This is a genomic window from Roseofilum sp. Guam (genome assembly GCF_017746735.1).
Lineage (GTDB): Bacteria > Cyanobacteriota > Cyanobacteriia > Cyanobacteriales > Desertifilaceae > Roseofilum > Roseofilum reptotaenium.
On the sequence record NZ_JAGHZN010000030.1, the window covers coordinates 1 to 113,470 of the forward strand.

Annotated in this window: 96 protein-coding genes and 3 pseudogenes; 39 read left to right on the forward strand and 60 right to left on the reverse strand. The window is 44.5% G+C overall.

Annotation, left to right across the window (positions count from 1 at the left end; genetic code table 11):
- Positions 1–142: 142 nt before the first annotated feature.
- The 4 genes and pseudogenes from J7529_RS13140 to J7529_RS13155 form a co-directional block, all read right to left on the reverse strand.
- Positions 143–523 (reverse strand): annotated as a pseudogene (locus J7529_RS13140) (ISAs1 family transposase); the annotation flags it as partial.
- Positions 524–716: 193 nt separating this feature from the next.
- Positions 717–2,108 carry a hypothetical protein gene (locus tag J7529_RS13145; RefSeq protein WP_318729326.1) on the reverse strand — a complete coding sequence of 464 codons (1,392 nt, stop codon included), beginning with the start codon at positions 2,106–2,108 and terminating at the stop codon, positions 717–719.
- Between the two features lie 129 nt (positions 2,109–2,237).
- Entirely contained in the window at positions 2,238–3,533 is a 1,296-nt protein-coding gene (locus J7529_RS13150) for a DMT family transporter (RefSeq protein WP_318729327.1), read from the reverse strand.
- Between the two features lie 209 nt (positions 3,534–3,742).
- Complete coding sequence (locus tag J7529_RS13155; protein WP_318729328.1) at positions 3,743–4,957, reverse strand: inorganic phosphate transporter; 1,215 nt, start codon at positions 4,955–4,957, stop codon at positions 3,743–3,745.
- 48 nt (positions 4,958–5,005) lie between these two features.
- On the opposite strand from J7529_RS13155, the gene ruvC reads away from it, so the two are divergent.
- The 3 genes from ruvC to J7529_RS13170 are packed head-to-tail and all read left to right on the forward strand — an operon-like array spanning position 5,006 to position 8,175.
- A complete protein-coding gene (ruvC, locus tag J7529_RS13160) occupies positions 5,006–5,500 on the forward strand; it encodes a crossover junction endodeoxyribonuclease RuvC (protein WP_413038883.1) in 495 nt (164 codons plus the stop codon).
- A gap of 19 nt (positions 5,501–5,519) precedes the next feature.
- Positions 5,520–6,248: a C40 family peptidase gene (locus tag J7529_RS13165; protein ID WP_318729330.1), complete on the forward strand. Its 729-nt coding sequence runs from the start codon at positions 5,520–5,522 to the stop codon at positions 6,246–6,248.
- Positions 6,249–6,252: 4 nt separating this feature from the next.
- Entirely contained in the window at positions 6,253–8,175 is a 1,923-nt protein-coding gene (locus J7529_RS13170) for a mechanosensitive ion channel family protein (protein WP_318729331.1), read from the forward strand.
- Between the two features lie 3 nt (positions 8,176–8,178).
- On the opposite strand, the gene J7529_RS13175 is transcribed toward J7529_RS13170, so the two are convergent.
- From J7529_RS13175 to J7529_RS13200, 6 genes are all read right to left on the reverse strand, one after another.
- Positions 8,179–8,817 carry a GDYXXLXY domain-containing protein gene (locus J7529_RS13175; protein WP_318729332.1) on the reverse strand — a complete coding sequence of 213 codons (639 nt, stop codon included), beginning with the start codon at positions 8,815–8,817 and terminating at the stop codon, positions 8,179–8,181.
- A gap of 84 nt (positions 8,818–8,901) precedes the next feature.
- Entirely contained in the window at positions 8,902–9,921 is a 1,020-nt protein-coding gene (locus J7529_RS13180; protein ID WP_318729333.1) for a hypothetical protein, read from the reverse strand.
- An 89-nt stretch (positions 9,922–10,010) separates the two neighbouring features.
- Positions 10,011–11,375 (reverse strand): DUF2157 domain-containing protein, encoded by a 1,365-nt coding sequence (locus J7529_RS13185; RefSeq protein ID WP_318729334.1) that lies wholly within the window; start codon positions 11,373–11,375, stop codon positions 10,011–10,013.
- Positions 11,376–11,407: 32 nt separating this feature from the next.
- Positions 11,408–12,052, reverse strand: coding sequence for a DivIVA domain-containing protein (locus J7529_RS13190; protein ID WP_271938118.1), 645 nt, complete (start codon positions 12,050–12,052; stop codon positions 11,408–11,410).
- The gene (gene coaD, locus J7529_RS13195; RefSeq protein WP_318729335.1) at positions 12,025–12,525 is read right to left on the reverse strand and encodes a pantetheine-phosphate adenylyltransferase; all 501 of its coding nucleotides are present in this window, start codon (positions 12,523–12,525) and stop codon (positions 12,025–12,027) included. The genes J7529_RS13190 and coaD overlap by 28 nt, the downstream gene beginning before the upstream one ends.
- An 84-nt stretch (positions 12,526–12,609) precedes the next feature.
- Entirely contained in the window at positions 12,610–13,119 is a 510-nt protein-coding gene (locus J7529_RS13200; RefSeq protein WP_318729336.1) for a phycobiliprotein lyase, read from the reverse strand.
- A gap of 274 nt (positions 13,120–13,393) precedes the next feature.
- Here J7529_RS13200 and hemE point away from each other — a divergent pair, with 274 nt between their 5' ends.
- From hemE to J7529_RS13215, 3 genes are all read left to right on the forward strand, one after another.
- Entirely contained in the window at positions 13,394–14,470 is a 1,077-nt protein-coding gene (hemE, locus tag J7529_RS13205) for a uroporphyrinogen decarboxylase (protein WP_271938112.1), read from the forward strand.
- A gap of 6 nt (positions 14,471–14,476) precedes the next feature.
- Complete coding sequence (locus J7529_RS13210; RefSeq protein ID WP_271938110.1) at positions 14,477–15,499, forward strand: NAD-dependent epimerase/dehydratase family protein; 1,023 nt, start codon at positions 14,477–14,479, stop codon at positions 15,497–15,499.
- Between the two features lie 84 nt (positions 15,500–15,583).
- Positions 15,584–16,471: a 4-hydroxybenzoate solanesyltransferase gene (locus J7529_RS13215; RefSeq protein ID WP_318729337.1), complete on the forward strand. Its 888-nt coding sequence runs from the start codon at positions 15,584–15,586 to the stop codon at positions 16,469–16,471.
- Between the two features lie 19 nt (positions 16,472–16,490).
- Here the strand turns inward: J7529_RS13215 and J7529_RS13220 are convergent, their stop codons facing one another.
- Positions 16,491–16,832 (reverse strand): 2Fe-2S iron-sulfur cluster-binding protein, encoded by a 342-nt coding sequence (locus tag J7529_RS13220; RefSeq protein ID WP_318729338.1) that lies wholly within the window; start codon positions 16,830–16,832, stop codon positions 16,491–16,493.
- A 78-nt stretch (positions 16,833–16,910) separates the two neighbouring features.
- On the opposite strand from J7529_RS13220, the gene cimA reads away from it, so the two are divergent.
- Positions 16,911–18,572: a citramalate synthase gene (gene cimA, locus J7529_RS13225; protein ID WP_318729339.1), complete on the forward strand. Its 1,662-nt coding sequence runs from the start codon at positions 16,911–16,913 to the stop codon at positions 18,570–18,572.
- A 110-nt stretch (positions 18,573–18,682) separates the two neighbouring features.
- Here the strand turns inward: cimA and J7529_RS13230 are convergent, their stop codons facing one another.
- Positions 18,683–21,394, reverse strand: coding sequence for a hybrid sensor histidine kinase/response regulator (locus J7529_RS13230; RefSeq protein ID WP_318729340.1), 2,712 nt, complete (start codon positions 21,392–21,394; stop codon positions 18,683–18,685).
- A gap of 40 nt (positions 21,395–21,434) precedes the next feature.
- Positions 21,435–22,595 carry an extracellular solute-binding protein gene (locus J7529_RS13235; protein ID WP_318729341.1) on the reverse strand — a complete coding sequence of 387 codons (1,161 nt, stop codon included), beginning with the start codon at positions 22,593–22,595 and terminating at the stop codon, positions 21,435–21,437.
- 134 nt (positions 22,596–22,729) lie between these two features.
- Here J7529_RS13235 and J7529_RS13240 point away from each other — a divergent pair, with 134 nt between their 5' ends.
- Positions 22,730–23,116 carry a hypothetical protein gene (locus J7529_RS13240; protein WP_318729342.1) on the forward strand — a complete coding sequence of 129 codons (387 nt, stop codon included), beginning with the start codon at positions 22,730–22,732 and terminating at the stop codon, positions 23,114–23,116.
- 66 nt (positions 23,117–23,182) lie between these two features.
- Here J7529_RS13240 and cobT read toward each other — a convergent pair whose 3' ends face one another.
- The 3 genes from cobT to J7529_RS13255 are packed head-to-tail and all read right to left on the reverse strand — an operon-like array spanning position 23,183 to position 25,689.
- Positions 23,183–24,274 (reverse strand): nicotinate mononucleotide-dependent phosphoribosyltransferase CobT, encoded by a 1,092-nt coding sequence (cobT, locus tag J7529_RS13245; protein WP_413038884.1) that lies wholly within the window; start codon positions 24,272–24,274, stop codon positions 23,183–23,185.
- 31 nt (positions 24,275–24,305) lie between these two features.
- Positions 24,306–24,950 (reverse strand): DUF2232 domain-containing protein, encoded by a 645-nt coding sequence (locus J7529_RS13250; RefSeq protein WP_271938099.1) that lies wholly within the window; start codon positions 24,948–24,950, stop codon positions 24,306–24,308.
- A gap of 31 nt (positions 24,951–24,981) precedes the next feature.
- Positions 24,982–25,689 (reverse strand): Crp/Fnr family transcriptional regulator, encoded by a 708-nt coding sequence (locus J7529_RS13255; protein WP_271938098.1) that lies wholly within the window; start codon positions 25,687–25,689, stop codon positions 24,982–24,984.
- A 289-nt stretch (positions 25,690–25,978) separates the two neighbouring features.
- On the opposite strand from J7529_RS13255, the gene J7529_RS13260 reads away from it, so the two are divergent.
- The 3 genes from J7529_RS13260 to J7529_RS13270 all read left to right on the forward strand — a co-directional run bounded on the left by J7529_RS13260 (position 25,979) and on the right by J7529_RS13270 (position 30,903).
- Complete coding sequence (locus tag J7529_RS13260; RefSeq protein WP_318729344.1) at positions 25,979–28,624, forward strand: hypothetical protein; 2,646 nt, start codon at positions 25,979–25,981, stop codon at positions 28,622–28,624.
- 26 nt (positions 28,625–28,650) lie between these two features.
- The gene (locus tag J7529_RS13265; RefSeq protein WP_318729345.1) at positions 28,651–30,141 is read left to right on the forward strand and encodes a hypothetical protein; all 1,491 of its coding nucleotides are present in this window, start codon (positions 28,651–28,653) and stop codon (positions 30,139–30,141) included.
- A 147-nt stretch (positions 30,142–30,288) separates the two neighbouring features.
- Positions 30,289–30,903, forward strand: a complete 615-nt coding sequence (locus J7529_RS13270) for a Uma2 family endonuclease (protein WP_271938091.1) — start codon at positions 30,289–30,291, stop codon at positions 30,901–30,903.
- 155 nt (positions 30,904–31,058) lie between these two features.
- Here the strand turns inward: J7529_RS13270 and J7529_RS13275 are convergent, their stop codons facing one another.
- The 4 genes and pseudogenes from J7529_RS13275 to J7529_RS13285 form a co-directional block, all read right to left on the reverse strand.
- Positions 31,059–31,766 (reverse strand): PHP domain-containing protein, encoded by a 708-nt coding sequence (locus J7529_RS13275; RefSeq protein WP_271938088.1) that lies wholly within the window; start codon positions 31,764–31,766, stop codon positions 31,059–31,061.
- Positions 31,767–31,870: 104 nt separating this feature from the next.
- Positions 31,871–32,327, reverse strand: a pseudogene (locus tag J7529_RS24725) (SAM-dependent methyltransferase); the annotation flags it as partial.
- Positions 32,328–32,478: 151 nt separating this feature from the next.
- Positions 32,479–32,580: a HepT-like ribonuclease domain-containing protein gene (locus J7529_RS24730; protein ID WP_413038885.1), complete on the reverse strand. Its 102-nt coding sequence runs from the start codon at positions 32,578–32,580 to the stop codon at positions 32,479–32,481.
- A 159-nt stretch (positions 32,581–32,739) separates the two neighbouring features.
- Positions 32,740–34,290, reverse strand: a complete 1,551-nt coding sequence (locus tag J7529_RS13285; protein ID WP_318729347.1) for a DUF4419 domain-containing protein — start codon at positions 34,288–34,290, stop codon at positions 32,740–32,742.
- A gap of 125 nt (positions 34,291–34,415) precedes the next feature.
- On the opposite strand from J7529_RS13285, the gene J7529_RS13290 reads away from it, so the two are divergent.
- Both J7529_RS13290 and J7529_RS13295 read left to right on the forward strand, forming a co-directional pair.
- A complete protein-coding gene (locus J7529_RS13290) occupies positions 34,416–34,661 on the forward strand; it encodes a UPF0175 family protein (RefSeq protein WP_271938085.1) in 246 nt (81 codons plus the stop codon).
- Positions 34,658–35,146 carry a DUF3368 domain-containing protein gene (locus J7529_RS13295; protein ID WP_318729348.1) on the forward strand — a complete coding sequence of 163 codons (489 nt, stop codon included), beginning with the start codon at positions 34,658–34,660 and terminating at the stop codon, positions 35,144–35,146. Before J7529_RS13290 ends, J7529_RS13295 begins: the two co-directional genes overlap by 4 nt.
- Before the next feature lie 8 nt (positions 35,147–35,154).
- On the opposite strand, the gene J7529_RS13300 is transcribed toward J7529_RS13295, so the two are convergent.
- From J7529_RS13300 to J7529_RS13310, 3 genes are all read right to left on the reverse strand, one after another.
- Positions 35,155–36,588 (reverse strand): hypothetical protein, encoded by a 1,434-nt coding sequence (locus J7529_RS13300; protein ID WP_318729349.1) that lies wholly within the window; start codon positions 36,586–36,588, stop codon positions 35,155–35,157.
- A complete protein-coding gene (locus J7529_RS13305; RefSeq protein WP_318729350.1) occupies positions 36,589–37,917 on the reverse strand; it encodes an SGNH/GDSL hydrolase family protein in 1,329 nt (442 codons plus the stop codon).
- Between the two features lie 103 nt (positions 37,918–38,020).
- Positions 38,021–38,320 (reverse strand): hypothetical protein, encoded by a 300-nt coding sequence (locus tag J7529_RS13310; protein WP_318729351.1) that lies wholly within the window; start codon positions 38,318–38,320, stop codon positions 38,021–38,023.
- A gap of 123 nt (positions 38,321–38,443) precedes the next feature.
- On the opposite strand from J7529_RS13310, the gene J7529_RS13315 reads away from it, so the two are divergent.
- The 6 genes from J7529_RS13315 (at position 38,444) to J7529_RS13340 (ending at position 43,792) form a co-directional block, all read left to right on the forward strand.
- The gene (locus tag J7529_RS13315) at positions 38,444–38,584 is read left to right on the forward strand and encodes a hypothetical protein (RefSeq protein WP_318729352.1); all 141 of its coding nucleotides are present in this window, start codon (positions 38,444–38,446) and stop codon (positions 38,582–38,584) included.
- Between the two features lie 68 nt (positions 38,585–38,652).
- Positions 38,653–40,371 (forward strand): ABC-F family ATP-binding cassette domain-containing protein, encoded by a 1,719-nt coding sequence (locus J7529_RS13320; protein ID WP_318729353.1) that lies wholly within the window; start codon positions 38,653–38,655, stop codon positions 40,369–40,371.
- Positions 40,372–40,386: 15 nt separating this feature from the next.
- The gene (locus J7529_RS13325) at positions 40,387–41,400 is read left to right on the forward strand and encodes a M23 family metallopeptidase (RefSeq protein ID WP_318729354.1); all 1,014 of its coding nucleotides are present in this window, start codon (positions 40,387–40,389) and stop codon (positions 41,398–41,400) included.
- A 15-nt stretch (positions 41,401–41,415) separates the two neighbouring features.
- Positions 41,416–42,291 (forward strand): DNA adenine methylase, encoded by an 876-nt coding sequence (locus tag J7529_RS13330; RefSeq protein ID WP_318729355.1) that lies wholly within the window; start codon positions 41,416–41,418, stop codon positions 42,289–42,291.
- Complete coding sequence (locus tag J7529_RS13335) at positions 42,234–43,364, forward strand: restriction endonuclease, SacI family (protein WP_318729356.1); 1,131 nt, start codon at positions 42,234–42,236, stop codon at positions 43,362–43,364. Before J7529_RS13330 ends, J7529_RS13335 begins: the two co-directional genes overlap by 58 nt.
- A gap of 119 nt (positions 43,365–43,483) precedes the next feature.
- A complete protein-coding gene (locus J7529_RS13340) occupies positions 43,484–43,792 on the forward strand; it encodes a hypothetical protein (protein WP_318729357.1) in 309 nt (102 codons plus the stop codon).
- Positions 43,793–43,851: 59 nt separating this feature from the next.
- Here the strand turns inward: J7529_RS13340 and J7529_RS13345 are convergent, their stop codons facing one another.
- From J7529_RS13345 to J7529_RS13370, 6 genes are all read right to left on the reverse strand, one after another.
- Positions 43,852–45,000, reverse strand: a complete 1,149-nt coding sequence (locus J7529_RS13345; RefSeq protein ID WP_318729358.1) for a hypothetical protein — start codon at positions 44,998–45,000, stop codon at positions 43,852–43,854.
- A 101-nt stretch (positions 45,001–45,101) separates the two neighbouring features.
- Entirely contained in the window at positions 45,102–45,998 is an 897-nt protein-coding gene (gene rarD, locus J7529_RS13350; protein ID WP_271941359.1) for an EamA family transporter RarD, read from the reverse strand.
- Positions 45,999–48,236 carry a Na-K-Cl cotransporter gene (locus J7529_RS13355; protein ID WP_318729359.1) on the reverse strand — a complete coding sequence of 746 codons (2,238 nt, stop codon included), beginning with the start codon at positions 48,234–48,236 and terminating at the stop codon, positions 45,999–46,001.
- A 93-nt stretch (positions 48,237–48,329) separates the two neighbouring features.
- Positions 48,330–49,505, reverse strand: a complete 1,176-nt coding sequence (locus tag J7529_RS13360; protein WP_318729360.1) for a homocysteine biosynthesis protein — start codon at positions 49,503–49,505, stop codon at positions 48,330–48,332.
- 3 nt (positions 49,506–49,508) lie between these two features.
- Positions 49,509–49,868, reverse strand: coding sequence for a hypothetical protein (locus tag J7529_RS13365; RefSeq protein WP_318729361.1), 360 nt, complete (start codon positions 49,866–49,868; stop codon positions 49,509–49,511).
- A 40-nt stretch (positions 49,869–49,908) separates the two neighbouring features.
- Positions 49,909–56,043, reverse strand: coding sequence for a CHAT domain-containing protein (locus J7529_RS13370; RefSeq protein WP_318729362.1), 6,135 nt, complete (start codon positions 56,041–56,043; stop codon positions 49,909–49,911).
- Positions 56,044–56,294: 251 nt separating this feature from the next.
- On the opposite strand from J7529_RS13370, the gene J7529_RS13375 reads away from it, so the two are divergent.
- The 3 genes from J7529_RS13375 to argH are packed head-to-tail and all read left to right on the forward strand — an operon-like array spanning position 56,295 to position 59,381.
- Positions 56,295–57,737 carry a PP2C family protein-serine/threonine phosphatase gene (locus J7529_RS13375; protein WP_271941373.1) on the forward strand — a complete coding sequence of 481 codons (1,443 nt, stop codon included), beginning with the start codon at positions 56,295–56,297 and terminating at the stop codon, positions 57,735–57,737.
- A 26-nt stretch (positions 57,738–57,763) separates the two neighbouring features.
- On the forward strand, positions 57,764–57,964 hold the full coding sequence (locus J7529_RS13380) for a hypothetical protein (protein WP_271941376.1): 201 nt from the start codon (positions 57,764–57,766) through the stop codon (positions 57,962–57,964).
- A gap of 25 nt (positions 57,965–57,989) precedes the next feature.
- Positions 57,990–59,381 carry an argininosuccinate lyase gene (argH, locus tag J7529_RS13385; RefSeq protein WP_318729363.1) on the forward strand — a complete coding sequence of 464 codons (1,392 nt, stop codon included), beginning with the start codon at positions 57,990–57,992 and terminating at the stop codon, positions 59,379–59,381.
- A 103-nt stretch (positions 59,382–59,484) separates the two neighbouring features.
- On the opposite strand, the gene J7529_RS13390 is transcribed toward argH, so the two are convergent.
- Positions 59,485–59,670: a hypothetical protein gene (locus tag J7529_RS13390; protein WP_271941479.1), complete on the reverse strand. Its 186-nt coding sequence runs from the start codon at positions 59,668–59,670 to the stop codon at positions 59,485–59,487.
- Positions 59,671–59,904: 234 nt separating this feature from the next.
- Here J7529_RS13390 and J7529_RS13395 point away from each other — a divergent pair, with 234 nt between their 5' ends.
- Together J7529_RS13395 and J7529_RS13400 are read left to right on the forward strand one after the other, a co-directional pair.
- Positions 59,905–60,360 (forward strand): NUDIX hydrolase, encoded by a 456-nt coding sequence (locus J7529_RS13395; RefSeq protein ID WP_318729365.1) that lies wholly within the window; start codon positions 59,905–59,907, stop codon positions 60,358–60,360.
- A 236-nt stretch (positions 60,361–60,596) separates the two neighbouring features.
- A complete protein-coding gene (locus tag J7529_RS13400) occupies positions 60,597–61,844 on the forward strand; it encodes a DNA repair exonuclease (RefSeq protein ID WP_318729366.1) in 1,248 nt (415 codons plus the stop codon).
- A 29-nt stretch (positions 61,845–61,873) separates the two neighbouring features.
- Here J7529_RS13400 and J7529_RS13405 read toward each other — a convergent pair whose 3' ends face one another.
- The 10 genes from J7529_RS13405 to J7529_RS13450 all read right to left on the reverse strand — a co-directional run bounded on the left by J7529_RS13405 (position 61,874) and on the right by J7529_RS13450 (position 71,072).
- On the reverse strand, positions 61,874–63,628 hold the full coding sequence (locus J7529_RS13405) for an ATP-binding protein (protein ID WP_318729367.1): 1,755 nt from the start codon (positions 63,626–63,628) through the stop codon (positions 61,874–61,876).
- A gap of 48 nt (positions 63,629–63,676) precedes the next feature.
- Positions 63,677–64,582: a PhnD/SsuA/transferrin family substrate-binding protein gene (locus J7529_RS13410; protein WP_318729368.1), complete on the reverse strand. Its 906-nt coding sequence runs from the start codon at positions 64,580–64,582 to the stop codon at positions 63,677–63,679.
- 87 nt (positions 64,583–64,669) lie between these two features.
- The gene (gene bioD, locus J7529_RS13415; protein ID WP_318729369.1) at positions 64,670–65,350 is read right to left on the reverse strand and encodes a dethiobiotin synthase; all 681 of its coding nucleotides are present in this window, start codon (positions 65,348–65,350) and stop codon (positions 64,670–64,672) included.
- A 479-nt stretch (positions 65,351–65,829) separates the two neighbouring features.
- Positions 65,830–67,356, reverse strand: a complete 1,527-nt coding sequence (locus J7529_RS13420) for a site-2 protease family protein (protein WP_413038886.1) — start codon at positions 67,354–67,356, stop codon at positions 65,830–65,832.
- A 143-nt stretch (positions 67,357–67,499) separates the two neighbouring features.
- A complete protein-coding gene (locus J7529_RS13425; RefSeq protein WP_271941397.1) occupies positions 67,500–67,922 on the reverse strand; it encodes a hypothetical protein in 423 nt (140 codons plus the stop codon).
- A 9-nt stretch (positions 67,923–67,931) separates the two neighbouring features.
- Entirely contained in the window at positions 67,932–68,240 is a 309-nt protein-coding gene (locus J7529_RS13430; RefSeq protein ID WP_318729371.1) for a hypothetical protein, read from the reverse strand.
- Positions 68,241–68,326: 86 nt separating this feature from the next.
- Entirely contained in the window at positions 68,327–68,995 is a 669-nt protein-coding gene (gene rnc / locus J7529_RS13435; protein ID WP_278003125.1) for a ribonuclease III, read from the reverse strand.
- Between the two features lie 196 nt (positions 68,996–69,191).
- Entirely contained in the window at positions 69,192–69,428 is a 237-nt protein-coding gene (locus tag J7529_RS13440) for an HNH endonuclease (RefSeq protein ID WP_271941404.1), read from the reverse strand.
- A 326-nt stretch (positions 69,429–69,754) separates the two neighbouring features.
- Positions 69,755–70,666 carry an N-acetylmuramic acid 6-phosphate etherase gene (gene murQ / locus J7529_RS13445; RefSeq protein WP_318729372.1) on the reverse strand — a complete coding sequence of 304 codons (912 nt, stop codon included), beginning with the start codon at positions 70,664–70,666 and terminating at the stop codon, positions 69,755–69,757.
- A 4-nt stretch (positions 70,667–70,670) separates the two neighbouring features.
- Complete coding sequence (locus tag J7529_RS13450) at positions 70,671–71,072, reverse strand: DUF3110 domain-containing protein (protein ID WP_271941408.1); 402 nt, start codon at positions 71,070–71,072, stop codon at positions 70,671–70,673.
- A gap of 203 nt (positions 71,073–71,275) precedes the next feature.
- Here J7529_RS13450 and J7529_RS13455 point away from each other — a divergent pair, with 203 nt between their 5' ends.
- Together J7529_RS13455 and J7529_RS13460 are read left to right on the forward strand one after the other, a co-directional pair.
- Positions 71,276–77,515, forward strand: coding sequence for a translocation/assembly module TamB domain-containing protein (locus J7529_RS13455; protein ID WP_318729373.1), 6,240 nt, complete (start codon positions 71,276–71,278; stop codon positions 77,513–77,515).
- Positions 77,516–77,573: 58 nt separating this feature from the next.
- Complete coding sequence (locus J7529_RS13460) at positions 77,574–78,425, forward strand: Uma2 family endonuclease (protein WP_318729374.1); 852 nt, start codon at positions 77,574–77,576, stop codon at positions 78,423–78,425.
- Positions 78,426–78,515: 90 nt separating this feature from the next.
- Here J7529_RS13460 and J7529_RS13465 read toward each other — a convergent pair whose 3' ends face one another.
- A complete protein-coding gene (locus tag J7529_RS13465; RefSeq protein ID WP_318729375.1) occupies positions 78,516–79,334 on the reverse strand; it encodes an SDR family NAD(P)-dependent oxidoreductase in 819 nt (272 codons plus the stop codon).
- A gap of 293 nt (positions 79,335–79,627) precedes the next feature.
- On the opposite strand from J7529_RS13465, the gene J7529_RS13470 reads away from it, so the two are divergent.
- Positions 79,628–80,203, forward strand: a complete 576-nt coding sequence (locus J7529_RS13470) for an EF-hand domain-containing protein (RefSeq protein ID WP_318729376.1) — start codon at positions 79,628–79,630, stop codon at positions 80,201–80,203.
- 181 nt (positions 80,204–80,384) lie between these two features.
- Here the strand turns inward: J7529_RS13470 and J7529_RS13475 are convergent, their stop codons facing one another.
- Entirely contained in the window at positions 80,385–81,092 is a 708-nt protein-coding gene (locus tag J7529_RS13475; RefSeq protein WP_318729377.1) for a 4'-phosphopantetheinyl transferase family protein, read from the reverse strand.
- 328 nt (positions 81,093–81,420) lie between these two features.
- Between J7529_RS13475 and J7529_RS13480 the strand changes: the two genes are divergently transcribed.
- Positions 81,421–82,095, forward strand: a complete 675-nt coding sequence (locus J7529_RS13480; RefSeq protein ID WP_318729378.1) for a TIGR04283 family arsenosugar biosynthesis glycosyltransferase — start codon at positions 81,421–81,423, stop codon at positions 82,093–82,095.
- Here the strand turns inward: J7529_RS13480 and J7529_RS13485 are convergent.
- Both J7529_RS13485 and J7529_RS13490 read right to left on the reverse strand, forming a co-directional pair.
- On the reverse strand, positions 82,092–82,610 hold the full coding sequence (locus J7529_RS13485) for a methylmalonic aciduria and homocystinuria type D protein (RefSeq protein WP_318729379.1): 519 nt from the start codon (positions 82,608–82,610) through the stop codon (positions 82,092–82,094). The genes J7529_RS13480 and J7529_RS13485 overlap by 4 nt on opposite strands.
- A gap of 276 nt (positions 82,611–82,886) precedes the next feature.
- Positions 82,887–84,260, reverse strand: a complete 1,374-nt coding sequence (locus J7529_RS13490) for a dolichyl-phosphate-mannose--protein mannosyltransferase (RefSeq protein ID WP_318729380.1) — start codon at positions 84,258–84,260, stop codon at positions 82,887–82,889.
- A gap of 208 nt (positions 84,261–84,468) precedes the next feature.
- Between J7529_RS13490 and J7529_RS13495 the strand changes: the two genes are divergently transcribed.
- The 4 genes from J7529_RS13495 to J7529_RS13510 all read left to right on the forward strand — a co-directional run bounded on the left by J7529_RS13495 (position 84,469) and on the right by J7529_RS13510 (position 89,339).
- Positions 84,469–84,714, forward strand: a complete 246-nt coding sequence (locus J7529_RS13495) for a hypothetical protein (RefSeq protein ID WP_318729381.1) — start codon at positions 84,469–84,471, stop codon at positions 84,712–84,714.
- Between the two features lie 312 nt (positions 84,715–85,026).
- A complete protein-coding gene (locus J7529_RS13500; RefSeq protein ID WP_413038887.1) occupies positions 85,027–87,681 on the forward strand; it encodes a DUF3536 domain-containing protein in 2,655 nt (884 codons plus the stop codon).
- Between the two features lie 38 nt (positions 87,682–87,719).
- Positions 87,720–88,742 carry a hypothetical protein gene (locus J7529_RS13505; RefSeq protein WP_318729383.1) on the forward strand — a complete coding sequence of 341 codons (1,023 nt, stop codon included), beginning with the start codon at positions 87,720–87,722 and terminating at the stop codon, positions 88,740–88,742.
- A 9-nt stretch (positions 88,743–88,751) separates the two neighbouring features.
- Positions 88,752–89,339: a Uma2 family endonuclease gene (locus J7529_RS13510; protein ID WP_318729384.1), complete on the forward strand. Its 588-nt coding sequence runs from the start codon at positions 88,752–88,754 to the stop codon at positions 89,337–89,339.
- Positions 89,340–89,557: 218 nt separating this feature from the next.
- Here the strand turns inward: J7529_RS13510 and ftsY are convergent, their stop codons facing one another.
- Positions 89,558–91,129 carry a signal recognition particle-docking protein FtsY gene (ftsY, locus tag J7529_RS13515; protein ID WP_318729385.1) on the reverse strand — a complete coding sequence of 524 codons (1,572 nt, stop codon included), beginning with the start codon at positions 91,127–91,129 and terminating at the stop codon, positions 89,558–89,560.
- A gap of 204 nt (positions 91,130–91,333) precedes the next feature.
- Between ftsY and J7529_RS13520 the strand changes: the two genes are divergently transcribed.
- Genes J7529_RS13520 through J7529_RS13530 form a run of 3 tightly spaced genes read left to right on the forward strand, consistent with a single transcriptional unit; the run spans position 91,334 to position 94,905 of the window.
- Positions 91,334–93,469, forward strand: coding sequence for a GNAT family N-acetyltransferase (locus J7529_RS13520; RefSeq protein ID WP_318729386.1), 2,136 nt, complete (start codon positions 91,334–91,336; stop codon positions 93,467–93,469).
- Positions 93,466–93,954: an ASCH domain-containing protein gene (locus tag J7529_RS13525; protein WP_318729387.1), complete on the forward strand. Its 489-nt coding sequence runs from the start codon at positions 93,466–93,468 to the stop codon at positions 93,952–93,954. The genes J7529_RS13520 and J7529_RS13525 overlap by 4 nt, the downstream gene beginning before the upstream one ends.
- Positions 93,955–93,960: 6 nt before the next feature.
- Entirely contained in the window at positions 93,961–94,905 is a 945-nt protein-coding gene (locus J7529_RS13530) for a restriction endonuclease (RefSeq protein WP_318729388.1), read from the forward strand.
- 61 nt (positions 94,906–94,966) lie between these two features.
- Here the strand turns inward: J7529_RS13530 and hemN are convergent, their stop codons facing one another.
- The 6 genes from hemN to J7529_RS13560 form a co-directional block, all read right to left on the reverse strand.
- On the reverse strand, positions 94,967–96,367 hold the full coding sequence (gene hemN / locus J7529_RS13535; RefSeq protein WP_318729389.1) for an oxygen-independent coproporphyrinogen III oxidase: 1,401 nt from the start codon (positions 96,365–96,367) through the stop codon (positions 94,967–94,969).
- Positions 96,368–96,450: 83 nt separating this feature from the next.
- On the reverse strand, positions 96,451–97,206 hold the full coding sequence (locus tag J7529_RS13540) for a heme oxygenase (biliverdin-producing) (RefSeq protein ID WP_318729390.1): 756 nt from the start codon (positions 97,204–97,206) through the stop codon (positions 96,451–96,453).
- Positions 97,207–97,542: 336 nt separating this feature from the next.
- A complete protein-coding gene (gene nusB / locus J7529_RS13545; RefSeq protein ID WP_271941445.1) occupies positions 97,543–98,163 on the reverse strand; it encodes a transcription antitermination factor NusB in 621 nt (206 codons plus the stop codon).
- 33 nt (positions 98,164–98,196) lie between these two features.
- Positions 98,197–98,961, reverse strand: a complete 765-nt coding sequence (locus tag J7529_RS13550; protein ID WP_271941448.1) for a DUF502 domain-containing protein — start codon at positions 98,959–98,961, stop codon at positions 98,197–98,199.
- A gap of 260 nt (positions 98,962–99,221) precedes the next feature.
- On the reverse strand, positions 99,222–100,121 hold the full coding sequence (locus J7529_RS13555) for a glycosyltransferase family 2 protein (RefSeq protein ID WP_318729391.1): 900 nt from the start codon (positions 100,119–100,121) through the stop codon (positions 99,222–99,224).
- A gap of 233 nt (positions 100,122–100,354) precedes the next feature.
- Positions 100,355–101,152 carry an HpsJ family protein gene (locus J7529_RS13560; protein WP_318729392.1) on the reverse strand — a complete coding sequence of 266 codons (798 nt, stop codon included), beginning with the start codon at positions 101,150–101,152 and terminating at the stop codon, positions 100,355–100,357.
- A gap of 275 nt (positions 101,153–101,427) precedes the next feature.
- Here J7529_RS13560 and J7529_RS13565 point away from each other — a divergent pair, with 275 nt between their 5' ends.
- Entirely contained in the window at positions 101,428–102,081 is a 654-nt protein-coding gene (locus J7529_RS13565) for a tetratricopeptide repeat protein (RefSeq protein ID WP_271941453.1), read from the forward strand.
- Positions 102,082–102,139: 58 nt separating this feature from the next.
- On the opposite strand, the gene J7529_RS13570 is transcribed toward J7529_RS13565, so the two are convergent.
- Positions 102,140–103,726, reverse strand: a complete 1,587-nt coding sequence (locus tag J7529_RS13570) for a sodium:proton antiporter (RefSeq protein WP_318729393.1) — start codon at positions 103,724–103,726, stop codon at positions 102,140–102,142.
- Between the two features lie 236 nt (positions 103,727–103,962).
- Between J7529_RS13570 and J7529_RS13575 the strand changes: the two are divergent.
- A pseudogene (locus tag J7529_RS13575) lies at positions 103,963–105,380 on the forward strand (PIN-like domain-containing protein).
- A gap of 77 nt (positions 105,381–105,457) precedes the next feature.
- Here the strand turns inward: J7529_RS13575 and J7529_RS13580 are convergent.
- From J7529_RS13580 to J7529_RS13595, 4 genes are read right to left on the reverse strand one after another with little or no spacing between them, the layout of a single operon-like run.
- On the reverse strand, positions 105,458–106,072 hold the full coding sequence (locus J7529_RS13580; protein ID WP_318729394.1) for a CP12 domain-containing protein: 615 nt from the start codon (positions 106,070–106,072) through the stop codon (positions 105,458–105,460).
- 52 nt (positions 106,073–106,124) lie between these two features.
- On the reverse strand, positions 106,125–106,919 hold the full coding sequence (gene hypB, locus J7529_RS13585; RefSeq protein ID WP_318729395.1) for a hydrogenase nickel incorporation protein HypB: 795 nt from the start codon (positions 106,917–106,919) through the stop codon (positions 106,125–106,127).
- A gap of 4 nt (positions 106,920–106,923) precedes the next feature.
- Positions 106,924–107,265: a hydrogenase maturation nickel metallochaperone HypA gene (gene hypA, locus J7529_RS13590; RefSeq protein ID WP_271941469.1), complete on the reverse strand. Its 342-nt coding sequence runs from the start codon at positions 107,263–107,265 to the stop codon at positions 106,924–106,926.
- A 27-nt stretch (positions 107,266–107,292) separates the two neighbouring features.
- Positions 107,293–107,784 (reverse strand): hydrogenase maturation protease, encoded by a 492-nt coding sequence (locus tag J7529_RS13595; RefSeq protein WP_318729396.1) that lies wholly within the window; start codon positions 107,782–107,784, stop codon positions 107,293–107,295.
- On the opposite strand from J7529_RS13595, the gene J7529_RS13600 reads away from it, so the two are divergent.
- Positions 107,783–107,926, forward strand: a complete 144-nt coding sequence (locus tag J7529_RS13600; protein ID WP_318729397.1) for a hypothetical protein — start codon at positions 107,783–107,785, stop codon at positions 107,924–107,926. The genes J7529_RS13595 and J7529_RS13600 overlap by 2 nt on opposite strands.
- A gap of 104 nt (positions 107,927–108,030) precedes the next feature.
- On the opposite strand, the gene J7529_RS13605 is transcribed toward J7529_RS13600, so the two are convergent.
- Positions 108,031–109,176, reverse strand: coding sequence for a beta-ketoacyl-ACP synthase (locus J7529_RS13605; RefSeq protein ID WP_318729398.1), 1,146 nt, complete (start codon positions 109,174–109,176; stop codon positions 108,031–108,033).
- 108 nt (positions 109,177–109,284) lie between these two features.
- On the opposite strand from J7529_RS13605, the gene J7529_RS13610 reads away from it, so the two are divergent.
- Complete coding sequence (locus tag J7529_RS13610; RefSeq protein ID WP_413038888.1) at positions 109,285–109,872, forward strand: Uma2 family endonuclease; 588 nt, start codon at positions 109,285–109,287, stop codon at positions 109,870–109,872.
- A 74-nt stretch (positions 109,873–109,946) separates the two neighbouring features.
- On the opposite strand, the gene J7529_RS13615 is transcribed toward J7529_RS13610, so the two are convergent.
- From J7529_RS13615 to J7529_RS13625, 3 genes are read right to left on the reverse strand one after another with little or no spacing between them, the layout of a single operon-like run.
- On the reverse strand, positions 109,947–111,554 hold the full coding sequence (locus tag J7529_RS13615; RefSeq protein ID WP_318729400.1) for an NAD(P)/FAD-dependent oxidoreductase: 1,608 nt from the start codon (positions 111,552–111,554) through the stop codon (positions 109,947–109,949).
- A 9-nt stretch (positions 111,555–111,563) separates the two neighbouring features.
- Positions 111,564–112,295 carry a peptidylprolyl isomerase gene (locus J7529_RS13620; RefSeq protein WP_318729401.1) on the reverse strand — a complete coding sequence of 244 codons (732 nt, stop codon included), beginning with the start codon at positions 112,293–112,295 and terminating at the stop codon, positions 111,564–111,566.
- Positions 112,296–112,352: 57 nt separating this feature from the next.
- Positions 112,353–112,925 (reverse strand): photosystem I assembly protein Ycf4, encoded by a 573-nt coding sequence (locus J7529_RS13625; protein ID WP_318729402.1) that lies wholly within the window; start codon positions 112,923–112,925, stop codon positions 112,353–112,355.
- Between the last annotated feature and the right edge of the window lie 545 nt (positions 112,926–113,470).

Sequence of the window (113,470 nt, forward strand, 5' to 3'; positions counted from 1 at the left end):
TTTAAGAAATAAATTGTCTAAAATTTTATCAGCCTTGACAGAGGAAGAGATAGCATCGATCGCCGGATGGGAGTTTATACAGCGCGAAGCGCTGTAACTGTAAGATTAAGTAAGCAATCAACACAAAGAGAGGCAAATTCAGTTATTGGAATCGCCCAAACTTTTCTTTTTTCTCGGTGGTGATGTCCCGCTTCCACTCGTTGGTCATGGTCAAATTTCCTGATTGAACTCCGTTATTTTTGAGGGGATTAAACTTCTGTTCAACTTCAGCGTAAAGAGTAGGATGATTTCTTTTTAAGGACAGAACATAATCGGCTTTTTTCTCTTGAATACTTCGGACAATTTTGGTCTGAGTCCCCATAGCATCAATGGTGATAATCGCTCCGGTAATATCTAATAACTTCAGCAGGGCAGGGATTGCCGTGATTTCATTCGATTTGTCGTCAACGGGAATTTGTCCTAAAATTAGTTGCTGTTGACTGGCCCAAGCGGTGACTAGGTTTAAGGCTTTAATTTCTTTATCGTGATCGTAACCATTTCCCCATCAAGCTGCGCTCCCTCATAACAGCGCAAAGCGCTGTAACTGTCAAGCTAATACCCTTTCCCATGAAGCGCTTCATAGGGAAAGGGTATCACCTAGAACAATTTAAAAATGAGGGAGAGCGGTTACTTCGACTGCACTTAGTGACCGCTCTCCATTGCTGACCTTCTGCCTTTTAGCCCACGGGTAAAACTTCTGTTTCTGGAAGTGCGGCTCTCAGGGCACTTTTCCGTGCTTCAAACAACTCCAAAAGTTTTTCAATTACAATTTGCAGAACATCTGAAGGGAACAGTGCTAAAAAGTCAGAGGCTTTGAGTTCTCCTTTGAAAAAGGCTTTAGCCTGAAGGGTGAGTTCTCGAATCTGATCGAATCCCATGGATTTGACCATAAAGGTACTCAAGGGGGAATTTTTCAGGTCATAGGATGAATCTTTTAAACGTCCTTTTTCCAGGAGGGTAAGAACCTCTTTTTCTAGTCCATTTCCGGGTTGATGGGGATTGGTGACTGGGGGAAGTAATTCCTCTAAGACGACTCCAACACTGCCTTCGGTACGCATTTCGCCCATCATGGTGGAGATGGGGATGTTTTTACCAAATTGCAAGGAGAGGGCTTCCAGGAAGGCAATGGAGAGCAGCTTGGTGCCTAAATAGAGACGACCAACATCCATGTTCCGTTGCGATCGCTCAATCAAAAGCTGATACTCTGTTGATTCAGGTACATTCCGAAACTCATGGAAAATAATTTCCGGTTTCAAGAAATTCATGAAGCCTTCCATTTTCTGCAATGCTGTGCGATATTGGCTCACCGTATAGGAATTGGAATTTTTCAGGTGATGGTTGGTTTCTGGTAATAAATTCCAGGTTCCATCTAGGAAGCGAGCCGCACTTTCATAAGCAAAGCTACCGACATCACGATTTGACATTCGTACCGAACTGTACACGGTTTCGAGCATAGTTTCTTCCGTGAGTTCAGTTTGATATTTTTCGTTAACTGCCCTTAGTCTTTTGTATAATACTTCGCTACTACTTAATCCTTCTGGTGTTTTAGAGCGAAAGGGAATCGTGGCTTCAATACAAGCGATAATTTGCAGAATTAGACCCGGACTCAAGAAATCTTCATACACCTTAGCGGCAACTAAGGCGCTGAGGAATTCATTTTGTCCTGTCATGGGGGAAAGTTTTTGTCCAGCCTGGAAGTTAAACAAATCCAAGACCATTTCAAACATGCCATCTTTGGGCAATTTATCCCGGTCTAGGATCAGCAGATCCTCTCCAACTTGACTAATAAAGGGACTAATATAGTAACTTAAGTTAAAATTTACACTTTTATCAACTTGTACATAGACCACATCGTGAAATAAAGCCGCCAGGACTTCGATCGCATCGTCTTTCCCACCAACTTCAAAAATATGCTCTGGCGTATGGAAATACCGCCAAGGCCCCGTCATGGTTTGCACAATCAGGTCAGCAATATCGGAAAGCGTACTTGGCTCAACCTTTACCTCTAACTGATCGATCGCCCAAACCAGCTTTTCTAAACATTGTTTTTGGTCATTTTCAAGACTCATGGAGACCTCTGCACCTTTCGTCGATCCAATTAATAATTATCATTATGCACATAAGATAGGAGAGGTGGGAGTGAGCTAGCCAAAATTCACCGCTTCTCCCATCCGTATATTCTCCTGGATTTTTCTATTTTAGGCTTTTTTGGAGGCTAACATGCGTTCTAAGCTCATGCCCAACACTCCTAGAGTTACCAAGCCTAAACCTACCCATTGCTGCATTTTTAGGGCTTCAGCAATCAAGAATAAGCCAAACAGAGCCGTCAGAGCCGGACCACTCGCTCCCACAATAGAGGCTAAAGCAGGGCCAGCAAAGCGAATAGCAAAGTTATTGAGCAAGTAACTTCCGAGGGTGAGAAGTCCCAAAATGCTTCCCCCAATCAACAGACCCGTTTGAGTATTTGGTTCAATGACTACACCCAACTCAGGGGGTAAGGGAAACATCAGGGAAATCCCGGAAAAGACAAAAATAGCGGCAAACGACACTAGAGAAAACGGAATTGGGTGTAATTTCTTGGTTCCCATGCCCACTAGTAGCACGTAACCCGCAAAGGTGATTCCAGCGCCGATCGCCGCCGAGATACCGAGTTGGGTATTTCCTTCGACACCACCTTGAGGCAGGGCCATGATGCCCCCAGCGAGGATAACGGCCATGGCAATAATTCGAGCCAGGTTGGGGCGATCGCCAAATAGGGCCCAAGAAGCAAACACGGTTACAATCGGATAGATAAAGAAAATCGTAATCGCAATCCCTGTGGGAATATTACCAATGGCGATATAAATACAGACTTGGGACAAAAACAGGAAGAATCCACTGCCAACCACCTTGAGCATGTGGTCATAATCATTGGACTCGATGAAGCGCTTCAGGTCTGACCAAACGGAAGGATAGAGAAATGTAGCCAAGATCGGAAAGACCAACATCACCACGATCATCCGCAAAAACAGAATCAGCAAAGAATTGCCTAACCCCGGAGTAATCAACCCATCGACAGGAAACATATCTAATACCAGTCGGGGTTCAGGGGAGAGTTTTAATAAGATTTTCAGGGTGACGTTGAATAAAGAAAGGACGCAAGCGGATAAGAAGGCTAAGAGTAAACCCGTCACCACTTGACCTTCTTTGGGCTTCGGCTTGGGTGTTGGAGGTGGGGTTGGGGGCTGATTAACCGGTTTTTCCCGAGTAGCAGAAGGGGGTATCGGCTCTACTGTGAGTTGTGGTTTTTCAATTTGCGATCGCAAGCGATGGGCCAAACCCTCTAGAGTTCTGATTTCCTCCAGAAGTCTAGCCCCTTTGTCACCGAGGGGCTGGCCATCTTGATTCAATTGATGGGCCAGCTCCTCTTGTAGCCGTTCCAGGTCTTGATTAACTTTCCTTAAAGTCTCTTCGGCGCTTCTTGCCTTAGAGTTGTCTAAGTCCGTATTGTCCATTGATGTTCACTTGAAAGACGACGGGTAGGGGGCGAAAGCCCTTTCCAGAAGTAATAAGGCCTTTGTTGCTTTAAGCATAGCGATCCAAGGGAGAGAACGGAGGATTTTTGCTAGGAATTTAACAATCTTAATGAAGAACCAGCAAGGAGGATAGCCGTCACTGCACCCAGGAGCTTTTAACCCACAGAGCGAGTTGATCTGTGCCGTGTTTATGCCCAAAACAGGCGAACTATTGCCAAGATAGTAGCACTTATACTAGCAGTCAGGGGAAGGGTGATTGCCCAAACTAGGCCAATTTCTTTGAGGGTCTTGAATTTGAGGGGGGAAGAAGGCGATCGCTGTATTATACCAATGCCAACGACAGCACCCACGAGAGCATGGGAGGTGGAGACGGGAAACCCAAACCGGGAGGCGAGTAAAATGGTGGTAGCCGTAGCCACTTCGGCGCAAAACCCACCACTGGGTTTGAGGGGGGTAATGTTTTCGCCGACGGTAGAAATTACGTTTTTACCCCAAATGGCTAATCCGAAAACAATGCCGATCGCTCCAACGATTAAACTCCAAAGGGGGACTTGAAAGTTTCCCGCTATCAGCATATTCCCCTGTCTAATTTGGCTAATCACGGCTAAGGGGGCGATCGCATTGCCCACATCGTTGGAGCCATGGGCAAAGGCGACAAAACAGGCGCTAATGACTTGAAATTGGGCAAAGAGTCCTTCTAGGGGTTTTTCTGAGCTAAACTGATGCCAACTGAGGGCTGTCAGACCGAGAGTGCCCAAGGCGGCTGTACCAATCATGGCAGTATGATTGGGAAGATGGGGAATGGAACAATTGGCAAATAGGGTGGGCAAGACAATTGCCCCAAAGATACTGAATAAACCCGTACAGATCCAGGGAATCCATTCTTGCAGCCTGAGCTGGGATTGAGGATGGTCTAAAATCCAGGCTTTGAGGCGATGATAAAAGACCATGGCCAGGCTACCACTGACCACTGGGGTAATGACCCAAACGAGGGAAATGCGCCCCAGGGTAGACCAATCCATGGCTTCTGGGCCGATCGCCACCCCGCTAAACCCGGCGATCGCTCCGACAATGGCATGGGAAGAAGCCACAGGTAATCCAAAGCTCGTAGCGATTTGTAACCACAGTCCGCAGGTGAGCAGTACAGAAACCATCCCCAGAAAAAGAAGTTGCAGATCGGGGGCAAATTCTTCTAGATGAATCAAGTCGGTGGCTAAGGTTTCGGAGACTCGAGAGCCAAACCAAACCGCTCCGGTAAATTCTAAGATGCCTGCAATCAAGACCGCTTGGGTGAGGGTAATGGCCTTCGATCCGACAGATGTTCCCATGGAATTGGCCACATCATTCGCGCCCAAATTGCAGGCGACGTAGAAGGCCAGTAGAACAGGTAAGAGTAAATCCATCCAGTAATACCTAATTTAAGCTTGATGGGAGAGAGAGTCACAATTATGATTCAAAAACGGATTTTAGGGTTAGATCCAGGATTAGCCCGTTTGGGGTTTGGTATTCTGGACTGCGAGCAATGCGAGGATACCCAAGAGGAGCGCTTGAATCCCTTGGATTTTGGAGTAATTACCACTCCGAGTTCCCAAGCTGTGGGAGATCGCCTCTGTACCCTTTATGATGACCTGCAAGCGATTGTCACCCAGTGGAAACCGGATCTAGCGGCGATCGAAAAATTGTTTTTCTATCGTATGGGTAATACGATTCTGGTGGCTCAAGCGCGAGGGGTGCTGCTCCTGGTTTTAGCTCAACACCAGATCCCTATGGTTGAATATACGCCTGCCCAAGTCAAGCAAACTCTGACCGGATATGGCAAGGCTGATAAGGAGGAAGTCCAAGAATCGGTGATGCTAGAGTTAGCTCTAGAAGAGATGCCCAAACCAGATGATGCGGCTGATGCGTTGGCGATCGCTTTAACGGCCTGGTTTTGCCAATTTGATTAACCCTTAACAAGTAACCCTTATGATCGCTCTTGAAAAACTGACCACGACCCAAGCTTATCAATTTTGTGGCAATGTAGATTTATATAATTCCTGTGCAACGGAAGAGTTAGCAACCCAGGCGGCTGGCGATCGGCAATTTCACCTCATTGGATCTCCCCAAAATAATGCCGTTCCCATCCTCTTATCTGAAGACGATTATCCCTGCTGGTTATCCTTAAACGACTTAGACAAAATCGACTTTGCCTTAGCACCCTATCAACCACGTCCTGTCTCCCGTGCTGAAATAGAAAAAAGGATCGATCGCATCATTGCCTACACCCAATACGCCATGGATCAACCCAATCACTATCTGTGGGGAGGAACAGTTCCCCCTAATTATGATTGTTCTGGATTAATGCAAACTGCTTTCGCCTCGGTCGGGATCTGGATACCCAGAGATGCCTATCAACAACATAATTTTACCCAATCCATTGCTATTGAAGAAGCCGAACCTGGAGATCTACTATTTTTCTCTTCTAAACAACGAGTTACCCATGTCGCTTTATATTTAGGCGATCAGAAATATATTCATAGCTCTGGAAAAGATAACGGTCGCAATGGCATTGGTATAGACACTTTATCCCCTGAAGGAGATTCCTTCAGTCGATATTACCATCAACTTTACTGCGGTGTGGGTCGAGTCACTACAGGCTATATCAGTACCGGCAATCCCAACGCTCAATTTGAATGTCCTATCACCGATCCATGAATTCATGAAAATCGTTCATTTTATTGGTATAGCAGTCTGTGTTGCGTACTGGGTTATAGCGGTTCAACCTTTGGCGATCGCTCAATTTTCTTTCATAGGACAACCGCCTATTTCTAGCCCACCCTATAATACACCTTGGTGGGATCTCAACAAAGCGCAACCCTGTGGGCAAGATTGGTGCAGTGAAGTACATCTTTATAGCCATAGAATCTTAGAACCAGAATTAAAGCTTGCGGTTCCCTCAAATTTTCAATCAGAAAATCCAGAGCAGGCCATTATAGAAGTTGAACAAAGAGCAAAATTAGTTCAATCTTTACTGAATACAGGAATCAACAAAACTCTAAACAATCACCAATTTCCCCACAACTCTGAGCCTAAAAGCTGGAATTTTTGGTCTTTCTGGAATCACGATAAACCCCAACATCCCCTGACTCTACGATTAGCTATTGGAAAGATAAAAAATCAAACGGTTATCTATGCACCTCCTCAGCCTGAATTAGGACTTCTAATCTCCGGTACCATCGTCACAGTTACTGAAATAGATTCCAGAGCCAATTTTACCTCTATTGAAGAATTAGCTAAAACCTGGCAGACTAATTTAGAACTGGCTTTTAGTGAAATTTTATGGGGCAGAGAATTTGATGCTCGATATCTTTGGATTCGATTAAAAATGAGCATCCTAACTCTTCTATTGACCCTTATTATTTTCATGATTCTTCATGTGGCAAGAGAGAAGGTAACGGTCTGGAGAAGAGAGTTCAAAAAAAAGACCCAAACCCTAGTTAAATTACTCGAGAGTGACTCCCAGGAAAATTCTGGAGAAAGTATAGACTCCAAAAATATAGATAAGTTTCTAGAACTCTCTGACTGGAAGTTGATCGCAAGATTAGATTCAGTAAAAGATAATAATGAAGATATTTTTTCTCAAATCTTTTTCATTCATCAAATCAATAATTCGATTGAATTATTGAGAAGGATATTGTTGATTTTACAGCCCTCAGCTTTGTTTTTTTGTCTGGCTGTGATTTTCGGATTATTTAGAACGACTCGATTTTTAACCATTACCTTTAGTGTTCAAGCAGTTTTACTGCCCGCGATTTGGATGCTTATTACTCTAATTGATAAAATATTCGACTTTATCATCGATCATGCATTAAATGAATGGGCTAAAGAAATGCAAGAAGTTGATACTTTATCGAATCGTTATACATTACGTGTAACCACTTATTCCCCAGCTATAAAAGGGGGGAAACATGCTTTATTTCTTGCCTTGGGAATTTATATCACGATTAATCTGTTAGGGGTCAGTATTAAAATTTTAGCTAGCATGGGGGTGTTAACCGTTGTCCTAGCATTTATTTCGCGAAATTTATTGGAAGATATGCTTAATGGGATTCTAATTCTCTGGACCGATCGCTATGCTAGGGGGGATTTTGTTGAGATTAACAACTTTTCAGGTACAGTCGAAATTATTAATCTTTACGTTACCCATCTCAGAAATTTAGATGGTCAACTGATTATTATCCCCAATGGTCAAGTTTCCACTGTGATTAACAGTACTAAAGATTGGTCAAGAAGTAATTTAACGATCAAAATTGCTTTAGGGGCAGATTTAAAAAAAGCTATGGAAACCATTAAGCAGGTATCGAATGAACTTCAAAAAGATGAAGAATGGAAAGATAAAATTTTAGAGCCTGTCAATATTTTAGGAGTGGATGATATTTCCCATGAAGGAAGCATTATTCGGTTTCTGATTAAAACTGTACCGGGGGAACAATGGGCGGTTTCTCGGACGTTTCGTTTACGGATTAAGAAGGCTTTGGATGAAGCGGGTATTTCTCTAGGAATTCCTCAGCAAATTTGGTACACTTATCGATCGGATGAGAAACTGCACCTGCCTATTTCAATTGATCCGGATGATTCCTGATTTTTAAAACTGATAGCATTGGTCATTAATACAGAGTTGAATCAGAACTGATCGCCCTCGCTCGTCAACTTTAATTTCTACAACAAAGGGTTGACTTTCTTGTTGTTGCGCTAAGTTGATTTCCTCATTAATTTTCTGCCGTTGATCTTCTGGCATATAATAGGTTTCTAATCCATAAACCAATTGTCCTTGATTTACTCGTCCCCGTAAGGCAATTTGATTAGAGGGTAAGTTTTGTGGTAAACGAGGACTAACAGCGATCGCACTCCAAGGTTGTGGGAGTTCTCCCTGTTGCTGCTCTTGCGGTTGTTCCAAAATTAGATAAAACTCTCGACTGAACTGGTTTGGCGTACTCGATAATTCATCCCATCCGGGAAGATTCTGCAAGGTTTCCCAGCGAGAAATATCATAACTTAAGGTTTGGGAATAGCCCCGTAACCAATCGTAGGGGTCAACCGGTTGGGTTTGTAAAATCACGGTTTGGCCTGTGATTCTAGTATAGAATGCTTGACCCGGAATGGCTACGACTAAGCCTACCTGAATAGCCAAGGGCACAATTAAGCGCCACCACGGAATCTGAGAGCGTTTTAGGGAAGTTGGTAGAGGTTGAGAAAGGACAGACGGGGGAATAGAATTAGACATAAACCGATCGATTATGCAATGTTCTTAAATGTTCTTAAGTGATGTTTCAAATTTGCTCATCCACTCCAACATCCTGAGCTGCTCTTAAAGCGATCCAGGTTTAGCAAAACTGATTTCAGAGACTTGTCCATCTGATGTTAAGACGAGTGTAATTAAATTACGAGGGCCTTCTCCTGGGGCAGCATAACTTTCAATTGGCCCGTCATAGTTGTAGAGTTTCCGATTGCGATCGCTTAAATCAATGGTATTTTCAGTATCGAGAATCCTAGCATACTCTAGAGCTTGTGCCCGGGAAACGGGTCTACGGGGAAACATAACGGCTCGATTCCCCCCCTCTAAATAAGCACGAGCCAGAATCACCACATCTTGAAATGCATATTGTGATTGAGTTTGATACAACTCAGAGTAAGCTTGATACAACTCAGAGGGTGAAAATAAGTCTGGGCAAGTGCCTATCGCACCACAGAATCGTTTATCCTGTTGAATTTCTGCAAACAAAGCACCATCTAAAGAGCGATTTTGATACTCTGTATTAACACCATAAGCATCGGGATTCATACCAGCAAAATAGGGATCGGGATTCGGACCACTCGCTACTGTGGCAATGACAGCCAACACTGGACCATTATCTAAAGCCCGATCTTCATAGACAAACTCAAACCGGCAGGGGGCCAAACCTGTACCCGCACAATCAACAACTTCCTCATACCCTAAGTCATACATTGTTTTTAACAACCCCCCAGGATTGTAGTGGCGCACGGGGCCGGTCGTTTCTATAGTATGGGGAATCCATCCCTGTGCCATTAATCGCCTCCGTACTTCTCCATAGCGCAGACCCGTTTCAGCCTTCCATTGCTCATTTAATGCGGGGATACTTGCTGGGCCTAGTGCGTGAGTAGCAGAGGTTCGTGAGGGAGCCAAGTCTGTAGGGTTGGCTTTTCCCCCATTCGAGGACTCGATTTCAGGAACTGAAGAAGAGCGAGTCGAGTTTTCAGTCACCTCAGAGGAAACAGAGGTGCAGCCTAGAAGACCTAAGCTGGTCGTCAAGAGTAGGGTTGCCAGGCGAGCAGAGCATTTCCAAGCCAATGTTTGAGTTTTGATCATTTTTAGAAGTTAGGAAATAGAGAGTAGTGAATAGGGCATAGAGAATATTTCTTTTCCTGCCCACCCGACTCCGGTAAGATCGACTATTCTTAATTTTTTTTTTCAAACCAGAATCCGGCTGCCATTACACCTAAGCCGCAGAGAATGAAGACAATAGATTTCAATAATAATCCTGTCTCATATTCTAACATGCGGCTAATAATTTGACCGGTTAATAATATTAATCCACTCCAAAATCTTAAGCGAGTTCCTTGTTTTAATCCGACACGAATCAAGTTAACTGCTAAGAGAAAGATCTCGATATTGATGATTAAGGGGGCGAAAATGGGTAATGGATAGATTAGACTGTGCCAGAGGAACAGAGCGCTAGTTATGGTTAAAAGATTGATGACTAGAAAGCTAGAACTATCGAAACGCCAGCGATCCGGCGATCGCCGAGATTTAGCCAGTTGAAACCACTGCCATACCGTTAACCCCACTAAGGCAAAAATATCGAGACTTAATTCCCATCCGCCTAGGGTATCGTCAATATTACCCCAGCCGCCCCAGCCATTCCACCATCCATGGAAGGACAAGAGGTATAACTGTAGAGCAATCAGCAATAGAGCTAATCTACGAGCAAGGGGCTGAAACAGTTGGTGATCGAAGTTGCCAAAGGCGATCGTGCGATCGTTGTAACTCCACAAAAATGCGGGGGGTAATGTTAACCCTAATGTTAGTTTAACTACGGCGGGAACAGTCCACACGCCGATCGCCGCAAGCTGTATCCATACGGTAGGGATAAACGCGATCATCATTAAGGTGAAAATGACCCGTGAATTCCACCAACGAGCTAAAATAATTCCAACTACTCCCGTAATGAAGGGTGCATGTTGCAAAATTCCGGCAATCCCTGGTAATCTCCCAATAGAAAACCAATCATCTAGACTCGATCCATAGGCAAGAGCCAGTAACACAAGAGAAACAAAGCCTAAGAGAGGCATTCGCAAGCTAATGGCTAAACCGGTTACCCCCAATCCCCAAATCAGATAGAGCTGATAAATGGGGCCATCTAAGTGAAACATTTGGGACATTAATCCCAAGTTCGCACCTAGGAGAAGAGTACCCAAGAGCAATAACCCTTGGCCAAATCGATGTTGCCATCGATCGGAGGCAAATCGCCATAAGTAAAATCCAATACTATAAGTTAGGATTAAACTTGATAGTAATATGCCTATTTTGAGCGATCGCGGCCATCCTTGCCAATTGGCTGCCACAAATGTGATCGCTCCCAATCCCAATAATACTGCCCCTAATCCCACCAATACGGCAATAAATCGGTTACTGGCGGCCACTTCCAGGCGATCGAACTGATAGCGATCGGATAATTGAGTATAAATTTCATCAGAAATTAACCCTTCAGATTTCCAAATTTCAGCCTCTTGGCGCAATTGGCGACGAAATTTCTCGGCCATAAAATTACTTAGATCTTCTCAGTTAAGTGAATTCACTGGAGTTGCTCGCGACCGTTACGAACCACCCGCAACATCTCTCCTAGACGACTTTCCAGATCCTGCAATACCTGATCTGCGTAATCATCAGCTCCTTTTTGAATCATCTCACACTCTTCCAGAAGTTTCTGACGCTGGAGTTCTAAATCTTGCGTGGACTGTTTTTCTAACTCCTGTAATTCCAAAACTAAATTTTCCTTCGTCTTTTGGCACTCCTGTAGCGTTTGTTGCCAAATGGCTTGAGCTTCCTGTTCCGCTTGCTGGACTAAGCTCATTTCGTCTAGAATCTCACTGGCCTGTTGTTCTGCGGCACTAATGAGATCCTGAGAATACCGTTTCGCTTTGAGCATAATTTCATCCCGATTACTCACCAAGGTCACAGATTGCTCAAAGACTTTGGGTAAATGAAACTGAATTAACTCAATTTGATCTAATAACTGGTCTTCATCCACAAATGTATAGCGCGTCCAAGGAATGCGAGTACTCATCAAAATCATTTCCTTGAGGCGCTCTAATTCCTCTTGAATATCAACTTCTGGTTTAGTATTGAGTCCACTGGTTCCATTGGCAGAGGATTCGGCCTGGGGTGGTTCGTGGGGTTCACGTTCTGAGTTTATGGGGGAGGGGTCTTGTTGTAGCATTGATAGATATCGAGGGCAACGTGATGGGGAACTAGGTGATTGATGGAAGCACCAAATTTAGCGATTTCTTTAACCAGACTACTACTCAGAAAGCCATATTCTGTAGACGTTGCCAGAAACACCGTTTCGATTTCCTCTAGGAGGGTTTTATTGGTGTGGGCCATTTGGAGTTCTTTTTCAAAGTCTGATACCACTCTCAGACCCCTCAGCAACACTTGGGCCTGCTGCGTTTTAGCATAGTTTACGGTCAGACCATCAAAACTGTCAACTTTGATATTGGTTAAATGTTCGGTGGCTTTTTGGATCTGACTAATCCGCTTGGTGACTGAAAAGAGGGGATTTTTGTTGGGGTTAACCATGACAACCACAATCACCTCGTGGAATAGATTACAACCCCGTTCAATGATATCGAGATGTCCTAGGGTGATTGGGTCAAAGCTTCCTGGGTAAATGGCAGTTAGGGGTGAACCCATAAATTGGCCCATTAGATGAAGTACATGAGGATTATATAATTAAAAATTAATAATTGTTGATTATTAATTTTTAATTTTTAAGCATTACCCATTCCCCAATCGAATTTCAGTACACAGAGAGGCAAAAACGGTTTCACCCGAGACTTGGGTAAGACTGGTTCGGAGGCGAAAGTTGGGGGAAGCAAACCAGATGCGGTCTTCGGAAACTTGCCCTTGGGATTCTATTCTTAAGGTTAAAATTTCGTCTTCATCTAGGCTAAAAGAACCCGGAGGAGAACCTTCAAGGGAGGAGAAAAATTTGCCCCTCTGGGGGTTTTGAACATCACTATCGCCCACCCAAACCAATAGACGCTCTCCCTTGTAGGATTGGGCAGAGGGATCAATGGTGGCTTCCCAGGTTACAAGAGTGCCTCCTAAGACATTGTTTAGACCCTGGCGATCGCTAAGTGCCTTTACTTTGGGGTCATCGCTGGCTAGAAAATCGACATAGAGGGTAGATTTGCCGGTCTGGGTTTGACTGGATTCGACGGGATGGGCAGTGCGCTGGGAAAACCATTTCCCCGCAGTCTGTTGTAAAAATTCCGTAATATTCATTAAAACTCTCGTACTATCTCCACAAGTTGAGCATCAGTATTGGAAAAAAAGCCAAAATTCTATTTTAGAGCTACAGGAGACGATTCAAGCGATCGCATCTTATGAGATGATAGGTAAGGCAATCCGGAACATTATAGCCGGTTGTCTGGATTGGTGAAGTTAACCGGCTTGTCCCCAACTCTTAGCCCAAAGAAGCAACGAAACGAGCTAACAGGCTTCCCTATCCTCAATTTTTGCACTCATCTCCAGCCCTTGGAATAAAAACCCTTAAAGCATGACCGAATCAACTGAGATATCTCCCAAATCAACTGAGATACCCTATCTATTACGCGCTACCCGTGGCGAAGTTCTCTCACGCCCCCCCGTTTGGATGATGCGGCAGGCAGGACGTTATATGAAAGTATACCGCGACCTGCGAGATAAGTATCCGAGCTTTCGGGAACGCTCCGAAAATCCCGAATTATCCCTAGAAATTTCTCTGCAACCCTATCGGGCCTTTCAACCGGATGGGGTGATTCTGTTTTCCGATATTCTCACGCCCCTACCGGGAATGGGGATTCCCTTTGATATTGTCGAGAGTAAAGGGCCAGTCATTGACCCCCCGATTCGCTCTCTACAACAGATAGAAGCAGTAACTCCATTAAACCCAGAAGAATCATTGCCCTTTGTCGGTCAAGTATTGCGAGAGCTACGGACAGAAGTTGGGAATAAGGCGGCTGTGTTGGGTTTTGTGGGTTCTCCTTGGACGTTAGCCGCTTATATGATTGAAGGCAAAACTTCAAAAACCTATAGCAACATTAAGCAAATGGCTTTTAGTGAGCCAGAGATGTTACACCAACTGTTGGGTAAGGTGGCTGATTCGATCGCGACTTATGTCAAATACCAAATTAAAAATGGTGCTCAAGTCGTACAATTATTTGACTCTTGGGCGGGTAACCTCAGTCCCATTGACTATGAAGCTTTAGCTCTACCCTATCAACAACGGGTGGTTGAGCAAGTGAAGGCTGAATATCCCGACACGCCCCTGATTCTATATATTAGTGGTAGTGCTGGTGTTTTTGATTTGATGCCTAAATCGGGAGTCGATATCATTAGTGTAGACTGGACTGTAGATATGAAGGATGCTCGGTCTCGCTTACCAGAAACCATGGGGGTACAAGGCAATGTCGATCCAGGTGCGCTCTTTGGCTCTAAAGACTTTATCCGCGATCGCATGTTAGACACCGTTCGCAAAGCGGGCAACAAGCGTCATATCCTCAACCTCGGTCATGGGATTTTACCAGGAACCCCTGAAGAAAATGCCCAATTTTTCTTTGAAACAGCGAAACAACTGGATCTGGCTACCTGTTAACTGATTATGACTCTAACCCCATCAACCCCGAAAAAAAAACGGATTTTCATAACCGGTGCCAGTGGTTGCATCGGCCACTATATTGCTGAGTCATTAATTCAAAAGACCGGTCATGATTTGTTTTTGCTGGTGAGAAAACCAGAAAAATTACAATTCGACTATCAAGCGCGATCGGGAATTACCATATTAGAAGGCGATTTGCGCGAGATTAGCCAATATAACGATCTGTTAAGTACGGTCGATGGGGCAATTTTAGCCGCTACTGCTTGGGGTGGCCCTAGGGAAGTTTTTGATATTAATGTGGTTAAAACCATTCAATTGATCAAAGCCTTAGATCCGAATGTTTGTAACCAAGTTATCTACTTTTCTACGGCTAGCATTTTGGGTCAAGATAATCAGCTTTTACCCCAAGCAGGACAGTTGGGAACTGATTATATTCGCTCTAAGTACGACTGTTATCAGCAACTGAGTAAACTAACGAGCGCTCCTCCCATTTCCATTGTCTTTCCCACCTTAGTATTTGGAGGAGATGAGAATAAACCCTATTCCCATCTCTCCTCTGGATTATCAGAAATTCCCAAATGGATTAACTTGGCTCGTTTTTTTAGCGCCGATGGTAGTTTCCATTTTCTTCATGCTTATGATATTGCCCAAGTCATTACCCATTTGGTCGATCATACGCTTCCCCCCGATCCCAATGAAAGTTTTGCCTTTGCCCATCATTTAGTTTTAGGAAATCCCGTCCTTAGCGTCGATGAAGGGATTGCCCAAATTTGCCAGTTTTTACAGAAAAAAATCTATTTTCGGATTCCCCTATCTGTCGCTTTAGCCGATACCCTCATTGGTATTTTACGACTAATTGGGGTAAAAATTGAAATGGGAGCTTGGGATCAGTTTTGTATGCGCTATCGCCATTTTCGCTATCAAAATCCAGTGAGTCCAGAGACTCTAGGTTTAACGACTTATTGTCCAACCCTAAGCGATTTACTTAAAATTAGCAGTATTCGGTCAGTCACTCAGACTGAGTGATTTTTCTGGATGGGGAGGACACGGTGACGCGGAAATGGCCCATTGTCTATTCCCTATTCCCTATTCCCTATTCCCTACTTGCCCATGACTAGCCCATCGACACCTCAAAGCGATCCCACCTGGCTGAGTATTATCAAACTCTTGCGCTGGAATAAACCTGCCGGTCGATTTATTCTGATGGTTCCAGCGTTATGGGCGGTATTTCTGGCAGCACGGGGAACTCCGCCCCTTCCCCTAGTGGGGGTCATCATTTTTGGTACATTCGTGACTAGTGCTGCGGGTTGTGTGATTAATGACCTATGGGATCGCAATATTGATCCAGAAGTAGAACGGACTCGTAGCCGTCCCCTCGCTTCTCGCGCCCTCTCGATTCAGGTTGGAGTAGCGATCGCCATTTTAGCTCTGTTGTGCGCTGCTGTCTTAGCCCTCTATCTCAACCGGTTTAGCTTTCTTCTGTGCGTCGCTGCTGTTCCCGTCATTGTCTTTTATCCCACCGCGAAACGCGTATTTCCGGTTCCCCAACTTGTCCTCTCCATTGCCTGGGGATTTGCCGTACTGATTAGCTGGAGCGCCGTTACTGCTAACCTCGAACCTGCCACTTGGGTACTCTGGAGCGCGGTGATCCTCTGGACTCTAGCATTTGATACAGTCTACGCCCTCCCCGATCGCCAAGATGACGAACGGATCGGTGTCAACTCCAGTGCCCTGTTTTTCGGCGATAAAACTCCCATCGCTGTAGGCATTTTTTTTGCCGGAACTGCTGTTTTATTAGCCTTAGAGAGCCAATTCATGGCATTAAACTGGACATTTTGGTTGGGGTGGAGCCTCGCCATTATCTTCTGGGCGAAACAGGTTTACGATCTCCTGCAACCGGAAGTTTCCCCCACCCTCTACGGTCAAATTTTTGGTCAAAACGTGATCATCGGCTTTGTCCTCTTAGCTGCGATGATTTCCGGCACACTCTTGGCTTAATCAAAGGGCTTACTTCTGACTAGCGGATCTCTGGAGTCCAAACCGGTTGCTCTCCCTGTCCCCAAAACCCATCAAATTTAGTCACAGAAATATCACCCAAAACCTGAGTCTGACAAGCCAAACGCAAAGGGCGATCGCCAGAATGGGGAGGAAGCGATCTCCGAGTGCGATCGCGCCAATTTGGGGGCGAAACCGCACCCTCCACATACACTGCACAAGTGCCACAAGTCCCAATTCCTCGGCAATTGATCGCCTTTGACTGACCGTTATATAGTGCAATATCATGGGCCAACAGCACTTGGCGCAAATTGGCTCCCGACTCACAGGTAATCTCTTGGCTAGCTACTTTAATCTTCACCATAATTTACATTTTCCTGCTTAACTCTTTCTCTACAATTAAGGACGAAATCGATCGCCTGACGCAAGCGGGTTTAATTGCATGACTACCTTATCCAACCTTCAACCCATCTGGATCTACGACACGACACTCCGAGATGGCGCTCAACGAGAAGGACTTTCGCTCTCCCTAGACGATAAACTACGAATTGTCCGCCGCCTCGATCAACTAGGGGTTCCCTTTATTGAAGGGGGTTGGCCCGGTGCAAACCCCAAAGATGTGCAATTTTTCTGGCATCTGAAAGAACAACCCCTCACGCAATCCGCCTTAGTTGCCTTCTGTTCTACCCGTCGTCCTCATACCCAAGCGGCTGACGATCCCATGATCCAAGCCATTCTCGGTGCTGGAACCCAATGGATCTGCTTTTTTGGTAAATCTTGGGATCTGCATGTCACGGAAGGATTACATACGACCTTAGAAGAAAATTTAGCTATGATTGCAGATACGGCCGAGTATTTCCTCACTCAAGGTCGTCGCATCATGTACGACGCAGAACATTGGTTTGATGGCTACAAGCAAAATCCTGAATATGCCCTCTCTACCCTAGACCAGGCGGTACAAGCAGGTGCAGAATGGGTGGTACTGTGCGATACCAATGGCGGAACCCTACCCTATGAAATCACTGCTATTGTGCGAGAGGTAAAAGCCCATTTTCAGCAGCACAATTATACCGTAAAACTAGGGATTCACCCCCATAATGACTCCGATACAGCAGTTGCTAATGCGATCGCCGCTGTGCAAGAGGGAGCGCAAATGGTACAAGGAACTATCAATGGCTATGGCGAACGCTGCGGCAATGCCAACCTCTGCTCTGTCATCCCCAATTTGCAACTCAAACTCGGCTATTCCTGTTTAGCCGAAGACCAATTAGCCAACCTCACGGAAACCAGTAGATTTGTCAGTGAAGTCGTCAATTTAGCCCCCAATCATCATGCCCCCTTTGTCGGCCGTTCTGCCTTTGCCCATAAAGGTGGTATTCATGTCTCTGCAGTCGCGCGAAATCCCCTCACCTACGAACATTTACAACCGGAAAAAATCGGCAATCAACGGCGGATTGTGGTCTCCGATCAAGCCGGATTAAGTAACATTTTAGCGAAAGCCCGCTCTTTTGGCATCGAATTAGATAAACACAATCCTGCTTGTCGGCAAATTTTAGAACGGCTGAAGGATCTAGAAAATCAAGGCTATCAATTTGAAGGGGCAGAAGCCAGCTTTGAACTCTTAATGCGGTCGGCTTTAGGGCAAGCTCAATCCTGGTTTGAAATCAAGGGATTTAATGTCCATTGTGACATGGGAGCGCCCACGGTAGATCCGACCATGACCAGTAATGGGTTAGCCACCATCAAAGTGAGGGTAAATGAGCGCAATTTTCTCGAAGTTGCCGAAGGAAATGGCCCCGTGGCTGCACTCGATGCAGCACTCAGAAAAGCCTTGGTGAAATTTTACCCAGAAATTGGGGGTTTCTATTTAACTGACTATAAAGTCCGAATTCTCGATGGAACAGCCGGAACTTCAGCTAAAACCAGGGTATTAGTCGAATCGAGTGATGGATTAAATCGATGGACAACCATAGGCGTATCCACAAATATTTTAGATGCGTCCTATCAAGCCGTTGTTGAAGGTCTAGAATATGGCTTACTCTTAGTTCATCAAGCCCAGGAAAAAGACCATTCTCAATCTATTGATATGGCTTCTTTAGGCTAGGGCTGGCTGAAAACATGATCTGTGGAGGTTAGGGAACAGGGGAGACACTCAAGTAAGGTGCGTTAGTGCAGTGTAACGCACCACCGATATAAATTAGGAGGAAAGACTGCTTAAATATAAGGTTGAATTAAGTCAAGAATGGGGCGATCATCAAATCGAGAAGCTAATTCTAGTAGTCGTTGTGTAAATTGCTCGTATCTTGAATCCTGTTCAGCGATTTCTCCAGCAAGTAATTCGATTTCTTCGATATCCCCAATTTTAGCCGCTTCATAAATAGCTTGTAGTTTCTCGATAGGAGGAATAACCATTGCTGCTAGTTCTGTATCGGTTTTTCCTTCATTTCCTGTTTCATAGATCCACTGTAAATTTAAGTATTTTTGTAGATGATCAAATAGCATTTCAAAATTAATTGGCTTGGATAAAAAGTCATTACATCCAGCAGCGATTGCTAAACTTTGATCCGCTAACGAGATACTTGCACTCGCCGCTAAAATGGGCAAGTTTTGGGCATAGGACTCACGAATGGTTCGCACTAATTCGTAACCATCCATTTCCGGCATTACAATATCAGTTATGATAAAATCAGGTTGAAAAGCTTCCAACTCTTCTAGTCCTTGGCGACCATTTCCTGCTTCATCAATGATAAATCCTAACGGTCTTAAAACTTCAGCAATTACAACGCGATTAACCGAGCCATCATCGACAATCAAGATTTTCTTTGGTTCCCCTTCATAGCCAATAATCTTCCCTTTTTTCGATACGGTCGCGCTTTGAACCCATTCCTCGGCGATCGCTACATCCAGTTCAAACCAAAACGTACTCCCCGCACCTAACCTACTTTTCACCTTAATTTCACTGCCCATCATCGCCACAATTTGACGACTAATCGTTAGCCCTAAGCCGGTTCCCTCTGATTGCTTCGACTTAGACCCCACTTGTTCAAAGGGAAGAAAGATTTTTTCCAATTGTTCTGGAGTCATTCCCACTCCCGTATCTTGTACCGTAAAACAAATTCTTGCTTTCGGAGAAAGAGGATTTTTCTCTGGGCTATCCCCGGGTAAATCTTGACTGGTTACCGTGAAAATAACTTGACCTTCTTCAGTAAATTTAATCGCATTTCCTAACAAATTCAATAGAACTTGACGCAAGCGCTTTTCATCGGCTAGGATAGTATTAGGTAGATGTTCTCCAGCCTGAAAACTTAGGCTGACTCCTTTGGTTTCCGCTCGTACTCGTCCAATTTCTGACACTCCCGACAAAAAAGAAGGAAAATAGAAGCTTTTCAAATAAAGTTCCATTTTTTTGGCTTCGATTTTAGCCAAGTCTAAAATATCATTAATTAACGTCAATAAGTGAGAACCTGCTTGTTCGATAACATGAACTCCTTGGCGATGTTCATTCAAATCCTGAGAGCGTTCCATGATTTGGGCATAACCCAAAATGCCATTCAGAGGCGTTCGTAACTCATGGCTCATATTCGCTAAAAACTCGCTCTTTGCTTGGTTAGCAACCTCGGCTTTTTTCTTGGCAACTTCTAATTCAGCCGTGCGATCGGCAACCCTTTGTTCTAATTCTGTCAAGAGGCTACGGTTCTGTGAAAAAGTACTGGAAACAGTTGTAAACCAAGGATTCCAATTTTTGGGAACTTGAGGAATAGGAGACGGTTTTCCACTATTTTCTCTTTCGATATGCTGCACTAATTGTTGAGAGGGATAAATAAATTCTTTGTGAGTCATAAAGGCACTCAATCCTAAAATCAATCCAATTCCAGGAAGTAGCAGAATAAAGCTCACACCAGCATCCGATATGGATTTCCACAAAATGACTTGTTTGGGCACAAATAAAATGGTTTTCCAGGGAACATTATCCAGTTCTCGGTAGATGAATAAGTGATTATTGATTTGCACAATGGAGTTGGGTTCAGTCTGCAAAATATCCTTGAGGTCAATCCCTTCAGGAAGTGAAGTTTGTACCGATTGAACGTCTTGATCGGATGATTTGACTAAGGTGGGATGTGCGAGCAAATTGCCATAACTGTCGATTACTAGCAGCGTTCCATCATCTGGATCTTCACTAATGACAAAATCCGTCAATACATCCAGAGTAAAATCGAGACAAACCGTCCCCAAAAAATCATCTTCATCGTAAATCGGCTTGGCCAAGGTTACCATTAAACCTTTGCCACTTTCATCAATATAGGGTTGTGTCCAAAAGCGCTCGCGTTTTGGATTATTTTCCGGTAATCCCAAAATATAAAAATCTTTAGTGATCGTTGTATCCAAAATAGTTACCTCTTCAGATGAAAACCAAGGAGCAACGATAATAAAATTGTGCTTGGACACATAGTAAAGCCATGCCACATTGGGTACCGTCTGAAGAACTGCCTCAAATTTGGAATTCAGATTCCAGGTCATTTCTAAATCTCGATAGAAATCTGGCGAGCGGTTTTGTACTGAACCAAAACCTGTAATGTTACCCATTTCCCGAGGGTCTCCCTCTGGTGTAACCGCATCCAGGTTAAAAATGCCATCGGTTTGGGCAAACTGTTCTAATAAGGGCCAATTGTTTGAGGGTTCAGGATGATTTCTTAAAAAAGCTTGAGCTTGAACTTGTAACCCATCAATTTGTAGGGTGGCAGATTTCATCCAAAAATCGAGATTGAGTACCCGTTTTTCAAAGCTATCTTCTAATTCATTAATGCGATAATTGTATTGGGTCTCAAATTTGAGGTATACCAATCCACAACAGGATAAGAAAATCACAGAGAAAGTAGCCAAAATAATTTGGTTATATCGCTTGAAAAAAAGAAAGTTATTCTGCATGGACTTTAGAGCGCATCGCGCTGGTAGTATCAATTAACAATTATTCATTACTCCGCATCTGTTTCCAAAGTTGGGTATAGCTCTGCTGAGTTTGCTCCGAGAGGGGTAAGAGAAATTCACTATTGGCAAAAATGCTAGGATCGGGGAACTTCACTCCAGATTGAAGGATAGATGTAGGTAAACTCTCACGGTTCGTAGTAATTAATAGCGGTGAGGCGGTATCGGTAAATTGAGAGAGTTTGAGGGCTAAATCCGAGTTTAAAAACTGGTTCATCCATTCCTGAATACCGGAGTTCTTAGGACTCAGCTTAGGACTGACCCAAGTATTCGCCCACAGTGCAGTTCCAGATTGGGGAATAATAGCTTTAAGTTTATACTGATTTAAGATCGGTAGAATATCTGTTGACCATCCAAGAGCTAACCAAGAATCCCCTTCAATTAGAGGTTGTAAATATTGGTCGGAGCTATAAAATTTAACTTGGTGATTAAGTCGTTTTAGGGTTGGAAGTAATTCGGGAATGGTTTCTAAATCGGGAGTGTTATAGGAATAACCGAGGGATTTTAGGGTTAAACCAATCACTTCTCTGGGTTGATTGAGTAGGGAAATTTGACCTTGCAATTCTTCTCGCCACAAATCAGACCAATCTGTGGGTTCCCAACCGAGGGATTTAAATTTATCTGGTCGATAAACGATCGCCGTGGTTCCCCAACTGTAGGGTACTCCCCAAACTTCGCCATTCGGATCGAGATTCCCTTGGCGATCGCGCATTACTAAGCTCTGCCAACTTTTAGGTAATTGATCCCAAGAAAGTAAAGAGGTATCGATGGGTTGAATGAGTTGATTGGCGATCGCCTCCCTTAACCAAGCATCTCCAAGCGTCACGAGATCCGGAGCAGAGGGAGCCGTTTGCCAAAAAGCTAAACTTCTCCATACCGAATTCTCAGAATCCTTGGGTTCTCGCTTCAAAGATTGGAATAGGCGATCGAGTTGACTAACCGGGATCACTTCTAAATTCACACTCTCCGGTAGTCCTTTTTTGAGTTCATTGATTAACGTCGCTGGAATCGATCCCTTGAGAATCGAAATCTTTAAGCTAGCAGTGGGACTACATCCTGTAGTCAAGACTGAGGACAATGATAGGCTCGATAGTCCTAAAGTGGCGGTTTTCAGGCTTCCCGACAAAAATCTTCGACGATCCATAACTGAGAAAATGTTAAGTATTTATTTACAGTTTTTACTAAAAGTTAAATGATTCAAAAATAAATCAAGAATCTTGTCAAAGCCTATCTAAAATCGTAGAGAACAATCCTCACCTGTAACTTCTGGAGTCCCCTATGGAAATTTTGGAAACCCAAATTATGATGCTGATGGAAAAAATAGAAAGCATGTCCCATGCGATTGAACGGCTTAATTCTAAATTCTCTTTGCTAGAATCTCAACCTGGGTCGAGCCATCTCCCAGTAGAAGAGACTCATCTGCCAGAACGGGGTACTAGTAATCATTCCTATACTCATGAGTTATCCGATCTCCCCATTTGGGATCATAAAGATGTATTAGTTGATGATGATTATGATAACCGTCGTGAGATATCTGAATCCCGGTCAGATGCATATTTATCTCCTGAACTGCAAGTGCAGCGCTTAACTGCACAACTGACCGCTGCTTATAATCGCATTGCTGCTCTAGAGGAGCAATTACTGTCTAAGCGGATTCAATTATAGCGCTGGGGACTAGGAAATAGGGGATAAATAGGGAAAATGATTGACCTATACCTAATATATTACCCATTACCCATGAGAATAACGGTCGATTAAGGTTTCGATCGCCTCAAGGAGGTCTTTTCGTCTCCAATTTTGGCACAGGGTAGCGGCGATCGCACAACCCCCCGCACCAACACCTTCCTTTACGAACCCTTGTTCATACATTTGAAGTGAGTGATAGTGAGATTGGGCAAAACTCAGTTGGGTTGCCATTAATGGAACTGGAGGTAATAGTTTCGCTAAACCAACCGTGTCTCCCGTTGGATCTTCAGCCACCCATCGCGTCGTTCCCACCACCACTTCAGACGTATCCCAAATCCGGTTTTCCTCCTGAGCAATAGCTTGCATTAAACCATACACAGCTAACAGTTGAGTGCCGCCAGCCAAGAGAACACCACAATATTGACTCGCGGCGATCGCCATTCCAGCAGCTACCGGTTGCATGGGATCGCCTACTGCTGCCATTAATTCCCACACCGATCCGGGCCGATCGAACCATCTTGCACGCTCTAACCCCTGCTTCACCACCTCTATTTTCTGAGCGTGGTTACAGGTGGGATGACTACTATTGACTTTACCCGATGCTGGCCATCCCAATCCCGTTAAAATACTTAATGCGGTGGTTGTTCCGCCTACGACACATTCACCGATAATTAAATAATCAGTGTGTTGAGCTAACTGTGTTCCCCATTTTTGCCCTTGGTTAAACAGATGACGAACCCTTTCGCGATCTAAAGCTTGTCCGCTACTGACACAGAAGGCAGGAGTTCCCCCCAAATCTACCGCTTCTACAGGGGGAGGAATGGGTAATCCTGCATTCAACAAAGTAATGGGAATCTGGAGCGCTTCACAAATAGCACGGGAGATAAAGACGGGAGAAATACCAGCATGTAAGGGAGGTAACGGATAAGCATATCTCGGAGTTACTCCATTGTATAAAAACTCAGCATCTGCCAAACAGGTATAGCGCCGGTCTTCCGGCGTTGCTCCGGCAGCAGAGATTCCCGGAATTAATGCCGTTTCTGTGAAACCGAGAATACAAGCAAAATGGGGCCGACTTCCACGATACTTATTTAACCAATGCTGCCCCTGCTCGAGCGCAGTGTAAACACAAATCATATCAGTGAACCATTCCATTCTCCCCCATTCCCTATTCCCGATCTAACAGAATTTCCACCCAAGCGGGAGGCAAGGGAATGGGGTTACCCAACTTTTCGAGAAGCAAACTAGAGACCAAATGGACAACGAACAAATAGATCAAGTTATTGACTAAAATCATGACTACGGCGATCGCCTGTACGATCGTGATATCCGGCTCGGCCAATAATCCCAACTTCAGGAATATCCAATCGATCAAGCTAGTCACCTGTGCCATCAGATACAGCCATAAATCCTCACCCAGGAGAATGGACACCAACCAAATTTTGAAGAAAAATCCGATCGCTCCCAACAGCGTTCCTAAGCCAATAGACACCAACCAACTTGCTCCCCGCTTCCACATCATCCCCAACTGCACTCCCAACAGTCCAAAGGGAATCAGAAACAGGATACTGCGGGTTGGTCCCATTAAAACGGTTAACAGCAAACCCGTTACCGTCATAGTCATCCAAGCATTGCGACTGCCCCAACGCAAATACGCCAAGGCGATCGGTACGGGAAAAAAGATCCGCAATAATGGCCCAGGTGGAAAATAATAATTAACCAACCAAATCAGACTAGACGTACTTGCCAAAAACGCTGATTCTACTAGAGGTAAGGTCAGATTAACTTGACTCTCCGGCTTCTGATTACCCATTACCTATGACTACCTATTACCTCATTACCCATCAAACCATCAGGCGCTCTAAAGCACCCAAATCTGGAATACAAAGAGTATCGCGATCGGGGCGCACAATCAACTTTTTCTTTTCCAATTTACTTAAAACTCTGGTAACCGTTTCACGCGCTAATCCACTCAAACTACTTAATTCCCGATGGGGGAGATTGGGAATTTCTACCCCCTCAGCCGTTTTCGTTCCTTGACCATCAGCCAAAAACAAGAGGATATCCGCTACACGGGAGGTACTATCAGACTCCCGTAGTCGTAACCGTCGGTTGACTTGTCGTAAGCGCCGTGCCATCAATTGGGCCAACCGGATACCCGCCTTTGGTTCCGTATGAATCAAGTTAACAAAATCACTAGCGGGCATATTGCCAATCGTGGTTGGGGCGAGGGTAATCACATCAGTAGAGCGTGGCACCTCTTCGAGGGGAGCCATTTCTCCAAATAACTCCCCCTTACCAATAATATTGAGGGTAACCTCTTTACCATCTAAATTATAAGTGCGGATCTTAACCCATCCTTCCAAAATAAAATAAACCGAGCTACCCCAATCATTTTCCAATAGGATGACCTGGTTAGAAGGATGTTCTCGCACCACCACTTGCGCCGTCGTCCGTTCAACAATCTCCTCCGGTAACCCTTCAAAAAAGGGAGCTGACTTAATCAGTTCACGCTGATTCAATTCACCACGGGACTTGTGTCGTTCTACCATAGGGGTAATATCAATTAAAAATTAAAAATTAAAAATTAAAAATGGGTCTGGAGGGCAGGCCATGAGTTTACAACCTAAACGATAAGGCAATCATAACGTAAAGTGCCTCAAAATCTACAAGATTTATCAGTCGATTGGGGCGATCGCCCTCAATAACGTGAACCCATAAAGTAAGATAAAGTTAATTTTCGCATCAAATCCCCCCTTCTTACTCAGTTTTGACTTAAACTGCTTGCAGTATGCTCACCTTCAGCAAAACCGACCGAACATATAGTTAGGGATGACGATTGTGACACCTCAGACTGACCAGCGTCAAGCACTGATAACAGAAATCGATAGTGTGCTATCCAAAACCCAGTCTCGCCTTCCCTGGGTGATGGCGGGAGAGGTGAGCCAACAACGTCGAGTTTTAAGACGGGTTCGGGAGTATTTAGGCAGTTTACCCCCTTCCCCAACTCAGCGCCCTGCTGCTAAAGGTCAACTTCCTCCCTCAAGCCGTTCGACACCTGCCAGTCGCCGTCGTCTTTCTTTACTGGGGGCGGATCTGTCCCAAGAGCGCCAACCGATACTAGAACCACCGAACTCGGCAAATCAACAAATTGTGCAAGCTGTGGTGCAAGATTTGCGATCGAGCATTCTGATCCCCTTGCAAGAAGAAATTGCGGCCCTACAAAACCAGCGGGAACAGATGCGCCAGGAGCTGCAATATCTAGATCAACAGCGTGGCAAGAATGCGATGTCGGGTCAATCTCAGAAAATGATGACTGAGTTTTTCCAAACTCTGATCGATCGCTGTGCAGAAAGTTTAACCCAACAGGTGGCTCAGAATTTAGCCGATTTGCAGGTAGAACTGCTGCAATATCAGTCCCGCGAACCCCACGATCCAATTCTGGCTGCTGATAGTAGCACCGATCCAGCTCTGTTGACTCCCCAAGAACGACTTGAACAATTGAGGGCGCTGCAAGCTCAATCAGATAAACTACTCAAAACCCTAGACACCTCGATCAATGTGGTTTTTGAGACACTGCAAAGTAATCTTCAAAGCTATAGTGAATCAATGACCCAAGGCATTGAGCATATGTATAGCTTGGGTCAACAGGGCGAGGTGATGTTTAGTGCCTTGGTAAATCGTTTAGCATCCCAGTTGGGACGAGAAGCATCCTCTTATATTCAAAGCCGTTCTGAAGACTCTTTGGGAGAAACATTAGAAACACCAAGTGGAGGGAAATCCCTAACTCCTTCGGCGATCGCTCCTGAAACCGATCGAGCAGCCCAAAATGCCCAAACCTCAGATCCTCCCGATCGCCCTATTGTCCAACCTAGCGATCTCCAGCATTTAACCGAGTCGGTTGAGTTAGCCCAAGAGGTTGAGGAGGAAGAGGATAGCTTTGAACCGGAATCCATAGATGATGAGGAGACAGAGGAATTAGAAGAGTTAGTAGATCTTGATGAAGAGATCGGGTTGGAGTTTTTTGAACAATTTGAAGAGGTTGAAGAGATTGTTGAAATTACAGAGATTGAAGAGAATCAAATCGATCAACTCTCTAACGAGCCATCAGCGGATGCCAATCAGCTCCTAGAAGAGGAAATGGAAGGTGATGAATTTTATGATGCACTGTTTGCTTCCGATCGGTTTACAACAGGTGAAAGGGAAGACGAGGGGGAATCTGATGATCCCCTGCAAGAGTTTGCAGAACAGGCAGAAGTGGATGAAATTGCTGAAGAACCTGAACCAGAATTGGATGTAGAAGCGATCGCGCCACCAGAAGCACAAGGGGAGCAACCTGTAGATGAAGAGGCGATCGCCGAAACCCTAGAATCAGATTTATTTGAAGGACTAGGTGATGTTGAAGCCCAAACAGACGAGCCACAAGAACCTTTAGCCGCAGAGGAATTCCCTGCAACTGACTTATCCTCACCCTCTTCAGTTCTAGAATCAGATTTATTTGAAGGCGCTCCGGCTCCTTCCCAAGTGGAAGATCCAGTATCTCTAGAAACTTTTATGGAGTTATTTGGCGAAGAAGATTCACCACCTCAGATTACATCACAGAGCCTAGAAACCCATTGGGCCGACGAAACCCCCTTAAACGCCACAGAAGATCTTTATATCTCTGCTTCTCCCGATGAAGTCTTATTACCCACCGAGATCGAAGAACCACAGGAGGTCAGTCAGTTAAATTTACAAGGCGAAGTCTTAGAACAGTTAAGTCAGGATTTATTTAGTCTCGAAGGTGAGGGAACTTTACCCGTTCCTGAGCCAGTTCCAGAAGAGCAAGTTACGGATCTCTTTGGGAATTTAGAACCCGCCAGTTCTACAATTTCTGCTCCTGAAGAAGAGACCGTCATGAATGAAGAAGAGGCTCCCATAAATACGGAGAATTTCCTCAATGAAATTTTAACTTCTCCTGAGTCAGGGACTTCAGCAGAACAAGAAGAACCTGAAGATCGAGAAAATTCTGAACCTGGAGTAACAGTAGATAGTTTATTTGAAGGATTCCCAGAAGATCCTACATTTCAGGAGTCAACTCCAGAGGAAGAAACAGCAGATTTAACCGGTCTGTGGGAAGATGAAAGCAGTATCAACTTGCCAGAGTCTTTAAGCATCGATACGGTGTTTGGGGAAGAGTCTGAGAATTTAGACACTGAAGAGCCGAAATCCATTACCGTAGATAATGTGTTTGAGGAATACAATCAGGGGGATAAGGATGCTATCGATCCATCCACTGGGCGATCGCCAAAAGGCACATCTACGATAGAAAATATGTTTGAAGGATTTTTGCGGGGAGAAACGGTAAACCTAGATGAACCCCTCCCGGCATCAAGTCAACCTGATGGGACAACTGTAGAAGAAACCTTGAGCCTAGATGATGTCTTTGAAGGGTTTGCAGATGATGATGATCCTGAGCCACCATTGAATTCTTTGAAGAAGAATTAATTCTGAGAATGAAAGAGAGCAGAAGTGTGAAGAGTCATTCTGATGGGCAAAATCCGCTGTGGTATCTAGGAATCGATTGGGGAACGACTGGCATCTCAGCCGTGTTCCTCAATTACTCAACACGCTGTTTTTATCCCTGGGAGCGTTTCCCCACTCAGCGAACCCAGGTTGGGGTGTCTCTAAAACTTTACTTAGATTGGAGTTTACCTGGGGTCGATGGGGCCTCGATTATTGAGGAGATGGTGGCCCAGTTGCAAGGGATGGCGAATGAGCAAGAACAGTATGGCCAAGAGATTTGGAATCAGTTAAGTGGGGTAATTGTGGGCTGTCCGGCCCATTGGAGTGATGCCTATCGCTTTAATCTGCGAGAGGCAATTTTAAGGACAGGTTGGGTAGATCAGCCTCACCAAATTCTGTTCTTAGAGGAGCCAATTGCTTTAGTCATATCAGAGTTGCGTGATACGGCTCAGGGTACTCAATGGCAAGGCGCAACATTAATTCTAGATTCGGGAGCAACGACGACGGAGTTCGCTCTGGTGGATGTTCCGTTAAACAAATCCCAACTCAAGTCGGAAAATTTCTATTTGGGATCTTTGGCTTATGGGGGAGATGCGATCGATCAGGATATTATTGCTCAGTTGTTGTTGAATGGGGATCATCCCTTATTATCTGCTTCATCAGAGCAAGAGCAGGGAATAAAGTTGCCCCAAGTGGGAGAGGTAGATTTAGAAACCCGTTATCAGTTCAGCCAATATTTGGGACGTTCGGATTGGGGTCAGGGGTTATTGGCGATCGCCAGAGAGGTTAAGCATAGACTTCAGGCACAAAACCAGATTACAGTACGCCTCAAGCAGCAAAAGTGGACTATTCAGCGTCGCGATTTAGAGATGAAGGTGTTTGTGCCTTTTTTGCGTGCCCTGAATCGGGAGATTAATCGCCTGTTTATCAAGACGGGAGTCGCCCCTCAAGGAATACGCCAGGCTTTGTGTACGGGGGGGAGTGCATCTTTAGTGGCGATCGCCCGTTGGTTACGGCAAAAACTACCCAGCGCGGCAATTATTCAAGACCGTACCCCACAAGGTCAACCGCCTAAATGTAGTCGGGTAGCTTATGGATTAGCGAATGTACCGCTCTATCCCCAAGTTCTCAATACAGTACGCCATCAATATAGTGATTATTTTCTGTTGTTAGAATTGCTTAGGGTAATGCCCAATGAGGCGATCGCCGAAGGGCAGATTTTCTCCTTGTTAGAACAACGAGGGATTAATACGGCAGTTTGTGGCGATCGCTTGCGCAAACTGCTCGCAGGCAATCTTCCTCCTGGACTACTTCCGAAAACATCAGATCGCCTTTACCTGAGTCCTCAATTAGAGTTTAATCAACCCCTATTTATTGCTCAAGGAACTGGATTATATACTCTCAATCCAGAACAAAGAGCGATCGTGATGAATCAATTTAAGCAAGTTCTCGCCACCTCTAACCAAACCTTAGACGATCCCTATTTAGTACTTTGGTAAGGGGGGTTAGGGAAGAGGGAGCTGACAAACTGTACATCACCTTAACTTGTAATTACCAACCACAAAAAACCATTTTAAATTTTAAATTTTTAATTGATAAGATAAGTATAGATCTCGATCCATTATTGTCTGGGAGGTAGAGCAAAAATGGTAGTCGCACTTGAAGCTTTGCAGGAGCTTAAGGGTATGAGTCTAGAGGAGTTTCTGAATTATGATGATGGCACAGATACGGTATATCAGTTAGAAGATGGGGAGTTGGTAGTTATGCCTCCAGAGAGCGATCGCAATCAGCGTATTGAATCGTTTCTGTTTGCGTATTTCCTACAGATTGGAATTTTACCTCACTATTTGAGGATGAAGACGGAAGTAGTGGTGAGTGGACTTCGGCCAACAGTTAGAGTGCCCGATCTGTTAGTGTTGTCAGAAGAAGGAGCGCAGTCCCTACAAGGAGCAAGTCGCTCCACAGTTAGCTTGGAGATGTCTCCACCTCAGTTAGTCGTGGAAGTGGTTTCACCAGGCAAAGAGAACGCAAACCGAGATTATCGGTATAAGCTTTCACAGTATCAGTCCAGGGGCATCTCCGAGTATTGGATTGTCGATCCCATGGAAGAACGAATAACCGTATTTGTGCTAGTCGAAGGGTTGTATGAGTCGCGAGGGTTTTCTGGAGAAGAAGTGCTAGAGTCACCCTTTTTGCAGGGATTTTCAGGAGATAGGACTTTGTCTGTGGTGCAAGTTTTAAGAGGTGGAGTTAATTCATAGTCAAGGAACTCGTTAAGTTAGGACAGCTAAATTGTAGTTTTAGGAAACAGGGAACAGAAAATGTCTTAACTCCCTCTTCCCTTGCTATAGATGCAAGGTGTGTTAGCGAGAGTGCAGAACCCCCACTGCTCGACTCTGGCTATTCCCTATTCCCATTACAATCGCTTCTGGATATTTCGACCGTGAGTATCTGTACCACAGGTATGCAGTAAATTATAGAATTCGCCCAGTTCTCGAACCTGCTTGGTTTGTTTGGGACTCGGTATCCAAGGTGTGGGATTATTATAAGCGTAATAAGTTTCTACCCCATCAATACCAAGATAGACAGCTTCAGGAATTAATTCAGTAGCTGGATAACGATATCGAGCCGGATGAGCGAGAACGGCTAAACCGCCCGCTTTATGAATGGTATCAATAACTGCTGAGGCTTGATAGGCGTTGCCTTCCACAGCATGGCCTTGGAGATAGGGTTCTAAAGCCGGATGATCGGGGTCAAAGGCGTAACCGAGAATGTGAACTTCTGTTTTCAACAAATAAGCATTGATTTCTACACCACTCCATAGGTGGAGGGAGGGTTTAGGGTTGAGATTGGGATGATTGAGGCAGTTTTGGGCGGTTTTGTAACCGCCAACACTATGGTGATCTGTGATCGCCAGTCCCTGTAATCCGATCGCGATTGCCTGGTCAATAATCTCTTCCGGGCGTAATTTTCCATCAGAAAACTGGGTATGCATATGAAAATTGTAGGAATCGGGACAACTCCTTTCATCAATGTTCGCCAATACTTCTCTGAGGGCCCGTGCTTCTTCCTGCTCTCCAGCCTGGTTTGACAAGCATGGAGCTGGAGCTAGATCGATCATCATCTTTCTCAATCTCAAGATAAAGTCTTGTTGTCTACTATAGCCAATTTTGAACTTATGTAACGTTACTTTTTGATTGAGATGCGCGATCGCAATCATAAGTCAGACTAAGAAGTAATTATACTCATCCGATCGGATTTGGATTCCGTGAGATCCCCAGGGCCACTTCCCCGAATGGCGCAAAACATGCCAAGCCGACATAAACTCGTCCCAAAAGCCACCCGCATTAACAATAGAGTGGGCATAGCAGAGAAAGAGTTGGTTAGGATAGTTAGATTATGGTTTTAAGAGTTCAGAAAACTCTTGAATACTGGAAAACGCGGGATGAGACTACTGATCTGACAATTGTTTGATCATCACCCGTTCTAGGCCATTCAGAGGAAGTTGCCGGTCATCCCGTTGATTCCAGTCAACCAGCACTAAAATTCCACCGGGTTTGAGGACTCGGAGTAATTCTTAGGCCCGTTGTACCTATTGGGGAATAATGGTAATTCCAGTCACATCAAAACCATATTCGGTCGCTAAAATCCGGCTACTGCCCCCAATACTACAACCGATATCTAATCCCTCTTCTGTCACTTTCGGAAATCGCGATCGCTGTATCCCCTATGGAGAGAGAGATGTACTGATCTGACTGGATTTTCGAGTTTCTGTTAGGAAAATATGTCTTCCTACTCTCACTAATTATTTGGATAATAACGGACTTGAGCAAAGGTCATGCCTCAGAAACAGTTTCCCAAACCACTTGAACATCAACTTTCCAATACTCATGCACTAAAATATCTTGTAAAAAATCTGTTAAATCTCCTTGACTAATATCTCAACTCCCTCTACCCAAACCTGTTCCTGAATCTTTGTGCATAAGAATCAAAAACTCGCATTTCTGTCACCCGAACCTGTTGGAATACCAATTCCTGGTGTTCATGTAAAAAGCATTTAATCTCTTGTAGAGTTTTCATTTATTTCTGTTCATCTTCTAGGATTGTGGTTTCATTTCAAATGAAGGATCGTCAAAGTAATAACGACCTTCAGCTTGAAAGATGCGCTCTAGGAGTTGTTCGATTCCTTCAGCAATAACGACATGATCTTTTAAAAGATACACCATTCTGTTACGAACAGTATCGAGATCCGAAAACAATTTGCCTAGCAAGATCAAGCCTTCATCAGTGTAAGCAATACCGCGTCCATCTTCCAGTTCAATCAACTTTTCAACCAAAGAATAATCAGATTCTTGATTGCGTATATAACACTGACATATCTCATAGTTGGAAAACATCCAACTATGACCGCTATTTGGGTATAGCATCGCTCCATCAAATCGTTCTAGAATTTGGATATGTTCTTTAGGAAGAGAGTAAATCGATCTAAAGTTCGACCAATCAATCGGTTTCTGCGTGATATGTTCGCGCTCAATCTTATCTAATAATCGTTGAAATTTATCTCTTTCTCGTACAGCCCAACCCACTTCAGGAGTCAACGTGCTTTCATCTGGATGTTGGTAAACACCAATAAAACCAGCCAATAGTTCTACAGAATATTCTTGTTGATTGAATGTCAACTTCAAGGGAACTTGAGAAAGACCTAAAGGTAGTACGCGAAGAGGAATACCTTTATTAACTGTAATATCGGAACGTGCGATCGCCAAAATAGGATTTCGTCTTGAAGGTGCATTGGTGACTTCATCAAGGAGATAGGGAAATAAATCAGCTAACCAGCCGGTAATTACGTCACCACCATACACTTCTTGCGGTTTGTAAATCTGTTGCCAAAATGACAAGGAAGGCTTTCCTGATGCAGTGTTTACGAACTCTTCACAAATAGGTAATAATCGATCTGTCCACCAGCTTAGGTTATATTCAGCCATCATGCGGACGCGATCGCAAATACTCTGCCAATCTTCTACTGTTCCTAATAGGGTAATCTTGGGAATACCGCAGATGCAAGCCATTTCATAGTCAAAATACTGGCGAAAGGCATCCATCATCACGATGCGACTGGCGGTTAGCGCGTTAGGGGTGGTGGTGCTAAAGTTACATTCTAAGAGATGATAAACTTCTGCTCCAACGCGATCGCGAATCAACAACGTCCACTCATGAACGGCTTGGCTCCACTCGTCTGCTTGTTTGGGCATCTCCAAGACTTCGATAGTCAGAGTCTCTTTACCCGAATGGGATACAAAGCGATCGCGCAATTCTTCGGCATGATTGTTAACATGGTGGGCAAATCCTTGAGAGATCGTTATCCAAATAATATCCGGGGTGAGCAATAAGGGACGATGCTCGGAAAATGCCAGATGAACCGCAAATGCTAGGGGATGAATCCCACGAGCTAATGGAGCATTGTAGCGAGTGCTAACCGTCTGAAAGCGATCGTCATGACTAAAGGCTAATACCGGTTTTTCCAATTGGCGCTCAAACTGAGATTTCGCCTCTTGAGTAGGCAGAAGCTCTTTAGCTTGTTCGACTTCATCCACCGAGATGGAGATTTGGCTGTGCTGTTGGTTAAGTATGGGCGCAATCTGTGGCATGATGTGATTCCCCAAAATCCATTTCTATTATACATAGATTTGGCTATTGGTAAGCTCTAGCTATGAGTAATATGGTACTCTAGAGGAAAACTATATCTTGCTAAGGTAAGAGCATTAGGCGATAGATGAATATTACCATCCCTGACGAAATCCTGAACTCTGCTCAACTGTCCGAAGCAGATCTTAAAGTAGAATTGGCAATCTCACTCTATCAACAAAGGAAACTGAGTACAGGACAAGCTCGCCGTCTTGCAGAAATGAACTTACTAGAATTTAGGAGAGAAATATCTAGTCGAGGAATTTGTGTCAACTATGATGTAGCAGATTTTGAGGCTGATATAGAAACCTTAAAGCGAATGGGTAAATTATGATTGTCGTCAGCGATACATCACCAATTACAAGTTTAGCTGCGATTGGACAATTAAATTTATTACAACAAATCTATGGAAGCATTATTATTCCAGAAGCTGTCGATCGGGAAATGACCGATGTAGGTTATCCTGTTCCAGGGAGGGCTGAAGTTCAAACCCTATCTTGGATTAGAACTGAACCGGTCAAAAATAAAGATCGGGTTAGTCAATTTCAAACTGAGTTAGATCGAGGAGAGTCTGAGGCGATCGCCTTGGCTATTGAATTAAATGCTAATCTCTTAATCATAGATGAAAATCCAGGTAGGAAAGTTGCTACTGAATTTAATCTGGAATTTATTGGTATTTTGGGTGTTTTGTTAACTGCCAAGCAAGAAGGATTGATCGAAGTTATTAAACCAATCATGGATAATTTGATCGATCGAGCTGGCTTTCGTATTAGTCAGCGACTTTACATAACTATTTTAAATGCTGCTAATGAAAGTTAAGTCATGGTTTAGGATTTTCGGGATTTCTTGTTTTGAAGTAGGGGAAAGGTTGAAAAGGCGCGTTGTAAATGTTCTTGGGTGATGGCAGTTTCTGGTGATTCGAGAGTAGCAAAAATCCTGGCTTTATGGGCGATCGCCAGAATTTGTCCCCCTGTGAGCTTCCAACGCTGCGCTACGTCTTCCCAGTCTAAGGATGGACTGACTCGAATAGGGGAAGGAAAGGCTTGTTTCCAGAGCTTGAGGCGATCGCCCGTTCCAGGAACGGGAAACGCTAAAATCTGCTCTACAACCCCTTCTCTGAGCCATTTTTGCAGCACCACAGACCCTTGATAGGCAGGATCGAAGGTTAAAATGGTGAGGCTTTCGTGTTGCTGGCGATCGCGCAAAAATCGATAGACTGGTGTTTGAGTCGATCTTTTTAACCACAAATGAGCCGATTTAATCAGCAAAATGGGAGCCTTGAGCACGTGAAGATCCGATAATTCAGTTATCGGATCGGGCAAAAGCTGAAGATCGACTTCAGTAATATTCTGGTTGACCTCAGTAGCGATCGCTTCGGTTGCTGTAGTTTTTCCAGTTCCAGAAATTCCAGAGAAAACCATAATTTGCCCTGGATGAATTCCCTCAATTTCCATCTCCCGATCATATCGATATCGGTAAGCCATATACTTAAGAATCTCCTGCAAACCCGAAGCCACAATCAACTCTGACCAAGATTTTTTCGGAGTATAGGATTTAATCTTCAGAGCTTCTCTTGTGGGGTGTAATAAATCGTTTAAGCTTGGTTCATCTGGGCGATCGGCTAACAAATAGTTAATTAACTTTGGGGTAAGCTTTACCCCACTATTGAGAAATGTTTCTGAGTCAAGGGGCAAAAATTGCACTAAACCCAATTGAGTTAAAATTGAGGTAGAAGTCAGCAAACTTCTTGCCTCTCTCCATTGATTATCGCCTCGACAAAATAAGCGTAAAATTAGATCGACTGTGGGTAAATAACTGTGCCGATCCTCTTGCAAATACTGGTAGAGACGGGAATAGCGATGATTAACCTCTGGTGCTAAACTGGCTAACACCAGGTGTTTTTCAAATAGGGTTAAAGCTGCGCGATCGCAGAGCATCGGCAACCCCAATAAAATCCCTTGTTCTTGACTAGCCTGAATTTTTTCTTCTAATTGTTGCTGATAGTTTAAACTCTCAGATTTCTGGGCAAAAACCTCTAGTTTGTCAATTTCATCTCGTCCCACTGTTCCGTCTAGAGTAATGAGTCCTTTCCACCAATCACTACTGGCGCGATCGCCTGGAGTTTTCGACACCCGATCGATGGCTTTTCTTTCCCGTTGTCGTTTAGCAACTGCCAAACGGAGAACACGATCGAGCCAGTTAAACTCGGTTTTCAAATAGCCCCAGTTATTATTAAAAGCGGTGGTGAGATCGCCAGACATTCAGTTTTCCTGTTTTCCGAGTGTTGAACTGAGGTATTGGCACACTTGGGGAGTTAACACTTGAGCGGCGATCGCATGACCGCGATCGTTCCAATGTCCCCCACATTCTACCGCATTGGCAAATCCATGTAAGCACACCTGATTCTCTTCGGCGTAGGTTTGTAGCGTTGGCGCTAAATTCACCACCGGAAAATTCAGGCGATCGCCTAATGCCTTAATCCGATTATCTGGATAAAATAAATCCGTAATCCCATTACTGGCTACAAACCCATCGCGAAAGGCTGGATCGGGGTTAACTTGCACCTCATTCGTTAACGTCACCACCATAAACTCTGCGTCTTTCTCTTTCACCTCCTGATACATTAACGCCATCACATCCTCTGTCACTCGCCAAGCATTTTCCCAGGTTTCATCTTCTGGTTCCCGATACAAATAATTATAAGTATACTGGCGCAGCGCTTCCAATTCTCGGTTTTTCATATCCTTTTCTACCTTACGCACCAACTGCAAAATCCGAGAATGATCCACTAACCAATCCGGTAGCATATCTACCCTAGATAAATTATAGGGAGGTAGAGTTTTATCCGGATTTCGGAACGACATATCTGGCACTAACTCTCCCTGATTGTTATAGACAAAATAGGGACGATTGCGAGCATCTAAAGGTTTATAATTATCCGGGACATCATTGCCTGTAAACACAGCTAAAAGGACTATATCTGGGTTGTACTGCCATACATCCCGACGCAAACGCAATAACTGTTGTCCCGTTCCATAGTTGGTTACACCAAAATTAATCACATCTACCGTTTGTCCTTGCAAAGCTGGGCAGTTTTGCAGGGCGTGTTGCATGAACCACCAATAGGTTTGTTCGAGTGGAACTTGCAATGCTTCGGAAAAGGAATCACCTAAGAGGGCAATGCGGAAAGTATTGGGTGGTTTTTCGATCGGATGTTCGCGATCGCGCAATCCAGCAGAGCTAATCTCAATATAGGCTTCTCCTTCGGCTGTCCACCATCCCGACACTCCCGCTTGATGCGTCCATCCCAAATCCTTATCAGTTTGGAAAAAGTTCGGTTGAGGAGTTCCCGGTGCAGGTTTAGGGGGCGCATTTCTCTGGGAAGGCAAGATATTCTCCTGTGCTGGAGCAGGTGAAGGAGCTGGAGAGGGAGAGGGTTCGACAGGAGAGGGAGTCGGTTCTGGAGAACTTGATGCTTGGGGTTGGGGTTCCGGTTTTGCTTGAGGGGGAATATTGGCAATGCGTAGTCCCACTTCAGCCATTAATAGGGCAAAGAGTAAGCTTCCGGCTGCTAACCCTAGATTACTCATCCATGTTTTTAACCCGTTTGTCTTCATTGAGAGTTTGAGCGTTGAGAGTTCTAGAAGCTCTGATTGTAGCAGTTTACGGATTACCCTAACCCAGCATCAGGCACTATATATTTTGGGTTTCAATTAAACTTTGGCAACCTTCCCAAGGGGTTTTGACTGCTCCTACGGATGCAGTAACCTCTTGGGAGTCAGGTTGATGACAAACGAGAAAGACGCGATAGAGCGTGCCTCCAATTTCAATAAATTCGCCCATCATGGGAATGCGACTGACTTCAACGAATGTAGATAGCGCCTGACTTTGGGGAGAGTCCTTAAGATATAGAGCAATTTGAGTGGTCGTGCGTAACGGGTTGCTCGATGCGCTTGACACGGTGGAGGAAGTTGAGTTAGAAGATGTCGCCATAGCTAGGGTTGAAGATAATAGTCAGAACGGATGATGATAGAACGGCCTAAAAGCTTGAGACCCTTAATTCCCGTTTCAGTTAGATCAGTTTACACGGGTTGGGTGTTAAACAACACACTTATCTTGGAAATCAAAGGACAACCGGATTTTTCCCTAAATAAACTGGATTTAAGAGATGGCCTTCAGCAGGGGACTGAACCGGATATAATGGTTAAGAATTATAAACCCCTAGTGATGGATCTCGGTTATTTCCGGCAATTTTGAGGTCAAACCAGAAGTCCATTAACTCATTCCCCTGAATCCTGACTATTACCCTGCCCTTGGAGGTTTCGATGCTGCGATTAGAGCATATCAGCAAAATCTATTCGACTGGCCAAGTGCTCAATGATATCAATTGGGAAGTGAAACCTGGCGATCACGTGGGTTTGGTGGGGGTCAATGGTGCAGGAAAATCGACGCAGCTCAAGATTATTGCTGGGGAAATTGAGCCGACTTCTGGGGAGGTGATCCGGCCCGCCAATTTGCAGATTGCCTATTTAACCCAGGAATTTGATGTTAATCCTGGGGATACGGTACGAGAAGAGTTTTGGACGGTCTTTCATGAGGCTAATGCAGTCCATCATGCGATCGCCGAGATTCAGCATCAGATGCAAACGGCGACTCCAGAGGAACTAGAGATTCTTATCCATAAACTCGATAAGCAACAACGGCACTTTGAAGCCCTGGATGGATATGGGTTAGACTCACAAATTGAGAAGATGTTACCCGAGATGGGATTTGAGGCAGATGATGGCGATCGCCTAGTCAGCGCCTTTTCTGGGGGCTGGCAAATGCGGATTCAATTGGGTAAAATTTTGCTGCAATCTCCCGATATGCTGTTGCTCGATGAGCCGACAAACCATTTAGATTTAGAAACCATTGAATGGTTAGAAACCTATCTAAAAAGCTCAACGATCCCCATGGTAATTGTCTCCCATGACCGGGAATTTCTAGACCGCCTCTGTACGCAAATTGTGGAAACCGAGCGCGGAGTGTCTACGACCTATTTAGGCAATTATTCCGCCTATCTGGAACAAAAAGCCGAGCAAAAAGCTGCCCAGCAAAGTGCTTACGAAAATCAGCAAAAGGAATTAGAGAAACAGCAAGCTTATATTGAACGATTTCGCGCCAGTGCCACCCGCAGTACCCAAGCCAAAAGTCGCGAGAAACAACTCGGAAAAATAGAACGCATCGAAGCCCCCATCAGCGACCTAAAAACGCTCCATTTCCGCTTTCCTCCCTCCCCCCGCAGTGGTCGCGACGTGGTCAATATCAAGGATTTAACCTACTTGTATGATGATAAAATCCTCTTCCTGGGGGCATCTCTGGGGATTGAACGGGGCGATCGCATCGCCATTCTGGGGCCCAATGGTTGTGGAAAATCCACCCTCCTGAGATTAATGATGGGCTGGGAACAACCCATAGAAGGCAGCGTCAGCCTAGGGAAACATAACGTGATTCCAGGTTATTTTGAACAAAATCAAGCGGAAGCCTTAGATTTAGATAAAACGGTCATGGATACCATTCATGATGAAGTCCCCGATTGGAAAAATGAGGAAGTACGTACCCTTTTAGGGGGATTCTTATTTAGTGGGGATACCGTTTATAAACAGGTGGAAGCCCTGAGTGGGGGAGAAAAAGCCCGGTTAGCCCTAGCCAAAATGTTATTACAGCCGGCGAATTTATTAATTTTAGATGAACCGACCAACCATTTAGATATTCCGGCTAAGGAAATGTTAGAGGAAGCGCTCCAACATTATGATGGCACCGCTATTATTGTCTCCCACGACCGTTATTTTATCTCCAAAGTCGCCAATAAGATTGTGGAAATTCGCGAAGGTGAATTTCACGTCTATCTGGGGAACTACCATTACTATCTGGATAAAATCGCCGAAGAAAAAGAAAAGGTGAAGTTAGCGGAAATTGCCAAAGCGAAAGCAGAAAAAGCAGCCGCAAAACGGGAAAAACAAAAAGCGAAACAAAAGGCCAAAAAGAAAGCGAAAGCGAATTAATAGGAATTCTTGACTATGTGGCACTTACAGCGCTTCGCGCTCGGCAAAAAGCAAGAGGCAAGAGGAAATAGCTTGGGGTACTTACGTTTGGGAAGTAATGAAAATCCCCTTTCTCAAGGGGGATTGAGAGGGATCTTCATTGCTTGCCTGCCTTTAATCTTACCCGTTCTATTGACTCCTGCGAGTCTCGCTCAAACCCCCATGGATGAGCCATCTTTTATTCCCTTACGACCGAATCCAGAACAATTTTGTCCCCAAGAACCTGCCATAGATCGCTTTATTTATCACATAATTTCTCCGGGAGAAACCTTAAGCCAGATTGCCGCAAATCATCAATTAATGCCGTCAACTTTAATGGGTCTCAATCGTTCCTTACGCAACGGACAAGTCCCCGTTGGCACTCAAATTGTGATTCCTCCTTATGATGGGGTCTTAGTGCGGATTCCAGTCGGTAAAACTTGGCGCGATGTAGCCGAAGCATACCGAGTTCCTGCTGATGCCCTATTTGAGGTAAATGGATGTCAACAGAACCCAGAAATGGTGTTTGTCCCAGGAGTCAATTGGTCTCCCGGTCGTCCTTCTAGGGAAATGCGCAGTCAGCTCTCGGCCTATCCCCTTCCGGCTGTTGCGCCCTTGCTCAAAGGATATGGTTGGTATTTAAATTCACAAACCTCAAGACGAGAATTTAATAGTGGTGTAGATATCCGCGCCCCCATTGGTACTCCCGTTTCGGCAGTCGGAGATGGTATCGTTGCTTATGCAGGCGATCGCGCTTCCTATGGTCAACTCGTCGTCATTAACCATCCTGGAGGACGACAAACCCGTTACGCTCATCTACAAACGATTCAAGTTTCCCCCGGTCAAAATATTCGCCAAGGAGACGTACTAGGAACCGTGGGAACAACTGGAAATCCCCAGTTTTCCATTCCCCATCTCCATTTTGAAATGCGCTATAAATCGGCTGTGGGTTGGGTGGCTGAAGATCCAGGGTTATATATCCAGGAATTGGGGCGGAATTTGCGTTATTGATAAATTTTGAAAGTCATGGGAAAACGGATTGCATTTGGTTGGTATGGCGGAAAATTTAATCATTTAAACTGGCTTCTGCCTTTATTACCAGAAGCTACCCATTACTGTGAACCGTTTGCAGGATCTGCGGCTGTACTCCTGAATCGTAAACCGTCTCCTGTTGAAACCTATAATGATATTGATGGGGAAGTCGTCAACTTTTTTCGGGTTCTGCGTGACCAACAAGAAGACTTGATTAAAGCAATAGCCTTAACCCCATTTTCCAGAGAAGAACTAAGAATTGCCGTACAAGAGCCCAGCGAACATTGTACAGAACTCGAAAGAGCGCGGCGTTTTTTTGTTCGCGCTCGTCAAGTGAGAACAGGACTAGCTCAAACTGCTAGCGTGGGAAGATGGGCCCATTGTAAACTGACTAGTCGAGCAGGAATGGCAGGAGCAGTTTCTCGTTGGTTAGGAAGCGTGGAAGGACTCTCAGAACTTGTGCAAAGACTGTTAAGGGTTCAAATTGAACAAGGGACAGCGATAGAAGTCATTAGGCGATATGATAGTGAAGAAACCTTATTTTATTGCGATCCTCCCTATCCCCATGATTCACGAGGAGATCGCCACGCTTACCGATACGAAATGACCGATGACGATCATCGAGAATTAGCGGCAGTTTTGAACCAGGTTAAAGGAAAAGTCGCTCTATCCGGCTATGGTTGTTCATTATTCGATCAACTCTACCAAGATTGGAACCGTACTGAAGCTCCCTCAAAACAATGTCTTTCAGTAAAAAAGCCTCGAACAGAGGTGCTTTGGACAAATTATGATTTGCCACGGGAGATGAGCCAATGTCAGAACCTATCGACATCCTCAATGCCGCTTTTCGACAAGCTAACACCAACTTAGAAGACTCTTTTATTGAAGATCCCCAGATCCGAGAATCGGCTGACTATGTTGCTCGTAATCTGAAAAATCGTGCAGGAGTTCGTATTTTAATGGCATGTTTATTGGCCAAATTACATCGACCAGATCTCGATATTAGAAAGCCATATACAGAAATTGGCGATCCGGACTGTTTTTCCGGTAGAACTTATGATGAGCGCTATATTACACCTTTCATTAATCAGCATAACTTGCCCTGTAATAATACTACTGCTTTTCTCACTCCCGCCCTAAGAAATCGCAATCTTCCACTGACTAAAGAGTTGAATCTTGTTGGCAAACCGCCACAGTTGTATCAAGCTGTTCTGAATTTACTCGATGATATTTATCGCCATCGAGTTTTACCTCATATTCTGATGACTGAGATTATTCGATTACTTTTGCTTGAAAGAAATCAACGCCAAGATAGGATAAACACATTAGTTGCAACACTGAAAACGGCTGAAGATGCAGTTCCTTTGTCTGCGGAGGAAATCATTAACTTGATTGAAAAACATATGAGTCTCAAAGGAACAAGTCGCATTCCTGTTCTAGTCGTAGCCGCAGCTTATCAATCGGCAGAAGAATTTCTTGGAGAAAAAGTCCTGACACTAAAATCCCATAATGCTGCTGATATACAAACCGGTGCTTTAGGAGATATTGAAATCACGTTGCTTACAGATGATAAAATTGTAACCAGTTATGAAATGAAAAGTAAGCGAGTCACACGTGATGATATTGATCGGGCTTTACAAAAATTGGTCTTAACTGGAAAGCGAGTCAATAATTATATTTTTATCACGACTGACACTATTGATCTCCAAACTCAGGACTATGCACGTTCTTTATATACTGAAACAAGTGGAATTGAGTTTGTTATTTTAGACTGTATTGGTTTTCTTAGACATTTTCTTCATCTTTTTCATAGATTACGGGGTGAATTTCTAGAAGCTTATCAAACCTTGATTTTAGAAGAACCACAAAGTTCTGTAAGCCAGCCAGTTAAGGAAGCATTTTTGGCAATGAGACAAGCAGCAGAGATAGATAATGATGAATAATTTTTCTCAAGCAGTGAACCGCGCAGGTTTCATATCATGTCCAATTAAACCGTCATGATTTCTCACCCTACCCGGTTCTTTAAACCTTATGATTTTCAACTAATAGGAGTCACTAAAAAATGGAAATTGAAGATTTAATTAATCGAAGAGAACTAGCTTCTCTCTCATTTAACAAAGAAAAAGAAGTGATCGGCTATTTAAGAAAAATGCCGGAAAATGAATCTTTTGAGATTATTTTGGAGATGATCAAACAGAATAGTGATATTTCATTGGTAGCGGCAAAAAAAGTCTTAAATAAAAACAAAAATAAAATCCAGAAGAAATCCAGAAGAAAATATTTTATGATTCACCGATTGAGAGTTATGTCTTACAGGGCAAGTATTCTCGTTTATCAACAGATTCTTGATACTGAAAACCTTGCTCCGTAAGACTTTCAGTATAAGTGAACTTCAAATTAGCATAATATGTCCTGAAGAACCCAGAAGTGCTATAACTGATGTAACACGAATCTCTGAATAATTTGCGTCACTTCCGTTGCCATCCGAGCATCCAATTCTACAGCTTCACGATCGCCATCTCCCAAATCCTTCCCGGCGCGTAACGTCATCGTCAAAGACTTCAATTGACCTCGGTATTCAAATTGTACAAAACAACTATACGTCAGTTCCGTACGATCGCGGTAAGAACTGCGCCCAAATCCCATTTTAGAGAGAATCACTGGATTCTGAATCTGTATACCTAATTTGGCGATCGCCACATCCACATAACGGGCACAATCTCGCCCTAAACAAGGCACTAATAGGGCAAGCTGAGAATCTCCCAATCCAGGGATGCGAGCGGATGAGGATAAATGATGATGCCAACCCACCATCGATAAAATTCGGGTGAGAACATAAGCTGGGATTGAATTTTCTCCAGGTTGAGTTGCACGAGATTTGACTTCATCCACAGCCGAGAGCAAGACTTCCCCATTACGAGTAATTTGTGGCTGGGTAGTAAAGGGTTCTTCCCCATATAATCCTTGAAAATCCAAACCCTCTTGTCCACTGAGTTCTTTCACCCAAGTTTCCAGATCGGCATAGGTTTGGAAACATTTAAATGCCGCTGCGATCGCATTAGAACTGCCGTAGGTTTCAGCATAGCTCACCAGATCGTTAATCGCACCCACCAAGGGATACACCGTCTCTGAATCTCCAATTTGTGCCCCTTCCAACTCTCCTGTTATCTGAGTTAGGGCATTAATCACCTGCAAAAACTTGGTTGCACTCCAAAACTCCACTTTCTCTAGCGCATTCCTCCCCAACCATTGGGCTTTAAATGCACCACCTGCCGATCCACCAATACAAATGCAAGCATTCTTAATATCCGGGTGCAGAAAATCTAAGCGTCTCTCATTAATTTTAGGTCTTTCCTTAAGTGGAGAATAATTTTTACACCCAGCATAGTATAAACTAGGGCATTGTTTCAGGCGATCGCCATAGCTTGAAACATCGCTCCGATAGGGAGAGCGCTCGATGGTGCGATCGAGAAATGCCATTTTCCAACTGTTATATCCCGCTTCCTCCTGAAAAAATTCAGCGTAGAGGAGATCGGGAGAAACCGATAGAGGTAGAGAGTTACGAGTCAAAAATGGCATAAACACACCCAAAATCTAGTCAAAACAGATCTGACTTTCATCATACCTGAAATTTCCTCCGGTTCGATCGATTCCACCTTCAGGATTATTTTTTTGAAAATTCAACACTTTTGATTTGGATTGAGGGATATCAGAGAATTACTTGAATAAATGGCCAGAGCGATCCAAATCAAACTAAAAGAGATCAAGTGAGTTCGAGTAAAGGGTTCTTGATAGAGAAACACCGCTAAAATTAATTGAATCGTTGGTTCGATATATTGCAGAAATCCCAAGGTTGAGAGGTTTATTCGTTTCACTGCTAGGTTAAACCAGAGTAAAGGTAAAGGAGCCACTAACCCACAACTAAATAATAGGAAGGTCAGGGGTAAACTGAGTCCAAAGTTACCCGAGCCGGTTTTTGCCCAATGCATGACTAGAGCGAGAGCAATGGGAGCTATCAGTAGGCTTTCAACAGCTAATCCAGGTATGGGTTGGATGGTAGAAAGTTTACGGACGAGACCGTATAATCCGAAGGAAAGCGCTAGACCAATGGCAATCCATGGGATTTGGCCTTGTTCCCAAATCAGATATCCCACGCCTATCATCACTAGGATAACGGCAATCCATTGGCCAATATTAAGCTTCTCTCGCAAAAACACAAAGCCAAGGAAAATACTGAACAGAGGATTAATGAAATAGCCTAAACTCGCTTCTAAAACACGATCGCTATTGACCCCATAGATATAAATGCCCCCATTGAGGGAGGTTAAGCCCGCTGTAGCCAGTAGAATAGCTAATGTTTTCGGCGATCGCCACAACCGCTTCACCTCAGTGAGTTGTTGCTGCATGGCTGACACGACCAATAGCAGCAGAGAAGACCAAATCATCCGATGACAGATGATTTCCATCTCTGGCAGCGCCTCAAAGAGCTTCCAATATAGGGGAATAAGCCCCCAAGTGCCATAGGCTAAAACAGCATAGAAAATGCCGATATTCAACTTGATTAAGACCCTTTGCATTTAAGTTTCAGTCAACACCTCTTCAAAATCGAAATCGGGAGCTGCTAACACATACACTAATGTAGGTAAATTCGCCGTTTTATCATGCAAGGTTTCATAATATTGGGGGTATTGGTGGGCTGGAATTAAATCCGGTTTAGCCAGTCCCAAGAAAATTAAATCGGCATTTTGGGAACTTTCGTGCAGAATATCTTCAAATAAACGTCCTTGGGAAACAATCACTTCGGCGATCGCCCCCAAACGCAATTGACCGATAAATTGTTCCAAATTCAACCGTGCTGATTCCGCCGCCGCTTCATCGGTAACAATAATTTTGACAAAAATTTGTGCCTGATGCCAATCGATATCAGTGCGCAGCAGATAAGCCAATAACAGCATTAACCCCCCATTGGCTTGCATTCCTCGCCACCAAATATCAATCCTGCGGTGCTTCCCAAACCCTCGTTCTGGGTTTTCCCGAAATACCAGGATACTCCGTTTGGCTTGGTGTAATTGGGCAATCATCTCACAATATTGATCTCGTCGTTGAGGGGATTCACTATCCCCCAACAACACCGTATTCGGAACTAAAGGCCCTAACCCATAGCTTTCCACCAAGCGTACCGCCCCTTCAAAAGGATCGGGGGCTGTAATCACTCGTACCAATGCTTGCACGCCTCGTTTTTCTACATATTCGCGGATCATCACTTGCAATTCTGCCTGCTGAGACAGATCCCGCGAACCTTCCGGAAGCACACTAGAAATGGTAATTAATCCTCGGTTATGGGTGAGAGCATCAGCAATCTCAATCAGAGGCCAGCGCTTGCGGGGAATACCTGATAGCACCAATAAATGGGGCCGCCAATTTTTCGGGTCTTCAGCATGATCGAGTTGGAGCAGTCCCTCCCGGAGAATAGCCATCCAAATCCCTCGCCGAGTATCTCCCCAAGTGGCTTCGAGTTCCTGTCGTTGCAACCAGATGAAAATCGCCAGAACGATAATGGCGGCAACCACAGTAGCCATGGCATCAATTAAGAACATGACCGCTAAACAGCCGATCGCCCCTAAAATGGACAGATACCAGGGCACTTTAAAGGCAGGGCGATAGGAGGGACTTTGTAAAAAGCCTTCTATACCTGCTGCAACATTGAGAACCATGTAAGTGGTAAGGAAAAACATGGTCAGAATGGGAGCAATCAGATCCAGTTCTCCCAAAGAGACCAAGGCAACTGCCACACCTAACGTAACAATTGTCCCGATACGCGGTTCATCCTCTCGACCACTTCCGCTTCCCAAAAAGCTCAACCAGTCTGGAAGAACTCCATCTCTGGCTAAGGCTTGTAATACCCTAGGGGCCCCTAAAATACTTCCCAAGGCACTTGATAGGGTGGCTCCCCAAACCCCCAATAAGATCGCCGGCCCCCACCAGGACATCTGTTGCATAATCAGAGGCTCGGCAATCAAACTGCCCGCATCCGATCGCATGGCCAGAATTACCGGCAAAATCATATAGATCACATATCCCGTGCCTACCGCTGCTAGAGTACCATCAGGGATCGAGCGTATTGGGTTTTTCAAGTCTCCTGACATGCTCACCCCAGACATGATTCCAGTAACCGCAGGAAAGAAGACGGCAAACTCTGCCCAAAAGGATGTGCTATTTTCTGGAGGCGATCCCACCCATCCCATCGGGGTAACATCAGGAAGAGCTGAACCCCAGACAAAAGAGGTCAGCGATAATAGGATTGCCCCCATAATAAAATACTGAGCTTTAATGGCAACACTGGCGGAAGTGAGGGCGACAATTCCTACCAAAATTGTCGTGATAATGCCCACATAGAGCTGATTAAGAGCGGGAAAGGTTGCGGCGACACTTTCGGCAAAACCGATGGTATAGAGGGCGATGGAAAGGCTTTGAGCAAAATATAAGGGAATACCGACAGCTCCTCCGGTTTCAATGCCTAAGGAGCGACTAATCATATAGTATGCACCGCCTGTGCGCACAACGCGATCGGTGGCAATGGCAGAGATCGATAGGGCTGTGAGGAAGGTAATAGCAGTAGAGAGGGTAACGATCGCCAATGTGGGAATCAGTCCCACACTACCCACTACCCGTCCAAACCGCAAATACATGATCACCCCTAGGATGGTTAAGATCGAAGGGGTATAGACTCCACCAAAGGTTCCTAAGCCCGTTTTTACTGGCTCGTCTGATGCAGATATTTGGGATACTTCAGCACTTGAGCTGTTTTTTTTCATAAAGGGAATAGGGAATAGGGAATAGGAAATAGGGAACAGCCAATCTCTGCGTCTCCCCATCCCCCCATCTTACCGATCTCCGCGTCCTGGCCATTAATTCGTCGATTCTAAAATCCGGTCTTGGGGGAGGAAAGAGCGATCGCGAGAAATGGCTGCTACCGGTTCAGTGAGGGTAAACTCACCACTATCAATCCAGTTTTTCAGGGCGATCGCCACTTGGCGAGCTCGGTAGAGGCTGGCTAAGGGAGCGGTACGCACGGGGGTTCCTTCGATGGTAATTTTACCACTTTTGAGTTGGGCATAACTAACCAAGCCAAACGTGGGGCGGTTGCGTCGGGGAATGGAAAAATCGACAATGGGAGCCACCAGATCTTTATCCTGCACAGCACAGCATTGTACGACTTCTTCATTCAGAACAGGTAGGGGAACGCCTACCCCTAACATCAAGGAAGGGCCATAGTTTTTAAAGTAACAGCCTCTCACCCATTCTCGGCTCATTTGTTTCGCATCTCCAACGAGGGCAAGGGTGGCAGCCGGGCCGATGGGGGTACGATTAGGAAGACGCTTTTGTAGGGGAAAGTGTTGGGTTCCCTCCCAGGTAATATAACCGATCGCCCCGCCGATAAAAATCCGTGTTCCAATGCCAATCCAGCTTAACTCAGGGTCATTGAACAGGGGAGAAAGGGCCCCAGCATTGGCGTATACCGCGTTACCGAGGCGGGGCAGCAGGGGCCCTAGGTAGGTGTAGAGGGGGCGATCGCCACCATTGACTCCAACAATAAAGTTCTGGTATAAATTGCGAGGATTATAGAGATAAAACTGGTTAATGCTCTCTTTACTAATATTGGTCTCAAAGGATTCTCTGGGGTAGCAATCTGTACTTTGACCCAGGGCCCGTAGATGTAAGGATTTGCCCGCAATCAAGTCTTCAATTGCCTGGCCTCCCCCCCGATCTTTGAGGGTTTCGCCTTCTCGTGTTTCTGCGATCTGCGTGGCCCCTAAATACAGATCTACGGCTCCAAACCCAGAGTAAGCAGGTACTCCATCAATCCAGCATTGACGGATTTTGATCGGTGGATCGGTTTGCCCGAGGTTGAGCATTGCCCCGGAAGATTCCATGGGTTCAAAGGTTCCGGTGGCGATCGCATCGACCTGTTTGGCGACTTCAGAAACCGTGCTTTCAGCAACTCTAGCTTTCAGTTCTTCTACGGTAACCACCACGGCTTCTTGGCGGCGAATTTTATGATTGATTTCAGCAACGGTACGCATGGGTTAAGAGATATCCAGAGTAATGATCGAGGGTGGATACTGGGTAGATAGGGGAGGTGCGGGAACCATACCCCCTCGAAAATCGAGCAGTTGTACCAGAATCAGATAGGCGATCGCCAAAAGTAACGAAATGGCTCCGGTCAAAATAGCCACAAATTTAGAGCGGTTCATGGTGAGAGAGTAAGGTTTATAGAGTTGGAGTGGGTTTCTGCTCGATGGACAGGGAAGTCCAAGTCTAGGAAACCCAAGAATTATAGCGCTTCGTACGGGTAATGGGGATGGGGCGATCGCTATTTTAACTTTACTGCTATCTGGCTCATGACGATCGCTCATTGCAAAGGTCGTGCCAAAGGCAAATATCATGTTTTAGTTTTCTCATAGCAATAGCAGCAACTCTCTCCAATTACCAAGGCGTACCAATCATTGTGAACGCAGCCCAATAATAAGGATGGGAAAAAGACACACTTCCCTGAGCCAAATCCTTCGGCAAGGTAATCCCCCCTTGTCCTCTCGTTCCCCGCAACTGTCCCCCATCCAAACTCACTTCACCTTGCAACATCGCCAACTGTACTCGACGCAGAGCTTCGGCACGAGTCGGTGCAGATTCTAGCTGGTCATAAAACTTACTCATTAGAGCCAACGTCCCCAAATCGCTACTATACCAAAGACTAGCCAAGGCCGACTTCGCCCCAGACATCACGGCCAACCCTGCAAACCCCAACTCCGCGTCCTGACTTCCTAAGGCCGTTCGACAAGCGCTCAATGTCAACAATTCCACACGAGGATCGCCCCAGTCTAAGTCTGTCATATCCGGTAGTTGTATCTGCGACTCCCATAGCTGAATAAATGAATTATCTGGAGCGCCATCTTGGAAATCCGCATGAGTTGCCAAATGAACAATCGGAAATTGTCCCGTCTGATGTTCTGCCTTTAAATTCTCCAACGTAAACTCTTGATTGAGAAAAGCATCTTCTCCTCCAATCTCCTGCAACTCTACGGGAACTGCGGGTAAAGGAGGCATCTCAGAAAACTCCGAAGCCCCCATTGCCAAAACCTTTGCCCCCTGCAAATTCCGATACTCTGGCAGCGTCAAACTAAAACTAGGCACCAAACCCAAGCTATACTTCTCGATTAAAAAATCTTCCCCATCATGCAAAACCGCCATAGGTAGAGACCTGAGTCCTGCATCTGGAATCATCACCAGCGTATCGATTCCTTGTTCTTCTAACGTCGATTCGAGTGGCTCAATCAGCAATTTATGTAACTTCTGCGCTGGACTTAAATAACTTGTTGTTCGCAACTTAAACTGATTCGTCACTTCCTGACGCAATTCATTGACAAGCGCCATTACCTGTTCCCGTTTTACCCCTGGAAAATCGACGTGAATGGGGTCGTCGTTCCCTGTAACTAAAATCAACTGTAATGTATCTTCTGCATGGGGCCGACATGCAGGAGATTGCTCAACACCTTCTGCCTCCACAGCCGTAGGAACTGGACAAACCAGTGCCGCATTCTCTCGCAACTGCCGACGACTAAATACCACATAAATCAACCCCGTTTTCACTGAGATTTCTTGGCTGGCTTCCTCTAACCCATTCTGAATTTCCCGCAACTGCAAAATCCGGGTATTATCCTCCAAGCCTAAATATATTTCATATTCACGGGTAAATTGAGCTTCTAAAGCGGCGATCACCTGATCTAAGCTTACTTGATCGGCAGAAATGGCGATCGCCTGCCCCCTATTCTCCCGTCCTAGTAACACCGAATTGACTGAATTCCCCACACCATTATCACTATTCTCTAAACTTCCCTCTTCAAACCCTATTGCTGGAAACTGCGGTGTAGAAGGAATCTGAGCGCTACCCCCACCTCCATCATTACCATTACCGCTACCATTGCCACTGTCTCCATCAGAAGTAGAGGGAGCAGGCGTAGGAAACTCTGAAATAGAAGGACGCTCTGTCGGAATCAAAGGATTAGGAAACGTTGGAGGGGTTACAGGGGAGAGCGGCGGCACACTTGGCTCAATTGTTGGCTCTCCCACAGGATTATTAATTGGCTCAACTATTGTTGGCGGGGTAACTGTTATCGGTGTTGTGCCATCATCAGTCACAACTTGTATAGTTCCCAACCTAAAGGAATCAGGAAATTCTTGATTCGACAGGGTAAAGGTTCCCGTTGTAATCACTCCTTGAGTCCCGTTGACTCCACTATTGCCGATCACAAAGGGTTGTATCGGTGTATTCAACCTACCTCCCTGATGGCGAATTTCAATCGTTCCCCCACCCAATCCCCCTGCGGTAGAAATACTGGCATTCTGGCCATTTTGGTCAACAAATGTTCCTGTTGCCTGGAAAAAGGCCCCCGTAGACTCTGCAAACACATTCCCCCCAGTCCCTGCTGTGCCACCCTGAGCATTAATAAAGCCAACTTGCACATTACCAATGGGGTCAAGAAAGACAGAACCTCCATCTCCTGTTGTTGCACTCGAATCAATATTACCGGTGCTAATTGAGACTTGTGCTTGGACATTAATATCACCGCCTGCCGTGTCTCCAGTAGCAATCAGATTACCAGTCGTAATGCTACCTGTAGGACTGGTTAGAGAAAGGTTAGCGCCACTGCCAGGAGCTGATGTGTCCAGATTTCCGGCTTGAATATTCCCTTGATTACTGGTTAAATTCAGAGCTTGGCCGCTGGTACTGATATCTCCTGTAGTCAAATCATTAACAGTGGTAATCGATAAGCTATCGGTTCCTGTAGAGGCATTACCTTGGATACTTAAGGTATTCAAGGGGTTCATTTGACCAATGTCACCATTCAGGCTAACCGCCCCCGTGCCTGGTTCTAAGGTTAAGGTAGCATTGCCATCAACTGTACTGCCAAGATTGAGGTTACCCTCTCCTGTTCCTGTACTCAGCAGTGCATCTGTACCGAGATTGACTGCACCATTGAGGTTGATATCATTATTGGCCGTGGTAATATCTGCATTCAAGTTGATTTGAGCTGCATTCAAGGTAATCGAGGCGTTATCGTTCCCTGTCAGTGTGCCATTGATAGTTTGACTCGCTCCAGTGAGAATCCTAACAGGGTCTTGAAACGTTAAACTCCCTTCAGTCACTACTGTTCCAGACAACGTATTGCGTCCAACGGCGATCGCCTGAAATCCATCTTGCCAATTTTGAATATCTTCACTGCTTATTTCTAACGTATTGGAGTCATTCGTATCTGTTCCTCCCAGTCGAATATTTTGGCTCTCTGTAAAGGGTTCTAGGGTTAGATTTCCAGTTCCAGCGAGGGAACCGTCAAAACTCATATCATCTGCAATCAAAGTAATGTCACCGAGGGGAACAGAATTACCCACTGCACCAAAAAATCTTAGACTTCCTGTACCCGTTTGTACAGTCAAATTTTGCGTCCCTACTGTTGTCCCATTAACCGTATTATCAAAAGTCAGATTACTATTATTCGTGCGCAAAGTAACGTTACTTCCTAAAATAACAGAATCGTTATAAGCCTGCTCTCCTGTAGTACTAATATCTCCATTAATCCGAGTCGTTCCCCCTGCATTAGTCCTGACTTGAGTGGTGTTAATCGTATCATTGATTTCAGTCAAGCCTGTACTATCAAGAGTGAAATTAGCCAAGGGATTTTTGCTACCAATTTCCCCATTAAAGGTGATATTTCCTGTCCCTGCATCCAACTTTAAATCTTGGGTAAAATCTTGGCTTCCCTCAATAGTCTGCTCAAAGGTGATATCTCCATTTTCACTCTCTAAAGTCAGGTTATTATTCACTTGTACCGAACCGTTATAGGTTTGCACTCCAGTAGTCATTACATTGCCATTCAGGATAGTATTTCCATTCAGGGTTAAACTATTTAAGGGGTTCATACGCCTACCAACCATAGCAGAAAAAGTAATATTGTCGCTATTGGCTGTTAAATCGTGAGTGCCCTCAATAGTATTGTTTAAATTAATCGATTCTCCATTACTTTCTAAGGTAATATCATTGACTAAAGTCAAAGGTGGATCGATCGCTATATCTCCATTAGAAGTCAAATTAGCGCCTAAATTTAGGCGCTGACTCCCTTGAATATTTAATTGGCCGGCGCTTTGAATACCACTAATCCCTAAAACTGTACTCACGGTATTTAGAGGTGGAGCAATTAAGATATCGCCAGTATCAAGAAAGATATCGCCAGAACGACTAATTGCAGCAAATTCACTGCCTTTAATATACAGGGGGTCAGTTGCTGTACCAATGGCGTTGGCATCTAAAAGAACGTTTCCATCAAAGATCGCTGAATTAACAGGGGAGCGATCTAAGATATTTCCCGTGGCAATAAATTGACCGGTTTGATTGGGACTTAAAGTTAAGGTGTTGAAAAATTCTAGAGTTTCTCCTTTGAGAACAAGCGTATATTGTCTAGCAGGAGCAGAATTGCTGCTATTGTTGAGATCTAAGGCTGCAATACTAATTGTGCCGGTATTTTCAATGGTGACCGTTCCTGAACTCTCAATCTGTTGGGCAATTTCTACTTCATTCAAACTAAACTGTCCGGGAATATCTGGACCGATAAAAATAGTAGCATTTGGATTTTGAGGTCGGATCAGTAAATTACCTGTGCCGGAAATTTTATTGTTAATAGAGGGTAAATCAGAAATAAGGCTGATGTTACCTGTGCCAGCACTAATAGGAGCTTGAACATTTAAGGCAACCAGATCTGTAGTGGCTGCCTCAATATTAATATCTCCTCCTCCAGAGTCAATACCCACTTCAATATTGATTCCATTTCCCGATCCTACGCTGGTTCCTGTGAGATTAATTTCTCCACCACCAGAGTTGAGAGATGCCGTTAGACTAATACCATTACCACTACTTTCTCCAGTCATGTTAATATCACCACCTTGCGTGGTAATGGGCGCATTGACAGTGACGGATCTGCTCTGACCTTGGAAGTTTAAATTAAGGGAGTCCGGAGTAGTGAGATTACTGTCAAAAATTGGCCGATTGATAAATATTCCACCTTCTGCATTTAAGGTTAAGGAACTATTGCCAATGTCATCAAAATCCAAGTCAGTGGATAAGGTGATATCACCCTGTTGACTGCCTCCAATTCCTGTGGTAATTTCAACGTTTGAGCTGTTTTTTAAGGCATCTCTAACTAAGTCAACTCCTAATTGTGCGGTATCTCCTGTGGCGGAAAAGGGATTGCTGCTGTTAATCTCGATATTGCCCGCTCCTGCAACAATCTCCACATTATAGGGATCGATTAACCAGGTTCCGCCCTCTCCAAAGGGGGCGGAAGTATCTGGGGTTTGGGTAATGTCTAAATATTGTAGTCCACTGGTTTCAATGAAACCTCCGTTGCCGGACAGTTGACCTCCTTTGGCACTTAGGGTTCCATATATTCTGGCGCTTTCTTCGGCAAAGGCTATGATGTCCCCACCATTTCCTGCTTCTAAGGCATCTGCGGAGATAATAGAATTTGGGTCGATAAAGGTACGGAATGCATTGGGTAAAATGCCTTGTCCTTGTCTATCTCCACCGATAAAAATTCTGCCCCCTCCGTTGGTTCCAGAGGCGTTTATGTTGGCATCAATGACTCCTATTTGTTCTCCTAAGAGATGGATTTCTCCACCTTGCTTGGCAAAAACATTTAGGTTCCCTGATGTGATGTTGAGTCCACTTTGGGAGGGTAAATTTATGTTACTTCTGGTTAATTCAACCTGTCCGTTTTGATTGACTTTAATTTGGCTGGCATGACTGAGAAAACCACCGGTAATTAATTCGGGTAATGAAGAAGGTTGGATGTTTCTTTCTTCGGTTGTGGGAGTTTCGGATAAAGGCAGATCTAGCGTGAGTAAATGACCGTGTTGGGAAATGCGGACAACTTGTTGACCGGGAATGGCGGCAATGGTAATTTTTCCTCCAGGTGCTTCTAGGGTTCCGAGGTTAATGACGGTTCCACCTAAGAGGGTGAGTTGTTGTTGAGAATTAAGGGTTAACTTTCCTTCGTTGATAATTACGCCGGGATTATGGTAGGGAAATTGAAATTCACTGGGTGTACCGATTAAGTCAGCGTAGTTATTCTCTCCTTGATGATTAAACCAGGTATCTCTGCCGAATCCGATCGCCGTGGCAGTCGTCGCAGTGAAGTCTGCGGGGACGTTGAGCTGGGCATTCGGACCGAAAATGATGCCCGCAGGGTTCATCAGGTAGAGGTTAGCATTACCACCAACCACTTGTAGGAGTCCGTTAATTAGGGAGGCTTCACCCCCAACCACACGACCGAGAATATTTTGAATGTGGGGCCTAGCGATGAAGTTGGCGACTTCTCCAGGGTTTAAACCGAGTTGTTGAAAACTGTGGAAAAGATTGGAACCCGCTTGAGTTCCACCTGTAATGTTATATTGATTGCCGATCGCATTAACTTGGGTTCCGGTTGCGTCTCCTGCTGGGGCGATCGAGGTTTGAGCATAGGTGGGTAATGCACAGGACAGGCAGACACAGAGGGAAGCAATGGATTTCCACATGATGAGGTTAGCCTAAGAGTATAGCTCTTCCCCATGATAGCTCTGGGATTTTTGAATCTCTGAAGTTTATCCGGTTTTCCCTATTCTCTATTCTTTTATTCCCTATTCCCCATTCCCTGCTCATAGATTAAGATGAACGAGGATCGGCCACAATTGACCGGATTAGAGTATCCTGAATACCCAAAGATGCTGACCGAACTCTTGAGATAGCCTGTATTCCTCCCTTGTCTACACTCTTGCCACCCGAGCAAATGAGCGCTGTGCCAATTCCCCAACCTTCCCCCCAACCCACCGGCAATTCAACTCCCCAATTGCCCACCAGCACCCCCAAACCTGTGAGTGAGGATCAAACCCCAGTCCATGCTCTGAAGGAATTGGTGGCCCGTCTGAGGCGAGAGCAAAACAAAATTCAAGATCTGTTAATGTCCTTGGGATTTGCCCTGCGCAGTTTTAACAACCTCAATCAATTTCTAGAGTTAATTCCCTTGATGGCAGCACGGGTAACGGATGCAGATGGGGGCGCTTTGGTTTTATTTCAAGCCAATGGCAAATTGAAACTTGAACAAATGCATTGTCATGACTCCCATCAATGTCAAGATATTCGCCAAGCCCTAGAAACGGTTAATACTCAACTGAGTGGTCGCCATGGCAGATCGCTGAATATGGAAGAGATGACGGTTTTGCTCGATCGCGAAGTGAATCATTATCTCGGTTCCCATACCCAATTATTTGGTACAGCCGTAATTGTGCGCAAAACGGAACGGGGGAGATTATATGTATTTAGTCGCAACTCTGACTATACCTGGACGGAAACTCGCGAGAAATTACTGCGTTTAATCGCCGATCAAACGGCCGTGGCGATTGAAAATGATGAGCTGTCGGCAGAGCTACGCAAAAAAGAACGACTGGATCGGGAATTAGAAATTGGTGCAGAAATCCAAAATCAACTCTTACCCCATACCTATCCCCAAATTGAAGGACTTAAACTGGCCGCTCGCTGTCAAAATGCTAACCGAGTTGGAGGAGATTACTATGATTTTATCTCCATCCATCCCCCAGAATGGTTAAAACGCTCTGGTACTCAGGCTCAACCGTCGAGGCGCTGGTGTATTACGGTAGGGGATGTCATGGGAAAAGGGGTTCCGGCTGGTTTAATCATGACGATGTTGCGGGGAATGCTGAGGGCGGAAGTACTCAATGGGCATTCTCCTTCGCGAATCCTTCAACATCTCAATCATGCGATGTACCAGGATTTAGACCAAGCGAACCGCTTTGTGACCCTGTTTTATTCTGAGTACGATCCTTCGACCCAGGTTTTATCTTATAGCAATGCGGCCCATAATCCGCCTTTGCTCTGGCAAGCCTCGAATCAGTTGATCCAACGTTTAGATACGATGGGGATGCTGATTGGTTTGGATCTCAACTCAGAATATGAAGATGCACAATCTCAACTGTATCCAGGGGACATTATTCTCTACTATACAGATGGGTTTACAGATGCATCCAATCGTAAGGGCGATCGCTTTGATGAAGAAAACCTGATTGAAGCCTTCCAATTGGCCTGTCAGCATTACGCCAATCCCCAAGCTATTCTAGATTACCTGTTCGATCGGGTGAATGAGTTTATGGGGCCGGGGAATGACCATCGAGATGATATGACCCTTGTGGTGATGCAAGTTGACCCTCATAGATAATCAGTGGTTCATTAGAAAGGTGAGTTATGACTTTAGGTTCTAAGTTTAGTCTGTATGGTGTTGGTGGTTTCTTCAGTGTTGTTTTAGCTCAACAGACTGATGCCGATCTGATGGCAAATGTCAAGACGGCTTTTGCTAATTTTATTGAAAGTGGACAGGTTTGGGCGTTTATCTTAGGGATTATTTTGGGCTATATCATTCGCCAAATTACTACCTATGGTGGTTAGGGTTCGTTAACGAGGAAACACGACTATGACTGAGAAAAAAACCTGGAGCGATCGCTTTGAGAGTGCTTTACATCCGGCGATCGCCCATTTTAATGCGAGTATCGGATTTGATATTGAGCTAATTGAATATGATATCGCCGGTTCCATCGCTCACGCCCAAATGTTGGCCCACACGGGGATTATTTCTGCATCGGAAGGGGAGCAACTGGTGGAAGGTTTGCAACAGGTTTTGCAGGAGTATCAACGGGGAGAATTTCAACCGACTGTTGATGCGGAAGATGTGCATTTTGCGGTGGAACGACGGCTAACAGAAATTACGGGAGATGTAGGCAAGAAACTGCATACCGCTCGCAGCCGCAATGACCAAGTGGGAACGGATACGCGGCTCTATCTGCGCGATCGAATTGGTAAAATTAAAACGCAATTACGGGAATTTCAGCGGGTTTTAATTGATTTAGCCGAGCAGAATATTGAAACTCTCATCCCCGGTTATACCCATCTACAACGGGCCCAACCCTTGAGTTTAGCTCACCATTTGTTAGCTTATGTGGAAATGAGCCAACGGGACTGGGAGCGGTTAACGGATGTGGCGAAACGGGTGAATATCTCTCCCTTGGGTTCTGGAGCGTTAGCGGGAACCACGTTTCCTATCGATCGCCACTATAGCGCTAAGTTATTGGGATTTGAGCGCGTGTATAACAATAGTTTAGATGGAGTGAGCGATCGCGATTTTGCCATTGAATTTGCCTGTAGCGCCAGCTTAATTATGGTGCATTTATCCCGGTTAGCCGAAGAGGTCATTCTCTGGTCTTCCGAAGAATTTCGCTTCGTCACCCTCAAAGATAGCTGCGCCACCGGTTCGAGCATTATGCCCCAAAAGAAAAATCCCGATGTTCCCGAACTGGTGCGGGGTAAAACTGGACGCGTCTTTGGTCATCTACAAGGGTTACTGGTGTTAATGAAGGGGTTGCCCTTAGCCTATAATAAAGACTTACAGGATGACAAAGAAGCCCTCTTTGATACGGTCAAAACCGTACAAGCCTGCTTAGAAGCTATGACTATTTTAATGGCAGAAGGCTTAGAATTTCGTCCATCCCGTCTCCAAGAAGCTGTTGAGTCTGACTTCTCTAATGCCACCGATGTAGCGGATTATCTGGCAGCTAAGGGGGTTCCCTTCCGAGAAGCCTATAACTTAGTGGGGAAAGTAGTGAAAACCAGTCTAGGGGCTGGAAAACTACTCAAAGACCTGAGTTTAGACGAATGGAAAGCCTTACATGAAGCCTTTGAAGCCGATATTTATGAGGCGATCTCTCCCCGTCAAGTCGTAGCCGCCCGCAATAGCTATGGGGGGACAGGGTTTGAACAGGTTCAGCAAGCCCTAGATATGGCTCGGTCTCGCTTAAACTCCGATACTTAGACCATTTCTTTTCAGGATTGCTAGTTATCCGGATCGAGGTTAATCCTTAATAGACAAGGGGCTAGAGGCCCCTTGTTCAATGCATCTTCAAATAGAAATGGTATCAGCTCCCATCAGAGGTTGCTTCAACTTCATTCTCTTCCTTTTCCTTCTCCTCTTTCTCATTTTGGAGACTATCCATCGGAGAACGTCTGCTGGTATAGCCCCGATGAGTCCGTTTACGGAACTTACGAGCGTATGCTAGGTTTCTTTGAGCCTTTTCTTTTTTCGGATTACGGCGTTTCGCCATGTTCACCTCATTGGAAATCACTGATGGCACAGAAGAGTCATTATAACCCTTCTGTGGACACATCAGCAAGTTCCATTAGCCCTCAGATTCAAGCCTCGACGTTGACAAACGAACAGGGTAAGATGATCAAACCTCTTGTTCAGTCCCTAACAGGGCAAAGTATTGCCTGTGAAGTACACGATTAAATTTTCTCTCACCATCTCCCTATTCCCTAATTCCCTTGATTGATTTCCTATGAGCCGTCTGTGGCAAATTTTTCAAACTGTTCTTGGACTCATTTTCCGCCATCCCTTGGTGGGAACGAGTGTTGTGCCGATTCTGCCCGATGGACGTGTCGTCTTAGTGCAGCGCAAGGATGATGACTCCTGGGGCTTACCTGGAGGATTAGTCGATTGGGGAGAAACGATTGAGCAAGCAGCAGTGCGAGAAGTGGCGGAAGAAACTGGCTTAACAGTAGTGAGTATTAGGCGATTAGTTGGGGTATATTCTGCACCCGATCGCGATCCGCGCATCCATTCCGTTTGTATTATGGTGGAAGCACAAGTAGAAGGGGAGATCAATATTCAAGATACCTTGGAAATTCAAACTGTCCAAGCTTACGACTGGTCGAATTTACCCGAAGGTAACCTTTCCCACGATCATCGCCAACAAATTGACGATTATCTCCAAGGAAAAACAACCCTCGCTTAAGGTGAAGGGGGAACTAATCCAAACTCTTGAGAGAGTGTCTATTACTTACAGCACAAAGTGCTGTTATAGAGTATAGCGTTTCTCTCTTCTATGAGGTACAGCTTGAAGCCTTAGAACCTAAGCCATACAAGCTATTGCAAAGCAAGCCTAAGCGCTATACACTGTTGAACCCCCAAAGCTATGTACCACAATCCTATTCCCTAGCGCAAAGCGATACATACGATCTTTGATTAATTATGGCTCGATTTTTACACCTGTCGGATGTTCATTTGGGATTCGATCGCTATGATAATGCAGAGCGAACTAAGGATTTCTTCTTTGCCTTTAAGGATGCCCTAGAGAAATATGCGATCGCCGAATCGGTCGATTTTGTCATCATTGCGGGAGATTTGTTTGAACATCGCCAGATTCTCCCGGCGACCCTGAACCAGGCACAGATTGGTTTAGAATTGCTGCAAAAGGCAAATATTCCGGTTTTGGCGATCGAAGGCAATCATGATAATCTCCCCTATGGGACGCGCACCAGTTGGCTACGCTATTTAGCTGATAGTGAACTGCTCATTTTACTCGAACCCAATGCTGAACAAGCTTACGATCTGTGGACTCCGGAAACACGACAGGGAGGCTATATCGATCTGCCTTGTGATGTGAGAGTGATTGGATCTCGCTGGTATGGTGCATCCGCTCCAAAAGCTATTCTTCAGTTAGCAGACTCGATTCAACACTTGCCCGATCCTCCAACTTATCAGATCATGTTATTCCACCATGGTTTAGAAGGACAAATTTCTCGCTATTCGGGAGCGCTGAAATATGATGAGTTAAGACCTCTTAAAGAGGCTGGAATTGATTATTTAGCCTTGGGTCATATCCATAAACAGTATACGGCTGAAGGATGGATTTTTAATCCGGGTTCAACGGAAGCCAATAGTATTGCAGAGGGACAGGATCAAAACCCAAGAGGGGTATATTTAGTTGCTCTTGAGAAGGGTGAAATACAGACACAGTTAAAGCGAGACTATTATCAACGGCCGATTGTGCGACTTAAGCTGAAAGTCAATAAGCAGCAAACACAAGAGGAAGTCGAAGAAGCAGCCGAGAAAAAAGTAAGTGAGGAAATATACAGAATAAAGGAGGCGATCGTTGAATTGCGAATTGAAGGACAATTAGGATTTAATCGGTTAGATATTAACGTCCGCAAATTACGGCAAAGATTGCATGAACAAAGTCAAGCGCTCATTTTCTTGCTCAAATATGAAGTCACCGGAACTGAGTATGAAAGTCCTTTCCCCAAAGGTGGAGAACCTCCTAAACGAGAGGAAATTGAACAACAAGTTTTTGAAGATTTACTCAGTGCCAATACCCGTTATCAGCCTCAAGCGGAACCTTTGTCAAAAGGATTAAGAGTGTTAAAACAACAAGTGTTGGACAGCGAGCATCCATCAGTTCTTTATCGGTTTGTGGAACAACTTTTGACCGATGAATGATGATTATCAAGGCGTATTCTACTGCTGATTTAAGCCTGGACTAACTCAATGGGAAGCGTGATTTCAAACGTTGTTCCTTTGCCGATTTCAGAAAAGACTTCGATTGTCCCCTGATGTTTCTCGATAATGCGATAAGAAATGGCTAAACCCAAACCCGTTCCTTTGCCAATTGGCTTGGTTGTAAAAAACGGGTTAAAGATCTTATTGCGAATTTCTTCCGGGATTCCCGGACCATTATCTTGAATCTTAACCTGAATTCTATCTGGATTGATTTTATCCGTTGAAATTGTGATCTGTTTAGGCTCAATTTCACTACTTAACAAAGCATCAATTGCATTCACAATTAAATTTAAAAATACTTGGTTGAGTTGGGATGGATAACAAGTAATATCCGGTAATTCTCCATAAGCTGTAATGATTTCAACTCCTAATTTAAGTTTGTTACCAAGAATAATCAACGTACTATCTAAACCTTCATGAAGGTTAACATCTTTTACTTCTGATTCATCTAAACGGGAAAAGTTTCTTAAAGAGGAGACGATATTTTTAATTCGGCAGGTTCCCATCCGCATGGAGTCCAAGATTTTGGAAAAATCAGATTGGATGTACTCAAAATCAATTTCTTCCATCTTTTCTGTAATTTCTGTCCTAACATCTGGATAAAGTTCCTGGTAAAGACTCAGTAAATCTAAAAAGTTATCTAGGTATTCTTGGGCATGGCTAATATTGCCATAAATAAAACTAACGGGATTATTAATTTCATGGGCTATTCCGGCAACCATTTCGCCCAAACTTGACATTTTTTCCGTTTGAATCAGTTGAGTTTGAGTGTCTTTTAAGGCATCTAATGTTTCCTTTAACTCATGAGTTCTCTCTTCAACTCTGTTTTCCAAAAAGGATTGCGCTTCTGAAAGTTCATAGAGCTGTTTTTTGACTTTTTGAATGAGTTGATTGAAGGCATTCGCTAAGATCCCAACTTCATCATTAGTCAGGACGGGGGCTTCGAGATCGTAATTAGAGTCAGCCGTCACTTTTTGGGCAGTCTGGGTTACTAATTCAATGGGCCTAGCAATTTTTCTTCCGGTATAAAAAGCTAAGACAAATGCCATGGAAGTAGAAACCGTTAGACTAACAAAAATGACAACTTTGCGGATTTTTTTTGCCTGCTTAGTTTGCAAGGATGCCTTTTCTTGATCATCCTCCGAAATTTGTAAAAGTTTGTTGAGTTGATTGCTTAATCTCTCAAATTGAATGTCAATTTCTTGACTCTCTTTCTCCAGAACAGCTAGCAAAACTTGTTGTTGAGCATTGCCTCGTTTGTCTGGTGATAATCTCAGGGGATCGACTTGAGGTAGGATTTCCGCAAAGCGCTCGGCATAATTATCTATGACTATCTGGGCTTGTTCGCAAAAGCGATCGATAGATTGGGCTGCGCTTCCTGAAAGATCTCCTAATTGATTTAGTTCCCTTACTAAGCCTTCTATGTAATCAATATCTTCTTCAAATTGCTGTATCTTGTAACTGAACCATAGGGCTTCTTCTACTGTACTAATGAGTTTATAGGGGTGGGCTTGAATTTTGAAGATGTAAGTTTCTAGGTCGTGCAGTAGCTCTTCTTGTTGAATGGCTTTGGTCAAACTTTTCTGTGCTTGTTCTTCATAATAATCGCCAATTAAAAATCCGATAAATGTTCCAGAAATGGAGATACTCACTACTAGGAGGTTGGTGTAACCAATTTTTTTGAAGATACTGGAAACTTGCCAGTGGGTAAGCCACTGTTTCATGGGTAATTACTCCATGCTTGCTGGACTGGACTCATGAGGGACAATGGGCTATTGAGCTGGTGAAAGTAACTCTTCTTCACCAATCGCCTTATATCCCTCCCGAATCAGGTCGTAATCTTCGTCTTTAGCGGGAACCATTTGTGACTGGGCGTATTTTTTGTTTGCTGGGGAAACCACAATCGCGTCAATTAATTTCCTTTCATTTTCAACAATCTGGGCTTGCAGTTCTGCGATACACTCTGCATCTAGGGATGGATTCGCAACAATCAGATCGTTTGGCAAGGGTTTGCCCTGGGAAATTCGGATAAATTCTGATGCTTGAAGATTATATTTTTCTAGGGCACGCTGATAGTGATGGTTGCCATCTGACCAAGCGTCTAGCTTGCCTTCCTTGAGTACGACTAACCCGCGATCGCTACCAATAATTTCTACGTTAAAATCTTGATTAGGTTTTAAACCCATATCAGCTAACATTTTCAGAGCGCCTAAGTGACTTGCGGTTGAACCCTCTTCTCGAATGCCAACGGTTTTTCCTTTGAGCTGTTGCAAATTCTCAATCCCGCTGTTCGCATTGGTAGCAATGACTGTATAATAGCCAGGACGGGTAATTCCTACTAAGGGAATCGCATCAGCATTGGCTTTTAAAAGGACATATTCAGAAGGACCTGCTAGAGCCAGATCGATACGCTCAAAGAGTAATGCAGGGACAGCAGTGACGCGGTCATTCATAGGAAAGAGATCAATAGAAATTCCCAAAGCTTCCCCCAAAACAGTTTGAAATTCACCAAAGTCTTTTTTTAGCTCTTCTTCTCCGAAAATATCGGTAACTGCTAAGGTGAGTCGCTCCGGACAAGCGGCGATCGCTTCCCGGTTGCTGTTTGTAGACTCTATCTCCTGGGAACCACAAGAGATTAAGAAAAGTAAAGGTAAAACCAGTAATCTTTGCAGTTTCATGGGTTATGTCATTCCAATAATTGTTAGAGAATTTTAACCCAAAAGTGAAATTAGATAATAATTAGCTGGCTTGATTTTTTTTAACTTTTAATAGATGAAAAAACGCTCTAGATCGAGACGGGATGCGGCTTGAGTCAATTGCCTTACATCTCTGGGATTCTCTAAATAAGGAAGTGTACCTAGAATTGGCATTTGAGTGAGGGACTCGATAAGGGAAATGGGGGCCCATTGTTCCTGTTGGGTAGGAGTACAGGGATGGGTACAGTTAAGAACGAATCCGATCAGGGGTACGCGATATTGACGAGCGAGGGCTACATTGGCAACCGTTTGGGAAATCGCTCCCAACTTAACCGGAACAACTAACACCGTTGGTAGTTTCCAGTCCCTGGCTAAGTCGGCAATGACCAATTCATGGGTAATAGGCGAACCCAAACCCCCCAAACCTTCCACCATGACCAACTCCTTGCTCTTCTGAAGGCTAGTAAACGCCTGCCATATAGGGGCAAGGTCAATCGTCTTATTCTCAACTTCTGCGGCAATGGGAGGGGCAACTGGAGTTTCCAGATAGAGGGGGGTAATCGATTCTGGGGACTGGTTGAGAGTAAATAAATCCAGGTAGAGTTCCAGGTCTCCCACTCCAGATTGAATGGGTTTCATCACTCCTAGAGGGCGATCTTTGTAATAGGTTTGCCAATAGGCGATCAGGGCTGTAGTTAAAACACTTTTGCCCGTATCCGTATCCGTTCCTGCGATCAGTAAACTTTTCATGAGTTAAGTTAGTTAGAAGTTAGGAATACTACAGAAATCAATAGTTTCTTTATATTACCTCAGAGCAAAGTCCCACTTTTCCCAACCTTCCCATTATTGAATGGGTGAATCGATCTGTCCAGAAAAGTAAAATATCTGGTAGTAGTCAAGCCCTGCAAATGTTTAGAAATTGGGTCAAGACATTAGAACTCTAAATCATACAGCGCTTTTGTGCTGTAGTATTATTACTTATTGACGCATCAGTTTCTGTCACTCTCCGAAAAAAGGGGGATCAAACCCTGATTGATTGGAATCTTGGCAACCCAAAAAAGGATAGCGCACCAATCTAACATTGTCAGGTAAAACTTTCACCAGCACCCTGCCTCTTCTGGTAGTTCTGTTGACTCCAATAGCTCAATCTTTCCTTGCCGAACTGTAGCCCAAAGTGTTTTTAGTATAATCAACTTTTAATCCTATGATTAAATCCCCCCATCTCCCTATCACCCAATCCCTAAACGCCCGGCTAAACTAGGAGTCAAGGGCATGAGGGTGGCAATCATCAAAAATAGAGCTAAAAGAGCCAAAGCAGCCCGAGCATCATTGGGTTCTGTAATTTCATTTAGGCTAGGTCGCTCTAGATCCCGTTGTAGGACTAAAATGACGATCGCCCAATACAAGGCTAATGGAGTTACAAATGAGGCAAATCCCAACACAATTAACGTGGCAACGGTGGTAATTCCGGCGATTTTGCGTCCGTAAATTGCTTGTACCATGCGCCCCCCATCCAATTGACCCGCAGGCATGAGGTTAATGGCACTGAGAACTAAACCTAACCATCCTATTAAGGTTAAGGGATGCACATCAACAAGGGAATTTTGCAATACATCCCCTAAAATTCCCCGGGCTAAGGTTCCCACTAAAACTGAACCTTGGAAAAATTGGGAGGGAATTTGAAACAGACTACCGGGATGGGATAAGGATAAACCCAGAATTAACAGAAATAGGGATAATAAACCCCCTGCTGCTGGCCCGGCCAAGGCAATATCAAACAGGACACTGCGATTGGGTAAGATGGACTCAAACCGGGTAATAGCACCAAAGGAACCGACTTGCCAGGTGGGGAGGAAAAAGGGCAAACTGAGGCGAATTTGGTATTTTTTAGCGATCCAGCGATGGCCCAACTCATGGGCTAATAGTATCACCCACAGACCGAGGGCGATCGGCAGAGCTTCTGGCCATTTTGACCATTCACTAAACCAGTCAAACCCTTGAAAAATACCGCCTGCTTCCATACTGGTGGCGAGGGTAGCGAGTCCTAAACTTACGGCTAAAGCCTTTTGACCCAGGGTGAGGGGTTTGGGGTCTTGGCTTTGGGGGAGTACGATCGCAATGGGCTTATTATCTGGACCCATAACTAAGAATAACCGATAGCGATCGCCCAGGCGCTCCTTTAACCGTTCCGAAAGCTTATCATACGACCGATCCGGGTCACCTCGTAAATTTCCCTTAAAAATTGCCCCTTCCTGATAGGGCAGCGTTTCCGTGAGAAAGTAGGTATCGATGCCAAAAATTTCCTTAATCTGGTTCAAATCTTCTGCTGGAATGCCAATCGGTTCTGAAGAGACGACTGAAGGCATGTCCCCGGTCTGAGCAACAAATGCTTCGTCATTGAGCGGAGTCGAAGGATTTTCCTCCCCCGGTCGTTGAGCGGAGCCGAAGCGCAAGCGCTCTGCCACCTTTTGACGCAACAGCTCATCTTGTCCCGATACTCGTAACTGTCGGCCCAGAAAAATATAAATTGCAGTTGAACCGACCAGTAGAAACAAAATTCCCGCCAGGTTGAGATAAATTCCCAGGGAAAACAGCCCAAAAAACAACAACCAGGGAACCATCAGCACCACAGACTGCAACCAAGCCAAGATTCCCAACTTACCATAGGGACGAGCGCGTTGAAATCCCCAAAACAAGATGCCCAGGGCAACGAGTAAGATTACGAATGTAAGGGAATTGTTGGACACAGCAGACATCATAGAGGAATTGCCAATGAGACACAATGCTACGCCTTAGAGCTATAGAGCCAAAGCATAGGCCAATTTAATTATACCAGGAGACAGGGGCTAATTAATCATTAACAATTAACTCTCTATTTTCTCGATAGTCGCTTTTAACATTAGGTTAAGAGGATCGGTTCTATTTGGCGATCGCACTCAGCATTCTCAGAAATAGCAACAACAGGAGAATCGAGATCGAGACACCAATTTTCATCGATAATATTTAACTGAGCATCTAAAACAAGAGTCAGTTCGCCAATTTCTTCATCTTCTGAATTATTATATGGGGTGAGTAAAAATTCCAACTTAATCCACGGACAAGCCTTCTCGTTGACCTGGTTAATACCAATAGCACTATTCACCAGAGTAATGGTTGGTGAGTCAAGCAATGTAACCCGATCGTAAAATCGATTTTCACTATTCCAATAACCTTGGATATTATAGTTACAGGATTCTAGATGTTGTTGAGCAATTCTGCACGGTTCAATTTCATCTAGAAGTTGGGATAAGTTATTCCAAACAGTATCATTAGTGATAGTCATAGCAATGTTTTAATGACTGGTTCTCATGCCAGGGAAATGTAGCATATCTTCGATAAAGTATCCATGAAACCGGTAATCTCCGCCCTGTCCTAAGACTTTTGATTTCAGGTCAAAATCCGGTAATTCCGAAGGAACGAGACCAATGCTACCATTGGCGGGAACTCTACCATGTTCAATGGCTTTCAGATGTTTACTCTGTCCATCATAGCGTTGAGCGAGGCGGATTTGCTTTTTTGCAAACGAGACAAAGAGTCCTTCCGCAGTTTCGTAGATAATATCAGGGATAACATCTGTCCAATTGCTGGGTAAGGGTTCCATACATCTTTTGCGCGATCGCTCCTCTATTTACTCTAATTTTACTCCCGCCTAACCAAAACTGATGTTTGCGTAAGTCTAAAGTTAGATTAGATAATCCCCTTTTCTTTCAACTTACCTAGGGCATAAGAAGCCGCTTCTTTTTCTGCATCTTTTTTGCTTCTTCCTTTGCCTTTACCCCAGGCTTTATCACTAATAAAAACTGTAGACATGAATTCTGGAGCATGATCCATACCGCCTATTTTTTCCGTTACATATTTGGGAGGATTTTTGGCTCCCCTCGCTTGGACTAATTCCTGTAATCTATTTTTTGAGTCGATGTTGGAACGAGCCACCATTTGCTCTTGAGGGACAGAATCAAACAGTTCTTCTATGACAGAGCGCACTTTTTCTATATTTTGAGCGCAATCTAAATAGTAAGCCCCAACAATCGCTTCAAAGGTACTGCTGAGTAAATTTGGATTTTGATATCCCCCTTCTTTGATTAACCCTTGACTTAGACGCATTCTCAAGTCTAGACCAACTTCAACTGCAAATCTAGCCAATTGTTTTTGATCGACTAAAGCAGAACGCCGTCTGGTCATTTCATCTTCTCCCATTTCCGGATAGCGCTGATAGAGATATTGACCACTGATAAAGGTCAAAATGGCATCACCAAGAAATTCTAAACGTTCATTGTGTCCTATGGCTCCAGGATTTTCATTAACATATGAACGATGGGTTAAGGCACGATGGAGAAGTTTTTCATTTTTAAACATCAAAAGTTTGTGAAAGTAACTAGCATCTTCTGCTAGTGATTTTTGCTTTTTTCTTTGTTTTAAATTTATCTCTTGATGGTCTATATCCAAAGTCATAGATATGGAGTATTTTATGATTGATTGCAATCCTCTATTATACTGTATACTTAATTAAAGTTGTAGGGGCAGGTTTTAACCCTCCCCCTACAACAATAGACTACCTCACTTTTTTCCTAAAAGATGGGGGAGGAAAAAGGCTATGTCCTCGTTGATTATTGCAGGAAAAACAAGTAATACGCAGATTTTCTAAAGAGTTAGAACCTCCATGTTTTTTAGGAATCAGGTGATCGAGGGTGATTTCTTCGGGGGATAGAATGCATTCACACCAATAACACCGAGTGCCAAACTGTTCAATGAGTTTGGCTCTTTTATTATGTTTTTGTTTGGAATTCATGGTTTACTATTCCAATAACTACAGTTGGAATATCGCGTACAAGCAAAAGCGACGCTTAAGTGAATAAGCGACTGTTTTCTTGATTACACCTTAGTAAACGTCTCAAACTTACTACCTCCGAGCCTCAAACCAGCGCAGATCCAGTCTGCTGAACTACCAGTTATCTGAAGGGCTAATTCCTGATTCAGATACATGCTAGGCCAGAATACTGGACTTGCGCTAACTTGAGAATCGGAGGTACTACCCATGAGACGGACACTTATGGATACTCCTAACCTTGATCATTGCACCAAACAATCTTTAATGTCAAGAGTCTCAACTCAATTCTACTTATAGGTAGAAATGGCAGCCAAAGCCGATCGCAGATTTCCTTGGTTTTGATCCAGATAATTCTGAGCAATTTGAGCATCCACTCCTGTCCAAGCCATCAGTAGAGCGACCTTAACCCGTTGTCCGCTCTCTTCTAAAAGTTGCTCGCATTGCGATCGCCCCAACTCCGTTAAATCCTCTAAAATACGTAGAGCGCGATCGCGTAACTTCGTATTCGTCACCGCCACATCCACCATCCGGTTACCATACACCTTCCCCAACTTCACCATCACCCCAGTAGACAAAATATTCAGCGCCATTTTCGTTGCCGTTCCCGCCTTCAGGCGCGTGGAACCAGCCAAAACTTCCGGCCCCACTAATAAGCGAATATCCACATCCACCGCGATTGAAACCTGCTCAACAGGCACGCAAGCCATAAAAATCGTCGTTGCCCCCTGCGCTTTTGCCCCCTGCAACGCCCCCTGAACATAGGGCGTTGTCCCTCCAGCCGTAATTCCCACGACCACATCCTTCGAGGTCACCTGATACTGCTCAATAACCTGCACCCCATCCTCAAATCTATCCTCTAAGCCCTCAGAACTGCGTACCAGGGCAGCCTCACCCCCGGCTAAAATCCCCTGTACCATCTTAGGGTCAGAACAGAATGTAGGCGGACATTCCGCCGCATCCAGCACCCCTAAACGGCCGCTCGTTCCTGCGCCTACATAAAACAACCGTCCCCCATTTTGAAGAGCTAACGCCGTGCGATCAATGGCTTCTGCCAACTGTTCCTTTGCCTGCGAACAAGCTACCACCGTTTGGGCATCTTCCTGATTAAACAGCTCCACCAACTGCACGGTTCCCAATTGGTCTAACGTTAAACTTTGGGGATTAATTTGCTCCGTTAACAGATGACCTCGATTTTCCATGGTCTTATAACAATCCTTCCAAACTTCGGCGAATGCGATCGAGTTCTTCCGAACTCATTTCTAACTCTGACTCTTCAGCGCTCGGTACGTCAGACTCTTCCTCACTCCAATCTAAAGAATCCACATTACTTTCTGGAGGAATGACCAATTTCCCCTCAGTCACCCACTCAAAATCTAGATCTGCCTCTTCGCAAAATGCCTTAATCTCATCTTCATCGATCGCCTCTACACTAGGAGGAGGGAAATCCTGAGCCTCTAGCTGCAAAGCAAACCGAGTGGCATCATCCTCCATTTCAAAGATTAAAACCTTATTGCGCACTTGCCTAGGATCGGGGTGGGGAACCTTAATAGTATGAATTCCCTCATTTTCCGTGCCTACATTAAACAACAGGACATAAACTCGCATAAGCTACTAGAAGTTAACGCTCCCAAATTCGATTATTTTCCCTTATTTTATAGCAGTTAGGGGATGGGGGGATAGGGAGATGGGGAGACACGGAGACGCGGGGACGCGGGGAAATTGCCTTTTGACTTTTGCCTATTCCCCATTCCCGCGATTCCCGTGGCATCATCAGAACAAGGTGTGAGTATTCAGAACGGTGTGAGGACATGACAACCCCTAACGATCCCAATCAACTACCAGAATCGGATCTTGAGCTTATAGATACTGAAGATCAAGAGGAGCAATGGGAAGACGCGGACGAGCCGGGAAAATGGCGACGGTGGGCTGGATGGGGTTTAGGTGGTGTGGTGCTGCTGTTGGTGGCGGGAGGAGCCTATGGTTGGCATTGGGTACATACAGGATTAGGCCCCATGGTGGCTGAAGCGTTGAGTAAAACCCTCAAGCGTCCCCTAGACATTGGCCCTGTGCAGCGAGTCTCTTTCAATAGTATCCGCTTTGGCCCTTCTGGATTACCTGCCACTGCAACCGATCCCGATCGCGCTACGGTAGAAGCAGTTGAGGTTAAGTTTAATCCCATTGATGTGATTGACAATGAGATTAATCTGGATCTGACCTTAATTAATCCCCAAGTTCATTTAGAAGAAGATGCAGAGCATAAATGGCTGAATCTGGATCTTGCCCAGGAAGAGCCGAAAGAAGGGCAATTTAAGATTAATGTGATTAAGGCTGGGGTACAAAATGCCACTGTGGTTTTGGTTCCCTGGAAAGGAGAAGGGGCAAGTTTTGAACAGAGTGTAACGTTTAAGCCGATTCGCGCCACTGCTGAGTTTTTTGACGAGTATAATCGGATTAGCTTTGATGCAACTGTAGCTCAAGATCAAAGTCCCGGAGAGGTGCAAGCGAAAGGAGAATTTTTGAACCGGGAGCAACGGGTAAGGGTACAGGTGCGATCGCAAGATCTAGACCTGATTCCCTTAACGAATTTAGTCCCTAATTTACCACCAGAAGTCGCCTTAACAGGTGGTAAACTCAATGGAAATATCAACGGACGAATTAATCTGCAAGATATTCCATCCTCTTTGCTCAATGGAACGCTATTGGTGAGCGAGATCGCTGGAGAGTATACCCTGCCAGAGTCCAAACCAGATGAGACTGAGCCGGAAAAACCAGAGGACAATGACAATACAGAAGAGCCTCAATTTGACATTACCCAAGTTCCCCTTTATCTGTCCCAAGGGCAAGCTACTCTGCAATTCCAAGATCAATTGGTGTTAGTCGAAGAAGGGTCTATTCTTTATGCTGATAGCCTTCCAATATCCCTTGAAGGAGGAATCGATCTGCAACAGGGAATTCAGGTCATCGCCTCGTTAGAGCCAGTTACATTTGAAACGCTTACTGAAACGATCGAGACGGAACTACCGGTACAGGCAACTGGAGAATTCCAAGTAAAAGCGAAGTTGGAAGGACCGTTTGAGCAACCCTTACTGGTGGGATTATTTGAAACCACGAAGCCCACGCAAATCGATCGCGTCGAATTTGCAGAAATCACCAGTCAATTTGCTTACGCCAATTCCACGATCGCTATTCAAGGCTTGAAACTGGTTCCTACCCTGGGTGGCGAAATCCTGGGACGGGGAGAGTTGCAATTACCGGTGAATGAGCCTGCCCATCTAGATCCAAGTCAAGATAATGGAGGAACGGGTTCGCAAAACCCTGAGGAAGCCAATCTAGATCCAAGTCAAGACAATGGAGGAACGGGTTCACCCAATTTTCCCTCTTCCAACCCAGATCTTAGTGAACCCGCCCCTACTTCTGCACCAACAGAAAATAATGCTCCGAACTCGCAACAACCCTTTCTGGTGTTTGAAGCCCAAGGGCAAAACGTCCCCGTAGATGCGATCGCTCAACTTTACCAAGTGCCTTCGGATATTACGGTAGGAACGGTTTCGCCCCAAATTCGAGTCATAGGGCCACTAAATGATTTAGAGGCGATCGCCCAAACCAATCTCGCTGGCGGACAAGTACAAGCGGTTGCCCGTCTGGTTGGTTTAAATACAGGCACAAATCCCGTCGCTGCAAACCCCGTAAATACCGATACCGTAGGGGCGGGTTCACCAACATCTCCCTCGGAAGACCAAACGACTGATGAACCCGCCCCCACACCAACACCTGGGTTGGAAGACCAAACGACTGGTGAACCCGCCCCTACAGCAATACCTGGAATTCCCAAAGTTCCCTTACAACTGCAAACCGAAATTAGGGCGGAAAACATCCAACTGGCGAACCTCTCTTCCCTTGTACCCTCTCAACTGGCTGCACCGTTTAGTGGTGGGGCGCAGATGATTGTACCTCTAGAAAACTTTAGTCTGAATCAAGTTGAGGCGATCGCCGAAGGTCAACTGAATGTGGCTGGAGGACAAGTGAATATATCCAGTCGTTTGCAGAATAACCAAATCGCCACATTGGTGCAAGCGAATACGGTGCAATTAGGTCAATTTCGCAGCGAACTGGAACAATTTGTGCCGCCCCAGCAATTTCAACTGCCCTTTGCCGAAGCTGCACCGTTTACTGGAGTGGCGGAAATCGTTGGCTCCTTAGATAACCCCAATCTGTCAGCCGTTCAAGGACGATTGCAAGGGACTCTGGATTTAGCTGGAGGTATAATTAGAGGCGGTGGTGTATTGCAGGGTGGACAGTGGGAAGCCGCCCTAGACATTAACCAAGTGCAAGCTTCCCTCTTGTCTCCTCAGTTACAGCTAGTTGCCAGGGAACAGACCTTTCTGCAATCTCCCCTGACCGCAACCGTGAATTTAAGGGGAGATGTGAATAATTTATCTCCAGAGGCAATCGTTGCAGAAGCGAAAGCTGATTTAGATATTGCTGGGGGTCGGGTCAATGCGATCGCACAGGTGCTCAATGGAGAGTGGAAAGCCTCTGTACGGGCTGATGGGGTCAACGTTGATCAGTTATCGCCCCAAGTTCCGGCTGATGTGCCCAGGTTACCCTTTAGTGGCGTAGCCAATGCACAGGGTCGGTTAGATGAGGTTTCACCCAATAGTATCTTTGCCGAGGCCCAAGGATTTGTAAATGTGGGTAATAGTGTCGTTAATGTAGAGGCGATCGCCAGGCAAGGACAATGGCAAGCGAAAATGAATGCCGAACAGGTCGAGTTAGACCAGTTGGGTTTACCCTTACCGCCTCAGTTCCAGCGCCTGACGGGAGCAGGGCAAATGATAGCCGGTGGACGGTTGGATAATTTCGATCCCACGGCAATACAAGCACAAGGGGAAGTTTTACTCTCCAAGTTACCGATTTTAGAGCAAGGGCCATTTAAGTCTCAAATAGTCTGGAATGGGCGTTCTTTAGATATTGTTGCTGCCGCAGGTTCGGTTGTTGTCCCTTCTCAGGCCTCTGTAAGGGCAGGTTCGCCCAATTTTTCATTGTCCAACCCAGATGCCCCTACTGCACCCGTGTCCGGCCTCGTAGCCGTCGGTCAAATTGTGCCCAATTTCCAAGATCTAATGGCTTCTCGGTATAATTTTACGACCGAGGTCGCCGATTTCAATTTAGCCACTCTGCCCTTTACGCTGCCTGATGCTGTCGCCGTACAAGGTCAGGTGGATTTTGCCGGACGGATTGCGGGAACGGGATTACAGCCGAATTTAGACGGGCAAATGCGGTTGAGAAATGTGGTCGTAAATCAAATTGCCTTCGATCCGGTGATTGAGGGGCCGATACAGTTTACACCGAGTCAGGGAGCCGCGATCGCCTTAAAGGGAGAATCCGATGAGATTTCGGCGGTCATTGACCCCACATTTATGCCCGAATCGTTTACCTTTAAGTTGGGAGAGGCGATCGCCACCGGACAACGAACCCCTGCTTCTGAAGGCTCGGATTTAACCCATTTTCAGGTTGATGTGGCTCAGTTCCCCCTAGAATTAGTGAACCTGATTCCCACGGCAACTCCTTTAGGGCCAATTGCGGGTACAGCGTCCGGTAATTTTAACCTCAGTTTCCCCCAAATCTTCGATCCGATGGCTGTTGTTGCCCAAGGGGAAATTCAACTCGATAAACCCTCGATTGGCACGGTTGAAGCTGAGATTTTAACAGCTAAATTAAACTATAGTGGCGGTCAAGGAGAATTAACCGATACTCAGTTAAAGATTGGCGAGAGTGAATATAATCTGCAAGGCGCAGTGAATCTAACCGATCTGAGCGATCCGCAATTTAACGCTGAAGTGAAAATTGCCCAAGGTAGCGTGCAAGATGTTTTGCAAGCATTGCAAATTTTTGATTTAGAAGATATTGCTCAGGGTTTTTCACCGCCCACCGGAACAGCCGCAGACTTAGGCGTTTTGACCGTTGATCGGAGCCAGAGAACCGTCGAAGAGCAGTTGCGTCGCTTCTCGGAAATTCTCAAATTACAGGATTTACGACAGCAAGAGCGCGATCGCTTCCCCATTCCTACTCTAGCTCAACTGCAAGGGGGATTTGATGGCGATATTAAGATTTCCGGCTCTCTAAAACAAGGTCTTTCAGCCGATATCGATTTATTGGGCGAAAACTGGGAATGGGGCAAATATAGTTTTAATCCCATTATCGTTAAAGGAACCTTGAAAGACAATGTTCTCACGTTACTACCAGTTCGCATTAATTCCAATGAAGGATTAATCACATTTTCCGGACAAGTCGGCGGCGAACAACAATCCGGCCAGCTCAAAGTTGAAGATGTCCCTGTAGACTTAATTCAGCAATTTATCCCCAATTTACCCGTTGATTTAACCGGAAAAATCAATACGACCGCCACACTCTTAGGAGGAAGCCTACAAAATCCTCAAGTGATTGGTAACTTAGCCTTATCAGACGGCACCTTAAATGAGGCTCCGATTCAAGAAGCCACCGGTAACTTTTCTCTCGCCGATGGCCGATTACGATTTGGCGGTAAACTCTTAGTCACTGGAGATTCTCCAGTCACGTTAACCGGCAGCATTCCTAGCCCCCTCCCCTTTGGTTCTGTCTCCCCCATTTCCCAAGACATTCAGCTAGACTTGAACCTGGAAAATGAAGGATTAGGCATCTTAAATGTTCTCACTCGTCAACAAGTGAATTGGGTCACAGGGTCAGGAAATGTCAACATTAAAGTCTCTGGAACTGTGGATAATCCGATTGCTTTAGGAGAAGCAACGATTGCTAATGCAACCCTAGAATCCCAAAATCTTTCAGAACCCATGACTAATGTCAATGGTACGGTTAAATTTAACGGAGAGAAAGTCTTTATCGAGAAGCTCACCGGAGATTTTAGTAAAGGAAAAATTGAAGTAGCTGGATTGATTCCTCTGTCCGATCCTGATTTGCCGTTATCGGAAGAAGAAGCCAATCTTCCGCTCAAAATTCAGTTGGAGGAACTTGATTTTAACTTCCAAGATATCTACAATGGGGGCGTAAATGGCAATATTGAAATTGCAGGCGCAGCCTTGGAGCCGGTCATTAAGGGAAATATTATCCTCACTCAAGGAAAGATTTTACCCGCAGAAGCCACGAAGCTACAAAAGACGGATCGAGAAGATAAGGTTCCTTCCTCGAATAGCTTAGTACCAGTATTTGATGGCTTTGATATCGATTTAACTGATGGTATTGCTATTTTACAGCCGGGTTTTGTTGATATTCACGGTGAAGGAACACTAACTATTAATGGTCCAATTGATGATATTCGTGCTGATGGTGAGATTGATATTAACCGAGGATTTATCAATATTATTTCTACCCAATTTCGGGTGAATCGTGAGTATGAGAATAAAGCAAGGTTTATTCCCAGTCAAGGTTTAGATCCGGATCTCGATCTGGTTCTAGAAGCCTCGATTTCTGAGGTTCAAGGCAGTCGGCAACCAGAAGTCTTATTCTGGGGGCAAAATGAAATTGATGATACCCCGCCTTTGGATAACAATGATACGGAAACAGTGCGGATTCAAGCCGCAGTAACTGGGCCAGCTTCTCAGTTAGAAAATAATTTAGAATTAACCAGTTCTCCGGTACGCAGTCGTTCCGAAATTATTGCCCTCATTGGGGGCGGTTTCTTGAATACGATTGGCGGTGGTGGAAATACGACATTAGCGCTGGTGAATATTGCCGGATCGACAATTTTATCCAATCTACAAACGACTCTGGGGGATGCTCTGGGATTAACCGAGTTACGAGTTTATCCAGTAGAAAATCGATCGCGTCGAGGGGCGATCGGTGTAGCAGGAGAAGCGACTTTAGATGTTACCCGTCAGTTTTCTACATCTTTGGGCAAAAATTTTACGTCTAGCGATCCATTTCGCCTGCGGTTCCGCTATCGTTTGAGTGAAAATTTGGTGTTGCGTGCAGCCACAGATTTAGGAGGTGAAGAGTCCGGAAGACGGAGGACAGATAGTCGGCTTCAGTTTGAGTTTCGTAAGCGGTTTTAAGTGTCCTTAAGATACAATCAGAAACAACCGAAACCTACCAGAACATGGGGAGCCAAAAATGTCAGTAGAACTCACTACCCAGACTTGCCCCGAAACTGAAACAATCCTAGATCCGGAGTGGAACCCCCCTACTCCACCTACCGACCTGATTTTTGATGATGGAGAACCCTTGGAAAGCAACCGCCACCGCATTGCTATGAACGTCCTGATCCGGTCATTGCAACAAGCTTGGAGCGAACGTAATGACTTCTACACGGGCGGCAATATGTTTGTCTACTACAGCGATCAAGAAGTGTTCAACAAAGATTTTCGCGGCCCGGATTTCTTTGCTGTTCTTGATGTCGATGGCACCAAACAACGACAGGGTTGGGTGGTGTGGCAAGAGGAAGGTCGCTATCCTGATGCCATTGTGGAACTGATGTCACCGAGTACGTCCAAAGTAGATACAGGAAAGAAAAAAGATATCTATGGACGGATTTTCCGCACTCCAGATTATTTTGTCTATGATCCCTTTAAGCCCAAGTCGTTACAAGGATGGCATTTAGACATTTCCAAGGGGTATCAGTCTTTGGTTGCCGATGAGCGAGGTTGGCTATGGTGTGAAAGTTTGGGCTTTTGGCTGGGAACTTGGTCGGGAACAATCGACCGAGAGGAAGCGGTTTGGCTGCGCTTTTACGATACTGAAGGCAATTTGGTATTGTTACCCGAAGAAGTAGCCCAACAAGCGGCTGAAACAGCCCAACAACGCCTTGAGGAAGCTGAACAACTGGTTGAGGCTGAACGTCAACGGGCAGAGGCTGAATCCCAACGGGCAGAGGCTGAATCCCAACGGGCAGAAGCTGAACGCCAGAGATCGCAACGTCTTGCTGAACGGTTGCGGGCTATGGGGTTAGATCCAGATAATCTTTAATCAACCTGAGGAAGCGATCGCCAAAGTAACAAGCAGTAGGGGCGAAAAATATGCAAGCCCCTACTTCGTTTTAAGGATTTGATATAGTCCTTAAGCAGCTCGATCGCTCTCAGAAGGCGATCGCAACGGTAAGACTCTGCGATCTGGAGCTGCTAAGGCAACCACCTTCTGCATCACTTGCGGGAAGAAGCGCCCCATCAGGGAGGCGACTTTTCCTTGCCATCCGACGACAATCTCCTCGTCGCGATCGCGTAATCCCGCAACTAGGGATTTGGCGACCATTTCAGCGCTATCGGTGGCTACCCAACGGAATTTATCTGTATTCCGCACCATGTCGGTGTCAGTGAGAGAGGGCAGCAAGGCGACAACACGCACGCCTTTGGGGGCGAGTTCTTGGCGGAGGGCTTGGGTAAAGCCAACAAGGGCAAATTTGGTAGCGGAGTAAGTGGCGTAGCTGGGAGCGGCGACTTTACCCATGAGGCTGGAGACGTTGACAATTGTCCCCTGGGAACGGGTAACCATGCGTTTGGCAATTAAGCGGGTAATACGGAAGGTTCCCAGGAGATTGACGTTGATTTCTTCTTCGATTTTACGGGGGTTTGTGGCCAGAAAGTCCCCTTGGTGGGCAACTCCAGCATTATTGATCAGGAGGTCAATGGGGCCATAGTCGCGCCAAGCTTTGGCGATCGCCCCATCTAAGGCTTGACCATTGGTCATATCAACAGCTAGAGCAACTGATTCAACTTCGGGATACTCTTGTTGGAGTGTTTCAACCATTTGTTGCAAGCGCTGAGAATCTCGGGCAACCAGGAGTAAACGTTTCACTCCTTGGGCAGCAAGTTCTAGAGCGATCGCTCGCCCAATGCCCCGTGATGCTCCAGTGATGAGTACAACTTGTCCTTGGATCATGGATTGAACCTCCTTTATCCGACAGGGTTGACAACGCGCACAAGTGACGACGTTATGTATAGTATTGTTTCAAGAGATTGACAAGGACAGTGTGAAGTGTATCTCTATAGAAGAGTGACGGCGATCGCAGCCTCTGTGAGGGAATAAGGAATACGGAAATACAGCACTTTGCAATACATAAATAAGTTTTGTAATAAAACTTCCCTTTTAGTCGGCTATTTAGAGATTGGTTAATTTGAAGAAACAGTGAGAAATGCTATACTGCCCCAAAGTTGATTGTGGAATCAGTAAAAATGTCTCCAGAAGAGTTTTTGTCATCTACTTTTTGGGTTACCAAAATGAAGACCTACTTCAAGGTCATGGATACTAACCAAAATGGTTTTTTATCGCGCTCTGAATATGAGGAGATTGCGAATCGGTTGATACAAAATCAAAATGATCGGTCGAAAGACGAAGAAATTCTTGCGGTATTTCGCTCCCTGTTTGACAATTTTGTTGCTGGAGGAAATCCGGTCGATCCTCAAACTCAGATTGGCTACGAAGAATTCCTCACCAATGCTGCGAAGGCAGTCTCATTGATGCAATCGTCCCGTGAAGCAGGCAGGCGAAAAAACGAAGTGTTCTTTGATTTCGTCGATACAGATGGCTCTGGAGAGATATCTCGTGAAGAATATCGAAGGTATTTGGCCGTATACTCCGGGGGAGAGAACACCGACACTGCCGATCGCGCTTTCGACAGCATCGACGTTGATAGCAATGGTTGGATCACCCGCACCGAGTTTATTGAAGGTCATATGCACTACTGGTTTGAAGCCACTAGCGATCCAAGCTATTCTCCGCTTCCCTATGGGCCATTGGTAGATTCATAATCACTCTTATAGTTGATTCAATTAACACTCAGACACTCTAAGAGTGTCTACAATAACGGTAGATGTAGGGGCGAAAAATATGCAAGCCCCTACAAAAATGTCTCACTGTTATTTGAATTGACTATAGGTCACTGTCCGAGATGCTAACGAATTTGCCTCATTACAGCAAGCGATCGCTCTATCAATTTTTAATGTTTAATTGATCTAGAATCACCTGTTTTTGTACCACCTGCCAGCAATCTCCCTCAACGGACACCGCCGCTACAGTACCGGAGGGAGTAGTTAACGGATATAATGACCAGGCGCGATCGCTAACTTTTGCCCCAGTGTCCGTTAATTCAATTTCGGCTTGTTCGAGTCCGGCTAATCCTTCGCCAATGGCTTTTAAGTAGGCTTCTTTGTACGTCCAATAGCGAAAAAAAGTATAGGGTTGCTCAGAAATAGGAGTATTTTGAATATGTCGATATTCTGAAGGTAAAAAGAAGCGCCTGGCTAAGGAGTCTAAATCATTCAGAGGGCGAATGGCTTCGATATCTACGCCAATAGACGAATTGGGAGAAAATCCATACAGAGCATAGTTTTGGGAGTGAGAAATATTGAACTTTAAGTCAGATTTGGGAAGGGCTAAGTCCGGTTTACCTCGTTGAGAATAGTTAAACTCAATGCCTGAAGGATGGCAGTTTAAATACTGAGCTAACAAATAGCGGAGAATTCCCCGCGCCAGGATAAAATACTGTCGATGCTCATCAAAATGGAAGCGCTGCGATCGCTCCCTTTCATCTAGAGACAGAACAGACGTAAATTGTGTTAACTGGGGCATAAACTGATTTAAGTCAGCCTGCCATAGGTGAAGGTGGCGATCGCATAATATCATGTCTATAGATACCATTTTATGCTCCTCATCCCCCTTCTCCCTTGGGAAATGCAATAGGAGAGTGCAAAATCTGGACAATTTAGAAATGAATTCAAAATACTATAGCAGTGAAAGAGTTGATTAGGACAGTAAAGTTATGGTTTGAGGCAAGAGGCAAGAGGCAAGAGGCAATAGAAAATGTCCTAACTCTCCTTTTCTCTGCTATATATGTAGCACAAGAAGGTGTCTTATGAATCTCCAGAAGTGTTAAATGTTGATATAAAACTTTTTTCCTCACAGCAGTAATTGGGTTTTTACTGCCCTATTTGTTTACCATGTCTCCAGAGAATTAATGAATGTGAGTATGATTTCAGTGATTATTCCAGTTCTGAATGAAGTGGATCAAATTTTGTCTACTGTGGCTAGGGTTCAGCTAGGAAAAGAGGTGGAGATTATTGTGGTGGATGGAGGATCTACAGATGGGACGGTGGAATGCTTAAAACAGGAGGGAATTAAGGTTATTCAAACGACTCCGGGACGAGGACATCAAATGAATGAGGGGGCAAGAAATGCTAGGGGAGAATATTTATTGTTTTTACATGGAGATACTCGGTTACCCAGGGAGTATGACCGATGGGTACGGGATATTTTGCCGCAACCGGGGGTGGTTGCAGGGGCGTTCGAGTTGCGGATAGGTTCAGACAACTGGGGTTATCGCATGGTGGAATGGGGGGTGAAGTGGCGATCGCACCTTTGCCAACTTCCTTACGGAGATCAAGCGATTTTTTTATCCCGTGCTAGGTTTGAGCAGGTGGGTGGATTCCCAGAGTTACCGATTTTAGAAGATTGGCACTTAATTCAATCGTTGAAACCGTTGGGAAAAATTGCGATCGCACCCCTCCCCGTCGTTACGTCTGCTCGACGTTGGCAAAGATTAGGCATCTGGCGCACTACTGCGATCAATCAAGGGATATTGATGGCTAATTTTTTGGGCGTGGATCTGCATCGAATTGCCCGTTGGTATCGAAAAATCCGTTAACCATGATTGAGGAGATTAGAGTGGAGAGCGGTGAGGATTTCTGGTATGGGAGCAGCAGAGATCATCACACTGGGATAGACTGCGGTTCCCCAAAGGGGGTGAATAATGGTAGCACAGTCTCCATTTTTCTCGATGGGATATCCTAGTGCAACATGAACCGCAGGCACATCTTTGTGGGAAAGGGTTCCAGGGGAGGATCTGCGGGGATATCCGGTGCGCGGATCGAATGCATCAGTGGGATAGTCGCGATCGCCTAACCAGTTAGCGACTAAGTCCGACCATCGGATAAAATTGTCCAAGAGGATGTTTTTTTCGGCTTCAACTTCTGGAGATATTTCAGTTAAAGGCATCTGTGTTTGTTGCAGGAAAATAATTACCGAGACGGAATCATTTTGCCAGTTGGGTAGTAACTCCTGAAGATGTTCCTGCACATAATCACTTGGGGGATGAATGGAGATTTCCACCGTGAAGGTTTGGTTATTCCGTTTTACCGTTAGGGTTTCAGAAGGATTCATGGGGAAGTATTACATGAGGGAGAGTCAGACAAATCCTCCTCAATCTCCCTTGGGAAGGGGGACTTTTTCTGCTCTACTTTCCAAGGGGGGTTCAGGAGACAAAAGTCTACCATATATAGTTGATTCAAGTAACACTGAGACTCTCTTAGAGTGTCTATAATGATGGTATATGTAGGGGCGAAAAATATGCAAGCCCCTACAAAAATGTCTCACTGTTATTTGAATTGACTATAACATCGAAAACTGCTGTAAACTCAAGAGGCTTCATCCTTAATTCTAAATCCAAGTGTTAAACCACATGCGTAGACGAAAGCCTTGGGGAGAGAGAGGTAGACCAAGGTAGATGGGAAGCCAAAAGAGAAAGGCGATCGCCATCACCCCTAAAATACCGATCGCTAAAACCTGAAATTTTCGCTGAGAATGATACAGCCATCGCTCTAGAATAACACTGAGGGCTAAAATGGAAAAGATGAGAGCGCCCATGTAATGATAGAGAAATAAACATCGACTGACGATGCTCCAGGGGAGCCAGTTGGTCATATAGTTGATGCCTAGATAGAGGGAGAGATTGAAGAGGGGCGGGGATGAATAGCGTTGTAAAAAACACAAAGATAAGAGGGCGATCGCTGCGGTTGAACTCCACCACAACAATGGATTTCCGAAGGCATGAACATCGAAAATCATTTGCCCATTATTAATTGTTTGATAATAATAGGCAACCGGACGAATTAAAAACGGCCAACTGAACCAAGATGAGCAATACGGGTGAACTTCCTCACCGCCACCAATGCGGTTATGATAGCCAATAATTTCCCCTTGCATCTGCCAGAAGCTATAATCGGGATTCAGGTTAAGATGGGGAATCCAAACTAGGGCATAGGTGACATAGGGTACAATTAGCCCATAAAGGGGAATAGTCCAGAGTCTTAACTTTGTTGCGCTATCGTACCAGGACAAATTAGCGATCGCGCCCTCCCTATTTTCCCACTTCTCCCACAGCTTAATCACTAAAATTACTCCCCAAAATCCGAGCCAAAACCCCAATCCATTCCACTTCACCGCAGCAGATAACCCAAAGCTTATCCCCGATAAAATCAGCCCTAGCGTGCGCCATCGAACAGTGGTTTGCAATCCCCATAATCCGAAACCCTGTCCCAGCAATCCAAACAGCACTAAATAAATGTTGATCAAAGCATAGCGAGATTCAACTAAAAACAATCCTTCTATCGTCATTAATCCAGCCGATAGAAGGGCATAACTTTTGCGCTGAGTTAACTGATAACTGAGCCACGCAACCACCAAAGGAATCAACGATCCGGTAAACGCATTAAACCAGCGATAACTAAACGGGGAGCGTAAAGAACCGGTTAAATCATTAGTGACGGATGAATCGCCTAAAGACAAGCGATCGGCTAGTCCCATCCCCACGGCAATCAGATACTTGCCCAGAGGAGGATGGGCATCAAATAACTGGGTTTGATCTAAATAATTCTGGGCAAATTTTGCAAAGTAGACCTCATCAAAAACCAGAGTATTGAACCGATTTAAGCCCCAAAACCGCAATCCTAAAGCAATAATCCATAGAAGCAATAAACCGCAGCTAAACCAGGGCAAGGTTGACCAAAAAGTAGCATAATTAGATCTGGACATGGATGCAGGTCTATTAAAAGTTGAAATAATTCATAGGTTCTTTAATTTTAACAAATCTGGATCGCCAAGAGTGAGATTGTCATATGGACTAGCAGTTGTGCTACAATTTCTCTATGATGCTGCGCTTGACAATTGGCTCTAAGTACTTTGCCTCTCAAGGATCGATTAGTTGCAATCTTAAGCAAAAATGGTATTCAGGTAGAAAAAAATGAACTCCTCATTGAACCGAGACGAACTTATTGAGTTGGTTAGAAAAATTATGGACTTTGAAAGTACAGAAAAAGAAGTAGATAAATATATTGATATTCTTGAAAAAAATGTGCCCGATCCCCAAGTGACTGGTTATATTTTTTGGCCAAGTCGTTATACTTCTCCACCTAGGGAATTGAGCGCAGAAGAGGTCGTAGATAGAGCGTTATCCTATCAACCCATTATACTGCCTCCTGCAAAATAACGTTTTAGGTTGGAAAATGATTGCGATCGCACGAGTTAAGAATATCTTTATGTTTATTCATCCTTAAATTTGTCCCTCTGAGATACACTATAAATGGCTCATTTTCATATTCGCTTGCGAAAACGATGATACAAAAGTAAATATTTCGATCGACGTTACGATTTATAAACAACTGAGCCATCAATAAGTTTTTAATTAACGCTTATATTGCTTCATGTCCTGTTGGAGGTCTTGTCAACTGTGGTGTCTATTTCTCAATTCCTAACAGACGGAACCGTCTTCCCCAATATACAACCGATCCCTGAAGTTTCTTTGCCGAAAAACGAAGGGGATCAAGCTCAAGAATTAGGGGATCAAGTTAATCTTGGAGTCTGTGTCACGATTCACGGTCACTTCTATCAACCGCCGCGCGAAAATCCTTATCTGAATGAGATTGAGCGCCAACCGAGTGCTGCCCCTTGCCACAATTGGAATGAGCGTATCTATCATGAATGCTATCGTCCCAATGCCTTTGCTAGAGTTCTGAATGACCAGGGCGAGATCATTGGGATTATCAATAATTTTGAGTATCTGAGCTTCAATATTGGCCCGACTTTAATGGCTTGGTTAGAGCGTTATGATACCCAAGTTTATCAACGGATTATTGAAGCCGATCGCAAAAGTTGTCAGCGATTAGGCGGTCATGGCAATGCGATCGCCCAAGTGTACAACCACACAATCATGCCCTTGGCGAATGAACGGGATAAATACACCCAAATTCGCTGGGGAAAAGCGGACTTCAAATCCCGGTTTGGCCGCGATCCCGAAGGCATGTGGTTAGCGGAAACAGCGATCGATTATCCAACCGTTGCAGCCCTCATAAACGAGGGCATTAAATTTACTATTCTGGCTCCCTCCCAAGCCCAAACCTGTCGCCCGATCGCCACCGAAGACAACCCCGATCCCGAATGGTACGATGTGGAAGACTCCAGCATCGATCCCACCCGGCCCTATCGCTGTTTTATCGCCGACGGTCGCTATCTGGATATCTTCTTTTACGATGGTCCCATCTCCAGTGATATGGGCTTTAGCGATGCCCTGAGTAGCTCTTACCATCTGGGCGATCGCCTGGCCCATGCCATCCATGGGGATCAACGTCCCAACCAACTGATTTCCGTTGCCACTGATGGAGAAACCTTTGGTCACCACAAAGGGGGAACTGAAAAAACCCTGGCCTATGCCTTCTTACGGGAGTTTCCCGACCGAGGATGGCAAATTACCAACTTTAGCCACTATCTCAGCCAACATCCCCCGACTTGGGAGGTGCAACTTAAACCCGTCACTGCTTGGAGTTGTTCCCATGGGGTCGGCAGATGGCAAGAAGATTGCGGTTGTGGCAGTGGGGGGGGATGGCATCAAAAATGGCGCAGACCCCTACGAGATTCCCTCAACCACTTGCGAGATCAGTTGGTAGAGATTTATGAAACCCAGGGCTATGAAATGTTCCAAGACCCTTGGAAGGCGCGAGATGAGTATGTTGAAATCATTAATAACCGCAGTTGGGATACAGTCGATCGCTTTTTGAATCGTCATCAAACCCATCCCCTAGAACCGAGCGAACAGATCGAAGCCTTGCGCTTACTGGAAATGCAACGCCATGCTCTGTTGATGTTCACCAGTTGCGGTTGGTTCTTTGAAGAAATTTCCCGCCCCGAAGGAACCCAAATTCTCCGATATGCCAGTCGGGCGATCGAGTTAGCCAGGGAAGTAACGGGTCAGGATTTAGAAACGACGTTTGTCGATCAATTAGCCCAAGCTCCCAGTAATGTGGACATTTTTGAAACGGGAGCCGGGGTTTATGACAAAAATGTGATGACTGCGCAAGTCAGCTTAGAGCAAGTGGTGGCCCATTTTGCGATTGGTTCTCTGTTTAATAGCTATCCCACCTCCCATAAGGGTTTATCTATAACGAGGGAACAGTCGAGTCCATCGGACAAAGATTTTTCTTTATATTGCTATGGGGTCGAACAACAGGATTATCAGCTTCAGCGCATGGGTTCCCTAACTTTAGCGGTAGGTGAAATTAACCTTACTTCTGAAGTGACGAGGGAAGGGGGGCATTTTGTATTTGCTCTCTTGCATTTAGGAGGATGGGATTTCCATTGTTGCGTTCAGCCGTTCTCTAACCGCCGATCCTATTTATCGATTAAAGAAACGCTCTTTCATGCTCTGCAACAGGCGAGTGCTGCTAATGTGATTTTAGGGATGGCGGAGTGGTTTGGCGACCAGACCTTTAGTTTAGACGATCTATTTGCAGAAGACCGCCTGCGGATCATGACTCTTCTGACCCAGGAAACCTTAACTCGCGTGGATCAGTTGTATACCCAAGTGTATCGAGATAATTACGGCGTGTTAAGGGCATTTCATCGAGACAATATGCCCCCACCAGCGGAGCTACAGGTCGCAGCGAATATGGCCCTGTCCCAGCGCTGTTTTAGCCTGTTGAATGCTCTGAAACCCGATAATTTTGCTTCACCCGAAGGATTGAGTTTGCTGCTAGAGTTAGAGGCGATCGCCAAAGAAGCTGAATCTCTCCATTGCCATCTGACTATTCCCGATGGTCAAGAAATCCTAGAGCGCTTAACCTTACTGGGATTTTGGGAAGTTCTGGAAAATAATGACCCTGCCAGCTTAAATCATCATCTGGAGCGACTAGAACGATTGATCGATCTCTCCTGTCGTTTGCAGGTAGGATTATGCTTAACTCGCTGTCAAGAGCTATACTTTAGTTATCTGCATAATAAGATTATCCCTCGCTGTTTTGGTATTTCCACTTCAGCCTTAAATGGCTCGGAGGAGGAAGACCCGTTAGAGAGCGAGGATACCTCATCGCAGATGACCTTAGATTTGCCTCAAAGCCGTCGCCTGCTGCGTCTGGGCCAAACCCTAGCCATTGATGTTAGCGTTTGGTTAGAACGCTTAGAGTAATGCCCTAACCCCTTGAGGAACTCAAAGGAGAGTCGATCATGAAACGTTCCCGTCGCCGAACCCAAACCGCATCTACCCCCAAATGGGCCCCGTTATCGAGAATAAAATGGAGACGTGGGGGATTGTGGTGGGTATTTATTCCCCTATCGGGGGCGATCGCCATTTTCTGGAAACCGATCGCCAATCCAGACACCCTCAATCAGATGGGAACGAATATTTCTACCAATGTTCAGACTTTCCTGAGTCCCCTTACCCCTTATATCAATGATCTGAAAGACACTCTTGAAAGAGCGCAAACCATAGATCCCGTGCAACCCTCTTTAGCTCAACCCGAAGAAAATGGAGACACCGGATCGCTATCATCGACTCAATCGGATCTGTTAAGCGACTCAGAACTGCAACAGATCATTGCGGCTCTATCCCTAGAGGAAATCGGCGAAGAAATTAACACACTCTCCTCGCCTTCTTTATCCGCTCCCGTTTCCTTGGACTTCTCCCCATCTGGGAACAAGGAGAAAAAAAGTCCTCTGTCTGCTTCCCATCCTCTGGTTTCTTCGGTTCCCTATTGGAGTCAAAAACCTGCTCAACCTGAACCCGAAGAAATTCTCTCTGTCTCTCCAACATTTAGCTCTTCTCTCACCCCAACCACCGGGGAAATTGTCGAATCAGTGACTCAGAACTTACCTACTGATGGTTCCAGAGTTTTCGGGTCAAACTTAACCTCAACCCGTCAACTGCCCAAAACTACGTTGCCAAACAACACGCCACAAACAACACTCAATGGCAATTCCAGTTCAGGAAACCTACCCTCGTCCTCCGTCTCAGAAACTCGCAGTTTTGGCTATAGTCGCTTATCTCCTTTTGTTGATACCTCTCCTGAATCAACTCCCTCTAATCCTTTCACCCCTCAAACTCAATTCACTGCTCCCGCTGGCTCCATTCGTCCCAGGGGATATGGTTTGATTCAACCGACGACTTCATCTTTAACTGTACCGAACCCTCAAAGGCGATCGCTCTATCCCGTCCCCAACTCCAATCCCTATGAGATCAATCCCAATTAGAGGCTGAATATGGAAACCCCCATTATTTCTTTACCTCCTCAACTAGCTCTCAAAATCAATTTAACAGAGGAGCAATTTTGGCAATTGTGCCACGAAAACGACAATTTGCAATTTGAGAAAACGGCCCAGGGAGAGTTAATTGTAATGCCCCCAACTGGAGGAAATACCAGCGAACGCAATGCCGATTTAACTTTTCAATTGCAAGCTTGGAATCGGCAAACTAAACTGGGTAAGGTCTTTGATTCTAGTGTCTGTTTTCAACTGCCCAATGGAGCCAATCGCGCTCCCGATTCTTCTTGGGTAAAACTAGAGCGCTGGGATGCTTTAACGGAGAAAGAACAAGATCGATTTGTACCCTTATGCCCCGATTTTGTGGTCGAGCTGATGTCTCCTAGCGATACCTTATCGCAAACTCAAGCGAAACTGATCGAGTATATAGACAATGGAGCGCGGTTAGGTTGGTTAATTAATCGCAAACAGCGACAAGTGGAAGTGTATCGCCCTCAGCAAGAAGTCGAAATCTTGGACAATCCCCAAACAGTATCCGGAGAGTTGATTTTACCGGGTTTTATCCTAGATTTATCCACAATTTGGTAAGGTGGCGATTTTTCTTACAGCGCTTCGCGCGGCAGAAGAGTAATAGGTAATGGGAAAACCGTTTTTCAAGCTATAGTGCCCATTTTTCAGACTTTTCATGCGAAGGTGCACTTAAGGAAGATCTCAATTTGAAGCCTTAGAAACTCAGCCATACCAGTATTTTCTCTTGCCTAGTGCAAAGCGCTATAAAAATGCCGCGAAAAACATCCTGCGGAATGTCAACCACTAATTAATGCTTCCACAAATTCATAACTGGAAAATGGGCGTAAATCTTCAATTCCTTCTCCTGCACCAATAAAGCGAATAGGTAAACCGAGTTGTTGGGAAACCGCTAAGGCAACGCCTCCTTTGGCTGTACCATCTAATTTAGTTAAGACAACCCCACTAAGCTGGGCAACTTCGGCAAACACTTGGGCTTGACGTAAGCCATTTTGACCTAGGGTAGCGTCTAAAACCAAGAGTGATTCTACTTTGGCATCAGGTGCTTTCTTATCGATGATGCGGCGCATTTTACTCAGTTCTTCCATTAAGTTTTTCTTGTTTTGCAATCGTCCAGCAGTATCGACCAGTAACAGGTCTACATTTCTCGATTGTGCGGCAGTAATTGCATCATAAACAACTGATGCTGGATCAGTGTTTTTACCTGGATTAGCAATAACATCTGTTCCAGTGCGCTCTCCCCAAACTTTGACTTGTTCTACGGCAGCAGCGCGGAAGGTGTCGGCTGCCCCAATTAAACATTGATAGTCAGATTTATTAGCTAAGTGTGCTAATTTACCAATAGTTGTGGTTTTGCCTACGCCATTGACTCCGGTTAACATCCAAATATTGAGGACATCTTGTTCCGGGGCAAAAGTAGTATCGTAGGCTTTGCCACCAGGATAGTCCAAAATATCACAGAGGAGTTGTTTTAAGTAGGCGATCGCCTGTTCTGGGGGTAAACTTTCTTCGCGCAGTTTAGCTTGTAATTGTTCAATAATGCGATCGGTCGCCTCAACGCCTACATCTGCCTGTAATAACAACGATTCAACTTCTAAAATTGCATCTTCATTGAGAGGCCCTTGACCCACAACTGCCTTCAATTGGTTAATTAATCCGCGCCGAGTTTTACCGAGTCCCTGACGCAGTTGTTGTAACCAATTAATCTCTTCTAAGGATACTTCATCCGGCCGTCTGCCTTGTTTAGCAAGAACCTCAGCCGACCACAGAAAATCTTCATCCAATTCTTGAGGGGCTGGAGAACGGCGTTTTTCTTCTGGTTCTGGCGCTTCGACTGCCTTTTCTTTCAGTTCTTCTAACCGCGCTCCCCGCTCTGCTTTGGCTCGTTCTAGGAAGGATACAGGTGCTGGAGTGGGTTCGGGTTCGGGTTCAGGTTCACTTTCAATAACCGGTTCCGGTTCAGCTTTTGTTTTACTCTCAACAACCGGTTCCAGTTCAGCTTCTGTTTTACTCTCAACAACCGGTTCCGGTTCACTCTCGGTTGCACCGTTAACAACCAGTTCCATTTCCGAAGGTTCAACAACGGTTTCTGCTGCAATAGCAGGTTCTGTTTCTTCAAGGGGAATTTCTGGTTTGAGTTCCTCTGCTTTCTCTTCTACTTCAGAAGACTTTTCGGCTTCTTGTTGTTGAATATTTTGATAAGCAGCCTTAGCCCACGCCAGATAATCTACAGCCTCTTCCGTTTTTTCTGTTTCAACTTGCTCCTGTTGCTCTGGTTGCGGTTCAGGGGCAGGGGAAGGAGCAGGAGACTCAGAGCGATTAAACTGGCGGCGAAACCAATTAAAGACCATAGGATTATGTGCAGGTTGTAGGACTAAGGGACTATTGCGATCGCAATCACCAGTGTATCATCTAGGGTTAACCACAAAAGAGATTGGCGATCGGCCTACCCAGAAATAACCCGGTTATTCTATACATTTTTTTACATTTACTCAGTATTGCAGATTCAATTTTATACGATACTCTAGATGATGTCGGTCATTATCTAACACTCAATGTCTCAATCATATCCCACTCCATCAATCCAAATCATCCATCAAGACTCTCCATATTTCCAACAAGTTAACAAACTCGGAGATAAAAATAATAAGACTTTAAGCTTCAGTAAATACGCCATATTTAAACGGTGTGCAGATAACCCTGGAATTATTGTCGCACTTGTAGATCGGGATTTAGCGGGTTATTTAATGTGGAGTATTAATTCTCAAAAGAATTATGCAAGAATATGGCATCTTTGTATCAAACCAGAATATCGAGGTCAAAAAATAACTAAGCTCCTAAATAATAAATTAATTGAGTTAACAAGGGATAAAGTCCGTGGAATTCGCTTAGAGTGTAAACCAAGCTATGGTATTGATGAAATGTGGAGAAAGTTAGGTTATGTTCCTATCCATGAAAAAGATGCAAAAACTCCTGGTGATATTCTAAAAACATGGTCAATTGAATTTATTAATTCAGCCTATCCATCTATTTTTTCTCCTGATATTAGTTCAGAGTGGTTACAGATAAAATCAGCTATTGATGCCGAGACGTTATATCAATTTATTCAGGATAAAAAATCTAAGGATAACCAAAATTTATCTCTTGATTGGTTACGCTCCTATTTAGGAGTTTGCATTACCGATGAAATTTTTAATGAGATCGATCAATTTTATTCTGATTCAGACAAGAAAAAACTGCGTAAAATATCTACATCTCATTTTTCTAAACAGGATTCAGATCCAACTATCTTTGAGGATTATATTAACAAAATACATTCTTCAATTAACCAAAACAAATTTGAATTAGATCAGACAAGTATTCGACATTTAGCAAGATGTTCTGCATCAGATATTCCTTATTTTATAACATCCAAACAAGATATACTAGCAATTTCCGATTTTTTGTATATAAACTTTGGTGTGCGTTCGATGTCTATAGAAAATATAATTAAATTACGAGATGAAATTATTAGTCAACTAGATTATCAACCGTTGAGATTAGCTAATAATATTCTTGAAAAGCGTAACTTAGATGATTTTAATTTAGATGAATTAGTTAAAACAATTCGATATAGAGAGTTTGATGAAGATCGCAATCAAATACTGATTAAGTTAAGATCATATGTCAGTCAAAAAAACAAGTTCATAAGTACTGTCTTAGTGTATGATGATCAACCCTATATTTGTATTGTATACGATCAGTCGAAACCCAACAGAATAGAAGTGCCTTTTCTGAGATGTTTAAATTCATCATCTATATCATATACATTAATAAATTACATAGTTGATGACTTGATAAAAATTTCAATTTCCAAAAGAAGAGATTTTTTATATATCATAGATGGTGGACTTGGAGAGTTAGAGACTAGGGCATTACAGAATCAGTATTTTATAAAAGAATTACATGGATATAAATGGATTAAATGTTCACCATTAATGACATTGGAAAAACAACAAGCGGTTCAATACTTACAACAGGCATCTCAAGAAATCAAAGGATATTCTTCAGCGAGTGAAATCCTTGTTTCAATCCTTAATTCTGATACATTCAATACGGACAGATTACCGCCCATTGATATTGAAAGATTACTATGGCCTTTAAAAATAGAAAATTCAAACATACCCAATTTTATCGTTCCCATAAAGCCAGAAGCTGCTAAAGAACTTTTTGATTACAATTTAGCAAAGCAAACTCTATTTGGAGTTCAAAAACATAACCTTTTTCTTAGTGTAGAATCAGTCTATTATAAGAGTTGTTTTGGTAATGGTGGGTTAAAGGACGCTCCAGCACGTATACTCTGGTATGTGAGTCAATCGAAAGATAAAGGTTTTTTAAATTTAAGCACAATTCGAGCCTGTTCTCAAGTTGATGATGTTATAATAGATGCACCAGAAGAGCTTCATAAGCGCTTTCAACATTTAGGATTTTATGATCTACCACAAATTCAAGATTGTGCTAAAAATAACCCAAGAAATCAAGTCATGGCAATTAAATTTAGTCATACAGAATTGTTTTATAATCCGATACATCTAGAGACCATAAGAGAATACTTAGACAAACCTAAACTTACTATACGATCTCCTAAAAAAATATCTCAAGATCAGTTCATTGATTTTTATACTCTAGGATTCCAATTAAAATCGACATGAAACAAGAATACCCTAAAGTTCTTTTGCTATCTATAAAACCTCAATATGTCCAAAAAATTTTAGATGGACAAAAAAATATAGAGCTTCGTAAGACTAGACCCAAGCTTAAAAAAGGTGACTTTATCTTAGTCTATGAATCATCTCCAACCAAGTGCTTGAGAGGATGGTTTGAAGTTCAAAGTATTTCGTGTGAAAATCCTCAAGAATTATGGCATAAAGTTCAGGATAATGTAGGGATAACTAAAAAAGAATTTGATGAATATTATAAGACATCTAAAGTCGCTATTGCTATTGCTATCAAATCACTTTACTCAACCAAGCTTTCCTTAGAAGAGGTTCGTGAAACATGGGAGACTTTTAAACCCCCTCAAAGCTTTTATTATTTGAAAAAAGATGAGATTATATTAGCTGAAAAAATTATTGGATTTTCTGTTTTTGACAAAAGTCCTAATTTGCAATTGACTATACCTAGTTTCAAACATTAAGATAACATGACTATTCCTGATTTTCAAACCATTCTCCTACCCTTATTACAACTTGCAGGCGATCAACAGCCTCATTCAATGCAAGAGGGCATTCAGCACCTCGCTAATCATTTTCAGCTTACGGATGAAGAGCGCAAAGAATTATTGCCTAGTGGAAAACAAGCTATTTTTGATAATCGAGTTGGTTGGGCCAGAACTTATCTAAAAAAAGCTGGATTATTAGACTCTCCGGCCAGGTCATTTTTCCAAATCACTCATCGAGGGGTAGACTTACTCCAAACCAATCCCAGTAAAATCAATACAGCTTTCCTGAAACAAGAATACCCAGAATTTCGAGACTTTCAGATGGGGCGTTCTTCAAAAGAAAATGCTCTTTCAGCCAATGACACTTGCCAATCTACATCTGAACCAGAAACTGACAGATCTAGTCAGCAAACTCCTGAAGAAATTTTGGAATATTCGTATCAAGAGCTTCGTAGTTCCTTAGCGCAAGAAATTTTGGAAAAAGTCAAATCTTGCTCCCCATCTTTTTTTGAACGTCTGGTTGTTGAACTTTTAGTCAAAATGGGATATGGAGGCTCAATTAAGGAAGCCGGACGAGCTATGGGTAAAACTGGGGATGAAGGCATTGATGGTATAATTAAAGAGGACCGGTTAGGATTAGATCGGATTTATATTCAAGCCAAGCGTTGGCAAGATTCAGTCGGTAGACCAGAGATTCAGAAATTTGTCGGTGCTTTAGCGGGTCAAGGGGCTAATAAAGGCATTTTTATTACCACTTCTAAATTTACAGAACAAGCAAAAACTTATTCCCCCAAAAATGACACCAAAGTGGTTTTGATTGATGGAGGAGAATTAGCCCAGTATATGATTGATTTTGACTTAGGCGTATCTACAGTCTCAGAATATAAACTCAAGAAAATAGATACGGATTATTTTGAAGTTGATTAAGCTATTTTTATATTCCAGCCATCACAGGTAATACCATTTCTCTTCAAGTTTGCAACTGATTTCAAATTGCCCTAGAAAAACTGGTAATTTGCCGTTTTCTGGTACGAGCATCAAAGATAGAGGCAATATTTCTGATTAGCAATCGACCGGTCGGTATCACCTCAATTTTCTCACCATTGAACCGAATTAATCCATCTGCTTCCAGGACATGCAGTTCAGCAATTTCTCTGGCAAAATATTCATCGAATTCTAGATCGAAGTGCAAGTGATATTTTTCCTCGATCGCATGTTGGCAAACCTGAAATTGGCACATGAACTCCATAATGACTGCCCTGCGGATGATGTCATCGCGATCGAGGCTAACGCCTCTTTCAATGGGTAGAATACCGGCATCAATAGCTTGATAGTAGTCTGGCAACTGCTTATGATTCTGAATATAGACATCGTGGAGCATACTAATGGAAGTCATCCCAAAAGAAAATAAATCCGACTCTGGTTTCGTGGTGTATCCCTGAAAGTTCCTGTGTAAGTCTCCAGCTTGTTGAGCGATCGTTAATTCATCATCAGGCTTGGCAAAATGATCCATGCCAATAAATACATAGCCTCCCTCCGTTAATTCTTCAATGGTCATTTTAAAGATATCGAGTTTTTCCGATGGCTCTGGTAGAGCATCTACAGGTATTTTTTTCTGAACTGGTTTCATCCAAGGAACATAGGCAAAATTGAAGATCGCAATCCGATCGGGATCGAGTTTTAGAGTCTTATCAATGGTATCCTTAAAAGTTTCTAGAGTTTGAAACGGTAGACCATAAATCAGATCGACATTCACACTCTCAAAGCCGGCTTCTCGAATCCAACTCATCACATCAAAGAGCATGGACTCTGGTTGTACGCGATTGATGGCGGCTTGAACTTCAGGATTAAAATCCTGAATGCCAAAGCTAATTCGATTGAATCCTAAGTTTTTTAAGAACAAGATCGCATTGCGATCGATGTATCGAGGATTGATTTCTAGAGAAACTTCTGCATCTTCACTAAAACTAAAATGTTGCTGAAATTGATTCCATAAAAATTCAATTTGATTGAGATTTAAATAGTTGGGAGTTCCTCCTCCCCAGTGGAGCTGATTAACTTTTCTTTCTTGATCGATGAGGGAAGAAACCTGTTCAATATTGCGGGCAACATAGTCCAAATAAGGATCGACTTTCTTTTGGCTCTTGGTAATGATGGTATTGCAGCCACAAAAATAACAGGGACTTTGGCAAAAAGGAATATGACAGTAGAGGGAAATCGGTATTTTTTTATGGTTCCCCACGGCGATACCCGTTCTAAAATCTAGATCGCCAACATTGGGTTTTAACTCTGTAGCGGGAGGATAACTGGTATATCGAGGTAGAGGTTTATCGTATTTTTTGAGTAAATTTGAGTCGAATTTTACGGTTGTTTGTGGCAGAAGTTGCATCGCTTTACCTTAATAATTTTGTGATTTGAGTTTCATTAGGAGCAGGAGGAGCATAATCGATTAAAGCCACCCCTGCTCAATACTTATTCAGCGGCGGAGACTAACTCCACTGAACTGGTGCCGGGCGCTCTTTCTGTACTTCCGGGCTTATCTTGCCGGGTGAGTAAATCGAAGGTATGATCGCCGATCGCTGCTTTTACGGCTGGTTCGAGTTCATGGACAACATTGCGGTTGAGTCGAAACGCAATGTTGGCTTCATCAACAATTTTTTGAGCTAGGGCATCATTAACCGGGAGTGAATTCAAAGCATCGCGGTACTTAGCCTTGAATGCCTTTCTGGCCTCGACGGTGGGAATTTGGTCGAATTCATGGAGTCCAGTCCCCTTATCTGGAGGCAATTCTAAAGCTGAACGAACAATATTTCTTAAAGCCTGACCGCCAGAGAGATCTCCCATATAGCGAACGTAACAATGGGCAACCAGAAGTGCCGGTTCGGTATTAGCTACTTCATGGATGCGGTCAACATAATTTTTGCCTTCGGGTGAAGGTTGGATTTTTTCTTTCCAGTCTTCCCCATAGTAATAGGCTAAGTCTTCCTCTAATTTCCCTTTGCGCTCTAGTTCGGGGAAATAAATGGGAGCGATCGCTTGATGGTCTTTGTGGCGCTGTACTTCTTCTTCGAGGGCACTGTAGAGGAAATACAAATCTGCGGTTAACAGGCGGAAAGGCTCTCTTTCCACAATCCCTTTGAGAAAACACTTCATAAAGGCCGTGTTTTCAGCCATGGTATGGGATTGTTTGGTTCCTTCACGAAGTTGGCTTGCCAAATTGCTACTCATCTTTGCTATCTCGTAAAAGTCAACTACTTTTTTCGTTTAATTTCAATAGTTCAATTACTGTATAGCGATATATAATTTTGAGCAACTAAAGCGTATTAAAACTTAACAAATCGCCATCGAGTAGTATCGCAGAGAATGAGTGGGTTAGGACAGTTACAGTGCTTTACGCTGGGCAATAGACAATAGGCAATAGGCAATAGGAACGAATAGCAAGAGAAAATGTCCTAATTCTTCATTTCTCTGCTATAGAGGCGAAAAATTTTCCGCCTCTATAGACACCATCGTCGTTGATCGAGCATTCTGTACCAACCTCAACTGAAGTGACTTTACCTATACCTACTTAGACTGCTCTTCCTTGAGTAACGTCACCACCCGACGCAACACTCCATTAATAAACCGATATTCCTGATCCCCACTGTAGCGTTTAGCTAACTTCACCGCTTCATCAATGGCTATCCGTTCATCCAGGTTAACGTACAAAATTTCTGCTACTGCAATTCTGAGAATATCGCGATCGATACGAGCAATGCGCTCTAACTGCCAATTGACCATCGCCTTAGATAAGATAGAGTCCAATTCCTGGTGATTTTGAACGACCCGACTCACCAACTCTAAAGCATAATCTTGAACAACCGTTTGCTCTTGATAATAATGCACTTTTTCGGGAAACGTCATCGCATCTCCCAATTGATTAATAGCCATTTGGGTCAGTTCAACCGCCTCTTTAAGCATCGCTCTAGAGCTAGCAATATTGGGGGCCACCGTTTCGCTATTCAACAGGCGATCGTTTCCTCTCTCCAACTGAGCCGATGCCATCTCTAAAGACTCTGATGCTTCCGTTTGCAACGTCTTCACTGCGGCTAAGATCATCGATTCAAGGTTTTCGGGAGTCTTTCGCTTAGAAAACTGGGAAAGACTCAGCAAGGCAAGTTCACGAGCAATTTGGCGCGGTTGCATAATTTTTAAAAGCCGAAGATTGGCCCTCTAACACTACTCAACTTTAGAAGATTCCTCAAGAGTCAGAGAAACCGTTAGGCCAAGTTTTTCAGCAGGATTCTCAGTCAATTGAGACTTCTTCCGATCCTCTAGTGTATATCCTGATTGCTCATCCGCTGGCGGAAGTAGTGCCATTGTGGGGTTAACGATACCGGCTGAGACGACCACCTTAAAGGCATCTTCAATGGAGATTGCTAAATTAATCACGTCTTTCTCTGGAACGATCGCATACCATCCAGTGGTAGGATTTGGTGTAGTGGGAATAAATACATTAATCATCGGCTCTGGAAACTTGGAGCGTAAATCTGAACTCACCGGACCAGTAACAAATCCCATTGACCATAGTCCCTCACGAGGATATTCGACCAACACCACTCGCCGAAACTTATCCTTAGAATCTCTGAGTAGGGTTTCCAACAATTGCTTTAAGGTTTTATAAACCGAACCAGCCAAAGGAATCGCCTGTACAATTCGCTCCCCCACATCCAACAACCAGCGGCCGACGATATTCCGAGCCATCAAACCAATGACCAGGATACTGAGTAAGGGAACGGCAAGTCCGACGACTAGATTGAGAAGAGAGACCAAAATCGGATGCAGTCCATCAAAGGGGTTCACCTGTTTAGGAATCTGGGTGAGGACATTGACTACCCAACTGGCGATGGTAATGGTTAGCCAGATGGTGGTTGCCAATGGGATCACCACCAGCAAACCAGCAATCAAATCATTCTTCAAATCTTGCTTCAAGCGTTGGAACACAAAGATTCTTTACTCAGGGAACAGGGAATAGGCAGTGGGCAGAAACCGGCTTTCTAGGCTGACTCCCGACTCCCGAATCGGGATGATCCCCACTATTGGCTATCATAAAACACTTTGCCGGTAATCTGTGGAATAGCTGACGAATTGAGGGCTATCTACACGAATCCAACAAAGGGGAAAACCAGGTTTTGCCTATTGCCTTTTGCCTCTTGCATCCCCCAATACACAATTCGCTCACAGCCTTAACGGGTGACCCATAACTATTGCCTATTGCCTATTGCCTCCTCTTGTGAATTCTGGGCAGAATTCTCCTGTGGCTTTAAGGTCTGTGGATCTAACTCAGGGACGGGTAAATATTGCATTTCCCAGGTTTTCAATAAAATCAGATATTCATAAAAGGCTTGTAGAGTACACCAAGCCAAACCGGGCGAACCATCCCAACATCCCCCTAAAATGAAATACATATAGAAAAATCGTACAACTGGGCGAAAGGGTAGACGCAAGGAGAGATCTTTAAGCGCTCGTCGTCTAGCGACTTCGGTTTTCCCAAAGACTAACTCAGCCCAGTTGACCTTCCCTTTTTCCAGTTGACGGATGGTTTCGGCTGCTTCATCAGTCGAATAGCGATTATGCTTTTCGATCCACCGACTGAGACCTTTACTACAGGTATAGTGAGGATAGGTTTCTTTGAGAAATCCTGTGGGGCCATCACACACTTCTCGTTCAGTATGGCCATAATCGCTAAACCAAACCCGATCGGGACGCAACAGCCTCAATTGATACCGGGGGTACTGGGTACTGTAGCGAATCCAACGATTCATGAACATCACTCGTTCTGCCACATAGTAGCCCACCTTGTCGGCTGATTTAATCGTCTCTAAACACTCGTTAAATAACTCCGGGGTCATGCGCTCGTCTGCTTCTAGGATATATATCCAAGGATGTTTAGCAGGGACTTCTTGGAGCATCCAAGTGCGTTGACGGCCATGGCTTTCAAATTTATGCTCAACAACGCGGGCGGGATAACGTTGGGCAATTTCGACAGTGCGATCGCTACTGAGCGAATCTACCACAATTACATCATCCGACACTAGAGCAGATTCAATACAAGGGCCAATATCCAGTTCTTCGTTATAGGTGAGAATATAAATTGAGAACATTTTCAGTCAATCAGAGCTAAAACTTCAGGAGCAGGTAGGGTCAAAAAGCGATCGCTCCCTCATCTGGGTTTCTAGTGGACTGAAACGGCTCAAATCGGGCATTATGATTTTGATGGTATGGGTTAAGTTTTTCCCATGCTCTCGCTCTTAACGCCCTTCCCCATTTTCATCTCATGCTACGCTTACACTGAAACGGTACACTAGGTTTGGCGATCGCTCAAAACAGAAGGATCTTACCGACGGCGCTTCTTGCGTCCTCCACCTCCCAGTTGTACACCGGTCAAACCAACGCCCAAATACCCAACGGCTAATAAGGCTCCATTCATCGATTGAGACATCGATTTTACCGTAGTCACTTGGGCCCTTTCTTCCCGTTGCATCTTTTCTTCCTCGATTTGAGTTCTTGCCCGTTCGGGGAGAGCAGTTACCTGTTGATCGATGAAGTTATCAATTGCACTCGGATCATCCCTGAACTGTTGGAGTAATTCAGCTTGTCCTTCTGGTGCTTGCTCTATAGCTTGTTGAAATTGCTCCTCATTACTAATTAAAGTATTAATCTGAGTCCTAAACTGTTCTCGACGTTGATCTAATCCCGCCTGAAATTGGGGATTGTCCAATTGATCTTGCAATTGTTGTTCAGCTTGTTGGGCTTGTGCTTCCAAATTTCTCAGGGCGCGGTTACGACTGCGCACAGTATCAACGCTATGTAGGGGAACCACGAAGAGATAAACAATTCCTAAAATCAGAGAGACTAAGACGGCTGCTGACCGCAACATCCCCTGTTTAGAGCCGCTTGTCCCTTCTGAATCTTTGATCCAAATTCCCCCTAAGAGTAGGGCAACTCCAACCAAGGGAATTACTCCTCGGTCAATCAACTGACTGGTAAAATTGAGTCTCCATTGGGGACTCAGCAGGTTAGGAGGAATAGCGATAATCAGAATATCAATAATAAACGAGACAATCATCACTAAGCCCACCAGTTGCAATGACCGGGAGGCTAAGGGAGAAATAGGGTTGCTACTTGCTTTCATATGAAATGGTTACGTTTTACGATCAGAATATTGAGAGACCCTTGAAAATGCCCTGAAGTCGTTGGCCGAAGATGACCAGAACCAGGATAACATCGAAAACCGATGAACTGGTATAGTGCTGCGGGCTAGGCAAAAGGCAAAAGATAATGGGGGCTAGTTAAAGCAAAAACAGTTGACTCATTCCTGAATTACCCATTACCAGCGCAAAGCGCTATATATTACAGTTTAAGCGATCGCTCTTGTATGAATTATCCTCAGATGGCTTCAGGTGTCTCATGATTTCTAGTTTCACTCCTATTTTGGCAAACGTCTATGTTCCGATCACTCTCTTAATCTTGGGATTGGGGTTCTGGGGACAGCCAAGTCTTGCACACCTCTCTTCCCCCTTGTTGATCACTCAAGAGGAAATCCCTAATGATGAAGAGGAAACCCCTAGTGATGCCCTTGATGAGGCTCAAAAGTATAATCAACAAGGGATTGAGTTGATGAAATTGGGGGACTATTCCGAAGCGGTGGAAGCCTTTCAACAGGCATTGGAAATTTATCCCAATTCGGAGAAAATTTATTCTAATTTAGGCATTGCCCTGGGTCATGATAGCCGATTTGACGAAGCCGTGGTTGCTTTTCAGGGGGCCCTGGAGATTAATCCCCAGAATTGGGAGACCTATAATAATTTGGGGATTGCCCTAGGCTCTCAGGAAAAGTACGATCAGGCGATCGCAGCTTTTGAGGAAGCTATTGTCCTCAATCCAGATGCTCCCATGTCCTACCATAATTCTGCCGTAGCCTATATCAAACAAGAGAAATGGGAAGAGGCGATGACCTCCCTTGAGGCTGCCCAGGAGCGCTATGCAGATTTGGGGCAAACGGAGGTGGTTGAGTTAATCGATCAGGTTTTATCCGATTTGCAAGAGAAAATTGGGGAGTAGGCAGGAGGGACAGTCGGCAGTAGGCAGTTAGCTATCTTCTCCGTGTCCCCGCGTCCCCCTATTCCCTATTCCCTATTCCATCCCCCTTATCTTGGAAAACATCGACCAGGTAGGGGGAAAGTTCCTGATTGAGTTGTCCCGCTTTGATAAACTCGGCATAGGTATCTGCTTCGATCGCCAAAAGTTCCTCCCGCAATTGTTCAATAGCATATTCTCTCGTTTGGGGATGTTGTTGGCGCAGTTCTTGAATGTTCCGCTCTAACTGCTCTAACTCTCCTTGCACCAGTGCAGCTTGATAGCGATAGTATTCTGGCTCAATTTCCGGCCGTTGTTTGCCGGATGTTAATGTTTCCATGACTCGATTCAGTGCTACTCGGCGAGCCACGGCTTCTAAATATTGCCGTCTTAGGGGTTCATCACCGAGGAGGTTTAAGCCTTGTAAGAGGGGTTTAATCGTTAAACCTTGAACTAAGAGGGTAAAAAGAACCACACCAAAGACAGTTGCACTGATTTGATCCCGTCCTTCTAGGGCAATGGGTAAACTTAAGGCTAGGGCAATAGAAACGGAGCCACGCAACCCTCCCCACCAGAGTACGGTTTGTTCTTTCCAATTAATATCGACTTCAGTTATCCAATTACTCAATGTGCCTAAGCCATAAATGGCGATCGCCCGCGTAACAATCATGGCAGCGATGGTAATGAGAATCTCATCTAAATTTTCCATCAGACTAGAGAATTGCATCTGATCTCCAATCAAGAGGAAAACAATGGAGTTCACAAAAAAGGCTAAAAATTCCCAAAATTCACTGACAATGACGCGGGTGCGGGGATTCATGCCAATACGGGAGCCAAAGTTACCTAAAATTAAGCCTACAGTAACCACGCCAATGACCCCCGATCCGCCGGCTTCTTCAATTAAAATGTAGGTTCCATAGGCGGAAATCAGGGTTAAGGATTGTTCGACTAAGGGTAAATCAAAGCGCTGGGTAAGATAGGAAATGCCAAAGCCAATTAGCCCACCAATACCCAATCCTAAACCGACAAAGACGGCAAAATGAACAATACTTGCTTGCCAGTTAAATTCTTCTATGCCTAGGGGAATACCGACAAGCAAACTAAAAGCCACTACCGCCACCCCATCATTAAACAGGCTTTCCCCTTCCATCACTACACTCAAGCGTTTGGGAGCGCCTAATTCCCGGAATAGAGCAACCACAGAAACGGGATCGGTTGCCGAGAGACTTGCACCTAAAAGCAGAGCCGTGGCTAGGGGTAAACCGGTGAGTTGATTGACTCCCAAACCAATTCCCACCACGGAAATAGCTACGCCGAGTATGGCAAAGAGGCTAATGGGAACAATATTTTTTTTCAGCCCTGACCATTTTAGATTCCAAGCGGCTTCAAAGAGCAGGGGAGGGAGGAAAATGGAGAGGATCAGCTCAGGGGAGAGATTAACCAACCGCACATCGACGAGAGCCAGTCCAAGTCCAACAATTACCAGCAGTAGGGTGTAGGGGATCTGGCGAAACCAAGGAACGATTTGGGGTAAGGTGGCAACGCTGAGGGAAACGGAGAGGACAAGGAGAAATTGCTGGAGGTTAGCGGCGATCGCTCCCTGTTCTTCTGCTACAGTCGCTATCAGCATGGTCAGTTACTCCAAATGCTCTGGCTCAAGTCAGGGTTATTGTATCCGACCCTTGGGGAGTTTGCTAGGGTCAATCCGGTTGTACCCACTTGTTCCACTGCTTAGATAGTTTTCGAGTCAGGTGTACTTTTTAGCTGGAGTAAGGGTTATGGGGAAGAAGCCCGTAGTACAAAACCTTAATGTATCATAGTGAACGTAATGTGTGTGAGATTACAGCTTTTTCTTATATGAGTCAAATGAAAGATTTATTTCCGAGTTATTATCGCCCTAACCAGGAAGAGTTCAAGGAAATCTGGCAATCGGCAATTTTTATCCTAGATACCAATGTTTTGCTCAATCTGTATCGTTATTCGGAAGAGACAAGAAAGCAGTTTTTTTCAGTTTTGGAACAATTATCCGATCAACTCTGGATTCCTTATCAAGTTGCACTGGAATTTCAAGACAACCGTCTAGTAGTTGTGCAAGAAACAAAAAAACGTTTTCAGATGCTAAGGACTTTTTGCAGAAGCATCTAGATACTTTAAGCAATGACAAATCTATTAAAGAGTTATTAAACTATTATTCTAGTATTGAATCTAGTCATAAGATTTTTTTCTCAGAAGTAAGTAAGAGTGTCAAGGATTTTACTGGAAAGCTACAAAACGTTGAAGAGAGTGAACTTGCTATCATTAACAAAATAACCAAAAGTACAGATAACGACCCAATCCGAGACAAGATTGATACTTTGTTCGAGGGTAAAGTTGGAAACCCTTTTACAAAAGAACAACTTGAGGAGGTTTACAAAAATGGTGAACAAAGATACGCCGATAAAATACCGCCAGGCTACAAAGACAAAGACAAAGGCGATAAACTGCGTCATAATGGATTAGTTTATCAAGAAAAGTTTGGTGATTTAGTTATTTGGCAACAAATTCTTGAGAAGGCCAAACAAATGTCTGAAGGTTCAGAGGAGCTATCTATCATTTTCATCACCAATGATAACAAAGAGGATTGGTGGTTAATTGATCATGGAAAAACAATTGGGCCGCGTCGTGAACTTATACAGGAAATAAATAGAGAGACTGACGGAAAAATCCAAAAATTCCATATGTATAAAGCCGAATTATTTTTGATCCATGCAAAAGAATATTTAGGTTTAGATATAAAAGATGAATCTATTAAACAGGTTCGTAATATTACTAACAAAGTGAGTAGACAACGTTCTCGAAACCGAGAATCGGTATTGGACACTATTGACTATAAAGCCGTGTATTCTTGGCTCAAAAATAAGTACATAGGTTGTTTGGTTGAAAAAAATACAGAACTTCTTCTAGAGTATGGTGTTGTAGATAAGCATACAGGTAAGGTTTTAGGTTTTCAAATCAAAAACCAGGTTATTAACATAGATTTTATTTGGTTTGATTTGAAGGATTATATACGGATGAAACTACTCTATAACTTCCAAGGTGCAGAATTAGATGAAATGACATTTATATTAGTCGCAAGAGACAAAAAAGAGGCGATTTTTAAAAGCCAAAAAGCAGGACAAAAAAAAGATATCGATCCTCTCCCTTTAGGAGTCAATGTACTGATTGGATTTGTTGAGAATCCCGATCATGAATCAGAAGCCGAGTTGGTTATATTATCGGAGTTTAGGGGGACTGAGGTAAGTTAATAGAAGAAAGCGATCACCTTCTCTCATACGGATTACTTAATCCCTCTCCCACGGGAGAGGGATTCGTTTCCCAAAGTTTAAGTGTCGTACATCCGCGCTTCTATAGCATCGGGATGTTCTTCACAGTATTGTTCAAACTTGGTTTTGGTGATTTTCTGGGCTTGCTGGTGAGCTGCTTCGGCTTCTAGCTCTTCGACAATATCCCAAGCGACCGCACATTCACGGGAGTTGGGGCCTTTCTCTTTACAAATGGCCCGTGCTTCGGCAAGCGCCTTTTCAATTTCTTCTTTTAGGGTGAGCGCTTTCGGTTTTTCCAGGAAATCACCCTTATTGAGAATATCGGTAATCGAGATAATGCCCAAGACTTCGCCACTGATCACGGGAGCGCGATGGAGTCCTAAATTCGCAAATAATCGGGCTACATATTCAACACCTAAATTAGGATTGATCGCCACACAGGGTTTGGTCATAATTTCATAAACCCGGACTGTTTTGGGGTCAGTTCCATAGGCAGTGACTTTATAAACTACGTCACTTTCGGTTACAATTCCATAGCTATCTTGCTCATGACGGCGTTTAACGATGAGCGAACGAATGTTCTTTGCTCGCATGAGTTTAACGGCTTCCTCTACTGTGGCTAAACCGCCAATCATCACCACATCTTTGGTCATGATATCTGATGCTTTTAACATGTTTTTTCCTCTTTCAAGTCTCTGTTTACAATCGAGTTAAGATTGGAGATTATCAATGTACTAATTGGGGAGCAATTGGGTTAATTTGTTCCTCTAAATAACCATACCACTGTTCGAGACCAAAACCACTGCGGGCAGATACTTCAAAAACTTGGGCTTGTGGGGCGACTTGCTGAAGGTTTTTGAGGGCAATTTCGTGATCGAATCCAACGACTTCAGCAATGTCAATTTTGTTGAGCAAAATGACATCAGCACTCTTAAACAGGGTAGGATATTTAAGGGGTTTATCTTCTCCTTCTGTGGTGGAAAGTAGGGCTATGCGCAAGGTTTCGCCGAGATCGTAGGCAGCGGGACAAACCAAATTGCCGACGTTTTCTATGATCAAAAGCTGTAATAGGTCAAGGGGAATTTCGGTGATCGCCTGGGCAATCATATCGGCTTCTAAATGGCAGATACTGCCGGTGGTAATTTGCACGACAGGTGCGCCGGTTTCCCGTAATCTTTGAGCATCATTATCAGTGGCTAAATCTCCCACGATCACCCCTGCGGGGAGTCGTTCTCCCAGATCCGAGAGGGTGCGTTGAATCAGGGTTGTTTTGCCAGAACCTGGAGAAGAAAGGATATTCAAAACTAACAGCCCTTTGGCTAAAAAATAGCCTCGGTTGCGTTCAGCGAGGCGGTCATTTTTGGCTAAAATGGCTTGGTGAACCGGTAGGGTATGGGTATGGGCACGATCGCCGTGATGATGATCGTGGGCATGATCATGATGATGATCATGGGGGGGATGAGAATGGCTATGAATCTCAACTTTTCCAGGGGTTACAGCACAACCACAATCAGTACACATGGATTTAAGAAACCTCCAAGGATGCTAACTCTAATTCTTTCCCTTGACGAACTTCCCGGCTTAGTTGTCCACAGTGGGGACAGATATGAATGATGTCACTGGGATAGAAGTTTTCCTGACAATTGGAACAGTAACATTCAACCGGTATGGTTTCGATTTCTAGTGTAGCACTCTGGGCAATTGTATTTTGAGTCACGACATCAAACGCAAAGTTTAAAGCTTCTGGAACAACACCGGAGAGTTCTCCCACGTTGAGTTTAATCCGATGAATTTGTTTTGCCCCTTGGTTTTGAGCGTGGTTGAGGGCAAGTTTTAGGGTTTCTTCCATGATACTGACTTCGTGCATAGTCAATTAAAAATTAAACCTTAAAAATTAAAGAGTGTGATGATTTTGGATCAAGTGGGTGATGTGGCTGAGGGCAATTTTAACGCGCTGTTGTGCCAGGGGGGAGAGACGATCGCTGTCGGAAAAGTCTACCCCAGGGACGCTAATTATCCAGGCTTGGGGTACAGTTTGATATAACCATTGGCACAGGGAAAGTAAGCGAGGAGGGCTGAGGGAATGTCCCCAAGGTAATCCTTGTTCTGGCACGGGTTCAAGTTGGGAGCGGGTTACGTCGTCTCCGGATAGGGCAGCATCAACAAAAATAGCTAACTGGACTTCGGATAATTCTTGGGCTAACTCTGGCATAAGCTGATGGACAGGGCGCGATCGCACATTCATCCATTCCCACTCTTCTACCCTCATCGCTACCGTTTGCCCAATGCCATCATCACCTCGTAGGAGGTTACCATAACCGATAACGAGAACAGTCGGTGAGGGATGGGATGGGGAGATGGGGGGATGAGGATATGGAGAAATCATGACCATTAAACTGTTCTTGGAGGATGGGATGAGTTGTGGTTTCAAGTGTGATGTATTGGTTTGGCGATCGCATTTTATGGGTTCCGCAATTTATCCTAAATCTTGCTGCACCATCTATCCTAAATTTTGCTGGTTTTCTTAATACCCTGCGATTCCGATCTCCTGACAGAAAACTTAATTTAAAATTAAGATTTTTGTACACTTTCCTCAATCAGTCCTCTTCTGTATAAAGTAATCTGTCACCAATCAACTCTTCTTGCCAAGGGCGATCGCCCCATTATTCCCTCCAAAGGCAAAACTTAAACACAGACAATGTTGTATCGGCTGAGAACGGGCAGCACAAACAACATTGAGATTAAACTCTGGCTCCCTTAACCCCACACAAGGAGGTAAGATTTGATGCTTGAGCGCCATTAAAGAAAAGGCGATACCCAATGCTCCAGAAGCACCCAATGTATGCCCGGTTGCCCCTTTGGTGGAGCTAACAGGAACTGTTGCTGGAAATAGATACTGGATCAGTTGGCTTTCGGCGGCATCATTTAAGGGGGTACTGGTTCCGTGGGCATGGATGTAGTCAATAGAATTTGGGGTTAAGCCAGACCGCTCCAAACAAGTTTTAATGGCGATCGCTGCACTCATGCGATCGGGTTTTGGGGCGCTCACATGATAAGCATCACTGGTAAAGGCTGCTCCCAGGATTTGACCATAGATTGAGGCTTGACGCTGCTGTGCTGACTCTAGGGATTCTAGGAGGAGAAATGCGCCTCCTTCCCCTAAAACCAATCCTTCCCGATCGCGGTCAAAGGGATAACATCCGGTTTTCGCTAAGGCTCCCATTTGCGTAAATCCCGCTAGAGTTAAGGGTGTGATCGGTGCTTCAATTGCCCCTGCTAAAACCTGTTGAGCATAGCCGCAGCGAATCAGTTCATAGCCTTGGGCGATCGCCCACATGCCCGTATTGCAAGCATTCATGGGAGCTTGGACAATCCCTTGAGTCCCCGTAAGTTGAGCCACCATTCGCGCGGGAAGATCGGGTAAATAGTCTAGACAATTGGATAGATTGGGGAATTCTGGATCTCCGGTCAAAAAACGCCCAGCGATCGCCTCCCAACTCCCTTGAGCGCTGCGACTCGATCCAACAACAATCCCCAGATCGGGTAAGGGAGGAGTCATACCTGCATCTTCCAAAGTCTCCAGGACTAACTGATGAGTCAGCTCTCGCAAAGAAGCCGGGCGATCGCCAATCATGGCTAGAGGACGAGGTGCTAAATCTGGAAACGGTTGCGCCATGGCGATCGCTGATTCCTGATTGAGGAGCTTGTGCCAAGTCGCATTATCGCGCGATCCCAACGCCGAGACTAAACCCAATCCAGTAACAACAACGACTGTCATAATATCGAAAACTAGGGGATTTTAATATTATCATTAAAAGATGCGGAGGTCGTAGGGTAGACACTGCCAGCCTTACTGGCTACTGGCTTAAGCCAATATAGGAGGTAAATTATGGTTGCTGCAATGACAAAACAGAGCGCAGTTGAAGAGTATCTAGAACAGGAAAATCGGAATATTGACAAAAGCGAGTTTATTCAAGGAGAGATCATCAAAATGGCAGGTGCATCGGCAAATCATAATCGGTTAACCTTAAATTTGAGTCGCTTATTACCCCTAGAAGTTGGAGATCGCAATTATGAGGTATTTATGAGCGACATGCGCTTGTGGTTGCCTGTATCCGAGAGTTATGTTTATCCCGATGTCATGGCGATCGCGGAAGAGCCAATGTTTACCGACAGCAAACAGATGGCGCTCACCAATCCTTGTTTAATTGCCGAAGTTTTATCCTCGTCCACAGAAGGATTGGATAAAAACCAGAAATTTGCCCTCTATCGCTCCATTCCCCAGTTACAGGAATATCTGTTAATCGATCAATTTTCCTATCGGGTAGAACTCTATCGTAAGGTTGGCGATCACCAATGGTTGCTCACGGAGTTGATTGGCGAAGATACAATAGTAGAATTGCAATCAGTAAATCTTACAATTAAGTTGTCCGAACTGTACAAGCGAGTCCAATTTGAGCAATCTGAAGAATAAAATCAAATCTGATTAAATCGTTCTGACCACCTTCAGGATTTGAATGAATAGAGGTGCTCATCATTTTGTCTCACTCAGGCTCTTGAAGATGCGACAACTCCCAACTGCTTCAAAACCGTCTTTGCAGCTAAACGTCCTGACTGTGCCCCACCATTCATATAGCCTTGATAGGCATCACTGGTGTGTTCTCCGGCAAAAATTAATCGTCCTTGATGAACGTTTTGCTCATCTTCTCCCTCTAGATAAACATGATGTTGAATAAATCCTGTGTACTGTCCTGGCTTAAAACAAGCATAGCTACCTAAAGCAAAAGGATCGGTCGGCCAATGGAGGCGAGTGGCTTTTCCATTGTACGTTTCCAGTAGATTGGGAATTAAACGATCGAGCATTTTGGTATAAAGTTGCCCATTCTCCTCTATGCTGTAGCGCTGGCTATTGAAACCGATATCTCCACCCAAATAATAGGTTAGCGCTCCAAGTTTAGACGGTTGAAGTTGCGAGGCTTCAAAACAGCTTTGCCAGGACAGATCTGTATATCCCAGACCACTCAATCCTTGATCTCGCCAGACAGGTTGGTTATGACCTACCGTAACTTTCACGTTATTGCCGTAACCCACCTCATTAATAAACCGGTGCAAGGTTTGTGGTAAGGGTAATCTTATCTGAATAGAACGAAGAACGCTAAACGGAATAGCGAGAACGACAATATCTGCATCCACATCAGTAAAATTGAAGCTGAGTTTAAAGCCCTCTCTGTGTTGCCGAATCGATTCTAAGGCCATTCCCGTCTCAATTTGATTCTGTAATTCTCCTGCGAGGGCATCGGTAATGGCTTGAGTCCCATTTTGAACTAGATATCGTTCATCCGAGTGTCCAGTCGATTCCACATTGCCTTCCCTATCTACACGAGGGAGTAACCAGATTAGGTTAAGCGCCGTGATTTCATCGGCTTCGAGTCCCATCTCGGTAATCATGACGAGTTCAATGAATTCTCGTAACCATCCAGATAGGCCGATGCGATCGCCATACTCAGCAACGGAGAGAGCATCTAATTCAACACTGACATTCTCCCAATCTTCATCCAGGCGATCGGCATCAGCAGCTATGCGTTCGGCAACGGGGACAAGGGCTTCAGCCAGTGTTGCTTCCGAGAGCATTTGCCCATCAAAATGATACAGATCCGTGAGAGCCAATTCTTCAGGGACAAAGCGATCGAGCAGAGGAATTTGGAATTCTTGCGCCAGCGCCAGCATATCTTCATGGTCACTATTAATATACTCAGCACCAAGGTTAACCCAAATCCCTTGTCCCACCGCATCTTTGACCGTATACATTCTGCCTCCCACACGATCTGAGGCTTCATAAATTGTGGCGCGGTAGCCCGCCTTTTTCAGAGTGTAAGCCGTACTCAGACCCGCAATTCCTGCCCCTACGATCGCAATTTTGGGAGCAGCTCTCTCTCGTGCCCACAGAGTAGTAGCAGGAGATTGACAACCCGTCCCTAACAGCAGTCCTCCAGCCAAACCTCCAGCAACTTGCAAAAATGAGCGCCGCTTGAAATGTTGACGTTTCTGATTTTGTTGTATTTCTGACCATGCATCCAGAGGAATCTGACGACGATTCGCTTCTGTTGCCCAACGCAAGGCGCGAGAGAAGAGGCCAAATAAGGGATTGCGTGCCATAAGAACTCACTAGCGCTTCAAGTTTTCCAGTCCCTGGGTGACCGTTGCTGAGTCAATCCGATCGCCCTGTTGAATTGCATCAACCCCTTCCATCCCCTCAGTTACATAACCAAATACAGCATAATTGCCATCAAGAAAGGAGAGATCGGCCAGGGTAAAATAAAACTGGGAAGAGGCAGAATCGGGGAATTGCGATCTCGCCATCGCCACTGCACCACGAGTATGCTGAAGTTCCGGAGGCTTGTTAATTTGTGCCACGGGAAACGTTTGACTATAAATCGGTTCGCTCTCCTCTTGTGGGGTGATTTCCAGGGGAATTTGTCGCTCCTGTCCGGTTGCTGGATCGATAAATCCACCGGTTCCATTGCCTAGCGGATCTCCCCCTTGCACCACAAATGGTTGAGGCTCGCGCACTACCCGATGAAACGTCAAGCCATCATAAAAACCGCGCTCGACTAAATCCACAAAGTTTCCAGCGGTTACCGGTGCTTTTGTGCCATCTACACTAATTGTAATGGGCGAGCCTTTAACGGTCATCACCACTGTTGCTTTCCCTTCCAAAATGGGTAACCCGTTAAAGGGACGATTGGGATCGGCACTCGCCACTGGGGAAGGAGTCGCTCCTGTGGCAGTGGGGGAGCCATCTGAGTCAGGAGCAGAGAGGCTATCACTGCATCCGGCGATCGCCAATGCACTTAACAGCATCAATGAGATGACCCAATATTTCGGTCTAATTTTCATAGGATTAATTGAATTTCTGTTACCAAAGCTACGGATTGATTGTACCGAATGGGTGTCTTAGAGTCCTTCTAAAGGCACTTCTAAAAATCGGGCTAACTCTGCGGCTTGGTTTTCTAGGTCTGAGAGACTCATCGGTTGTCCCACACGAGTTAAAGGAATATTGCCTTGTCCTTTTACTCGCAGATAAATTTTCCGCTGAGGATTAAGTCCTTCTTTGATAATTACGCCCACTGCTTGAATATCTTCTAAGGGATAAGTCAAGTCAATTTGGCGATTTTTCCCCGGAAATCCCCAACGAAAAACTTTAGCCACGCCAGTTTCATAGCTAAATTCGTTATATCCACCACCGACATCCCAGAGAATCACCAGCCATAGATACAGAGCCAGCAATAATCCCGCACTGCCATATAAGCCCATGACCAAACCTTGAGGCACAAATATTAGCTCGGTGGGGTTACTAAAGGGTATGAGGTTGACTTGCAGATAGCTCGATAACCCGGCTAATAAAAAGCCAGATGCGCCCATGGAAATGATGGTTGCCCAGGCATAATTACTCAGTCGGCGTGAACCGAGAATGGATTGATGTAAAACTTTTTTGTTCTTTGGTGTGGAGGTTCCTTGTGCCGTCATAGGTCTGGGTGAAGTTGGATCGCTATACCAAATTAAGAGTGCTTTCTGATTTTACCTTAATCTTTGGCCTCCATTGATTAGGAGGCGATTTCCTCTTGTCTCCTCATCAAGCCACCTTCTTTTCTGAGAGAATCTGAGAAAATGTGTGACATATTGTAAAATTTCTCAGATTGTTTATTATAGATATTATGCGGAAAATCCAATCGCCTTAAGGACTTGGATGCCTGTTCTGCTTTCTTGTGGTATGTTAAGAAAGATTAATTTGCCCCTAAGCCTAAGCTTCAGAGGCAAATTAATTAAAATAATGGCTGTTCCTGAAAGTGGAGAGGTCATTCCTCATATAGGGAAAGACACTCAAGGGATTCTACCACCGAGTGGTTAATCTCTTAAGACATCCACGTAAGGAACCTTTGGGAATTCATCCCCTGCAATTGATTTAAATTTGTAACGTCAGAGGATTTGCTCAATGACAATCGCAGTCGGACGCGCGCCCAGCGACAGAGGGTGGTTTGATGCCCTCGACGACTGGCTAAAGCGCGATCGCT

Bases quoted from the DNA above. Each gene is read 5' to 3' on its own strand.
- J7529_RS13365 (WP_318729361.1), bottom strand. From the start codon at position 49,868: ATGATATTTGCCTTTGGCACGACCTTTGCAATGAGCGATCGTCATGAG.
- J7529_RS13530 (WP_318729388.1), top strand. From the start codon at position 93,961: ATGACTATTCCTGATTTTCAAACCATTCTCCTACCCTTATTACAACTT.
- hemN (WP_318729389.1), bottom strand. From the start codon at position 96,367: ATGCAACTTCTGCCACAAACAACCGTAAAATTCGACTCAAATTTACTC.
- J7529_RS13420 (WP_413038886.1), bottom strand. From the start codon at position 67,356: ATGTCTGCTGTGTCCAACAATTCCCTTACATTCGTAATCTTACTCGTT.
- J7529_RS13450 (WP_271941408.1), bottom strand. From the start codon at position 71,072: ATGCGAGTTTATGTCCTGTTGTTTAATGTAGGCACGGAAAATGAGGGA.
- J7529_RS13480 (WP_318729378.1), top strand. From the start codon at position 81,421: ATGATTTCAGTGATTATTCCAGTTCTGAATGAAGTGGATCAAATTTTG.
- J7529_RS13605 (WP_318729398.1), bottom strand. From the start codon at position 109,176: ATGACAGTCGTTGTTGTTACTGGATTGGGTTTAGTCTCGGCGTTGGGA.
- J7529_RS13510 (WP_318729384.1), top strand. From the start codon at position 88,752: ATGGAAACCCCCATTATTTCTTTACCTCCTCAACTAGCTCTCAAAATC.
- bioD (WP_318729369.1), bottom strand. From the start codon at position 65,350: ATGAAAAGTTTACTGATCGCAGGAACGGATACGGATACGGGCAAAAGT.
- J7529_RS13625 (WP_318729402.1), bottom strand. From the start codon at position 112,925: ATGACGGCACAAGGAACCTCCACACCAAAGAACAAAAAAGTTTTACAT.
- J7529_RS13600 (WP_318729397.1), top strand. From the start codon at position 107,783: ATGACCATTAAACTGTTCTTGGAGGATGGGATGAGTTGTGGTTTCAAG.
- murQ (WP_318729372.1), bottom strand. From the start codon at position 70,666: ATGGAAAATCGAGGTCATCTGTTAACGGAGCAAATTAATCCCCAAAGT.
- J7529_RS13395 (WP_318729365.1), top strand. From the start codon at position 59,905: ATGAGCCGTCTGTGGCAAATTTTTCAAACTGTTCTTGGACTCATTTTC.
- J7529_RS13210 (WP_271938110.1), top strand. From the start codon at position 14,477: ATGACTCTAACCCCATCAACCCCGAAAAAAAAACGGATTTTCATAACC.
- coaD (WP_318729335.1), bottom strand. From the start codon at position 12,525: ATGGGTTCACCCCTAACTGCCATTTACCCAGGAAGCTTTGACCCAATC.
- J7529_RS13455 (WP_318729373.1), top strand. From the start codon at position 71,276: ATGACAACCCCTAACGATCCCAATCAACTACCAGAATCGGATCTTGAG.
- J7529_RS13290 (WP_271938085.1), top strand. From the start codon at position 34,416: ATGAATATTACCATCCCTGACGAAATCCTGAACTCTGCTCAACTGTCC.
- J7529_RS13470 (WP_318729376.1), top strand. From the start codon at position 79,628: ATGTCTCCAGAAGAGTTTTTGTCATCTACTTTTTGGGTTACCAAAATG.
- J7529_RS13355 (WP_318729359.1), bottom strand. From the start codon at position 48,236: ATGAAAAAAAACAGCTCAAGTGCTGAAGTATCCCAAATATCTGCATCA.
- J7529_RS13405 (WP_318729367.1), bottom strand. From the start codon at position 63,628: ATGAAACAGTGGCTTACCCACTGGCAAGTTTCCAGTATCTTCAAAAAA.
- J7529_RS13285 (WP_318729347.1), bottom strand. From the start codon at position 34,290: ATGCCACAGATTGCGCCCATACTTAACCAACAGCACAGCCAAATCTCC.
- J7529_RS13340 (WP_318729357.1), top strand. From the start codon at position 43,484: ATGGAAATTGAAGATTTAATTAATCGAAGAGAACTAGCTTCTCTCTCA.
- J7529_RS13440 (WP_271941404.1), bottom strand. From the start codon at position 69,428: ATGAATTCCAAACAAAAACATAATAAAAGAGCCAAACTCATTGAACAG.
- J7529_RS13565 (WP_271941453.1), top strand. From the start codon at position 101,428: ATGATTTCTAGTTTCACTCCTATTTTGGCAAACGTCTATGTTCCGATC.
- J7529_RS13170 (WP_318729331.1), top strand. From the start codon at position 6,253: ATGAAAATCGTTCATTTTATTGGTATAGCAGTCTGTGTTGCGTACTGG.
- J7529_RS13495 (WP_318729381.1), top strand. From the start codon at position 84,469: ATGAACTCCTCATTGAACCGAGACGAACTTATTGAGTTGGTTAGAAAA.
- J7529_RS13300 (WP_318729349.1), bottom strand. From the start codon at position 36,588: ATGTCTGGCGATCTCACCACCGCTTTTAATAATAACTGGGGCTATTTG.
- hypA (WP_271941469.1), bottom strand. From the start codon at position 107,265: ATGCACGAAGTCAGTATCATGGAAGAAACCCTAAAACTTGCCCTCAAC.
- J7529_RS13190 (WP_271938118.1), bottom strand. From the start codon at position 12,052: ATGCTACAACAAGACCCCTCCCCCATAAACTCAGAACGTGAACCCCAC.
- J7529_RS13570 (WP_318729393.1), bottom strand. From the start codon at position 103,726: ATGCTGATAGCGACTGTAGCAGAAGAACAGGGAGCGATCGCCGCTAAC.
- J7529_RS13505 (WP_318729383.1), top strand. From the start codon at position 87,720: ATGAAACGTTCCCGTCGCCGAACCCAAACCGCATCTACCCCCAAATGG.
- J7529_RS13295 (WP_318729348.1), top strand. From the start codon at position 34,658: ATGATTGTCGTCAGCGATACATCACCAATTACAAGTTTAGCTGCGATT.
- J7529_RS13320 (WP_318729353.1), top strand. From the start codon at position 38,653: ATGCTGCGATTAGAGCATATCAGCAAAATCTATTCGACTGGCCAAGTG.
- ftsY (WP_318729385.1), bottom strand. From the start codon at position 91,129: ATGGTCTTTAATTGGTTTCGCCGCCAGTTTAATCGCTCTGAGTCTCCT.
- J7529_RS13490 (WP_318729380.1), bottom strand. From the start codon at position 84,260: ATGTCCAGATCTAATTATGCTACTTTTTGGTCAACCTTGCCCTGGTTT.
- J7529_RS13430 (WP_318729371.1), bottom strand. From the start codon at position 68,240: ATGGAACCCTTACCCAGCAATTGGACAGATGTTATCCCTGATATTATC.
- J7529_RS13400 (WP_318729366.1), top strand. From the start codon at position 60,597: ATGGCTCGATTTTTACACCTGTCGGATGTTCATTTGGGATTCGATCGC.
- J7529_RS13215 (WP_318729337.1), top strand. From the start codon at position 15,584: ATGACTAGCCCATCGACACCTCAAAGCGATCCCACCTGGCTGAGTATT.
- J7529_RS13175 (WP_318729332.1), bottom strand. From the start codon at position 8,817: ATGTCTAATTCTATTCCCCCGTCTGTCCTTTCTCAACCTCTACCAACT.
- J7529_RS13250 (WP_271938099.1), bottom strand. From the start codon at position 24,950: ATGGGTAATCAGAAGCCGGAGAGTCAAGTTAATCTGACCTTACCTCTA.
- J7529_RS13165 (WP_318729330.1), top strand. From the start codon at position 5,520: ATGATCGCTCTTGAAAAACTGACCACGACCCAAGCTTATCAATTTTGT.
- hemE (WP_271938112.1), top strand. From the start codon at position 13,394: ATGACCGAATCAACTGAGATATCTCCCAAATCAACTGAGATACCCTAT.
- J7529_RS13390 (WP_271941479.1), bottom strand. From the start codon at position 59,670: ATGGCGAAACGCCGTAATCCGAAAAAAGAAAAGGCTCAAAGAAACCTA.
- J7529_RS13185 (WP_318729334.1), bottom strand. From the start codon at position 11,375: ATGGCCGAGAAATTTCGTCGCCAATTGCGCCAAGAGGCTGAAATTTGG.
- J7529_RS13240 (WP_318729342.1), top strand. From the start codon at position 22,730: ATGGAAATTTTGGAAACCCAAATTATGATGCTGATGGAAAAAATAGAA.
- J7529_RS13615 (WP_318729400.1), bottom strand. From the start codon at position 111,554: ATGGCACGCAATCCCTTATTTGGCCTCTTCTCTCGCGCCTTGCGTTGG.
- J7529_RS13540 (WP_318729390.1), bottom strand. From the start codon at position 97,206: ATGAGTAGCAATTTGGCAAGCCAACTTCGTGAAGGAACCAAACAATCC.
- J7529_RS13620 (WP_318729401.1), bottom strand. From the start codon at position 112,295: ATGAAAATTAGACCGAAATATTGGGTCATCTCATTGATGCTGTTAAGT.
- J7529_RS13220 (WP_318729338.1), bottom strand. From the start codon at position 16,832: ATGGTGAAGATTAAAGTAGCTAGCCAAGAGATTACCTGTGAGTCGGGA.
- argH (WP_318729363.1), top strand. From the start codon at position 57,990: ATGACTGAGAAAAAAACCTGGAGCGATCGCTTTGAGAGTGCTTTACAT.
- cimA (WP_318729339.1), top strand. From the start codon at position 16,911: ATGACTACCTTATCCAACCTTCAACCCATCTGGATCTACGACACGACA.
- rnc (WP_278003125.1), bottom strand. From the start codon at position 68,995: ATGTTTAAAAATGAAAAACTTCTCCATCGTGCCTTAACCCATCGTTCA.
- J7529_RS13465 (WP_318729375.1), bottom strand. From the start codon at position 79,334: ATGATCCAAGGACAAGTTGTACTCATCACTGGAGCATCACGGGGCATT.
- J7529_RS13520 (WP_318729386.1), top strand. From the start codon at position 91,334: ATGTCTCAATCATATCCCACTCCATCAATCCAAATCATCCATCAAGAC.
- J7529_RS13485 (WP_318729379.1), bottom strand. From the start codon at position 82,610: ATGAATCCTTCTGAAACCCTAACGGTAAAACGGAATAACCAAACCTTC.
- J7529_RS13235 (WP_318729341.1), bottom strand. From the start codon at position 22,595: ATGGATCGTCGAAGATTTTTGTCGGGAAGCCTGAAAACCGCCACTTTA.
- J7529_RS13155 (WP_318729328.1), bottom strand. From the start codon at position 4,957: ATGGATTTACTCTTACCTGTTCTACTGGCCTTCTACGTCGCCTGCAAT.
- J7529_RS13345 (WP_318729358.1), bottom strand. From the start codon at position 45,000: ATGCCATTTTTGACTCGTAACTCTCTACCTCTATCGGTTTCTCCCGAT.
- cobT (WP_413038884.1), bottom strand. From the start codon at position 24,274: ATGATTTGTGTTTACACTGCGCTCGAGCAGGGGCAGCATTGGTTAAAT.
- J7529_RS13595 (WP_318729396.1), bottom strand. From the start codon at position 107,784: ATGATTTCTCCATATCCTCATCCCCCCATCTCCCCATCCCATCCCTCA.
- J7529_RS13375 (WP_271941373.1), top strand. From the start codon at position 56,295: ATGAGCGCTGTGCCAATTCCCCAACCTTCCCCCCAACCCACCGGCAAT.
- rarD (WP_271941359.1), bottom strand. From the start codon at position 45,998: ATGCAAAGGGTCTTAATCAAGTTGAATATCGGCATTTTCTATGCTGTT.
- J7529_RS13475 (WP_318729377.1), bottom strand. From the start codon at position 81,092: ATGGTATCTATAGACATGATATTATGCGATCGCCACCTTCACCTATGG.
- J7529_RS13370 (WP_318729362.1), bottom strand. From the start codon at position 56,043: ATGTGGAAATCCATTGCTTCCCTCTGTGTCTGCCTGTCCTGTGCATTA.
- J7529_RS13180 (WP_318729333.1), bottom strand. From the start codon at position 9,921: ATGATCAAAACTCAAACATTGGCTTGGAAATGCTCTGCTCGCCTGGCA.
- J7529_RS13580 (WP_318729394.1), bottom strand. From the start codon at position 106,072: ATGTTAAAAGCATCAGATATCATGACCAAAGATGTGGTGATGATTGGC.
- J7529_RS13555 (WP_318729391.1), bottom strand. From the start codon at position 100,121: ATGTTCTCAATTTATATTCTCACCTATAACGAAGAACTGGATATTGGC.
- J7529_RS13275 (WP_271938088.1), bottom strand. From the start codon at position 31,766: ATGATGATCGATCTAGCTCCAGCTCCATGCTTGTCAAACCAGGCTGGA.
- J7529_RS13330 (WP_318729355.1), top strand. From the start codon at position 41,416: ATGGGAAAACGGATTGCATTTGGTTGGTATGGCGGAAAATTTAATCAT.
- J7529_RS13200 (WP_318729336.1), bottom strand. From the start codon at position 13,119: ATGAATATTACGGAATTTTTACAACAGACTGCGGGGAAATGGTTTTCC.
- J7529_RS13150 (WP_318729327.1), bottom strand. From the start codon at position 3,533: ATGGACAATACGGACTTAGACAACTCTAAGGCAAGAAGCGCCGAAGAG.
- nusB (WP_271941445.1), bottom strand. From the start codon at position 98,163: ATGCAACCGCGCCAAATTGCTCGTGAACTTGCCTTGCTGAGTCTTTCC.
- J7529_RS13380 (WP_271941376.1), top strand. From the start codon at position 57,764: ATGACTTTAGGTTCTAAGTTTAGTCTGTATGGTGTTGGTGGTTTCTTC.
- J7529_RS13525 (WP_318729387.1), top strand. From the start codon at position 93,466: ATGAAACAAGAATACCCTAAAGTTCTTTTGCTATCTATAAAACCTCAA.
- J7529_RS13335 (WP_318729356.1), top strand. From the start codon at position 42,234: ATGTCAGAACCTATCGACATCCTCAATGCCGCTTTTCGACAAGCTAAC.
- J7529_RS13560 (WP_318729392.1), bottom strand. From the start codon at position 101,152: ATGAAAGCAAGTAGCAACCCTATTTCTCCCTTAGCCTCCCGGTCATTG.
- J7529_RS13270 (WP_271938091.1), top strand. From the start codon at position 30,289: ATGGTAGTCGCACTTGAAGCTTTGCAGGAGCTTAAGGGTATGAGTCTA.
- J7529_RS13255 (WP_271938098.1), bottom strand. From the start codon at position 25,689: ATGGTAGAACGACACAAGTCCCGTGGTGAATTGAATCAGCGTGAACTG.
- J7529_RS13305 (WP_318729350.1), bottom strand. From the start codon at position 37,917: ATGAGTAATCTAGGGTTAGCAGCCGGAAGCTTACTCTTTGCCCTATTA.
- J7529_RS13410 (WP_318729368.1), bottom strand. From the start codon at position 64,582: ATGAAACTGCAAAGATTACTGGTTTTACCTTTACTTTTCTTAATCTCT.
- J7529_RS13425 (WP_271941397.1), bottom strand. From the start codon at position 67,922: ATGACTATCACTAATGATACTGTTTGGAATAACTTATCCCAACTTCTA.
- hypB (WP_318729395.1), bottom strand. From the start codon at position 106,919: ATGTGTACTGATTGTGGTTGTGCTGTAACCCCTGGAAAAGTTGAGATT.
- J7529_RS13145 (WP_318729326.1), bottom strand. From the start codon at position 2,108: ATGAGTCTTGAAAATGACCAAAAACAATGTTTAGAAAAGCTGGTTTGG.
- J7529_RS13230 (WP_318729340.1), bottom strand. From the start codon at position 21,394: ATGCAGAATAACTTTCTTTTTTTCAAGCGATATAACCAAATTATTTTG.
- J7529_RS13460 (WP_318729374.1), top strand. From the start codon at position 77,574: ATGTCAGTAGAACTCACTACCCAGACTTGCCCCGAAACTGAAACAATC.
- J7529_RS13310 (WP_318729351.1), bottom strand. From the start codon at position 38,320: ATGGCGACATCTTCTAACTCAACTTCCTCCACCGTGTCAAGCGCATCG.
- J7529_RS13360 (WP_318729360.1), bottom strand. From the start codon at position 49,505: ATGCGTACCGTTGCTGAAATCAATCATAAAATTCGCCGCCAAGAAGCC.
- J7529_RS13325 (WP_318729354.1), top strand. From the start codon at position 40,387: ATGTGGCACTTACAGCGCTTCGCGCTCGGCAAAAAGCAAGAGGCAAGA.